The 111,699-nt window shown below is 71.8% G+C and carries 102 protein-coding genes and 1 pseudogene (1 of these 103 only partly in view); 44 read left to right on the top strand and 59 right to left on the bottom strand.

The genetic code is table 11. The features are described 5' to 3' along the window. Both ACFWJO_RS17370 and ACFWJO_RS17365 read right to left on the bottom strand, forming a co-directional pair. On the bottom strand, window positions 1-373 hold the 5' portion of the coding sequence (locus tag ACFWJO_RS17370) for a GntR family transcriptional regulator (RefSeq protein WP_386865925.1). Its footprint begins 380 nt before the window's first position; only the first 373 of its 753 coding nucleotides appear in the window; it begins with the start codon at window positions 371-373; its stop codon lies off the left edge, out of view. Window positions 374-545: 172 nt separating this feature from the next. Continuing rightward, window positions 546-1,559, bottom strand: a complete 1,014-nt coding sequence (locus ACFWJO_RS17365; protein ID WP_386865923.1) for a DUF4190 domain-containing protein — start codon at window positions 1,557-1,559, stop codon at window positions 546-548. Between the two features lie 407 nt (window positions 1,560-1,966). On the opposite strand from ACFWJO_RS17365, the gene ACFWJO_RS17360 reads away from it, so the two are divergent. After that, complete coding sequence (locus ACFWJO_RS17360) at window positions 1,967-3,193, top strand: serpin family protein (protein WP_386865921.1); 1,227 nt, start codon at window positions 1,967-1,969, stop codon at window positions 3,191-3,193. A 147-nt stretch (window positions 3,194-3,340) separates the two neighbouring features. Here the strand turns inward: ACFWJO_RS17360 and ACFWJO_RS17355 are convergent, their stop codons facing one another. Next, window positions 3,341-4,912 carry a S8 family serine peptidase gene (locus tag ACFWJO_RS17355; protein WP_386865919.1) on the bottom strand — a complete coding sequence of 524 codons (1,572 nt, stop codon included), beginning with the start codon at window positions 4,910-4,912 and terminating at the stop codon, window positions 3,341-3,343. Window positions 4,913-5,116: 204 nt separating this feature from the next. Here ACFWJO_RS17355 and ACFWJO_RS17350 point away from each other — a divergent pair, with 204 nt between their 5' ends. Next, a complete protein-coding gene (locus ACFWJO_RS17350; protein ID WP_386865917.1) occupies window positions 5,117-6,343 on the top strand; it encodes a threonine synthase in 1,227 nt (408 codons plus the stop codon). Here the strand turns inward: ACFWJO_RS17350 and ACFWJO_RS17345 are convergent. The 3 genes from ACFWJO_RS17345 to ACFWJO_RS17335 form a co-directional block, all read right to left on the bottom strand. After that, complete coding sequence (locus tag ACFWJO_RS17345) at window positions 6,328-6,810, bottom strand: cupin domain-containing protein (protein WP_384420056.1); 483 nt, start codon at window positions 6,808-6,810, stop codon at window positions 6,328-6,330. The two genes, ACFWJO_RS17350 and ACFWJO_RS17345, sit on opposite strands and share 16 nt — an antisense overlap. A 14-nt stretch (window positions 6,811-6,824) precedes the next feature. Then, window positions 6,825-7,160: a hypothetical protein gene (locus ACFWJO_RS17340; RefSeq protein WP_386865915.1), complete on the bottom strand. Its 336-nt coding sequence runs from the start codon at window positions 7,158-7,160 to the stop codon at window positions 6,825-6,827. 73 nt (window positions 7,161-7,233) lie between these two features. Beyond that, complete coding sequence (locus ACFWJO_RS17335) at window positions 7,234-7,956, bottom strand: DUF4232 domain-containing protein (RefSeq protein ID WP_386865913.1); 723 nt, start codon at window positions 7,954-7,956, stop codon at window positions 7,234-7,236. 283 nt (window positions 7,957-8,239) lie between these two features. On the opposite strand from ACFWJO_RS17335, the gene ACFWJO_RS17330 reads away from it, so the two are divergent. After that, on the top strand, window positions 8,240-8,854 hold the full coding sequence (locus tag ACFWJO_RS17330) for an antibiotic biosynthesis monooxygenase (RefSeq protein WP_386865911.1): 615 nt from the start codon (window positions 8,240-8,242) through the stop codon (window positions 8,852-8,854). A gap of 508 nt (window positions 8,855-9,362) precedes the next feature. Here the strand turns inward: ACFWJO_RS17330 and ACFWJO_RS17325 are convergent. The 6 genes from ACFWJO_RS17325 to ychF form a co-directional block, all read right to left on the bottom strand. Further along, window positions 9,363-11,513, bottom strand: a complete 2,151-nt coding sequence (locus tag ACFWJO_RS17325) for an AIPR family protein (RefSeq protein ID WP_386865909.1) — start codon at window positions 11,511-11,513, stop codon at window positions 9,363-9,365. 58 nt (window positions 11,514-11,571) lie between these two features. Beyond that, window positions 11,572-13,083 (bottom strand): class I SAM-dependent DNA methyltransferase, encoded by a 1,512-nt coding sequence (locus ACFWJO_RS17320; RefSeq protein ID WP_386865907.1) that lies wholly within the window; start codon window positions 13,081-13,083, stop codon window positions 11,572-11,574. Between the two features lie 131 nt (window positions 13,084-13,214). Beyond that, window positions 13,215-14,855, bottom strand: coding sequence for an N-6 DNA methylase (locus tag ACFWJO_RS17315; protein ID WP_386865975.1), 1,641 nt, complete (start codon window positions 14,853-14,855; stop codon window positions 13,215-13,217). Window positions 14,856-14,860: 5 nt separating this feature from the next. Beyond that, window positions 14,861-16,345: a restriction endonuclease subunit S gene (locus ACFWJO_RS17310; protein ID WP_386865905.1), complete on the bottom strand. Its 1,485-nt coding sequence runs from the start codon at window positions 16,343-16,345 to the stop codon at window positions 14,861-14,863. Beyond that, on the bottom strand, window positions 16,342-20,010 hold the full coding sequence (locus ACFWJO_RS17305; RefSeq protein ID WP_386865903.1) for a DEAD/DEAH box helicase family protein: 3,669 nt from the start codon (window positions 20,008-20,010) through the stop codon (window positions 16,342-16,344). Before ACFWJO_RS17305 ends, ACFWJO_RS17310 begins: the two co-directional genes overlap by 4 nt. Before the next feature lie 625 nt (window positions 20,011-20,635). Beyond that, the gene (gene ychF, locus ACFWJO_RS17300) at window positions 20,636-21,724 is read right to left on the bottom strand and encodes a redox-regulated ATPase YchF (RefSeq protein WP_386865901.1); all 1,089 of its coding nucleotides are present in this window, start codon (window positions 21,722-21,724) and stop codon (window positions 20,636-20,638) included. Between the two features lie 173 nt (window positions 21,725-21,897). On the opposite strand from ychF, the gene ACFWJO_RS17295 reads away from it, so the two are divergent. Continuing rightward, window positions 21,898-22,512, top strand: a complete 615-nt coding sequence (locus ACFWJO_RS17295) for a DUF6542 domain-containing protein (protein ID WP_386865899.1) — start codon at window positions 21,898-21,900, stop codon at window positions 22,510-22,512. Window positions 22,513-22,658: 146 nt separating this feature from the next. On the opposite strand, the gene ppgK is transcribed toward ACFWJO_RS17295, so the two are convergent. Then, window positions 22,659-23,414: a polyphosphate--glucose phosphotransferase gene (gene ppgK / locus ACFWJO_RS17290; protein WP_386865897.1), complete on the bottom strand. Its 756-nt coding sequence runs from the start codon at window positions 23,412-23,414 to the stop codon at window positions 22,659-22,661. Window positions 23,415-23,444: 30 nt separating this feature from the next. Continuing rightward, window positions 23,445-24,452, bottom strand: coding sequence for a 4-hydroxy-3-methylbut-2-enyl diphosphate reductase (locus ACFWJO_RS17285; RefSeq protein WP_386865895.1), 1,008 nt, complete (start codon window positions 24,450-24,452; stop codon window positions 23,445-23,447). 66 nt (window positions 24,453-24,518) lie between these two features. Between ACFWJO_RS17285 and ACFWJO_RS17280 the strand changes: the two genes are divergently transcribed. The 4 genes from ACFWJO_RS17280 (at window position 24,519) to ACFWJO_RS17265 (ending at window position 28,365) form a co-directional block, all read left to right on the top strand. Beyond that, complete coding sequence (locus ACFWJO_RS17280) at window positions 24,519-25,907, top strand: APC family permease (protein WP_386865893.1); 1,389 nt, start codon at window positions 24,519-24,521, stop codon at window positions 25,905-25,907. A 182-nt stretch (window positions 25,908-26,089) separates the two neighbouring features. Then, window positions 26,090-27,307 (top strand): exodeoxyribonuclease VII large subunit, encoded by a 1,218-nt coding sequence (xseA, locus tag ACFWJO_RS17275; protein ID WP_384420031.1) that lies wholly within the window; start codon window positions 26,090-26,092, stop codon window positions 27,305-27,307. A 62-nt stretch (window positions 27,308-27,369) separates the two neighbouring features. Then, window positions 27,370-27,621, top strand: coding sequence for an exodeoxyribonuclease VII small subunit (locus ACFWJO_RS17270; RefSeq protein WP_386865891.1), 252 nt, complete (start codon window positions 27,370-27,372; stop codon window positions 27,619-27,621). Window positions 27,622-27,774: 153 nt separating this feature from the next. Next, window positions 27,775-28,365: a malonic semialdehyde reductase gene (locus ACFWJO_RS17265; protein ID WP_386865889.1), complete on the top strand. Its 591-nt coding sequence runs from the start codon at window positions 27,775-27,777 to the stop codon at window positions 28,363-28,365. Between the two features lie 99 nt (window positions 28,366-28,464). Here the strand turns inward: ACFWJO_RS17265 and ACFWJO_RS17260 are convergent, their stop codons facing one another. Then, on the bottom strand, window positions 28,465-28,980 hold the full coding sequence (locus ACFWJO_RS17260; protein ID WP_386865973.1) for a DUF4245 domain-containing protein: 516 nt from the start codon (window positions 28,978-28,980) through the stop codon (window positions 28,465-28,467). Window positions 28,981-29,116: 136 nt separating this feature from the next. Between ACFWJO_RS17260 and glpX the strand changes: the two genes are divergently transcribed. Continuing rightward, entirely contained in the window at window positions 29,117-30,148 is a 1,032-nt protein-coding gene (gene glpX / locus ACFWJO_RS17255) for a class II fructose-bisphosphatase (protein WP_384420020.1), read from the top strand. Between the two features lie 214 nt (window positions 30,149-30,362). On the opposite strand, the gene ACFWJO_RS17250 is transcribed toward glpX, so the two are convergent. Beyond that, window positions 30,363-30,740: a WhiB family transcriptional regulator gene (locus tag ACFWJO_RS17250; RefSeq protein ID WP_384420017.1), complete on the bottom strand. Its 378-nt coding sequence runs from the start codon at window positions 30,738-30,740 to the stop codon at window positions 30,363-30,365. 154 nt (window positions 30,741-30,894) lie between these two features. Continuing rightward, window positions 30,895-31,593, bottom strand: coding sequence for a DUF1707 domain-containing protein (locus ACFWJO_RS17245; protein WP_384420014.1), 699 nt, complete (start codon window positions 31,591-31,593; stop codon window positions 30,895-30,897). A gap of 229 nt (window positions 31,594-31,822) precedes the next feature. Between ACFWJO_RS17245 and ACFWJO_RS17240 the strand changes: the two genes are divergently transcribed. Next, a complete protein-coding gene (locus ACFWJO_RS17240; RefSeq protein ID WP_386865886.1) occupies window positions 31,823-33,493 on the top strand; it encodes a fumarate hydratase in 1,671 nt (556 codons plus the stop codon). A 244-nt stretch (window positions 33,494-33,737) separates the two neighbouring features. Next, on the top strand, window positions 33,738-34,379 hold the full coding sequence (locus ACFWJO_RS17235; protein ID WP_386865884.1) for an HAD family acid phosphatase: 642 nt from the start codon (window positions 33,738-33,740) through the stop codon (window positions 34,377-34,379). Window positions 34,380-34,400: 21 nt separating this feature from the next. On the opposite strand, the gene ACFWJO_RS17230 is transcribed toward ACFWJO_RS17235, so the two are convergent. Continuing rightward, complete coding sequence (locus ACFWJO_RS17230) at window positions 34,401-34,898, bottom strand: hypothetical protein (RefSeq protein WP_386865882.1); 498 nt, start codon at window positions 34,896-34,898, stop codon at window positions 34,401-34,403. Between the two features lie 96 nt (window positions 34,899-34,994). Here ACFWJO_RS17230 and ACFWJO_RS17225 point away from each other — a divergent pair, with 96 nt between their 5' ends. After that, complete coding sequence (locus ACFWJO_RS17225) at window positions 34,995-35,666, top strand: lipoprotein (protein WP_386865880.1); 672 nt, start codon at window positions 34,995-34,997, stop codon at window positions 35,664-35,666. Window positions 35,667-35,778: 112 nt separating this feature from the next. Here the strand turns inward: ACFWJO_RS17225 and ACFWJO_RS17220 are convergent, their stop codons facing one another. Then, window positions 35,779-37,308, bottom strand: a complete 1,530-nt coding sequence (locus tag ACFWJO_RS17220; RefSeq protein ID WP_386865878.1) for a ricin-type beta-trefoil lectin domain protein — start codon at window positions 37,306-37,308, stop codon at window positions 35,779-35,781. 135 nt (window positions 37,309-37,443) lie between these two features. Between ACFWJO_RS17220 and ACFWJO_RS17215 the strand changes: the two genes are divergently transcribed. The 3 genes from ACFWJO_RS17215 to ACFWJO_RS17205 all read left to right on the top strand — a co-directional run bounded on the left by ACFWJO_RS17215 (window position 37,444) and on the right by ACFWJO_RS17205 (window position 41,724). Next, window positions 37,444-38,838, top strand: coding sequence for a class II fumarate hydratase (locus ACFWJO_RS17215; RefSeq protein WP_386865876.1), 1,395 nt, complete (start codon window positions 37,444-37,446; stop codon window positions 38,836-38,838). 65 nt (window positions 38,839-38,903) lie between these two features. Further along, window positions 38,904-39,569, top strand: a complete 666-nt coding sequence (locus tag ACFWJO_RS17210; RefSeq protein WP_386865874.1) for a DUF402 domain-containing protein — start codon at window positions 38,904-38,906, stop codon at window positions 39,567-39,569. A gap of 301 nt (window positions 39,570-39,870) precedes the next feature. Continuing rightward, entirely contained in the window at window positions 39,871-41,724 is a 1,854-nt protein-coding gene (locus ACFWJO_RS17205) for a SpoIIE family protein phosphatase (RefSeq protein ID WP_386865872.1), read from the top strand. Between the two features lie 120 nt (window positions 41,725-41,844). On the opposite strand, the gene ACFWJO_RS17200 is transcribed toward ACFWJO_RS17205, so the two are convergent. After that, window positions 41,845-44,034: a transglycosylase domain-containing protein gene (locus ACFWJO_RS17200; protein WP_386865870.1), complete on the bottom strand. Its 2,190-nt coding sequence runs from the start codon at window positions 44,032-44,034 to the stop codon at window positions 41,845-41,847. Between the two features lie 262 nt (window positions 44,035-44,296). Here ACFWJO_RS17200 and ACFWJO_RS17195 point away from each other — a divergent pair, with 262 nt between their 5' ends. Genes ACFWJO_RS17195 through ACFWJO_RS17185 form a run of 3 tightly spaced genes read left to right on the top strand, consistent with a single transcriptional unit; the run spans window position 44,297 to window position 47,846 of the window. After that, entirely contained in the window at window positions 44,297-44,821 is a 525-nt protein-coding gene (locus ACFWJO_RS17195) for a PadR family transcriptional regulator (protein WP_386865868.1), read from the top strand. Further along, window positions 44,818-45,501: an ABC transporter ATP-binding protein gene (locus tag ACFWJO_RS17190; RefSeq protein ID WP_386865866.1), complete on the top strand. Its 684-nt coding sequence runs from the start codon at window positions 44,818-44,820 to the stop codon at window positions 45,499-45,501. The genes ACFWJO_RS17195 and ACFWJO_RS17190 overlap by 4 nt, the downstream gene beginning before the upstream one ends. After that, window positions 45,498-47,846 carry an FtsX-like permease family protein gene (locus ACFWJO_RS17185; RefSeq protein ID WP_386865864.1) on the top strand — a complete coding sequence of 783 codons (2,349 nt, stop codon included), beginning with the start codon at window positions 45,498-45,500 and terminating at the stop codon, window positions 47,844-47,846. Before ACFWJO_RS17190 ends, ACFWJO_RS17185 begins: the two co-directional genes overlap by 4 nt. On the opposite strand, the gene ACFWJO_RS17180 is transcribed toward ACFWJO_RS17185, so the two are convergent. After that, complete coding sequence (locus ACFWJO_RS17180; protein ID WP_386865862.1) at window positions 47,833-48,777, bottom strand: LysR substrate-binding domain-containing protein; 945 nt, start codon at window positions 48,775-48,777, stop codon at window positions 47,833-47,835. The genes ACFWJO_RS17185 and ACFWJO_RS17180 overlap by 14 nt on opposite strands. Before the next feature lie 152 nt (window positions 48,778-48,929). Between ACFWJO_RS17180 and ACFWJO_RS17175 the strand changes: the two genes are divergently transcribed. Together ACFWJO_RS17175 and ACFWJO_RS17170 are read left to right on the top strand one after the other, a co-directional pair. After that, complete coding sequence (locus tag ACFWJO_RS17175) at window positions 48,930-49,484, top strand: peroxiredoxin (protein ID WP_384418698.1); 555 nt, start codon at window positions 48,930-48,932, stop codon at window positions 49,482-49,484. A gap of 2 nt (window positions 49,485-49,486) precedes the next feature. After that, complete coding sequence (locus tag ACFWJO_RS17170; protein ID WP_386865860.1) at window positions 49,487-50,020, top strand: alkyl hydroperoxide reductase; 534 nt, start codon at window positions 49,487-49,489, stop codon at window positions 50,018-50,020. 87 nt (window positions 50,021-50,107) lie between these two features. Here the strand turns inward: ACFWJO_RS17170 and ACFWJO_RS17165 are convergent, their stop codons facing one another. The 5 genes from ACFWJO_RS17165 to ACFWJO_RS17145 all read right to left on the bottom strand — a co-directional run bounded on the left by ACFWJO_RS17165 (window position 50,108) and on the right by ACFWJO_RS17145 (window position 55,999). Next, on the bottom strand, window positions 50,108-50,812 hold the full coding sequence (locus ACFWJO_RS17165; RefSeq protein WP_386865858.1) for a hypothetical protein: 705 nt from the start codon (window positions 50,810-50,812) through the stop codon (window positions 50,108-50,110). Further along, window positions 50,809-52,275 (bottom strand): AI-2E family transporter, encoded by a 1,467-nt coding sequence (locus tag ACFWJO_RS17160; RefSeq protein ID WP_386865856.1) that lies wholly within the window; start codon window positions 52,273-52,275, stop codon window positions 50,809-50,811. Before ACFWJO_RS17160 ends, ACFWJO_RS17165 begins: the two co-directional genes overlap by 4 nt. Before the next feature lie 126 nt (window positions 52,276-52,401). Further along, a complete protein-coding gene (locus ACFWJO_RS17155) occupies window positions 52,402-53,097 on the bottom strand; it encodes a transglycosylase SLT domain-containing protein (RefSeq protein ID WP_386865854.1) in 696 nt (231 codons plus the stop codon). 373 nt (window positions 53,098-53,470) lie between these two features. Beyond that, on the bottom strand, window positions 53,471-54,793 hold the full coding sequence (locus ACFWJO_RS17150; RefSeq protein WP_384418712.1) for a PhoH family protein: 1,323 nt from the start codon (window positions 54,791-54,793) through the stop codon (window positions 53,471-53,473). Between the two features lie 444 nt (window positions 54,794-55,237). Next, entirely contained in the window at window positions 55,238-55,999 is a 762-nt protein-coding gene (locus tag ACFWJO_RS17145) for an isoprenyl transferase (protein WP_384418715.1), read from the bottom strand. A gap of 110 nt (window positions 56,000-56,109) precedes the next feature. Here ACFWJO_RS17145 and mgrA point away from each other — a divergent pair, with 110 nt between their 5' ends. Beyond that, window positions 56,110-57,147: an L-glyceraldehyde 3-phosphate reductase gene (mgrA, locus tag ACFWJO_RS17140; protein WP_386865852.1), complete on the top strand. Its 1,038-nt coding sequence runs from the start codon at window positions 56,110-56,112 to the stop codon at window positions 57,145-57,147. Between the two features lie 306 nt (window positions 57,148-57,453). Here mgrA and ACFWJO_RS17135 read toward each other — a convergent pair whose 3' ends face one another. Together ACFWJO_RS17135 and ACFWJO_RS17130 are read right to left on the bottom strand one after the other, a co-directional pair. Continuing rightward, window positions 57,454-59,178, bottom strand: coding sequence for a DUF2079 domain-containing protein (locus ACFWJO_RS17135; RefSeq protein ID WP_386865850.1), 1,725 nt, complete (start codon window positions 59,176-59,178; stop codon window positions 57,454-57,456). A 25-nt stretch (window positions 59,179-59,203) separates the two neighbouring features. Beyond that, window positions 59,204-59,950, bottom strand: coding sequence for a prepilin peptidase (locus tag ACFWJO_RS17130; protein ID WP_386865848.1), 747 nt, complete (start codon window positions 59,948-59,950; stop codon window positions 59,204-59,206). A 29-nt stretch (window positions 59,951-59,979) separates the two neighbouring features. On the opposite strand from ACFWJO_RS17130, the gene ACFWJO_RS17125 reads away from it, so the two are divergent. Then, the gene (locus ACFWJO_RS17125) at window positions 59,980-60,342 is read left to right on the top strand and encodes a DUF192 domain-containing protein (RefSeq protein WP_386865846.1); all 363 of its coding nucleotides are present in this window, start codon (window positions 59,980-59,982) and stop codon (window positions 60,340-60,342) included. 251 nt (window positions 60,343-60,593) lie between these two features. Here the strand turns inward: ACFWJO_RS17125 and ACFWJO_RS17120 are convergent, their stop codons facing one another. Together ACFWJO_RS17120 and ACFWJO_RS17115 are read right to left on the bottom strand one after the other, a co-directional pair. Next, a complete protein-coding gene (locus ACFWJO_RS17120; protein ID WP_386865844.1) occupies window positions 60,594-61,772 on the bottom strand; it encodes a hypothetical protein in 1,179 nt (392 codons plus the stop codon). A 40-nt stretch (window positions 61,773-61,812) separates the two neighbouring features. Then, a complete protein-coding gene (locus ACFWJO_RS17115; protein WP_386865842.1) occupies window positions 61,813-62,229 on the bottom strand; it encodes a hypothetical protein in 417 nt (138 codons plus the stop codon). Between the two features lie 183 nt (window positions 62,230-62,412). Between ACFWJO_RS17115 and ACFWJO_RS17110 the strand changes: the two genes are divergently transcribed. From ACFWJO_RS17110 to ACFWJO_RS17100, 3 genes are all read left to right on the top strand, one after another. Further along, window positions 62,413-63,351, top strand: coding sequence for a DUF559 domain-containing protein (locus ACFWJO_RS17110; RefSeq protein WP_386865840.1), 939 nt, complete (start codon window positions 62,413-62,415; stop codon window positions 63,349-63,351). A 242-nt stretch (window positions 63,352-63,593) separates the two neighbouring features. After that, on the top strand, window positions 63,594-64,499 hold the full coding sequence (locus tag ACFWJO_RS17105; protein ID WP_386865838.1) for a hypothetical protein: 906 nt from the start codon (window positions 63,594-63,596) through the stop codon (window positions 64,497-64,499). 20 nt (window positions 64,500-64,519) lie between these two features. Continuing rightward, on the top strand, window positions 64,520-65,257 hold the full coding sequence (locus tag ACFWJO_RS17100) for a hypothetical protein (RefSeq protein WP_386865836.1): 738 nt from the start codon (window positions 64,520-64,522) through the stop codon (window positions 65,255-65,257). Window positions 65,258-65,288: 31 nt separating this feature from the next. On the opposite strand, the gene ACFWJO_RS17095 is transcribed toward ACFWJO_RS17100, so the two are convergent. The 13 genes from ACFWJO_RS17095 to ACFWJO_RS17035 form a co-directional block, all read right to left on the bottom strand. Then, window positions 65,289-66,674, bottom strand: a complete 1,386-nt coding sequence (locus ACFWJO_RS17095) for a hypothetical protein (RefSeq protein WP_386865834.1) — start codon at window positions 66,672-66,674, stop codon at window positions 65,289-65,291. A gap of 7 nt (window positions 66,675-66,681) precedes the next feature. Next, a complete protein-coding gene (locus tag ACFWJO_RS17090) occupies window positions 66,682-67,296 on the bottom strand; it encodes an OmpA family protein (protein WP_384418740.1) in 615 nt (204 codons plus the stop codon). 9 nt (window positions 67,297-67,305) lie between these two features. Continuing rightward, window positions 67,306-67,887 (bottom strand): hypothetical protein, encoded by a 582-nt coding sequence (locus ACFWJO_RS17085; protein ID WP_386865832.1) that lies wholly within the window; start codon window positions 67,885-67,887, stop codon window positions 67,306-67,308. Between the two features lie 24 nt (window positions 67,888-67,911). Beyond that, a complete protein-coding gene (locus tag ACFWJO_RS17080) occupies window positions 67,912-68,535 on the bottom strand; it encodes a hypothetical protein (RefSeq protein ID WP_386865830.1) in 624 nt (207 codons plus the stop codon). Between the two features lie 53 nt (window positions 68,536-68,588). Beyond that, on the bottom strand, window positions 68,589-68,855 hold the full coding sequence (locus ACFWJO_RS17075; RefSeq protein ID WP_386865828.1) for a Flp family type IVb pilin: 267 nt from the start codon (window positions 68,853-68,855) through the stop codon (window positions 68,589-68,591). 253 nt (window positions 68,856-69,108) lie between these two features. Beyond that, the gene (locus tag ACFWJO_RS17070; protein ID WP_386865826.1) at window positions 69,109-69,996 is read right to left on the bottom strand and encodes a DUF5936 domain-containing protein; all 888 of its coding nucleotides are present in this window, start codon (window positions 69,994-69,996) and stop codon (window positions 69,109-69,111) included. Window positions 69,997-70,010: 14 nt separating this feature from the next. Beyond that, window positions 70,011-70,955, bottom strand: coding sequence for a type II secretion system F family protein (locus ACFWJO_RS17065; RefSeq protein WP_386865824.1), 945 nt, complete (start codon window positions 70,953-70,955; stop codon window positions 70,011-70,013). A gap of 13 nt (window positions 70,956-70,968) precedes the next feature. Further along, window positions 70,969-72,315: a CpaF family protein gene (locus tag ACFWJO_RS17060; RefSeq protein WP_386865822.1), complete on the bottom strand. Its 1,347-nt coding sequence runs from the start codon at window positions 72,313-72,315 to the stop codon at window positions 70,969-70,971. Beyond that, window positions 72,312-72,740: a TadE/TadG family type IV pilus assembly protein gene (locus ACFWJO_RS17055; RefSeq protein ID WP_386865820.1), complete on the bottom strand. Its 429-nt coding sequence runs from the start codon at window positions 72,738-72,740 to the stop codon at window positions 72,312-72,314. The genes ACFWJO_RS17060 and ACFWJO_RS17055 overlap by 4 nt, the downstream gene beginning before the upstream one ends. Continuing rightward, window positions 72,737-73,198, bottom strand: coding sequence for a TadE/TadG family type IV pilus assembly protein (locus ACFWJO_RS17050; RefSeq protein ID WP_386865818.1), 462 nt, complete (start codon window positions 73,196-73,198; stop codon window positions 72,737-72,739). The genes ACFWJO_RS17055 and ACFWJO_RS17050 overlap by 4 nt, the downstream gene beginning before the upstream one ends. 2 nt (window positions 73,199-73,200) lie before the next feature. Then, window positions 73,201-74,460 (bottom strand): CpaE family protein, encoded by a 1,260-nt coding sequence (locus ACFWJO_RS17045; protein ID WP_386865816.1) that lies wholly within the window; start codon window positions 74,458-74,460, stop codon window positions 73,201-73,203. Between the two features lie 6 nt (window positions 74,461-74,466). Continuing rightward, the gene (cpaB, locus tag ACFWJO_RS17040) at window positions 74,467-75,171 is read right to left on the bottom strand and encodes a Flp pilus assembly protein CpaB (protein WP_384418769.1); all 705 of its coding nucleotides are present in this window, start codon (window positions 75,169-75,171) and stop codon (window positions 74,467-74,469) included. 154 nt (window positions 75,172-75,325) lie between these two features. Beyond that, window positions 75,326-76,186: a hypothetical protein gene (locus ACFWJO_RS17035; protein WP_386865814.1), complete on the bottom strand. Its 861-nt coding sequence runs from the start codon at window positions 76,184-76,186 to the stop codon at window positions 75,326-75,328. Window positions 76,187-76,466: 280 nt separating this feature from the next. Between ACFWJO_RS17035 and ACFWJO_RS17030 the strand changes: the two genes are divergently transcribed. Continuing rightward, window positions 76,467-78,149: a chitinase gene (locus tag ACFWJO_RS17030; RefSeq protein WP_386865812.1), complete on the top strand. Its 1,683-nt coding sequence runs from the start codon at window positions 76,467-76,469 to the stop codon at window positions 78,147-78,149. A gap of 238 nt (window positions 78,150-78,387) precedes the next feature. Beyond that, window positions 78,388-79,731: a M14 family metallopeptidase gene (locus ACFWJO_RS17025; protein WP_386865810.1), complete on the top strand. Its 1,344-nt coding sequence runs from the start codon at window positions 78,388-78,390 to the stop codon at window positions 79,729-79,731. Here the strand turns inward: ACFWJO_RS17025 and ACFWJO_RS17020 are convergent. Genes ACFWJO_RS17020 through ACFWJO_RS17005 form a run of 4 tightly spaced genes read right to left on the bottom strand, consistent with a single transcriptional unit; the run spans window position 79,728 to window position 82,540 of the window. Further along, a complete protein-coding gene (locus ACFWJO_RS17020; protein WP_386865808.1) occupies window positions 79,728-80,309 on the bottom strand; it encodes a hypothetical protein in 582 nt (193 codons plus the stop codon). The two genes, ACFWJO_RS17025 and ACFWJO_RS17020, sit on opposite strands and share 4 nt — an antisense overlap. A 46-nt stretch (window positions 80,310-80,355) precedes the next feature. Next, window positions 80,356-80,766 (bottom strand): RidA family protein, encoded by a 411-nt coding sequence (locus tag ACFWJO_RS17015; protein WP_386865806.1) that lies wholly within the window; start codon window positions 80,764-80,766, stop codon window positions 80,356-80,358. Further along, entirely contained in the window at window positions 80,763-81,536 is a 774-nt protein-coding gene (locus ACFWJO_RS17010) for an IclR family transcriptional regulator (RefSeq protein ID WP_386865805.1), read from the bottom strand. The genes ACFWJO_RS17015 and ACFWJO_RS17010 overlap by 4 nt, the downstream gene beginning before the upstream one ends. Further along, window positions 81,533-82,540 (bottom strand): sugar kinase, encoded by a 1,008-nt coding sequence (locus ACFWJO_RS17005; protein ID WP_386865971.1) that lies wholly within the window; start codon window positions 82,538-82,540, stop codon window positions 81,533-81,535. The genes ACFWJO_RS17010 and ACFWJO_RS17005 overlap by 4 nt, the downstream gene beginning before the upstream one ends. Window positions 82,541-82,727: 187 nt before the next feature. Between ACFWJO_RS17005 and ACFWJO_RS17000 the strand changes: the two genes are divergently transcribed. Then, window positions 82,728-84,008 carry an alanine racemase gene (locus tag ACFWJO_RS17000; RefSeq protein WP_386865803.1) on the top strand — a complete coding sequence of 427 codons (1,281 nt, stop codon included), beginning with the start codon at window positions 82,728-82,730 and terminating at the stop codon, window positions 84,006-84,008. Window positions 84,009-84,021: 13 nt separating this feature from the next. Next, window positions 84,022-85,629: an amidohydrolase family protein gene (locus tag ACFWJO_RS16995; RefSeq protein WP_386865801.1), complete on the top strand. Its 1,608-nt coding sequence runs from the start codon at window positions 84,022-84,024 to the stop codon at window positions 85,627-85,629. Window positions 85,630-85,735: 106 nt separating this feature from the next. Here the strand turns inward: ACFWJO_RS16995 and mptB are convergent, their stop codons facing one another. Both mptB and ACFWJO_RS16985 read right to left on the bottom strand, forming a co-directional pair. After that, a complete protein-coding gene (gene mptB, locus ACFWJO_RS16990; RefSeq protein ID WP_386865799.1) occupies window positions 85,736-87,265 on the bottom strand; it encodes a polyprenol phosphomannose-dependent alpha 1,6 mannosyltransferase MptB in 1,530 nt (509 codons plus the stop codon). A gap of 33 nt (window positions 87,266-87,298) precedes the next feature. Then, window positions 87,299-87,754, bottom strand: coding sequence for a hypothetical protein (locus ACFWJO_RS16985; protein ID WP_386865797.1), 456 nt, complete (start codon window positions 87,752-87,754; stop codon window positions 87,299-87,301). A gap of 163 nt (window positions 87,755-87,917) precedes the next feature. On the opposite strand from ACFWJO_RS16985, the gene ACFWJO_RS16980 reads away from it, so the two are divergent. From ACFWJO_RS16980 to ACFWJO_RS16955, 6 genes are all read left to right on the top strand, one after another. Beyond that, complete coding sequence (locus ACFWJO_RS16980; RefSeq protein ID WP_384418801.1) at window positions 87,918-89,129, top strand: pyridoxal phosphate-dependent aminotransferase; 1,212 nt, start codon at window positions 87,918-87,920, stop codon at window positions 89,127-89,129. A 92-nt stretch (window positions 89,130-89,221) separates the two neighbouring features. Beyond that, complete coding sequence (locus tag ACFWJO_RS16975; protein WP_386865794.1) at window positions 89,222-89,614, top strand: hypothetical protein; 393 nt, start codon at window positions 89,222-89,224, stop codon at window positions 89,612-89,614. A gap of 128 nt (window positions 89,615-89,742) precedes the next feature. Then, window positions 89,743-90,864: a hypothetical protein gene (locus ACFWJO_RS16970; RefSeq protein ID WP_386865792.1), complete on the top strand. Its 1,122-nt coding sequence runs from the start codon at window positions 89,743-89,745 to the stop codon at window positions 90,862-90,864. Next, window positions 90,861-92,090, top strand: a complete 1,230-nt coding sequence (locus ACFWJO_RS16965) for a toxic anion resistance protein (RefSeq protein ID WP_386865790.1) — start codon at window positions 90,861-90,863, stop codon at window positions 92,088-92,090. Before ACFWJO_RS16970 ends, ACFWJO_RS16965 begins: the two co-directional genes overlap by 4 nt. Next, window positions 92,087-93,709, top strand: coding sequence for a substrate-binding domain-containing protein (locus ACFWJO_RS16960; protein WP_386865788.1), 1,623 nt, complete (start codon window positions 92,087-92,089; stop codon window positions 93,707-93,709). The genes ACFWJO_RS16965 and ACFWJO_RS16960 overlap by 4 nt, the downstream gene beginning before the upstream one ends. Continuing rightward, the gene (locus tag ACFWJO_RS16955) at window positions 93,696-94,295 is read left to right on the top strand and encodes a hypothetical protein (RefSeq protein ID WP_386865786.1); all 600 of its coding nucleotides are present in this window, start codon (window positions 93,696-93,698) and stop codon (window positions 94,293-94,295) included. The genes ACFWJO_RS16960 and ACFWJO_RS16955 overlap by 14 nt, the downstream gene beginning before the upstream one ends. A 152-nt stretch (window positions 94,296-94,447) precedes the next feature. On the opposite strand, the gene ACFWJO_RS16950 is transcribed toward ACFWJO_RS16955, so the two are convergent. Then, window positions 94,448-96,271 (bottom strand): phosphoenolpyruvate carboxykinase (GTP), encoded by a 1,824-nt coding sequence (locus ACFWJO_RS16950; protein ID WP_386865784.1) that lies wholly within the window; start codon window positions 96,269-96,271, stop codon window positions 94,448-94,450. Between the two features lie 196 nt (window positions 96,272-96,467). On the opposite strand from ACFWJO_RS16950, the gene ACFWJO_RS16945 reads away from it, so the two are divergent. Both ACFWJO_RS16945 and ACFWJO_RS16940 read left to right on the top strand, forming a co-directional pair. Next, complete coding sequence (locus tag ACFWJO_RS16945; RefSeq protein ID WP_384418820.1) at window positions 96,468-97,160, top strand: hemolysin III family protein; 693 nt, start codon at window positions 96,468-96,470, stop codon at window positions 97,158-97,160. Between the two features lie 18 nt (window positions 97,161-97,178). Beyond that, window positions 97,179-97,802, top strand: a complete 624-nt coding sequence (locus ACFWJO_RS16940; protein ID WP_386865781.1) for a TetR family transcriptional regulator — start codon at window positions 97,179-97,181, stop codon at window positions 97,800-97,802. On the opposite strand, the gene ACFWJO_RS16935 is transcribed toward ACFWJO_RS16940, so the two are convergent. From ACFWJO_RS16935 to ACFWJO_RS16925, 3 genes are read right to left on the bottom strand one after another with little or no spacing between them, the layout of a single operon-like run. After that, a complete protein-coding gene (locus tag ACFWJO_RS16935; protein ID WP_386865779.1) occupies window positions 97,756-98,799 on the bottom strand; it encodes a glycoside hydrolase family 26 protein in 1,044 nt (347 codons plus the stop codon). The genes ACFWJO_RS16940 and ACFWJO_RS16935 overlap by 47 nt on opposite strands. 1 nt (window position 98,800) lies before the next feature. Further along, window positions 98,801-99,457, bottom strand: coding sequence for a vitamin K epoxide reductase family protein (locus tag ACFWJO_RS16930; RefSeq protein WP_386865777.1), 657 nt, complete (start codon window positions 99,455-99,457; stop codon window positions 98,801-98,803). A 19-nt stretch (window positions 99,458-99,476) separates the two neighbouring features. Further along, complete coding sequence (locus ACFWJO_RS16925) at window positions 99,477-99,980, bottom strand: DUF5949 family protein (protein WP_386865775.1); 504 nt, start codon at window positions 99,978-99,980, stop codon at window positions 99,477-99,479. Window positions 99,981-100,130: 150 nt separating this feature from the next. Between ACFWJO_RS16925 and ACFWJO_RS16920 the strand changes: the two genes are divergently transcribed. Next, window positions 100,131-100,550, top strand: coding sequence for a tyrosinase family oxidase copper chaperone (locus ACFWJO_RS16920; protein WP_386865773.1), 420 nt, complete (start codon window positions 100,131-100,133; stop codon window positions 100,548-100,550). After that, entirely contained in the window at window positions 100,534-101,400 is an 867-nt protein-coding gene (locus ACFWJO_RS16915; protein WP_386865771.1) for a tyrosinase family protein, read from the top strand. Before ACFWJO_RS16920 ends, ACFWJO_RS16915 begins: the two co-directional genes overlap by 17 nt. Before the next feature lie 66 nt (window positions 101,401-101,466). Here the strand turns inward: ACFWJO_RS16915 and ACFWJO_RS16910 are convergent, their stop codons facing one another. From ACFWJO_RS16910 to ACFWJO_RS16885, 6 genes are all read right to left on the bottom strand, one after another. Further along, the gene (locus ACFWJO_RS16910) at window positions 101,467-101,739 is read right to left on the bottom strand and encodes a chaplin (protein ID WP_386865769.1); all 273 of its coding nucleotides are present in this window, start codon (window positions 101,737-101,739) and stop codon (window positions 101,467-101,469) included. Between the two features lie 327 nt (window positions 101,740-102,066). After that, window positions 102,067-102,564, bottom strand: coding sequence for a hypothetical protein (locus tag ACFWJO_RS16905; RefSeq protein WP_386865767.1), 498 nt, complete (start codon window positions 102,562-102,564; stop codon window positions 102,067-102,069). 134 nt (window positions 102,565-102,698) lie between these two features. Next, on the bottom strand, window positions 102,699-103,685 hold the full coding sequence (locus ACFWJO_RS16900; protein WP_386865765.1) for an LPXTG cell wall anchor domain-containing protein: 987 nt from the start codon (window positions 103,683-103,685) through the stop codon (window positions 102,699-102,701). Between the two features lie 239 nt (window positions 103,686-103,924). After that, on the bottom strand, window positions 103,925-104,206 hold the full coding sequence (locus ACFWJO_RS16895) for a hypothetical protein (protein WP_386865763.1): 282 nt from the start codon (window positions 104,204-104,206) through the stop codon (window positions 103,925-103,927). Between the two features lie 270 nt (window positions 104,207-104,476). Further along, the gene (locus ACFWJO_RS16890; RefSeq protein WP_386865761.1) at window positions 104,477-105,556 is read right to left on the bottom strand and encodes a hypothetical protein; all 1,080 of its coding nucleotides are present in this window, start codon (window positions 105,554-105,556) and stop codon (window positions 104,477-104,479) included. A gap of 276 nt (window positions 105,557-105,832) precedes the next feature. Further along, the gene (locus tag ACFWJO_RS16885; protein ID WP_384423563.1) at window positions 105,833-106,072 is read right to left on the bottom strand and encodes a chaplin; all 240 of its coding nucleotides are present in this window, start codon (window positions 106,070-106,072) and stop codon (window positions 105,833-105,835) included. A 382-nt stretch (window positions 106,073-106,454) separates the two neighbouring features. Here ACFWJO_RS16885 and ACFWJO_RS16880 point away from each other — a divergent pair, with 382 nt between their 5' ends. The 5 genes and pseudogenes from ACFWJO_RS16880 to ACFWJO_RS16860 form a co-directional block, all read left to right on the top strand. Then, window positions 106,455-107,585 (top strand): DUF3344 domain-containing protein, encoded by a 1,131-nt coding sequence (locus ACFWJO_RS16880; RefSeq protein WP_386865759.1) that lies wholly within the window; start codon window positions 106,455-106,457, stop codon window positions 107,583-107,585. Between the two features lie 13 nt (window positions 107,586-107,598). Further along, window positions 107,599-108,744: a glycosyltransferase gene (locus ACFWJO_RS16875; protein WP_386865757.1), complete on the top strand. Its 1,146-nt coding sequence runs from the start codon at window positions 107,599-107,601 to the stop codon at window positions 108,742-108,744. Next, a complete protein-coding gene (locus ACFWJO_RS16870; RefSeq protein ID WP_386865755.1) occupies window positions 108,741-110,192 on the top strand; it encodes a sugar transferase in 1,452 nt (483 codons plus the stop codon). Before ACFWJO_RS16875 ends, ACFWJO_RS16870 begins: the two co-directional genes overlap by 4 nt. Before the next feature lie 2 nt (window positions 110,193-110,194). Next, entirely contained in the window at window positions 110,195-111,526 is a 1,332-nt protein-coding gene (locus tag ACFWJO_RS16865; protein WP_386865753.1) for an O-antigen ligase family protein, read from the top strand. Continuing rightward, window positions 111,519-111,699, top strand: a pseudogene (locus ACFWJO_RS16860) (hypothetical protein); the annotation flags it as partial. The gene ACFWJO_RS16865 and the pseudogene ACFWJO_RS16860, both read left to right, overlap by 8 nt.

The raw sequence follows: 111,699 nt of genomic DNA, 5'->3' as shown, positions 1-111,699 counted from the left end.
TCAGCCGGGCCGCGACCTCGGCGCTCGCCGGCTCCTGCTCGCTGCCGGACTCCCAGGTGCCGCGCGCCCCTTCGGCGGCCTGCTCCTGACGGAAGGGACTCGCACCGGAGCTGGGGCGGTAGCCGGAGCGGGCGATCCGGCGCGGCACCGGCCGCTCGCGCACATAGGTCCCCGAGCCAGAGCGCCCCTCGACCAGACCCTCGGCCATGAGGACCTTGCGGGCCTCCAGTGCGACGGTGTCCGAGACCCCGTACTCCTCGCGGATGCGCGCCTGCGAGGGGAGGCGGGTGTGCGGAGGAAGCGAGCCGTTGGCGATCTTCTCCCGGAGATCGCTCGCCACACGCAGATAGGCCGGCTGCTCACCGAACGTCACTGGACACTCCCCTCAGGTTGACTGTGAGCTACAGCCTGACAACCGAGGGTGCACAGCCGCAAGCATGGGCCAGAGTTTCACCCGAAGTGATGACTTGTCTTTACGTAAACCCCTGCCGCAGGTATAGCCACCGAACGCCCGTCGGAATCCCCGGCGTTCATGTCTGGACGTTCTAGACCTTCTCGCCGCTGTCCTCGAGCGTCTCCGTCAGCCCGAGCGAGGCGCGCGACGACTTCTCGAAGTCCGTCGACAGCGCGTCGTACGCCTCGTCGTAGACGTCCCAGAAGGCGTCCGCGTCCTTGGCCGAGGCGAGCTTCTTCCACTTCACCGCCGCGGCGTCCAGCTTCCGGGCCAGCTCGGAGACCGGCTTGGCGGAGGCGCCGGACCAGGTGTGCCCGCGCAGACCGCTGCTCGCGGACGTGACGGCCTCGTGGACCTCCCCGGCCCAGGCCTTGTTGACGGCGAGGTCGGTGTCCGCGTCCTCCTCGGGCTCCTCGAAGAGGACGTCGTCGATCGGGTTCATGTTCCGCAGGAAGTGCAGCTGGTGCGGATCGAGGGTGGACTCGTCGCTGCGCAGCGACGCGGTGAAGGGTTCCTTCTCCGTCGCGAAGGCGCAGGTCACCGTGCGGTCCCCGGTCCGCCAACTCGACTTGGTGGGAATGTAGTAGTAGACGAGCGCGTCCTCCGGCACCGCCCAGGTGTCCAGCGCGTAGGCGTTGTTCGTCCGGTCGCAGCGGTCCTCGGCGACCCGGTCGATCGCGTCCTCGCCCGGCCACCTGGTGAAACCGGAGAGCTTGAAGCTGCCGGTGACCTCACCCTCGTGCGGCGAGGTGCAGGGCACGGTGTCGACGTCGGTGGTGTAGCTCTCCAGCTTGCCGTCGACGCGGAAGCAGTCGCCCTTGCGCAGCGAGAACGGCGACTGCGCGGCGGCGGCCTCGTCCATGCCCTTCTTGAAGCCCCGCCAGGCCTCGCCGATCCCGCCGGTCACGAGACCGAGGATCAGCAGCAGGGAGGTGACGGCGGAGAGCACGATGCCGGCGATGGCCAGGCCCTTGCCCTTCTGCTGCTTCTTCCGCGCCTGCGGCAGCGCGATCAGGCCGAGGACCAGGCCGAGCGGCGGCAGGCAGCAGATGATGCCGGAGACGAGCGAGGCGACGGCGAGACCGTTCGTGGTCTGCTGCGGCATCCCGTAGGGACCTGCGCCGGGCAGGCCCGGCCCACCAGGCCCGTAGGGCCCGTACGGACCGGGCGGCGGGGAGGTGTACGGCCCCGGGGCGGCCGCGTACGGGCCGGGCACGGGCCCCTGACCAGGCGCGGGCCAGCCCTGCCGGGGCGGCGGCGGGGGCTGCTCCGGGCTCGGAGAATCCTGAGGCGGCTGGACGGGGTCCACGAGTACGGTGCTCCTGTTGGGGGCGGGGATCTGGTTCACGGTCCGAGGACCGGGTGCGGACGACCGGCTGCGGACGACCGGCTGCCGGCCATCCGGTCGCAGGCCATCCGGTCGCAGGCGCGTGCGGACAATCGGATTCTCGGTCCGGATCCAAGGAATCGAACGGCCGCGCGCATCGTACGCGGTCGGGAAGCGGGGACGACATGCGGGGCTCGACGGTGCGGGCGGTCAACCGGCTCACGGCCCGCTGGGCCGGAGTGCTGCGGGACGGCGAGGACACCGTCCTGTCGGCGACCGGCGTCTGGCCGCTGCTCGCCTTCCTGGCCGACGCCGCCGACGGCCCCGCCCGCGGCGAGCTGGAGGACGCCCTCGGCCTGCCGGCCGGCCCGGCCGCGGAGGCGGCCCGCGAGCTGCTCGCCGGTCTCGGGAGGATGCGCGGGGTCGGCTCGGCCGTCGGCCTGTGGACCCGGCCGCGCGTGGCCCTGCGCGAGGACTGGGCGGCGGGCCTGCCGGAGGCGACGCTGGGACTGCTCGGCGAGGACGACGAGGAGAGCAAGCGGCTCCTGGACGCCTGGGCGGCCAAGCACACCGGTGGCCTGATACCGGGCATGCCGGTCCTCCTCGACGAGGAAACTGAGCTGGTCCTGGCTTCCGCGCAGGCGGTACGGACGACCTGGCTGCGCCCGTTCGGCGAGGGCTTCATGCGCCCCGAGCACGGCCCCTGGGCCGACCGCGAGCTCGTGGCGCTGTACCGCACGACCGGGCTGCTCGACCGGGTCGGCGTGGCGGAGACGGACGCGGGGCCGCTGACGGTCCTGAAGGTGCTCGGCGACACGGGCGTCGACGTCCATCTGCTGCTCGGCCCGGAGGAGGCCGACGGCGGCACGGTCCTGAAGGCCGGACTCGACGTCCTGGCGGGCACGTTCCGCGCCGTGCCGGGCGACCTGCTGCCGCCGGGAGAGCCGGGCCCGGGCCTGATCGTCCGCAACGTACGCAGCACCTCGCGGGACTCGTTCCTCACCGTGAGGACCTCGCCGTTCTCGGTCCAGGCGGACCACGACCTCACCGAGCTGCACGAGCTGTTCGGCCTCACCACCGCACGGGACGAGACCCACGGCCACTTCCCGGGCATCGCCGACCATCCCCCGCTCTGCGTCCAGGGAGCCCGGCAGGCGGCGATGGCCCGGTTCGGCGCCGAGGGCTTCGAGTCGGCCGCCGTGACGGCCTTCGGGATGGTGGGCGGCGCGGCCGTCATCCGCCAGCCGTACGTGGTCCGGCGGATCGACCTCGACATCGACCGCCCCTTCGGCTTCCTGACCGTGCACCGCACCTCGCGGCTGGTCCTCACCGCGGGCTGGGTGCACGACCCGGTCCCGTACGTCCACGAGGACGACGACTGGGACGAGGACTGGGACGAGGACAAGGACTAGGACGAGGACGGGGACGAGGACGGGGACAGCGACTCGCACGAGGACGGGGACAGGGACTCGGACGAGGAGTGACGGAGGGGCGGCCGCCCGATCGGCGACCGCCCCTCGCTTCCTCACTCACGTACGCGCGTCACTTCCCCACGGGCGTCAGAACTGCAGCGCCCAGGAGTCGATCTTCCCGGTGTCGTAGTTCGCGTTGTCCGTGACCCGGAGCTTCCACGTGCCGTTCGCGACCTCCGAGGAGGCGTTGACGGTGTACGTGGTGTTGATGTTGTCCGCGCTGCCGCCGGAGCCGAAGGCCTTCAGCGTGTACGCCGTGCCGTCGGGCGCGATCAGCTGGACCTGGAGGTCACCGATGTAGGTGTGGACGATGTTCACCGGGACCTGAAGGGCGGACGGGGCGTTGCCGGAGACTCCGCTGACGGTGACCGGGGACTCGACGGTCGCGTTGTCGTTGATCGCGTAGTCCGCGGTGTTCTCGAAGCGCGGGCCGGGCGGGGTGGTCGTGCCGCCGCCGACGTACAGCAGCCGGTTCGGGGAGCCGGTGCCGGGGCTGGTGACGACGTTCGGGGTGGCGGCGTTGACGAGCGCCGTGGCGACCGCCGACGGGGAGGCCGTCGGGTTGTCGCCCAGGTAGACGGCGGCGGCGCCCACGACGTGCGGGGTCGCCATCGACGTACCGGAGATGGTGTTGGTGGCCGTGTCGCCGGTGTTCCAGGCGGACTTGATCGAGGAGCCCGGGGCGAAGATGTCCAGGACGCTGCCGTAGTTCGAGTAGCTGGCGCGGGCGTCGGTGGACGTGGTGGCGCCGACCGTGATGGCCTCGCTGACGCGCGCCGGCGAGAAGCCGGAGGCGTTGGAGTTCTCGTTGCCCGCGGCGACCGCGTACGTGACGCCGGAGGCGATGGAGCGGCGCACGGCGTCGTCGAGGACGGAGTCGGCGCCCCCGCCGAGGCTCATGTTGGCGACGGCCGGCTTCACGGCGTTCCGCGTCACCCAGTCGATGCCCGCGACGACCTGCTCGGTGGTGCCCGAGCCGGAGTTGTCGAGGACGCGGACGCCGACGATCTTCGCCTTCTTGGCGACGCCGTACGAGCTGCCCGCGACGGTGCCGGCGACGTGGGTGCCGTGGCCGTGACCGTCCTGTGCGGTGTTGTCGTTGTCGATCGCGTCGTAGCCGTTGAAGGCCCGGCCGCCGAAGTCGCTGTGGCTGATGCGGACGCCGGTGTCGATGATGTACGCCGTGACGCCCTGGCCCGCGCTGTCCGGGTAGGTGTAGCTCTGGTTGAGCGGGAGGGCCTTCTGGTCGATCCGGTCGAGGCCCCAGGACGGCGGGGAGGGCTGGGTGCCGTCGACGTGGAAGACGCGGTTCTGGCTGACGGACTCGACGGCGGGATCGGCGGCGAGCTTCTTCGCCTGGGCCTCGGACAGCTCGACCGAGTAGCCGTTGAGCGCGGCCGTGTACGTCCGCTTGATCTTGGCGCCGAACTTGGTCGCGATAGCCCGGCCCTGCGCGGTCTCCGCCTGGGCGGCGGACTCGCGGAGGGTGACGATGTAGCTGTTGGCGACGGTCCCTTCCGCGCCGGCGTTCAGGATGACGCCTTCGGCGGTCCCGGCGGCGTTGGCCGGGAGGGCGGAGAGGGAGCCGAGCGCGAGGGCCGCGACGGCTATGGCGCCGGCAGCGGCGAGTCTGCGCCGCGAGTCACGCATCACGAACATGTGAGGGGTCCTCCTCATTGGTGGTGCGTTGCTGTGGGGGTTGTCGAGCTTTGTTGAGCGATGAAGCAGTTAGCAGGGACATGACAAGACGACGAAGGCTCCGCGCCGCTCGTCATGTCCGGCCGCCGAGCGAAAGATTGACCGATCCATAGGAATCACACAAGAGTTCCGAGCGTCCCGTAACGCCGCCGCCACACGACTGCCATGCTGGGGATCATGACCGACTACGTGTGCCCCCGGTGCCGTACGCGGGCGCCCGGCACCGCCCTCACCTGGTGTTGTCCGCGCTGCCACGGCCCCTGGGACCTCGCGTACGCCGCCGCTCCGGTCTCACTCCGGTCACTGACGTCACTTCCGCCACGTGTGAATTCCTTGTGGCGTTACGCGGAGGCACTGCCGCTCGCGACCGGAGCGACGGGGGCGGCAGGGGCGGCGGAGGCTACCGGGGCGACGGGGAGGGCGGGGGCTACCGGGACGGCAGGGGCGGCCGGCGCGCCGCCGGTGACGCTCGGCGAGGGCCGTACTCCGCTGGTCCCGCTCACCGACACCGTTTCGGCCAAACTCGACTTCCTCATGCCGACGTTGTCCTTCAAGGACCGGGGCGCCGTGATGCTCGCCGAGCTGGCCCGCCGGCTCGGGCCGCGCACCGTGATCGCCGACAGCAGCGGCAACGCGGGCACGGCCGTCGCCGCGTACTGTGCGCGGGCCGGCCTCGACTGCTCCGTCTACGTACCGGAGGGGACCTCCCCGAAGAAGCTGGAGCAGATCCGCGCCCACGGCGCCCGCACGGTCCTCGTCCCCGGCGACCGCGAGGCCACCGCGCGGGCGGCGCGCGCGGCGGCCGGCGAGCCCGGCGTCTTCTACGCCTCGCACGTGTACAACCCGCACTTCCTGCACGGGACGAAGACCTACGCGTACGAGCTGTGGGAGGAGCTCGGCGGCCGGCTGCCCGACACCCTCGTCCTGCCGGTCGGCAACGGGACGCTGCTGCTCGGCGTCGCCCTTGCGGTCGAGGAGCTGTACGGCCACGGGCTCGTCGACCGCCGGCCGGTCCTCGTCGCCGTCCAGGCCGAGGCGGTCTCCCCGCTGGCCGCGGCCTTCCACGCGGGCGCGGAGGAGCTGCCGGGCCCCGCGGAGGTCCGGCCCACCCTCGCCGAGGGCATCGCGATCCCGGCACCGCCCCGCGCGGCACAGATCCTGCGGGCGGTACGGGAATCCGGCGGAACCTTCCGCACGGTGACGGAGGAGCAGCTCCGGGCCGCCCAGCTCGACCTTGCACGGCGCGGACTGTACGTGGAGCCGACCGGCGTCGCCTGCTGGGCGGCCGTACGGGCCGCGCCCGAGCGCCCGGGCACGACCGTCGTCCCGCTGTGCGGCGCGGGGGCGAAGACCGGCCTGGCGGCCGGAGCCGGCGGTCAGTCCGTCCAGTAGGTGTCGTGCCTGACGAAGAACTCCGTGCGCTCCTCGTCCGTCATCCCGGCCACCGTCGAGACCTTCTCGAAGTACTCCTCGCGGGGCGCGCCCGGCGCGAACAGCAGCAGCATGGAGGCGGGTTCGTCGGAGTCGTTGCGGAAGGCGTGCAGGCCGCCGGTGGGCACGTACAGGAAGTCGCCCTTCTCGGCGTCGACCCAGCGCTCGCCGTCGTAGAGCCGCACCGTCCCGTCGAGGATGAAGAAGGTCTCGGAGATGGTGCGGTGGAAGTGGGTCGACGGGCCGCCGGCCTTGGCCTGCATGTCGATCCGGTAGAGGCCGAACTCCCCGCCGGTGGAGGCGGTGGTGGCGAGGTAGTGGGTCCGCGTCCCGCCCGGGGACACGAACTCCGGGGGCGTACCGGCGGGCCGGAAAGCGGCACTGATCTCGCCGCTCTCCCCGTGGTAGCGGGCTTCGGGGTACGACATGGGTCCTCCGTTCGTCAGGCGACCGGTCCGGCCGCCCCCTGTTCGTACCCGATCTCCGGCACCCGCACCTCCAGCCACAACGATCCCACCCACCCCGCTGTGAGCAGCGTCACGATCACGGCGAGGGCCAGGACGGCCGGGGAGCGGCGGCGGAACAGCGCCCAGGCACCGAGGGCGAGGGCCGGGATGCCGAGCAGCATCGCCGGCAGTTCCAGCCAGACCACGCTGAAGTCCCGTCCCTCGCCCTCGAATCCGCCGGTCAGGGCGGGAGTCGCGCCGAGGCCCCACACCACGAGCGCGACACCGAACCCGCCGAGCACGGCCAGGCAGCCGATTCCGTCCTTCTTCATGCGAGGAAGGACGCCGGACCTCCGCGCGACGGTTCGGCCTTCGCCCGGTGGTCCGGCCTTCGCCTGGCCTGAATCAGAACTCGTCGGCGCCGTTGCGGAGTTCCGGAGTCCAGTAACCGGTCCTCGCGGCCGCCTCGTCGACGGCCAGACCGCCGGCCGGGGCCTTGACGACGACGCTGCCCTCGGCGGCGGCGCTGCCGGTGAAGAGGTTCACGTGGAAGGAGGTGACGACCTTGTTGTCCTCGTGGGCTCCGCCGAGGGCGATCCGCACGTTGGCGTACGCCGGGGCCCCGGGCTCGAGCACCACGGGCGCGGCCGGCCTGCTCTTGGCCACGGCCGGGACGTCCTTCGCCGTCTGGATCTCGCCGAAGGCGATCAGCGGATAGCCGTCGAGGCGGCAGACCCGCCCGGAGGTGTTGGTGGCGGTGAGCACGACGTGCTCGGTGGGCGTCTCGTCCGCCTTGGCGGCGGTGATCCGCACGTCCTTGTAGGTGCAGGAGGCGGGGGCCCGGGAACCGGACGAGGCGGCGTTCTTGGCGTTCTTGGCGGCGCCGCCGGAGGCGGATGCGCCCGAGGCGGAGGCCGAGGAAGAGGACGACGACGAGGACGAGGACGACGACGGGGAAGAGGACGAGGAGGAAGAGGGCGCGGAGGAAGACGAGGACGTCTCCGAGGGCGAGGTGTGCGCGGCGCCCTCGTCCCGGGTCCCGCCCTCGTCCCCGCCGCAGGCGGTCAGTCCCAGCGAGAGGACGGCGGCGGCGACGGCCAGGACGGTGTGGGTGCGCTTCGTACGCATGGTGGTGTTCCCCCGTATGACTGAGCGGTCGATCGGTCTGTCTGTGTGCGGGTCGGTCGCCGGCACCCCATCTGGATGCCGACTGCACACTGCACCTACCTTCCCGGCCGCCCTTGCCGTCCCGCTTGCGTGCGGCTAACGCCCCGCTGTCGTCACCCCGCGCGGGCACGCCACGGTCACCTGAATGTCCCCCGCCACGTTGCCTCGCCTCGGCCCCGGCCATCGCATGAAGGGAGCACGCGGGCCCGGACCGGCGGGACCACGGAAGGCAGGAAGAGGCGCTATGTACGTTCGCACCATCTACATGACAGGTGACCCGGCCAAGCTCGACGGGGTCGCGGAGGCGGTCAGGACCGAGGGACGCGAGCTGCTGTCGGCGCAGCCGGGCTTCCGCGGGATGGGCCTGTTCGCCGACCGCGAGCTCGGCAAGCTCCTGGTGGGTTCCTGGTGGGAGGACGAGTCCTCCCGACGGGCGAGCGACGAGGCGCTGAGCAAGCGCCGGGCCGAGATGATGGCGCCCTTCGCGCAGACCGTGGCGATCGACAACTGGGAAGCACCGATCGCCCGGCGCGCGGAGGAGCTGGGCCCTGGCGCGTGCTTCCGCCTGGCCCGCCTGGACGTCGCCCCGGGCGACGTCGACCTGCTGGTGACCACTTTCCGCGACACGGCCCTCCCCAGGGTCCAGAAGGTCCCGGGCCTGGCCGGCATGTCCCTCCTCGTGGACCGCGAGCACGGCAGAGCGGCCGTCGGCGCCCTCTACACCGACCGCGACGCCCTCGTGGCCTCCCGGGGCGCCGTCGCGGCGATCCGCGGAGAGTCCGAGACCAAGGCCCGCGTGACCACCCGGAGCCTGGAGGAGTTCGAGGTGATCCTGGCCACGGCGGTCCCTCACGCGTGAACGGAGGGGCCTTACAACGATCGTCATAGGAGCTGTACGACGCCGGGGCGCTCATCGCCATCGATAACGACGATCGACGCATGTGGGCCCGCCACAGCCTGGCCCTGGAAGACGGCCGGGACATCCACGTCCCGTCCGTCGTCGTCAGCCAGGCATGGCGGGACTCCCGCCGCCAGGTCAGACTCGGCAAGTTCTCGCCGGGTGCCACGTCGTACTCGTCGGCCTCGAAACCGCCCAAGCCGCGGGCATCCTCTGCGGCAAGGCTGGCACTTCCGACATCGTCGACGCCACCGTCGTGACCATGGCAGCCAGCCTCGGCGCCATTATCTGGACCTCAGACCCGGACGACATCCGCACCCTCATCGACGCCCAGGACATCAAGCCTGCCCCCGTCATCCGCACCGTCTAGCAACTGATGTGCCCCGGGTCCGATGCAGTCGGGGCACATCAAACTCCACGAAACCGGGGTCGGCTCAGGAATCCGGCACTAGCTGGTGGCAACCAGCCCCTACACCTCAAGGTTTGTCAGGAGACGTTCGGCGAGTTCGGCAAGGGTTTCGCCATCCTGAGTCATCCAGCGGGCGGTGCCCTGGTTGGAAACCGGTCGTCCCTCCCAGCCGGCCAGTTCCCACATGCGGGAAACCAGGCCGCTGGGCGAGTAGCGCTGGCGGTCGTACTCCCAGATGAGGGCCTTGCCGGTCTCCCCTGTCCACGAGGCACGCGAGCGGCTCTCATCTGCTGCGAGCCAAGTGTCCAGTGCTTCTTGCTCGGCTGGTACGTAGAGGTTTAGGCGAAGGGGTGCGCCTTCCGGGAGTGCCCCTTGGTTGACGATGACGTGGACCGAGTTGGGGCGGCGCGGCTTGCGGGGCCGCTCTTCCTTGCGGAGGTACGGGGACACGTCCTGTGTCTGGCCTCCTGCGGACAGCACGTCCAGGACATCGGTCACGAGCGCTGCGCACGCAGCGTCGTCGATGCACACTCGCTTGAGGTCCGAGCGGGTTCCGTGCCGGGAGTCCAGTACGCCGAGCATCACGGGTACGGTGCGCTCCAGCAGTTCGGAGATCCGGTTGCTTGCCTTGACGAACCAGGTGGCGGTGGGGTCCGCGGGGTCAGGCTCGCCTATGCCCGCGTCTTCTGCGAGCAATTGGCGAAAGACGAGGTGGGTGAGGAGGAAGGCTCCGTCGTCGATGACGGCGGCTCCCCGCTTCTCGTACTCGTCGCGCACGGTACGTAGGGCTTTGCGGGTCTCGCGGAGGACGCGTACGGCGTTCCAGACCTCGAAGACTCCGGGTACGGAACGGAACAGCGGGTCGTAGATGGATCCGCTGCCTCGCTGCCATATCACGTCGGTGGAATCGGCCGCCACCAGCCGGGCCGTGAAACGGCTGGCGGAGTGTGCGCAGGCCAGAGCACACGCAGCCTCGACGACGGAGCAACCCTCGTCCCCTTGGGGCTCCAGTTCGCCTCGACGGACGCTGTACACCAGGTCTAGTTCGGCCCTGAACTCCTCGATCAGGACGGCCTGCACGGGGTCCAGGGCGATGCGGTCGCGGTCGGTGATGTGGTTCTGCCGGTTGGTGGCCTGGGTGGTGCGCTGGGCGAAGTCGGTGTCCCCGCCGGTAACGATGATGCGGACCCCGACCTCGGCCGACTCAGCCTGCTCGTCCTCTTTCGCCGCGTCGATGACGGCCCGTACGGTCTGCGCCCCGTTCACCACGCTCGCACCGTGCGCGGTGAGGCGGAGTGGGAGACGTTCCGGCTGCTTCTTGGATCCCTTCTCGATCTCCAAGGAGTCGCACAGAATGGTGATGCCGTTATTGAAGTACCAGAAGTTGGCGGGCTCTTCGGTGAGCGTCTCCACCAGCTCGCTGTTGATGGGGGTCAGCCCCAGCGGGTTGCGGATGTTGTGGTCGAAGAGTCGGTTACCGTACTCCCCCCATTCCACGATTTGCTCTGCCTGCACCACGCCTTGGTAGGCCTGTTGGTCGGAGGGCGAGCATGCGAACCATGGAGACATCGTCACTTCGAGGGTGATCGGCTCGGGCCTCTGGTCGTCACGGGCTCGCGCGTAGATCTCCGGCGAGTGGATCACACGGTGGAAGATGTGGGTTCCGTCATGGTTGAAGTCATCCTCCCCGTTCTTGATGGCCTGGCGTACCCCTGGGGCGAGTTCCTTCGTGCCCATGAGGACGATCACCTGGGTCACCTTGGTCAGGTCCGAGCCCAGCAGCGACTTGGCCTGCTCGGCCAGGACGCGACCGCGCGGATTGAACTGGCGGGATTCCCCCGCGTCAATCAGGGTGAGCCCTGAGAACAGTTTGAGGACTGCGGTTTCATCGGCTTTGGCGGTGCCGGTCTCGCTCCACTTGGACTGGACGAGGTAGATGTGCGCGGCGTCCTGGTCAACGGCGATCGCGTCGATTCCCTGGTCCTGGCCGCCGTCGATGACGCAGGCCGCCGCCTCGGCGGGCGTCCAGTCGGTCACCATGCGCACAGCATGCGCGGCGAGGGCACGGGACCGCCGCGCGATGACGAGGTCGTCCGGCCTGCGATTGCCGAAGTCGCTCATGTCGATGAGGCCTCCGTACGTCGCGTCGAGGAAGTTGGCGACTTGGCGGACCTGGGTGGGAACGTCGGGGCGGCGCGGAGGGGTGCTCATGGTTCTCCCGTGCGGGGCTGTCAAAAGTAAGGGGCGTGGGGAACGCGGAGGGTGCGCGTCACTGGCCAGGGGCGAGTGAGTCGACGACGGCCTGGAAGCTGCTGCTCGCATTGTTCAGTTCGGCGACGATAGAGGCCGCGATGTCGCGTGGGGAACCGAGGTCCTGCTGGTCTTCGGTGAGGTCGGCCCAGAGCTCCAGGCTGGTGCTGGGGCGGGCCAAAAGATCGGCTACGGGGTACGGCTTGAACTGGCGTGACGGGGTACGGCTGCTGTGGTCGGGGTCGTCCGGGCGGTAGGCGGCGAGGAAGTCGGACAGGTCGCCCTCGGTGAGCGGGTTGCCGGTGTCCGTGCGGTGGTTGCCGGTGCGGGCGTCGTAGACCCACAGGGCGCGCGTGGCGGGCTCGCCGCTGGGGCGAGGGGCGGACTTGGTGAAAAAAATGATGTTCGCCTTGGAGTTGGTGCCCCGGAAGATGCCGGTGGGCAGACGCAGCAGAGTGTGCACGTCGCAGTTGAGGAGCAGATTGCGGCGTACGGTGGCCGCGGCGCCCTTACCGAATAGCACGCTGTCGGGGGCGAAGACGGCGGCTCGCGCACCTTGCGGCAAGGTGATGGCGATGTGCTGGAGGAAGTTGGTGGGAAGGTCCGCCTTGGGCGCCCAGAAGTCGTCGCGGTGGGTGGTGTCAACGGCCGCGTCGGTGCTCTTGAAGGGCGGGTTGCACAGAGCCGCGGTCGCGGCGACATCCCGGTCCTGCCGCTGAATGGCCCTTCCTCTGCGAGAAAGGGAGTCCGAACGCTGTATCGGGGGAATCCCCGCGAACAGCCGGCGGGTGTTGAGGAGCACATTCATGGTGGCGAGACGGCACATCTGGGGATCGATGTCGGCTCCCGCGATGGCGGAGTCGTCCACCTTGGTGCCGTGGCTCTCCATTTCCCGATGGGCGGCGATCAGCGTGCTGCCAATGCCGCAGGCCGGGTCGATGATCCGGTCGTCCGGGGTGAGGGCGAGGGCCTTGGCGACCACGGCGAGGAGCGGCGGTGGGGTCAGGAACTGCCCAGTCTCGCGCTTCTTGAGCATGTCGTCGTAGCAGTCGGAGAGAAGTTGGGCGAAGGCCCGTCCGAGCTCGCCGTCGGGGACCTGGGCCCAACGGTATGGGTTGATCTCCTCGGTGATGAGCTGTCGCAGCTCGCTCATCCGGTCGATGTTCCACGGCTGTGCGTCATGGAAGATGACGCTGGCCGTGGTGCGGCGCTGGTTGTCCGGTGCCGGCGCGCCGAGCGTGCGCATGATGTGGGCCAGGTAAGTGTGCAGGTCTTCGCCGCCGCGTTCGACCAGGTGTGGCCAGGTGTCGATCGACGGCGCGACCGGACGGGAGGCGAACTTGCCGGGCCGGTTTGCGCGTTCGTGGTCGAGCTTGAGGAAGAGCAGGTAGGCGATGTGCTCAGCGAACTCGATCTTTGTCAGGGCCCGGGTGCTGGTCTTGTCGTTGTAGAACGCCCACCAGCGGCGGACGATCGATTCGGCGGTCCAATCTCCCTCAAGCTGCCCACCCTGCGACGGAATCCCCGACATCCCACTCATGCTTCCGGACCCAGTACTGCCCCGCCCCGTACCCATACCGTTCTGCTTCCCTCCGCTGTCACCCGAGTTCGGGCCACGGCCGGTTGCCTCCCGGCCCGGACTCGGGTGACGGAAGGGCGGGCCTACCCTGCGCGGGCTTCCCCTGCTTCATCGCTGTCGTCGTCGGTGGTGCTTGTCGTTCCCGTGACGCACTCCGGGGCAGCCTCTTTCTTCAGAGCACGGGCCACGGTAGTGAACTCGGCCAAAGCGGCCTCCAGTTCGTCCACGATCTCCTGGGCAATCACGTCAGGCGACGCGAGGGCCGTATTCGTGGAGTTCGTTCCCGATCGGAGGACGGTCAGGTCGAGATTCACCTTGTCACGAGTGATCAGTTCTTCGTAATCGTAAGCCTGGAAGCGATCAGTGGGCTTGCGAGCGGAGAAATCGGTGCCGCCCGAGTGGAAGGCGGCGACGAAGTCGTCCAGGTGCTCGCGGCGCAGCTGCCGCTGCTTGAGGGTGAACCGCTGGTCGGTGCGGAAGTCGTAGACCCACAGCTGCCTGGTGCCGGGGCGGCCTCCGGTGCTCTGGCCGGTCTTGTCGAAGAACAGGACGTTGGCCTTGACACCGTTGGCGTAGAAGATGCCAGTAGGCAGGCGCAGCAGCGTGTGCACATCGCACAGGTTCAGCAGGTTGCGGCGGATCGTCTCGCCGGCACCTGACTCGAAGAGCACGTTGTCGGGGAGGACGACGGCTGCCCGGCCGTTGGTCTTCAGCAGGTTGTAGATGTGCTGGACGAAGTTGAGCTGCTTGTTGGTGGTCTGAGTCCAGAAGTCCTTACGGGCGGTGTACGCCTCGCCCGTCACCGACCCGACGCCGAAGGGCGGGTTGGCGAAGACGACGTCGTAGAACCGAGAGGGAGACTTCGCCAGGGAGTCCTGCACGGTGATCAGCGGCTTGGCCTCGGACGTGCCGATGTTGTGCAGCAGCATGTTCATCAGCGCCAGACGGGCGGTCTCCCGGACCAGCTCGTAGCCGGTGATCGCACCGGTCTGCAGCTTGCGGCCCTCGTCACCGTAGAGCTGTTCCTGGTAGTGCTGATTGAGGTGGGCATGGGCGGCGATGAGGAAGCCGCCGGTTCCGCAGGCCGGGTCGGTGATGGTCTCGCCGACCTGGGGCCGGACACAGTCGACCATTGCGTCGATGACAGGGCGGGGAGTGAAGTACTGGCCGGCGCCGGTCTTGCGGTCCTCGGCGCCGCGCTGCAGCAGGCCCTCGTACGCGTCGCCCTTGAGGTCCTGGTCCTCGGTGGTCCAGCGGTACGGATTGATCAGGTCCTTGATCAGCCGCTCCAGGACGGCCGGTTCGTGGACCTTGTTGCTCGACTTGGCGAAGACCTCACCGAGCATGGTGCCGCCGCGCGAACCAAGGTCCTTGAGGATGAACTCGTAGTGATCGAGCAACGCGTCGCCTGAGCGGGTGGTCAGGCTCGCCCAGTCCCGGCCCGGAGGAACGAGAGGCTCGTCCGGCAGGTTGCGGCGGAACTTGGCAGGGCGGTTTGCCCGCTCGTCCGCCATCTTCAGGAAGAGGAGGTACGTGAGCTGCTCGACGTAGTCGAGAGTGGAGACCCCGGAGTGGCGCAGGAGCTCGCAGTACGACCAGAGTCGGTTGACGAGAGTGCTGGTCGACTCGGCCGCGGTCGCCCTGGGCGTGGACTGACGCCCAAGGAGAACAGTTTCCTGGGGCGAGTCATGCGCCGGGGCGGTGGCTGGCTTGTCGGTGCTCATGGTGCTCACAGGGGCAGTTCTCCTTGACCGGGGTCGCCGGTCGACTTGCTGGTGCGCGGGGTACGGCGGCGCGTGCTCTTCGTGCTGGCGGCAGAGGAGCGCTGAGCGCGGATGCGGTCGAGCAGCGCGGAGGCGGGCTCGTCGGTGGGGTCCTGGGGGACGAGGGTGCCGGTGAAGGCGGCGTGGAGTAGAGCGGCGCGGAGGTTGACCACCTCAGCAGCTTGTCTATCCAGGGCGTCCCTCAGCACACCCACCTGCGCAATCTTCTCACGAATTGCCGACGCGATTCGTTCTTGCTCGTCATAGGACCCAGGTACCGGGATTCTGGCAGACTTCACAACTCCTTGAGAAATGTTCCGCATAGAATCGCTGGTTCCTGTAGCGGCGTCGGAGTATTGCTCGCGCACATACCGGGAAGAAAGCACTTCAAGAAGCCACTCGCGACTCACTCCGTCCTTGGGGACAAGGCGCAAGCTTTTATCGCTCAGTAGAAGTTTTCTGCGGACGGGGCCAACCAGAACGGGTGCACCAACATATTCCACGGTGTTTGCCCGACTTAGCAAGATGTCGCCGTTGCAGATTTCAAAAACAGGGTTTACTTCGCGCCCTTCCGGGACGGCCTTGTTCTCGTCTGCTCGAAATTCTCCCCAGGTCATAGCGCTAACTTTGATAATGGCCCACTCGTCTTCGTGGGCGGCCCTGGGGAGGCAGGTGAACGACTTTCCGGCCTCAATTCTCTGTAGAACGTCGCCGACTGTCCCCCATCGCCACTCCTGCGGCAATTCCTTGTCGGGGTTCGTCCGAATCTCTTGCGACCGGATCTGGCTGATGAGCTCAGTCAGCTTGTTTGCGGCGCGAGCGAGGGATGACTCGCCCGCCTCGATGTGAGCTAGCTGCTCATCAAGTTGTGCAACGATGCGGTGCTGTTCGGGGAGAGGGGGAACCGCAATCGTTGTGTCAAGCAGTACTTTCCGCGACACACTTGCCTGGTTTACGTGGTTGTTCAAGACAGTCCTGAAGTGTCCGGTCGACCACAATGTATGGAGCTGAATTGCCAGAAATCGGCTATCGAGCCCCGCCGGGGGACGAAGGCGCGTCATGTGGTTGGAGTACGCCAAGGGCTCGTCTGAGTTAACCCAGGCTGTCTTTCCTACGAGTGCCGGGCTGTTGGTGTTGTTGAAGAGAACGTCTCCACGCTGCACACGGCGCTCCGACTCGTCCTCAACGAAGCGTGCGTCGGAGATGTCGATGACGCCGTGACGTGTGATGTTCATCGGACGTAGGTGCAGGACGCCATTGCCATCGCGATTGTGTTTCCCGCTGGCAAATCCTGGCTGAACCTCGACGCCAAGCTCGCCAAGCGTCGCACGAGCCCAACCTTTTGGCAGGTCCGACTCGCCTCCGCCACTCACCATTCCGGAATTCCCGCCCCCCGAGGCCGCGCCCCCGGTTTCCCTGATTTCCGCGACGTCCACGGCGGTCCCCGTCACGCGCTCAGCTCCCTGTCGAGTTCGTCGATGATGTGTTCTGCCTGTCGTTCGCCGAATTCGGCGAGGAAGCCGTCCGTGCCGTTACGGGCGGCAAACGGGGCATAGTCGAGGTCGGCGGTGTCGAAGCGTACACGTTCGATCGTGGCGGCTGCGATGTGGTCGAGCCACCAGCGCTGACGGTCGCTGAAATGGACGCCTGCCTGATGCTGGCGGGTGAGCCAGGCCGCGTAGCGTTCGCGGACGCGTTCCTCGTGCGGGATCGGCTGGGGGGCGCCGCGTTCGGCCCCGCCGGCGAGTTCGTAGCGGAGCAGGGCGAGGAGGTCGGCTGCGGTCCGGCGCGTCTGAGCACCGTGTAGGGCTTCGCCGACCTGCTCGTAGGCGGTCCACAGGCGGTCCGGGGTCCAGGCGCGTGGGGGACGGGCGATGGCACGGGCCACGTTCTGCAAGCGTCGCAGGGCGTCAGCCGGTGGGGTGTCGGAGCCGGCGTTGAAGGCGATGGCGAGGGCGGCGATTTCATCGCGGTTGTCGTCGATGTACTGCCGCCAACTGGTGACGACGTCGCGGGAGGCCGCCTCGTCCTCCACCACGGCACCTGCTGTGACCAGCTCGTCTCGGCTGGTCTCGTCGTAGAGGATGTCCTTGGCACGACGCATCTCCAGCAGCCTGGCACGCAGCTTCGGGGCGGCGGCGATGGGCTGGACGGCGTGGTCGATGAGCGCCCGCACCTCCCGCTCGGGGTCGCGGCCAGTGAGGTGGGCGGCGTCCCGTACTTTCTGCTGGTCGTCGGCCGAGACCGCGCGGACCATGCCGTGAATGATCTCCTTGAGGGGGCGGCCGCCGGTGAGCTGCTCGATCTCGCCGCGCTCCTCAGGGGTCATCTGGATGTCGAGTTTGGCAAGACGGGCGGCGAGGGTGGAGACCTCTTCCTCCTCGATGGTGCCGGCCCCAGCCTTCCGTAGCAGCTTCTCCAAACTGACCTGCTTCTCGGTGTGGCGCTCCAGAGGGGCCGCGTCGACCTTCTTCTTCCGGGTGACGCCCACCGCGTCGACAATGACGAAGCGGGTCTTGGGGCCGACGCCGGGCGTCACCTTCTCGAACTCGGTGAGAGAGAGAGTGCGGGCGCCACGGCCCTTCATCTGCTCGAAATAAGCCCAGCTCTTCACGTCACGCAGGAAGAGTAGGCATTCCAAGGGCTTGACGTCGGTACCGGTGGCGATCATGTCGACGGTGACGGCGATCCGCAGCTGAGGCAGGTTACGGAAGTCCGCGAGGCGCTCATCAGCCTTTTTCGCCGCGTGGGTGATCTTGGCGCAGAAGTCGTTGCCCTTGCCGAAGACATCACGGACGACTTCGACGATCTCTTCGGCATGGTTGTCGTTCTTCGCAAAGATCAGGGTCTTGGGGACGTACATCTCGTCCCACAGCAGGTCACCGTTGGAACCGTCACGCTTGCCGCGCTCGGGGAAGATCTCGGTGAAGAGCCGCTCTCGGAAGGTGCGGATCACGGTGCGCAGCTGGTCCTTGCTGATGACGCCCACACCGACTTGGTTCGCGCCGTACTCGACGTCCTCGTCGAGGTCCTCGTAGCGCTGGCGTCGGGTGCGGCGGTCGCGGACCGGGATGGTGCCCTGGGCGATGACACCGCCCTGGGCCGTTATCCGGGTACCGATCTCATACACAGAGAAGTCGACGTTGACACCGTCGGCGACGGCCTCCTGGTAGGTGTACTCGCTGACCAGGTTGCCGTTGAAGTAGCCGAAGGTCTGGGCGACCGGAGTGGCGGTGAGGCCCACGATAGGCGCGTCGAAGTACTCCAGGACCGAGCGCCACTTGCCGTAGATGGAGCGGTGGCACTCGTCGACCACGATCAGGTCGAAGGACTCCGGCGGGATGTCCGGGTTGTAGCCGACCTCGACCGGGCCGGGAATGTCGTAGGGCTGTTCTTCCGCGAGGGCGCCCGTCGGGCGTTCGCCGGTCAGTTCCATGTACAGGCGTTGGACGGTGGACACGACCACCTTGGACGACGGCTTCATGCCTTCGGCGCCGAGCCGCTGGACGTGATAGAGGTCGGCGAACTTGCGGGCACCGTCGGGAGTGATGAAGTTCTCGAACTCGGCGACTGCCTGGTCGCCCAGGTTGTTGCGGTCAACGAGGAAGAGAACTCGCTCGGCGCGCGCATGCTTCAGCATCCGATACGAGAAGGTCACCGCGGTGAAGGTCTTGCCGGCGCCGGTGGCCATCTGCACCAGAGAACGGGATTGGCCCATGCCCTGCTGGCCCCGGCCGAGGGCTACGGAGTCCTCGACCCCGCGAACAGCGGAGATCTGCGCAGGGCGCAGCGGGCGTTCGTCCAGTTCGGGCATGCGCCAGCGGAGACGGGCGCGGTAGCTCGGCGCCTGTGGGTCTTCGTCGGCCTGGCGGATCCAGCGGGCCAGAGTGCGCGGCTGGTGGAAGGAGAAGATCCGACGGGTACGGGAGTCGGGGTCGAGGGTGCTGCGGAAACGGGTCTCGCCACCGTCGCTCACGTAACGGAAAGGCAGGGGTTCCTCTCGTCTCCAAGCGAGCATGCGCTGTTGGGCGTCGGTGGGGTGGTCGGCGTACCGGTCGGCCTGAGCCTCGGCAGCGGACAGGTCGGCCCCTTCGCGCTTGGCCTCGATGACACCGACCAGCTTGCGGTCCACGTACAGCGCGTAGTCGGCCCGGCCGCGTGCTGTTGTGGTCTCGCGGACGGCTACGCCGTTGCCCCGGTGGTCGCCCTGGTGCCAAAGGTTCTGCTCCGCGATGTCCTGGACCTGCCAGCCCGCCTCGGTGAGCATCTGGTCGAGGCAGGCGCGAACCTGTACCTCGGTGAGGGGCTCGCGGGCGGCCGCTTCCGCATTGTCGAGGAGGCGGGCGCGCTCCGCGACGGCGGCGGAGGCCGCCGAGCTGTCGGTGGCTTCGGCCCGGCGCTGCCGTGCGTAGTCGGCCTCCTGGGCCGCTTCGACCTGCTTCAGCTGCTCCTGGAGCGCAGCGATCGAACGGGCGAGACCCTCTTGCTCGGCGCGAGCCGCGGAGAGCTCACGTTCGGCGGCGGCCCGAGCCGCCTGCTCGGCCTCCGCCTTGGACGCCTGGTCCTGGTAAGTGAGTCGGGCCTCTTCGAGGGCCTTGCGGGCCTGGGCCACCTCATCGCGCAGACGTTGGTTGCGTGCGGCCGGCGTACGGGCCGGATCCGGGGGTACAAATGCGATCTGCTCGCGCGAGCCGGTCAGCAGGCGGTGGTACCAGACTCCGAGCCTGAAGCAGGATCGCAGGGCCCGGAATGCGTCGTCGGAGTTGTCGTGGTCACCGTGGTTGGCGTCGTTGCCGAGGGCGCGGACCTCGTGGAAGGCGGCCCCGACATTTCCGTGCAGGTACCCCTCCGTGTCGAGGGCCTTCAGCCGCTCGAACTGTGTGGTGCCCGCGTTCCTGATCCGCGCCCTGCGGACCAGGTCCGCCGCGAGCGTCTCACCGAACTGCCTCGACTTGATTAAGGAGGTATTGGGGTCGCTGAAGACGTAGCTCTCGGCTGCTGCCCCGTAAGCCACGAGCAGGGGAGTGTGCGGCAGCAGAAAGCCGAAGTTCCGCGACTGCTGGGCCAGCCTGGCCAGTTTGGCGTTATGGGTGCCGGGCGAGCCGACCGCACTCATACTGTGTCACCACTTTCTGGGGCGGGTGAGCCGCGCAGCGCGAGAAGCGCGACTTGATCGCCGTACGACCCTACTTTGGGGTGTTCGAAGGCGGGTCCATTTTTGCGTGTACCGAAGAGCGGACTTTCGGGGGTCCGCAGACGGACGTGGGTACGTCGAGGACTGAAACCCACGTATGCCCGTCGTGACGCCAGGCGGTCAAGCGGCACATCTCCGTCACTGACACTGTCCCTTCCGGCTCGAGCAAATCCGCGGTTCAGCGCCGCACATGCGACCAGCTGCGCTGTGTCGCCGCTGTCCAAGGGTCGAACCTATGGCCAACTGCGTCACGACTTCACAGCCGGTGCCCACACTCTGCCCACGACACCACGGCCGACGACAGCGCTGCGGATGCCCCCGCCGTTCATGCGGACCTACAACGCCTTGTCCTCGGTGAGCGACGTTGTCGGTCAGGCGCCCAACGTGATGAGTCTGGTCCCCTCCATAAGCTGGTCAGATCCCGAGCTGCTGGCAGGCACCTCTGAGGGTGGGTTGAAAGACTGACGGGGCCAGGAAACATTCGTCCCAGCCCCATCAGCCACTTGTACCTTGAACTGAACTCCACACATCACCAACCTGGTGGAGTTCAGACGTTGAAGCGGAACTCCACCACGTCGCCGTCCTGCATCACGTACTCCTTGCCCTCCATGCGGGCCTTGCCCGCCGCGCGGGCGTCGGCGACCGAGCCCGTTTCGACGAGGTCGGCGAAGGAGATGACCTCGGCCTTGATGAAGCCCTTCTGGAAGTCGGTGTGGATCACACCGGCGGCCTCGGGGGCCGTCGCGCCCTTCTTGATGGTCCAGGCGCGGGACTCCTTGGGGCCGGCCGTCAGGTAGGTCTGGAGGCCGAGGGTGTCGAAGCCGACGCGGGCGAGGGTGGCCAGGCCGGGCTCCTCGGCGCCGACGGACTGGAGGAGCTCCATGGCGTCCTCCTCGTCGAGCTCGGCGAGGTCCGCCTCCAGCTTGGCGTTGAGGAAGATGGCCTCGGCCGGGGCGACCAGGGCGCGCTGCTCGTCCTTGAAGGCGTCGTCGGTCAGCTCGTCCTCGTCCACGTTGAAGACGTAGAGGAACGGCTTGGTGGTGAGCAGGTGGAGGTCGTGCAGGAGCTCCGCCTTCTCCGAGCCCTGGACGATGCCCTGCGAGAACAGGGTGTCGCCGCGCTCCAGGATCTCCTTCGCCGCCTCGACCGCCGCGACCTTCGGGGCCACGTCCTTCTTGATCCTGGCCTCCTTGGCCAGGCGCGGGAGGACCTTCTCGATGGTCTGGAGGTCGGCGAGGATCAGCTCGGTGTTGATCGTCTCGATGTCGTCCTTCGGCGAGACCTTGCCGTCGACGTGCACGACGTTCTCGTCCTTGAAGGCCCGGATGACCTGGCAGATCGCGTCCGACTCGCGGATGTTCGCGAGGAACTTGTTGCCCAGGCCCTCGCCCTCGCTCGCGCCGCGCACGATGCCGGCGATGTCGACGAAGTCCACCGTCGCCGGGAGCACGCGCTGCGAGCCGAAGATCTCGGCGAGCTTCTGCAGACGGGCGTCGGGGACGCCGACGACGCCGACGTTGGGCTCGATCGTGGCGAACGGGTAGTTGGCCGCCAGCACGTCGTTCTTGGTCAGGGCGTTGAACAGGGTCGACTTGCCGACGTTCGGCAGGCCGACGATTCCGATCGTGAGCGACACGGTGGCGACTTCCCTAGGAGGAGTGGAGGTGGGGCGATCCCCCAGTTTACGGGGCAGCGCCCGTGGTACGGCCTACGCCCTGACCCGGCCGGAACGGCCCTCTTCGCGCCAAGGTCACCCAAAGGGCGTGTCCCGTCGGGGGATCCCGGCCCCTTCCGACCTACGTTGGTGGTGTGGAGCAGCACAGGACACGCAAGCCGCAGCCCCGCCGCCCCGCCGGGGGCCGGCCGCAGGGCCCTCTGACGCCGCCCGGCGCGCTGGTCGAGGGCGCCGCGGTCTACCGCGTCGCCGCCCGGCCCCGCCCGGGCAGGCCCCGCGTCGAACGCGCCGCGCCGCCCGTGGTCGCGGCCCTGCGCAGGCTGCCCAACCCCCGGCTCACCGGACTCGGCGCCGGCCTCTTCGCCTCCGCCGTCATGCTGGTGATCGGCTTCCTCGACTGGCTCCTGTTCGACGGCTCCCCCGTCGTCTTCGGGCTCCTGTTCCTCCCCGTCAGCGCCCTGACCGCCCTCTGGGTCCGGACCGCCGACCTGGTCACCGCGCCCATCTCCGTACCGATCGCCTTCGCCGTCGGCGTCGTACCCATCTCCGGCGGTACGGGAGGCGTCGGCGGCCAGGCCATGGCACTCGTCACCGCCCTCGCCGTCCACGCCGGCTGGCTGTACGGCGGCACCCTCGTCGCCGGCCTCATCGCCAGCGTCCGCAAGGTCCGCGACATGGGCCGCCGCCAGCGCGCCACCGCCGGAGCCCCCGTACGTCCGGTCCGCCGCCCGGCACCCGAGCAGGGCTAGGGCGGAGCCGGCGACGGACGGGAGGGCTGGGCCGGGGCCGGGGCCGGCATGGCGCCCCACCCATCTGCCGCTGGGCGCCCGGGAGGGGCCGCGACCGCGCCCCTGTCCACGGAGGGGTGGCACCGCGCGGCCCGCCCGGCCCTCGCTCAGCCCCCGGCGACCCGCTCCTTCGCTGCCATCGCCGCCCCCACGATCCCCGCGTTGTTCTGCAGCTCCGCCGGAACGATCTCGGCCCGGATGCCCTCGATCAGCGGCAGGAACCTGTCCGCCTTGCGGCTGACGCCGCCGCCGATGATGAACAGCTCCGGCGAGAACAGCATCTCCACGTGCGCCAGGTACTTCTGCAGCCGCCGGGTCGCCCAGTGCTCCCAGCTCAGGCCCTCGTCCTCGCGTGCCTTCGACGACGCCCGCTTCTCCGCGTCGTGGCCCTTGAGCTCCAGGTGGCCCAGCTCGGTGTTGGGCAGGAGCTTCCCGTCGACGAAGACGGCGGAGCCGATGCCGGTGCCGAGGGTCAGCAGGATGACGGTGCCCTTCCTGCCCCTCCCGGCCCCGAAGGTCATCTCGGCGATGCCGGCCGCGTCGGCGTCGTTGAGGACGGTCACCGGGAGACCGCCGAGGCGTTCGCCGAGCATCCGGCCCGCGTCGACGCCGATCCAGCCCTTGTCGACGTTGGCCGCGGTGCGGATCGTGGAGCCGGTCACCACGCCGGGGAAGGTGACGCCGACCGGGCCGGTCCAGCCGAAGTTCCGGACGACCTCCACGACACAGCCCGCGACACCGTCGGGTGTCGCGGGCTGTGGGGTGAGCACCTTGTGGCGCGGCTCCGTGAGGTCGCCGCGCTCGAGGTCCACGGGGGCTCCCTTGATGCCCGATCCGCCGATGTCCACTCCGAAGACGTTCATGGACATCAACGTAACCGGCCGGGCCCCGCCCTACTCCTTTTCGAGCAGCGCCGCCGCCTCGGCCCGCAGGTCGCGGTTGCGGAGCTCCTTCGGCAGCGAGAAGGTCAGCGACTCGTCGGCCGTCTTGACCAGCTCGACGTCGGCGTAGCCGCGCTCGGACAGCCACTCCAGGACCTCCTGGACGAGCACGTCCGGGACGGAGGCGCCGGAGGAGAGGCCGACGCTGCTGACGCCCTCCAGCCAGGCCTCGTCGATCTCGCTGGCGAAGTCGACGAGGTACGCGGCGGGGGCGCCGGCCTGCTTGGCGACGTCGACCATGCGCTGGGAGTTCGAGGAGTTCTTGGAGCCGACCACGATGACGAGCTCGGCCTGCGTGGCGAGCTCCTTGATGGCGGTCTGGCGGTTCTGCGTCGCGTAGCAGATGTCGTCGGACGGTGGGGAGATCAGCTGCGGGAACTTCTCCTTCAGCGCGTCCACGGTCTCCATGGTCTCGTCGACGGAGAGCGTGGTCTGGGAGAGCCAGACCACCTTGGACGGGTCGCGGACCTCGACCTTGGCGACGTCGTCGGGGCCGTCGACCAGCTGGATGTGGTCGGGCGCCTCACCGGAGGTGCCGATGACCTCCTCGTGGCCCTCGTGGCCGATGAGGAGGATGTCGAAGTCCTCGTTGGCGAACCGCACGGCCTCCTTGTGGACCTTGGTGACCAGCGGGCAGGTGGCGTCGATGGTCTTGAGGCGGCCGACGCGGGCCTCCTCGTGGACGGTCGGGGCGACGCCGTGGGCGGAGAACATCACGATGTTGCCCGGCGGCACCTCGGTCGCCTGGTCGACGAAGATCGCGCCCTTCCGCTCCAGGGTCTGCACGACGTACTTGTTGTGGACGATCTCGTGCCGGACGTAGATCGGGGCGCCGTACTGTTCGAGGGCCTTCTCCACGGCGATCACGGCACGGTCCACGCCCGCGCAGTAGCCGCGGGGAGCGGCGAGCAGGACACGCTTCGGGCGGTTGGTGGCGGGCGTCGCAGTCATGGTCCCCATCGTAAGGCCGCGCCGGTCGGCGTTTTGGTCAGCGGTTCCGGCGGTGGCGTGGCCGAGACTGACGCCATGGCTGAGGAGAGGCGGGCGACGGAACCGAGGAATCCGGAAGAACCGGAGGAACCGGCGGAACCGGATCACGAGAGCCTGCGGCGGAGTCTGGGTTTCCGGGACCTGGTGGTCTACGGGCTGCTCTTCATCGCCCCGATGGCGCCGGTCGGCATCTTCGGCACGCTCGACGCCAAGTCGCACGGGGCGGTCGCACTCGTGTACGTGGTGGCCACCGTGGCCATGGGGTTCACCGCCTTCAGCTACGCGCAGATGGTGCGGGTCGCGCCGCGGGCCGGCTCGGTGTTCACGTACGCCCGTACCGCGCTCGGCGAGGGGCCGGGCTTCGTCGCCGGGTGGATGGCGATGCTCGACTACCTGCTCATCCCGGCGGTGGCGTACCTCTTCGCGGGCATCGCGATGGAGGCCCTGGTGCCCGAGGTGCACCGCTGGGTGTGGACCGGGATCGCGGTCGTCGTGACGACGCTGCTGAACCTGTGGGGCGTACGGGCGGCCGCCCGGGTCGGCTTCGCGGTGCTCGCGATGGAGATCGTGGTGCTGCTGGTCTTCGTGGTGTCGGCGGTCGTCGTGCTCGTCGGGGACGGGCCGTCGCGGGACTGGTGGTCACCGCTGACCGGTGACGCCGGGTTCTCGGCGGCGGCCGTGGTCGGGGCGGTGTCGGTGGCCGTCCTGTCGTACCTGGGCTTCGACGCGATCGCCTCGTTCGCGGAGGAGGTGACCGGGGGCTCGGCGAAGGTGGCGCGGGCGGTGCTGTTCTGTCTGGCGCTCGCGGGCCTGCTGTTCGTGGCGCAGACCTGGCTGGTGGCGCTGCTCGCGCCCGTCTCGTCGACGGAGCTGGCGGCGGACCCGGCCTCGCAGGGCTCGGCGTTCTACGACGCGGTGGACACGGCCGTCGGCGACTGGCTGCACGACCTGGTGGCGGCCTCGAAGGCGATCGGCGCGGCCTTCGCCGCGCTCGCCGGGCAGGCGGCGGGCGGGCGGCTGCTCTTCGCGATGGGCCGCGACCGCCGGCTGCCGCACGCGCTGGCGCGCACCGACTCGGGCGTGCCCCGGGTGGCGCTGCTGGTGTCGGCGGCGGTGACGATGGTCGCGGCGGTGTGGGCGGCCCGCCAGGACGACGGTCTCGACCATCTGGTCTCGGTGGTGGACATCGGCGCCCTGACCGCGTTCGTGCTGCTGCACGCGAGCGTGGTGGGCTGGTTCGCGGTACGCCGCATGGCCGGGCCGCCGCGCTGGCTGCCGCACGTGGTGGCGCCGGTGCTGGGCGCGGCGATCCTGGTCGCGGTGATCGTGGAGGCCTCGCCGTCGGCACAGGTGGTGGGCGTGATCTGGCTGGGGATCGGGCTGGTGGTACTGGCACTGCAGGGGATGCGACGACCGGTGCCGTGATTCGGGCGGCGCGGACCGTGAACCCTCTGCACCGGCCCGGCCCGCGCGCGCGGTGCCCCTGCCTCGCGCTCACGGCGCCGTAGCCGTCGAAGTGACCCGGCCAGCCCGCTCGGCGCGCCTGCGAGGGTACGGGCCCGTCGCGGTGTCCTTCTCGTGTCCGACCCGCCCGTTACGCTCGGCGCATGGGTCTGAACACGTCAGCGGAAGCGCCGCTGCCCGTCGGCGAGGTGTCCCGGCTGATCGGGGGCTGGATCGACCGGCTGGGCGCGGTGTGGGTCGAGGGGCAGATCACGCAGCTGTCGCGGCGCCCCGGCGCCGGGGTGGTGTTCCTGACGCTGCGGGATCCCTCGTACGACATCTCGATCAACGTCACGTGCTACCGCCAGGTCTTCGACGCCGTCGCCGACGTCGTCTCGGAGGGCGCGCGGGTGGTCGTGCACGCGAAGCCGGAGTGGTACGCGCCGCGCGGGCAGCTGTCGCTGCGGGCGGCGGAGATCAGGCCGGTCGGCATCGGCGAGCTGCTGGCGCGCCTGGAGATGCTGAAGAAGTCGCTGGCCGCGGAGGGGCTCTTCGCGCTGGACCGCAAGAAGCCGCTGCCGTTCCTGCCGCAGCTGATCGGCCTGGTCTGCGGGCGGGCGTCGGCGGCCGAGCGGGACGTCCTGGAGAACGCGCGGCGGCGCTGGCCGGCCGTCCGCTTCGAGGTGCGGAACGTGGCGGTGCAGGGCGTGCGGGCCGTGCCGCAGGTGATCCAGGCCGTGAAGGAGCTGGACGCGCACGAGGACGTGGACGTGATCGTCGTGGCCCGCGGCGGCGGCAGCGTCGAGGACCTGCTGCCGTTCTCGGACGAGCAGCTGGTACGGGCGGTCGCCGACTGCCGTACGCCGGTGGTGTCGGCGATCGGGCACGAGCCGGACACGCCGCTGCTGGACCTGGTCGCGGACCTGCGGGCGTCCACGCCGACGGACGCCGCCAAGAAGGTGGTCCCGGACGTGGGCGAGGAGCTGGAGCGGGTGCGGGGGCTCCGGGACCGGGCGCTGCGGTGCGTCCGGGGCCTGCTCGAGCGTGAGGAGCGGGGTCTGGCGCACGCGCTGGCCCGGCCGGTCATGGAGCATCCGCAGCGGATGGTGGAGGTGCGCGAGGACGAGCTGGCGGCGCTGCTCGCGCGCAGCCGGCGGACCCTGGGGCATCTGCTCGACCGGGCGGACTCGGAGCTCTCGCACACCCGGGCCCGGGTCAGGGCGCTGTCCCCCGCCGCGACGATGGAGCGCGGTTACGCGGTGCTCCAGCGGGCGGACGGCTCGGTGGTGCGGGACCCGGTGGAGGTCGCGGCGGACGAGGAGCTGCGGGCCCGGGTGGCCGCGGGCGAGTTCCGGGTGCGGCGGCTGCCCGACCCGGCCTGATCGACCCGGCCTGATCGACCGGCCTGATCGACGACGAAGAGCTAACACGGAGGACTGGATTCATGGCAACGGGCACGGGCAACGCGGAGACCGCCCTCGGCTACGAGCAGGCGCGCGACGAGCTGATCGAGGTCGTCCGGCGCCTCGAAGCGGGCGGGACGACCCTGGAGGAGTCGCTGGCGCTCTGGGAGCGCGGCGAGGAGCTGGCCAAGGTGTGCCGGCGCTGGCTCGAGGGGGCCCGGGCACGTCTCGACGCCTCTCTGGCGGCCGAGCGGGCCGCCGACGAGGCGGCGGAGGACGCCGACGAGGAGTGACGTCGCCGGTCCTGGGGCGGGGCACGTACACTGGACTGTGAAGCGGATCACTATCCGCTTGAGGTAGTTGAAACTTCACCTACTCCGGGCGTACTGTCGTGACATCGCTCGAACCCCGCGAGCGAGCCCCTTGCAGTCCGGAAGGTACGCAGCATGTCTCTCGCCCTTGACCCCGCCGCCCAGGACCTCCTCTTCCGCGAGGCCCGTACCGCCAACACGTTCACCGACGAGCCGGTGACGGACGAGCAGGTCCAGGCGATCTACGACCTGGTCAAGTACGGCCCCACCGCCTTCAACCAGACCCCGCTGCGCATCACGCTGGTCCGCTCCCCCGAGGCCCGCGAGCGCCTGGTCAAGCACATGGCCGAGGGCAACCAGGCCAAGACCAAGGCCGCCCCGCTGGTCGCGATCCTCTCCGCGGACAACGAGTTCCACGAGGAGCTGCCGGCCCTGCTCCCGCACTTCCCGCAGGCCAAGGACATGTTCTTCGCCGAGCGCCCGGTCCGCGAGCAGTCCGCCCTGCTGAACGCCGCCCTCCAGGCCGCCTACTTCATCGTCGGCGTGCGCGCCGCCGGCCTGGCCGCCGGCCCGATGACCGGCCTGGACTTCGCCGGCGTCCAGAAGGAGTTCCTGGACGACGACCACACCCCGCTGATGGTCGTGAACATCGGCAAGCCGGGCGAGGACGCCTGGTTCCCGCGCTCCCCGCGCCTGTCCTACGACGAGGTCATCACCACCGTCTGATGACGCGAGCCCACAGGGAAGGGCCCCCGGTGCACCGCACCAGGGGCCCTTCCCTTTGCCGTCGGACCTTCTCCGACCCGTCGGACCTTCTTCGGCCCGTCAGACCTTCTTCGACTGCAGCGCGCCCGCCATCTGCGCGAGCCGGTCGAACGAGGCCGTGCCCGTCACGACGGTCGTCGCGCCGCCCTCGGAGCGCACCAGGGCGTCGTACTTCGGGCCCTCCCAGCGCTGCCAGACCTGGCCGCCCACGGTCTGGGTCCGGCCGGTGTCCTTGGCCTCCAGGGTGACCTTGGGCACGTACTTCTTCGGATCCTCGGTGGACTGCTGGACGGAGACGTACTGGGTGTCCGGGTCGAGGAATCCCAGCTTCCAGGCGTCGTGGTCCTCGCGCCGGTACGAGACGACCGTCGCCCTCCAGTCGTCACCCAGACCCTCGGGAGCCAGCACCGGGTACGGCGCCGCCCGCTGTGCCGTCAGCAGCTCGACCCGGTAGTCCTTCACCTGGACCGGGTCCGCCTTCTCGTCGTGCGGGATGAAGAGATACATCACGCCCGCGGCGACCATGATCACCGCGAGCGACTGGAACATCCCGCGTACCGTCTGCCTGCCTCGCATACCTGCCACGTCCCTTATGGTCGCATCAAGGGTTCGTGCTCATACGTGGGCCCCTCTGCTCAATTTGTCGACCTGACGATAGAGTCGCAGCACCCTCTTTTTTTCCGGCCGTCGCCGTACAGAAAGGTGCGCTCCGATGACCGAGCACCACTTGCCGCCCGAGCTCGAGGTCTCTCCCGAGGCCCCCGACCGCAACCTCGCAATGGAACTCGTCCGGGTGACCGAGGCCGCCGCCATGGCCGCCGGCCGCTGGGTCGGCCGCGGCGACAAGATCGGCGCGGACGGCGCCGCGGTGAACGCGATGCGGACCCTGATCTCCACCGTCTCGATGAACGGCGTGGTCGTCATCGGCGAGGGCGAGAAGGACGAGGCCCCGATGCTCTTCAACGGGGAGCGCGTGGGCGACGGCACGGGCGCCGAGGTCGACATCGCGGTCGACCCGATCGACGGCACCACGCTCAACGCCAAGGGCATGCCGAACGCGATCGCCGTGCTCGCCGCCGCCGACCGTGGCGCCATGTTCGACCCGTCCGCGGTCTTCTACATGGACAAGCTGGTCACCGGCCCGGAGGCCGCCGACTTCGTCGACATCAACGCGCCGGTCTCGGTCAACATCCGCCGGGTCGCCAAGGCCAAGGGCATGCAGGCCGAGGACGTCACCGTGGTCATCCTCGACCGCCCCCGCCACGAGGGCATCGTCAAGGAGATCCGCGAGACCGGCGCCCGCATCAAGTTCATCTCCGACGGCGACGTGGCCGGCTCCATCATGGCCGCCCGCGAGGGCACCGGCGTCGACCTGCTGATGGGCATCGGCGGCACGCCCGAGGGCATCATCTCGGCCTGCGCCATAAAGTGCCTGGGCGGTGTGATCCAGGGCAAGCTGTGGCCGAAGGACGAGGCGGAGCGCCAGAAGGCCCTCGACGCGGGCCACGACCTGGACCGGGTGCTCACCACCACCGACCTGGTCGCCGGCGACAACGTCTTCTTCGTGGCCACCGGCATCACCGACGGCGAGCTGCTGCGCGGCGTGCGCTACCGCTCCGAGACGGCGACCACCCAGTCCCTGGTCATGCGCTCGAAGTCCGGCACGATCCGCCAGATCGACTCCACGCACCGCCTGTCGAAGCTGCGCGCCTACAGCAAGATCGACTTCGACCGGGCGAAATAGCACCCGCCGGGACCGCCGACGACGGTACGAAAAGGGGCGCCCCCCATGTGCGGTGGGGGCGCCCCTTCCCGTACGGGCACTCGGCCGACGGACGGGCCGGACGCGAGCCGATGTGACGCGAGCGGGAGTGACGCGAGCCAGGGGTGTCGGAAGCCAGCAGTGACGCGAGCCCGGGGTGACGGGAGTCCGGAGGCGTCCCGTCAGGAGGCGTGCGTCAGGCGATCCGCTCGGCGCGCTCGGCCGCGGCGGCCTTGCGCAGCTCGACCTCACGGCGGCGGCGCCGGGCCAGCACCACACGGCGCTCGGCTGCGGTGAGCCCGCCCCACACCCCGTACGGCTCGGGCTGGAGCAGGGCGTGCTCGCGGCACTCGACCATCACGGGGCAGCGGGCACAGACCCGCTTCGCGGCCTCCTCGCGGGAGAGCCGGGCGGCGGTGGGCTCCTTGGAGGGGGCGAAGAAGAGTCCGGCCTCATCCCGCCGGCACACCGCCTCCGTGTGCCAGGGGCCGGCCTCGTCCTCCCGAGCGGGGGTGGTGCGCTGGGGCGGCACGGCGGCGGCGACCCGGAGGGGCTGATGCGGCGAGTGCAGCACGGTCTACTCCTGACGACGGCTTCCGTGGACGAGCGAGCGACGATGCACCAGCCCTACCCGCTGTGCGCGCGCCTATGCACTGCGTGCCGCGCCGTTCCGCAGGACGGACAGCGGGCGGCGAATTCCGGTCACCGGGAGAAGTGGAACGCGGCCGTCAGTGGCCGAGATGCTTGCGCAACTTGTCCTGAATCTGATTCTGCAGGTCGGTGACCCACTTGCCCCGCTTCGGCCGGGCCTCCACGTTGCCGAACACCGCGTACCCGTTGACCACCACGACCGGGGCCTGCGGGTCGACGCCCTCCAGGGTGACGACTTCGAAGTTGCCGAAGATCCCGGTGCCGTTGCCCCGCAGCGTCACGTTCTCCGGGACGCGGACCTCGACGCTGCCGAAGATCGAGGTCGCGTTGATGACGGTGAGACGCTGGGCGAAGATCGCCTCGGTCAGGTCGATCTCGATGCTGCCGAAGAGCGAGAAGGCGTTGGTGCGCCTGCTCACCCGCCAGCGGCCCTTCCGGGTCGAGGCGGAGAAGACCGCGACCATGTTCTCCGCGGGGCCCTCGACCTCCTCCGGGCCGTACTGCGGCGCGGCCGCCGAGGCCGGACCGGAGCGGTGGGCGGGCAGGTCCCGCACGATCGGCTCCAGCTCGCCCACGGTCTTGGCGCGGTAGACGGCGTCGATGCGCTCCGAGTGCTCCTCGGGGTCGATCCGCCCTTCCGCGAGCGCGTCCCTGAGGATGTCCGCGATCCGGTCCCGGTCGGCGTCCGAGGCGCGCAGCGAGCCCTGGGGATCGGCGACGTCGGGCTGCCGGGGTGCGGAGGCGGGCGGCTGCTGGGGCTGCTTTTCGAGGTCCACGAGCCTCAGCCTAGCGAAACGCGATAGATCGCGACTAGGGGAAGCGGTCGTGTCCTGCGGACGACACGGACGGCCCCGGCGGGAACGCGCCATGTGCCGTTCCGGCGCGGTCGCGGCGGCTAGTGAGCCTTACCTCACAGGATCGGTGTCGCGGCCGCGTCTTACGCTGGAGTGCGCGCCGCCAACGGAGGCGGCGCCGCTGTCTGCCGAGTGAGGAATGGCCGCCGTCATGCCAGAGTTTGCGTACTCCGATCTGCTCCCCCTGGGAGAGGACACCACGCCCTACCGCCTGGTGACCTCCGAAGGTGTCTCCACCTTCGAGGCCGACGGCCGTACGTTCCTCAAGGTCGAGCCGGAGGCGCTGCGCAAGCTGGCCGCCGAGGCGATCCACGACATCCAGCACTACCTGCGCCCGGCCCACCTGGCCCAGCTGCGGAAGATCATCGACGACCCGGAGGCGTCGAGCAACGACAAGTTCGTCGCGCTCGACCTCCTGAAGAACGCGAACATCGCCGCCGCCGGCGTGCTGCCCATGTGCCAGGACACCGGCACCGCGATCGTCATGGGCAAGCGCGGCCAGAACGTGCTCACCCAGGGCCGCGACGAGGAGGCCCTGAGCAAGGGCATCTACGACGCCTACACCAAGCTCAACCTGCGCTACTCGCAGATGGCCCCGGTGACCATGTGGGAGGAGAAGAACACCGGCTCGAACCTGCCCGCGCAGATCGAGCTGTACGCGACCGACGGCGGCGCGTACAAGTTCCTCTTCATGGCCAAGGGCGGCGGCTCCGCCAACAAGTCCTTCCTCTACCAGGAGACGAAGGCGGTCCTGAACGAGGCCTCCATGATGAAGTTCCTGGAGGAGAAGATCCGCTCGCTCGGCACGGCGGCCTGCCCGCCGTACCACCTGGCGATCGTCGTCGGCGGCACCAGCGCCGAGTTCGCGCTGAAGACCGCGAAGTACGCCTCCGCGCACTACCTGGACGAGCTGCCCACCGAGGGCGACGCCGCGACCGGCCACGGCTTCCGCGACAAGGAGCTGGAGGAGAAGGTCTTCGAGCTGACGCAGAAGATCGGCATCGGCGCGCAGTTCGGCGGCAAGTACTTCTGCCACGACGTGCGCGTGGTCCGCCTGCCCCGCCACGGCGCCTCGCTGCCCGTCGCGATCGCCGTGTCCTGCTCGGCCGACCGCCAGGCCGTCGCGAAGATCACCGCCGAGGGCGTCTTCCTGGAGCAGCTGGAGACCGACCCGGCGCGCTTCCTGCCGGAGACCACGGACGAGCACCTCGAGACCGAGGGCGACGTGGTCAGGATCGACCTCAACCAGCCCATGGACGAGATCCTCGCCGAGCTCACCAAGTACCCGGTCAAGACCCGCCTGTCGCTGACCGGCCCGCTGGTCGTGGCGCGCGACATCGCGCACGCCAAGATCAAGGAGCGCCTGGACGCGGGCGAGGAGATGCCGCAGTACCTGAAGGACCACCCGGTCTACTACGCGGGTCCGGCGAAGACTCCCGAGGGCTACGCCTCCGGTTCGTTCGGCCCGACGACGGCCGGCCGGATGGACTCGTACGTGGAGCAGTTCCAGGCGGCGGGCGGCTCGAAGGTCATGCTGGCCAAGGGCAACCGCAGCAAGCAGGTCACGGACGCCTGCGGCTCGCACGGCGGCTTCTACCTCGGCTCGATCGGCGGCCCGGCAGCCCGTCTCGCCCAGGACTGCATCAAGAAGGTCGAGGTCGTCGAGTACGAGGAGCTCGGCATGGAGGCGGTCTGGAAGATCGAGGTCGAGGACTTCCCGGCGTTCATCGTCGTGGACGACAAGGGCAACGACTTCTTCCAGAACCCGGCCCCGGAGCCGACGTTCACGCACATCCCGGTGCGCGGCCCCGGTCTCGCCTGATACGCGCGGCACCCGAACGCCCCCCGGTCCGAGGACCGGGGGGCGTTCGGCGTTCCGCCCCCGCTCCCGTCCCCGTTTCCGTTTCCGTCCCCGTTTCCGTTCCCGTCCCCGTTCCCGTCTCCGGGGCGGTGTCGATCTTCGCTCAGAAAGTCGCTACCGACCGGTAGCCTTCCGGCCACCTACTAGCCAGTATGGGTCGCGAGCATGTCAACCACTGAGCCGGTCGACCACTCGGGAGCCCCCCATGCCCTCCACCCCCCTCATCAGGCGCGCCGCCGCCGGGACCACCGCCGTCCTCGGCCTGACGGCCCTCCTCGTCGTCGGGCCCGCGCCCGCCGCTTCCGCCTCGGATCCGGACAGCCACCACACCTCCACCGCCGCCGTCCAGGACATCGACTACACGACCTGGCGCAAGGACGTGGCGGCCGTGGTCGCCGAGGCCCGCCCGTACATCGAGGAGCGCACCGAGGACGCCGACGGGGAGAAGCAGGCGATCGTCCTCGACATCGACAACAGCTCCCTGGAGACCGACTTCCACCCCTTCTGGGAACTGCCGACCCCGGCGATCCCCGAGATCCGCGAGCTCGTGCGCGACGCGCACGACCGCGGGGTGGCCGTCTTCTTCGTCACCGCCCGTCCGGGGATCATCTACTCCCTGACGGACTGGAACCTGAAGCAGGCCGGCTACCCGGTGAACGGTCTGTACGTGCGCTCGCTGCCCGACCTGTTCGCCGAGGTCAGCGCCTACAAGACGGCCAAGCGCGCGGAGATCGAGGCCAAGGGCTACACGATCATCGCCAACATCGGCAACAACACCACCGACCTGGTCGGCGGCCACGCGGAGCGCGCCTTCAAGCTGCCGGACTACGGCGGCAAGCTGTCGTAGTCCGGCAGCGGGCCGGACGGGTCAGCGGCTGAGGTGGAACTCGAGCCGCGAGTAGTCGCCGTCGGGGGTCGAACGGATCCAGCCGCGTACGTCCTTGAAGTCGCCGGTTCCGCCGGTGACGGCGATGTCGAACGCGGCGGGCGCCTCGTCCGAGGGGTCGAACGACACCAGGTTCTGCCCGGCGAGCTGGCCTCCCGGACCGCCGGTCAGCGCGAAGGTCCCGACGCACATCATGTCGCCCGGGTCGCCGGCGCGTACGACCGTGCAGGTCACGCCGTCGCGGCCCACCTTGTCGCCGCCCTTGGTCCGGTACAGGTCGTCGGCGAAGGCGAAGGAGTCCCCGACCTGGGGCGCCTGGTCGCCCTGGCCGTCGCCCTCGCCGGGGACCTCCTTCGAGTAGAGCGTGAACTCGAGCCCGTCGCCGCTCGCGGCGGCCGAGGCCGGGGCGGCTGCGGCGAAGGTGACGGCCGCGACGGCCGCGGCACCGAGCGCGCCGGCCTTCCTGAAGCTGCGGATCATGTCCTGCCTCCCGTGGGACGGCGGTCTTCCCCGAGACCCGCCCACCATTGTCCGGCCCGCCGCGGTGGGCCGCACCCGGTCGTGGATGATGAGCGCATGCCAGAGAGAGCACCGATACGTACGGCGGCCTGCGTCGCCCTGCTGACGGCCGGGCTGCTGCTGACCGGGTGCGCGACGGAGACGGACCCCTCCGGCCCGTCGGCCCCCGCGTCCGGCGCGAAGAGCCCGGCGGCCGCGTCCGCCGGCTCGTCCGGAGCCGGGAAGGAGGTCGCCGCGCCCGCCGGCACGCTGGGCGGGGCCGGGACGGCCTGCGCCCTGCCGTTCTCCTTCTCGCTCGCCGCGGACTGGAAGCCGAAGGCGATCGACGCGCCGGAGGACCCGGAGTTCGCGGCGCTCACCCGGCAGGGGCCGGCCACGATGCGCTGCGAGGTGGACGCCAAGCCCGCCGGGCACATCGGCTTCCTGCGGGTGTGGACCGCTCCCGAGGGGACGGCGCGGGCCACCCTGGAGGCCTTCGTGAAGGCGGAGAAGGGCTCGCGCAAGGCTGTCTACGCGGAGGCGAAGGCGGGCCTGCTGCCCGCCGTCCAGGCGGTGTACGAGGTGCACAGCGAGCTGACGGGAGAGACGAAGACCGAGCGCGCCTTCGCCGTCGAGACGGCGGACAACGCGGTCGTCATCGTCCACCTCGGCGGCCTGGACTCCGAGGAGCACCGGGCGATGCTCCCGGCGTACGAGCTGGCCAGGTCGACCCTGAAGGCGTCGTCCTGACGGCGCCCGGCGGTGCGCGGCAGCCCTCCTGACGTCGCCGCACGCGGAGCCGTGGCCCCCCGTCCCGCACCGGACGAGGGGCCACGGCGTTCTGTGAGGGCCTGCTGCCGCCCTACGCGAAGCGCTGGTTCGCCGAGCCGTCGCAGGCGCGCAGCCTGATCGGCTCCTTCGCCGCGCCCTGGGTGAGGCAGAGGCCGGTCGCCGCGGCCGGGCGGACGGTGGCGCCGTCGCGGACGAACCTCTGGTTGGCGGCGCCGCTGCAGTTCCACACGATGAGCGCCTTGCCGGCCTCGTAGGCCGCGCCGGGGACGTCCAGGCAGCGGTCCTGGGTGAGTTCGGTGTGGAGGGTGCCGCGGGCGGAGTCGTACCACCAGCCCTGGTTGCGCCCGCCGTGGCAGTCCCAGCCGAGGACGGCGGTGCCGTTGGCGGAGTCGGAGGCGTTCAGGTCGAGGCAGTTGCCGGTGGCCGCGTTCTTCAGCGGCCTGTACGCGTCGTCCCAGGCGAGCGGGAACAGCTTCGGGCTGCCCGTCGAGTTGACGTCCGCGCAGCTCGCCTCGCGCAGGCCGGAGTCGTAGATCTGGGTGAGGCAGGACGCGAAGGCGCCGTGGCCGCGGTAGTTGGGGTGGAACGACTGCCGGGCGGTGTTCTCGTCCCACGGGAAGTGGTCGGCGAGGTCCAGGTAGAGCCCGCGGGCCCAGGGGTCCTCCATGCAGACCTCGTGGCCGTGGAAGAGCCGCGAGTTGTCCAGGTACACGGCGCCGGTGTTGCGGGCCGCGGCGCGCATGCCCTTCTCGAAGGCCGGTACGGCGTGGTTGCGGCCCCACTTGGCGTCGGAGTCGTAGCCGGCGCAGCCGCCGGGGAGCTTGCCGGGGAAGTTCGGGTTGTCGTAGAAGTCGGGGCCGATCGGGCTCGGGTAGCCCATGAGCACCAGCTTGTACGAGTCGTCGGTGTAGCCGGCGTCGCGCATGACCGTGCGCAGGTCGCCGATGGTGGCCTCGACCTTGGGGCGCAGCCCGTCGACGCGTGCCTGCCAGCCGGGGGCGTACTTCGGCTCGCAGGTGCCCTGGCTGAGGACCCAGCGGGTCACGCAGTCGGTCATGACGGGGCCGAACTGGAGGTCGTCGTTGGCTCCGGCGACCAGCACGATCATCTTGATCCGGGTGTTGCGGGCCTTGATGGCGAGGCTGTCGCTCTGGACGAGCTCGTCCGCGTACTGCTTCGAGCCGCCGATGCGGATGTTCCCCGAGTAGGCGCCGGAGCAGGCCACGTTGAAGGTCAGGTCGGCGGCGATCCCGGTCCGGTGGATGGCCGTGTCGGGCGAGCGGTGGCACTGGTTGGACGAGGTGTTCGTCGCCGGGTCGTAGGTGCCGACGCCCTCGCCGGAGATCTCGCTGTCGCCGAGGGAGATCAGTCCGCTCTTGCGCTGGGCGAGCGGACGCTCCTCGGGGCTTCCGTAGATCGCGGTTGCCTCGGCGGCCCGGACGGCCTCCAGCTCGGGCCGGAGCGGTACGGAGGTGATTCCGGCCGCGGTGCTCGTGTCGGCCGCTCCGGCGGGGGCGGCGGCCGTCATGCTGCCGAGGGCGGCCGCGGCAGCGGCGAGGGCCGCGACCGGCCAGCGGAGTCTGTACCTGGTGCGCGTCATTGCGCCTCCTGGAAGTGGGGTTACCCACGGTTTTTACTGGCCGGTAAGCGACTTGGGAATACGTCGAACAAGACAAGTGCTCATCTTTTTCGGGGGGTTCGGGCCCCGGAAGACACAGCAGGAGGTTGACGAACCATGAGCAACGAAGACGGCTACCGCGTCGAGCACGACTCCATGGGCGAGGTCCGGGTCCCCGCCCATGCCAAGTGGCGCGCGCAGACCCAGCGCGCGGTGGAGAACTTCCCCGTCAGCGGCCAGCGCCTGGAGCGCGCCCACATCGAGGCCCTCGCCCGGATCAAGGCCGCGGCGGCCAAGGTCAACGCCGAGCTCGGCGTGCTGGACGAGGACGTCGCGCGGGCGGTCCAGGAGGCGGCGGAGGAGGTCGCCTACGGCCGCTGGGACGAGCACTTCCCGGTCGACGTCTTCCAGACCGGCTCCGGCACCTCCTCCAACATGAACACCAACGAGGTGCTGGCGACGCTCGCCACCGAGCGCCTGGGCCGGGACGTCCACCCCAACGACCACGTGAACGCCTCGCAGTCGTCCAACGACGTCTTCCCCTCCTCCATCCACATCGCGGCCACCGCCGCCGTGACCCACGACCTGATCCCGGCCCTCGACCACCTGGCCGCCTCCCTGGAGCGGAAATCAGCCGAATTCGCGAGCGTCGTGAAGTCCGGCCGCACCCACCTCATGGACGCCACCCCCGTCACCCTCGGCCAGGAGTTCGGCGGTTACGCGGCCCAGGTCAGGTACGGGGTCGAGCGGCTGCGCGCCGCGCTGCCGCGGCTCGCCGAACTGCCCCTCGGCGGCACGGCGGTCGGCACCGGCATCAACACCCCGCCCGGCTTCTCCGCCGCCGTGATCGCCGAGGTCGCCCGCACCACCGGACTGCCGCTCACCGAGGCCCGCGACCACTTCGAGGCCCAGGGCGCCCGGGACGGCCTCGTCGAGACCTCGGGGCAGCTCAGGACCATCGCCGTGTCGCTCACGAAGATCGCCAACGATCTGCGCTGGATGGCCAGCGGCCCGCGCACCGGACTCGCCGAGATCAGCCTTCCCGACCTCCAGCCCGGCTCGTCGATCATGCCGGGCAAGGTCAACCCGGTGATCCCCGAGGCCGTCCTCATGGTCGCCGCCCAGGTGACCGGAAACGACACCACCGTCGCGGTGGCCGGCGCGGCCGGGAACTTCGAGCTCAACGTCATGCTGCCGGTCATGGCCAAGAACCTGCTGGAATCCGTACGCCTTCTGGCCAACGCGGCCCGGCTGCTCGCCGACCGCACCGTCGACGGAATCACCGCCAACGCCGAACGGGCCCGCGAGTACGCGGAGTCCTCGCCCTCCGTCGTCACGCCGCTGAACAAGTACATCGGCTACGAGGAGGCCGCGAAGGTGGCCAAGAAGTCGCTGGCGGAGCGCAAGACCATCCGCGAGGTCGTCCTGGAGTCCGGTTACGTGGAGCGCGGCGACCTCACGCCCGAGCAGCTCGACGAGGCCCTCGACGTCCTGCGCATGACCCGCCCGTGACCATCGCTGACCGATCCGTGACCTTCACCGCAGCGGTGGTGGGAGCTCGCCCCTAAGATCTGCGCATGACAGGATCCGGCCGCCCTCAGCACTGGGCGCCAGGGGACCACATCCTCTGGCGCTACCGCGACAACGGCACCGGCGACGTGCACATCTGCCGCCCGGTGACCGTGGTCCAGGACACCCCTGAGCTGCTCGCGGTCTGGATGGCGCCCGGCACCGAGTGCGTGAAACCGGTCCTGGCCGACGGCACGCCCGTCCACGAGGAGCCGCTGGCCACCCGGTACACGGCGCCGCGCACCACCGTCCGCGCCCACTGGCACGGCACCGGCGTGCTGAAACTGGCCAGGCCCGGCGACCCGTGGTCGGTGTGGCTGTTCTGGGAGCGCGGCTGGCGCTTCCGCAGCTGGTACGTGAACCTGGAGGAGCCCCGTACCCGCTGGTCCGGCGGCATCGACTCCGAGGACCACTTCCTCGACATCTCCGTCTACCCCGACCGCAGTTGGCTGTGGCGGGACGAGGACGAGTTCGCCCAGGCCCAGCGGGCCGGCCTGATGGACCCGGCGCTGGCCGCCCGGGTCAAGGAGGCGGGCAGCGCCGCCGTCGAGCTCATCCGGGCCTGGGGGACGCCGTTCTCGGACGGCTGGGAGGACTGGCGTCCGGACCCGGCCTGGCCGGTCCCCGAACTGCCCGCCGACTGGGATCGCACTCCGGCGCACACGGCTCCATGAGACTCTTGATGCGCCCCCCGGGGGCAAACGTAGGATCGTCCTCCGCAAGTCGGTCGACCGGACCCGACCGCACCCGGTCGATCCGACAGCACGTCATACACCCGGCACGGCGCAGGACCTGACCACACGTCATCCAGATTGCTTCATGAGGGGGAAGAGCAGTGCCGGACCTGCGCGCGGACGCCCCGCCCCCCTCCTCCCCATCGACCTCGTGCCGGTGGTTTAGCCCCGCCGAAGGCGCGGCATCGGCGAGAAGAGCGCGTGCAACGCACCACCGGCCCGGACGGACGGAATCCCAGGCGTGACGGAGCATCCCACCTCCCACGAAGGCCGCAAGGCGATGGCCGACCGGCCGCAGGAGCGCACCCGCCCCCGGCAGGAGACGGCGGCGACGACGCCCGCGGCCGCCGTCGCCGTGCCCGCACCGGCGCCCGGCGGCGGCATGGCGGGCCCTGACGGCGCGGCGGCGCGCCGCGAGGGCGAGCGGCTGCGGTTCGTGGGCGCCGCGACGCGGCGGATCGCGCGCGGCCTCGACCTCGACGAGATCGTCCTCGGTCTGTGCCGGGCGACCGTCCCCACCTTCTCCGACGCGATCCTGGTGTATCTGCGCGACCCGCTGCCGGTGGGCGACGAGCGGCCGGCCGAGCCGTTCGTCCTGCGGCTGCGCCGCACCGACCGGCTGCGGTTAGCGGACGTGGAGGGCGAGGAGCTGGTCCTCGTCCCCGACCCCGACCCGACGCCGGCGGCCGAGCTGTGCGAGGTCCGCTCGGGCGGCGCGCTGGCCGAGGTGCTGCGCGGGGTGCGTCCGGTGCCGGGCGACTCCCCCGCCGCCCGCGCCGCGCTGCCGGAGCTGCTCGGCCCGGACCACCCGGTGCCCGGCGGGCAGCGGGCGATACTCGCGCCGCTGCGGGGGCGGCGCCGGGTGATCGGTGCGGCGGTGTTCCTGCGCCGTCCCGAGCGGGCCGGCTTCGAGCCGAACGACCTGCTCGTGGCGGCCCAGTTGGCGACCCACACGGCGCTCGGCATCGACAAGGCCGTGCTGTACGGGCGGGAGGCGTACATCGCGGACGAGCTGCAGCGCACCATGCTGCCGGACTCGCTGCCGCAGCCGACCGGCGTGCGGCTCGCCTCGCGCTACCTGCCGGCGGCGGAGACGGCCCGGGTCGGCGGCGACTGGTACGACGCGATCCCGCTGCCCGGCAGCCGGGTCGCCCTGGTCGTCGGCGACGTCATGGGCCACTCCATGACGTCGGCGGCGATCATGGGCCAGCTGCGCACCACCGCGCAGACCCTGGCCGGCCTCGACCTGCCGCCGCAGGAGGTGCTGCACCACCTCGACGAGCAGGCCCAGCGGCTCGGCGAGAACCGCATGGCCACCTGCATGTACGCGGTGTACGACCCGGTCTCGCACCGGATCACCATCGCCAACGCGGGCCATCCGCCGCCGATACTGCTGCACCTGGGCGGCCGGGCCGAGGTGCTCCGGGTGCCGCCGGGCGCGCCGATCGGCGTGGGCGGCGTGGACTTCGAGGCGGTGGAGCTGGACGCGCCGGCCGGTGCCACGCTGCTGCTGTACACGGACGGCCTGGTGGAGTCCCGGCTGCGTGACGTGTGGACGGGCATCGAGCAGCTGCGGGAAAGGCTCGCGGCGACGGCCCAGTTGACCGGTCCGGACCACTCGCCTCCGCTGGAGGCGCTGTGCGACGACGTGCTCGACATGCTCGGCCCGGGCGACCGGGACGACGACATCGCGCTGCTCGCGGCCCGCTTCGACGGGATCGCGCCGAGCGACGTGGCGTACTGGTTCCTGGAACCGGAGGACGCGGCCCCGGGCCGGGCCCGACGGCTCGCCCGGCGGGCGCTCGCGCGCTGGGACCTGGAGGACCTGACGGACTCGGTGGAGCTGCTGATCAGTGAGGTCGTCACCAACGCGGTGCGGTACGCGGAGCGCCCGGTGACGCTGCGGCTGCTCAGGACGGACGTGCTGCGCTGCGAGGTGGGCGACGACTCGCCCCAGCTGCCGCGGCAGCGGCGGGCGCGGGACACCGACGAGGGCGGGCGCGGGCTGTTCCTGGTGAACAGGCTGGCCCGGCGCTGGGGCGCGACGCGGCTCTCGGGCGGCAAGGTGGTGTGGTTCGAGCTGGCCACGCGCTGAGCCCGTATCCGTATCCGTACCGGCATCCCGTACGCACGACGACGGCCGGACCCCTCCTCGGGGTCCGGCCGTCGTCGTGTGTCGGAGGCCGGTGTCAGCGGCCGTGCCGGCGGCCCGCTGTCACTGGCCGCCCCGGCCGCCGTCGACGACTCCCGTGTCGCCGTCCGGAGTGGGCACGATCGTCGGCTCGGTCGGCCTCGTCGGGGTCGGCTCCGGCGGGGTCGTCGCGGTCGACGTGGGCGGCTGGGTCGGCGTGGTCGCGGTCGACGTCGGCGGCTGCGTCGGGGTGGTGGTGTCCTCGCTCTCCGTCGGCGTCGGCGACGGAGAGCCGGTGGTGGCCGTCGGCGTCGGGACGGTGTCGCCGCCCGAGGTGCCGTCGGTCTCCAGGTCGAAGGTGGCGTCCGAGCCGCCGCCGAGCGCGGCGGTGGTGTACGCGCCCCAGATCTGGGCCGGGGTGCGGCCGCCGTTGGCGCGGCCCGGGTTGATGGTGTCGGTCAGGGTCACCTGGTTGCCCTTGGCGTCCTCGCCGAAGAGGCCGACGGCGGTGACGAGTTCGGGCGTGTAGCCGACGAACCAGGCCGAGCGGTTGTTCTCGGAGGTGCCGGTCTTGCCGGCCGCCTGGTAGTCGCCGGCGGCGCGGAAGCCGGAGCCGGACTGGACGACGCCCTGCATGGCCTTGGTGGTGGTGTCGGCGGCCTCGCGGCTGATGACGCGCTCGCCGATGGACTTCACCGGGTCGGCCTTGCGGTCCTTGTGCTCGGCGGACTTCACGAGGGTCGGCGTGACCTTGACGCCGTGGTTGTCGAGGGTGGCGTAGACGCCGGCCATGTCCAGGGTGGAGGCGCCCATGACGCCGAGCGACATGGCGGGGGTGGCGCCGAAGTCCTGGCCGTCCTTCATGCCGAGGGCGATGGCGGTCTGCTTGGTCTTGGTGGGGCCGACGTCCACGATCATCTGGGCGTAGACCGAGTTGATCGAGCTGTTGGTGGCCTTCTGGACGGTGACCGGGCCGTAGCTCTGGTTGTCCTCGTTCTCCGGGGCGAAGGGGATGGCGCTGCCGACGACCGGGCGCTTGCTGGTGCCGTCGTAGACCGTGCCGAGGCCGATCTTCCGGCCGTCCTGGGTCTCGGCGCCGTTGTCGAGCGCGGAGGCGAGGACGAGCGGCTTGAAGGTCGAGGCGGGCTGGTAGTCGCGCCGGGTGGCGTTGTTCGTCCAGTGCTCGGTGGCGCCGACGCCGCCGTACATCGCGACGACCGCGCCGGTCTTCGGGTCGACGGAGGTGGCGCCGGCCTGGACGGTGGCCTGCTTCTTGTCGCCCTTGCGGTCGATCTTGTCCTCGAGCTGCTTGTCGACGGCCTTGACCAGGGCCTTCTGCTTCTTCTCGTCGATGTTGAGGGTGATCGTCCAGCCGCCGGCCTTGAGGTCCTCCTCGCTGACGCCCTGGCGCATGAGCTCCTGGTTGGCGGCCTCGACGATGTAACCGCTCTGGCCGCTCAGGCCCTTGGGGGCCTTCGGCTTCTGCGGGGCGGGGAACTTCAGTCCGGCGCGCTTGCCGGCGTCCAGCCAGCCTTCCTCGACCATGTTGTCCAGGACGTAGTTCCAGCGCTGCTCGACCAGCTTGCGGCCCTCGGGTCCCGCCGAGGTCCAGTCGTACTGGCTGGGGGCCTGGAGGACCGAGGCGAGGTAGGCGCCCTGGCCGACGGTGAGCTTCGTCGCGTCGACGCCGTAGTAGGCCTGGGCGGCGGCCTGGACGCCGTAGGCGTTGCGGCCGTAGTAGCTGGTGTTCATGTAGCCGGCGAGGATCTCCGGCTTGGTCATGTTCTGGTCGACCTTGAGCGCGATGACCATTTCCTTGAGCTTGCGCGTCGCGGTCTGGTCCTGGCTCAGGTAGTAGTTCTTGACGTACTGCTGGGTGATCGTCGAACCGCCCTGCTTGCCCTTGCCGGTGAGGGTGTTCCACGCGGCGCGGACGGTGCCCTTGATGTCGACGCCGTTGTCCTTGTAGAAGGTCTTGTTCTCGGCGGCGACGAAGGCGTGCTGGACGTCGAGCGGCACCTGGTCCAGGCCCACGATCTCCCGGTTGATCTTGCCCGTGCGGGCGAGCACCTTGCCGTTCGCGTACTTGTACACGTTGCTCTGGAGGGTCGCGTCCGCGTTGGCGGAGGGCACCGGGACCATCAGGTACAGCACGTAGAAGGCGCCCATGGCGAGCAGGCAGCCCACGAAGAACGTGCCCAGGAGTTTCTTCCAGGTGAAGAGGCGGCGTATCCGCCCGCCCTTCTTCGCCTGTCCCTTGCCGTTCCGGCCCATGTCCGCGTTCGCTCCGCTCGTCGTCGAATCAGCTCAGAAAGCTAACACCGCCCAATACGACAAAGGGCGATCGATCCGGCATTTCAGGGCGTGAGAATCAGCACCCACTCCCGACGGAACCGACGCTCCAGAGGCGAAGATGGTTGTGTGCCGCCGGTCACAGCCCGTTCGTTCGAGGGGTGTCACCGGCTCCTCCGCTCCCCGGGCGAGCACTCCCGGGCTCTATACATCGTGCGTATACACCCCGTGTACAGTGACCGGCATGTCCATCGGTCACACCCTCCTCGGACTCCTGGAGTCCGGCCCGCGCCACGGCTACGACCTCAAGCGCGCCTTCGACGAGCGCTTCGGCCACGACCGGCCCCTGCACTACGGGCAGGTCTACTCGACCATGTCCCGGCTCCTGAAGAACGGCCTCGTCGAGGTCGACGGCATCGAGGCCGGCGGCGGCCCCGAGCGCAAGCGGTACGCCATCACCGAGGCCGGCATCACCGACGTCGCCCACTGGCTGGCCACCCCCGAGAAGCCCGAGCCGTACCTGCAGTCCACCCTCTACACCAAGGTCGTCCTGGCCCTCCTCACCGGACGCGGCGCCGCCGACATCCTGGACACCCAGCGCTCCGAGCACCTGCGCCTGATGCGCGAGCTCACCCGGCGCAAGAAGGACGGCGACCTCGCCGACCAGCTCATCTGCGACCACGCCCTGTTCCACCTGGAGGCCGACCTGCGCTGGCTCGAGCTCACCGCCGCCCGCCTCGACCGGCTCGCCGAGGAGATCCGCCGATGACCACCGCACCTCTGCTCAGGGCGAGCGGGATCGCCAAGGCCTACGGGCCGACCCCCGCCCTCGCCGGCGCCGACTTCAGCCTGCGGGCCGGCGAGGTCGTCGCCGTGATGGGCCCGTCCGGATCCGGCAAGTCCACGCTGCTGCACTGCCTCGCCGGCATCGTCCGCCCCGACGCCGGCACCATCCACTACGACGGCCGCGAACTCACCGCCATGACCGACGGACAGCGCAGCGCCCTGCGCCGCTCCGACTTCGGCTTCGTCTTCCAGTTCGGCCAGCTCGTGCCCGAACTGACCTGCGTCGAGAACGTCGCCCTGCCGCTGCGCCTCGACGGCGAGCGGCGCAAGGACGCCGAGCGCCGCGCCCGCGAGTGGCTGGAACGCCTGGAGGTCACCGACGTCGCCGGAAAGCGCCCCGGCGAGATATCCGGCGGCCAGGGCCAGCGGGTCGCCGTGGCCCGCGCGCTCGTCACCGCCCCCCGGGTCATCTTCGCCGACGAGCCGACCGGCGCGCTCGACTCCCTCAACGGCGAGCGCGTCATGGCACTGCTGACCGACGCCTCGCGCGACACCGGCGCCGCCGTCGTCCTGGTCACCCACGAGGCCCGGGTCGCCGCCTACTCCGACCGCGAGATCGTGGTCCGCGACGGCTCCGTACGGGACACGGAGTGGGCGGCATGAGCCTGCGGACCTGGACCCGCGACCTGGCGCTCGGCGCGCGCCTCGCCGTCACCGGCGGCCGCGGCGGCCGGCTCCGCACCGCCCTGACCGCGACCGGCATCGGCCTCGGCGTGGCCCTCCTGCTCGTCGCCGCCTCCATGCCGGAGATGCTGTTCCAGCGCGAGGTGCGCGAGTCGGCCCGCTCCGTCGACGCAAGCGAGCCGGTGGAGCGGCCCGGCCCCGAGACCTTTCTCTACGCCGACCAGTCCACGCTCTACCGCGGCGACACCATCACCGGGCTCCTGCTGCGGCCCGAGGGCGACAGGCCCGCGGTCCCGCCGGGAGCGGCGAAGGTGCCCGCGCCCGGCGAGATGCTGGTCTCCCCCGCCCTCCGCGAGCTGCTCGACTCCCCCGACGGCGCGCTCCTGCGCGAACGCCTCCCGTACGAGATCACCGGCACCCTCGGCAAGGCAGGACTGATCGGCCCGGCCGAACTGCGTTACGTCGCCGGCACCGACGCCCTGACCACCGACGACCACGGCGGGCGCGGCACGCGCTACGGCTGGTCGGTGCCCGGCGAACCCATGAACGCGTTCCTGCTGCTGCTCGTCGTCATCGCCTGCGTCGTCCTGCTGCTCCCCGTCCTCGTCTTCGTCGCGACCGCCGTCCGCTTCGGCGGCGAACAGCGCGACCGGCGGCTCGCCGCGCTCCGGCTCGTCGGCGCCGACACCGCCATGACCCGGCGGATCGCGGCCGGCGAGTCCCTGGCCGGCGCACTGCTCGGACTCGCCCTCGGCGCCGGGTTCTTCGCCGCGGCCCGGCAGCTCGCCGGGACGGTGCGGATCTGGGACGTCAACGCGTTCCCCTCCGACGTGTCCCCGGTGCCCTGGCTCGCCGCCGTGATCGTCGCCACCGTGCCGGTCTCGGCCGTCCTGGTCAGCCTCGTCGCGCTGCGCGGGGTGACCATCGAACCGCTCGGCGTGGTCCGCACCGCCACCCCGAAGCCGCGCCGGCTGCTCTGGCGGCTGCTCCTCGTGGCCGCCGGCGCCGCCGTGCTCGTACCGTCCGCCGGCGGCGTCGAGGTCAACGGCACCGAGATCAACACCGCGGGCATCGCCTCCGGCGCCACGCTCGCCCTCGTCGGCCTCACCACCCTGCTGCCCTGGCTGGTGGAAGCCCTGGTGAAGCGGCTGAGCGGCGGCCCGGTCGCCTGGCAGCTCGCCACCCGCAGGCTCCAGCTGAGCAGCGGCACCGCAGCCCGCGCCGTCAGCGGCATCGTCGTCGCCGCGGCCGGCGCGATCGCCCTGCAGATGCTGTTCCAGGCCATGCAGAACGACTTCATGCGGCCCACGAACATGGACACCGCCCGCGCCCAGCTGGAGACCAGGGTCGACGCCAGGAGCGCCGACGACGCCCGCCGGGCCATCGACGCCCTGTCGCGGACGAAGGGCGTCACGTCGGTCGCCGGCACCATCGAGTCGAACGTCTGGCGCCCCGGCCCGCTGAAGAAGGGCGAGGACTTCGCCCCGATCACCGAGATCGCCGTCGGCGACTGCGCCTCCCTGAAGGAGTTCGCCCGGCTGCCCTCGTGCACGGACGGCGACGTCTTCGTCGTCCTCACCCACGGCGCGGACGGGCCGGACGACTCCTGGGTCGCCGAGACCGCCAGGCCCGGCGCGCGGGTCGCCCTGCGCGACCCGCACACCCACAAGGGCGGGCCGGTGCCGACCTGGCGCATACCGGAGTCGGCCCGCACGGTCGACGCGCGCCCCGACCCCATGGGCCGGACCCGGTTCGGCGTGATGGCCACACCGAAGGCCGTCGACGCCGGCCGCCTCGACTCCCCCGAGGCCGAGGCCATGATCCGCCTCGACCCGGCGGTGCCGGACGCCGCCGAGCACGTACGGAACAAGGTCGCCGCCCTCGACCCGCTGACCCGGGTGCGGACCCTGCAGGACCTCGAGCGCGACGCCCAGTTCTCCAGCGTCCGCACCGGCATCCTCGTGGGCGCCACCCTCACCATGCTGCTCGTCGCGGTGTCGCTCCTCGTCACCACCCTGGAGCAACTGCGGGAACGCAAGCGGCTGCTGTCCTCGCTGGTCGCCTTCGGCACCCGCCGCTCCACCCTCGGCTGGTCGGTGCTGTGGCAGACGGCCGTGCCGATCACCCTGGGCCTGGCCCTGGCGGTGACCGGCGGGCTCGCCCTGGGCCTGGTCCTGCTGCGGATGATCGGCAAACAGGTCGAGGACTGGTGGGTCTTCCTGCCGGTCGCCGGAGTCGGCGCGGCGCTGATCGCCCTGGTCACCGCACTGAGCCTGCCGCTGCTGTGGCGGCTGATGCGGGCCGACGGCCTCAGGACGGAATAGGGGCCGCCGGGACGATCCGTACCGGAAGACGCCTCATCGCGTCCCGCAGCGAGCCCGCCAGCTCCTCGAACTCGGACTGGCGGGCCGCTCCCGTCCGCATCGCGAGGGCGATCCGCCGGGACGGCGCCGGATCGGCGAAGTCCCCCGTGAACAGGGCGCTGTCACGGGCGGTCTCGACCTTCACCGCGGTGCGCGGCAGCAGGGTCACGCCGAGGCCTCCGGCGACCAGCTGCACCAGCGTCGACAGGCCCGCCGCGGTGGTCGTGACCGGAGCGCCCTCGGTGCGCCCCGCCTCCCGGCAGATGTCGAGGGCCTGGTCCCGCAGACAGTGCCCCTCGTCGAGCAGCAGCAGCTTGAGCTCCCTGAGCGCCTCGCGCGGGATGTCGGTGCGCCCCGCCAGCGCGTGCCCCTCGGGCGCGACGAGCACGAAGTCCTCGTCGAACAGGGGGAGTTCCGTGACACCGGGCACACCGAGCGGAACCGCGAGCAGCAGCAGGTCGAGCCGGCCCGCCGCCAGCCCCTCCAGGAGCGAGGACGTCTGCTCCTCGTGCACCTGGAGATCCAGCTCCGGATAGCGGGTGTGCACCAGCCGCAGCACCGTCGGCAGCAGATACGGCGCCACCGTCGGAATCACGCCGAGCCGCAGCACTCCCGTGAACGGCGCCTGCGCCGCCTCCGCCTCCTCCATCAGCTCCCCCACGGCGTCGAGCACGGCGTGCGCCCGCACCGCGAGCCGCTCCCCGGCGGGCGAGAGCAGCACCTTGCGCGTCGTACGCTCGAGGAGCTGGACACCGAGTGCCTCTTCGAGAGCCGAAACCGCGCCCGAGAGGGCGGGCTGGCTCATCCCGATGGCCGCCGCCGCGTCCCGGAAGTGCAGATGCTCCGCGACCGCCGCGAACGCTCTGAGCTGGGACAGGCTGGGCTGCTTCACACGCCGCACGGGAACCACTGATAACCACCTTCGATCAACACGACCGAGTCTAGCTATTTCACTGATCAATGCACTCCGTGCCAGGATGTGAGACGTCCAACCCCTCACGGAAGACCCCAAAAGGGACCCTTCCGACCTTGCAAGGAGAGCGCGTGCTCACTGTCGGTGACAAGTTCCCCGCCTACGACCTGACCGCCTGCGTGTCGCTGGAGAGCGGCAAGGAGTTCGAGCAGATCAACCACAAGTCCTACGAGGGCAAGTGGCGCGTGGTGTTCTTCTGGCCGAAGGACTTCACCTTCGTCTGCCCGACCGAGATCGCCGCGTTCGGCAAGCTGAACGACGAGTTCGCCGACCGCGACGCGCAGATCCTCGGCGTCTCGGGTGACTCGGAGTTCGTCCACCACGCCTGGCGCAAGGACCACGCCGACCTGCGTGACCTGCCCTTCCCGATGCTCGCCGACTCGAAGCACGAGCTCATGCGCGACTGCGGCGTCGAGGGCGAGGACGGCTTCGCCCAGCGTGCCGTCTTCATCGTGGACCCGAACAACGAGATCCAGTTCACCATGGTGACCGCGGGCTCCGTCGGCCGTAACCCCAAGGAGGTCCTGCGGGTCCTCGACGCCCTGCAGACCGACGAGCTGTGCCCCTGCAACTGGAACAAGGGCGAGGACACCCTCGACGCCGGCAAGCTCCTGGCCGGTGAGTGAGCATGGCGCTCGATGAGCTGAAGGCCGCCGTACCGGACTTCGCCAAGGACCTGAAGCTGAACCTCGGTTCGGTGATCGGCAACAGCGAGCTCCCGCAGCAGCAGCTGTGGGGCACGGTGCTGGCCTGTGCCATCGCCTCCCGCTCGCCGAAGGTCCTGAAGGAGCTGGAGCCGGAGGCCCAGGCCAACCTGAAGCCCGAGGCGTACCAGGCCGCCAAGTCGGCCGCCGCGATCATGGCGATGAACAACGTCTTCTACCGGACCCGGCACCTGCTGTCGGACCCGGAGTACGGGACGATGCGCGCCGGTCTGCGGATGAACGTCATCGGCAACCCGGGTGTCGAGAAGGTCGACTTCGAGCTGTGGTCGCTGGCCGTGTCGGCGATCAACGGCTGCGGCCAGTGCCTGGACTCGCACGAGCAGGTCCTGCGCAAGGCCGGTGTCGACCGCGAGACGATCCAGGAGGCCGTGAAGATCGCCGCGGTCATCCAGGCCGTCGGCGTGACGCTGGACGCCGAGGCGGTCCTGGCCGAGTAGTTCCGGCCCGTACCGCGACACGTACGGCGAAGGGCCCCGGGGTTCACGGAACCCCGGGGCCCTTCGGCATGCGCGGGCGGGCCCGGCTCAGCTCCTGAGCGCCGTCATCAGCTGCCGCATGTCCTCGACGAGGTACGTCTGCATGGCGGCCGGGTCCAGCTCAGGCACCTCGATGGGCTGGTTGGTGTCCTCGTCGAAGTCGTCCGTCGGCTGGAGCGACATCGAGAGCACGGCCTGCCCGTCCAGGACGGTCAGCGAGTTCTCCTCGTACCCGCCGAAGTAGGCGACCTCCCCGATGCCGGAGATCCGCTCGCCGCCGCCCAGCAGCTGCGGGTCCTCCCGCACGGCCAGGAACTCCGGCCCCGGGTCGGTCACCCGGTGCAGGTCGTAGCTGATGTGCAGCGTGTACATGATCGGCTTGGACGCCAGGGTGACGCTGCAGCTCCACTGGAACAGGGCGGGGTGGTCCACCTTCAGCGGCTCGTCCGGCGACACGCCCTTGGGCCCGAACGCCGCGGCGAGACCCTCGGCCTTGGCCACCTGGCAGGGGTCGCGGTCGGTGCGGTAGCCGCCGAGGTCCGGGCCGCCGTCCTGCCCTCGCTCGTACGCGTAGAGCCCGCCGGCCCACACCGCGGAGGCGACCACCGCGCCGCCGAGCGCCCACAGCCAGGGGCGCCGGGCGCGGGGCGCGGCCGTGTCCTGCCCGGCCGGGGCCGGCGGCGGGTGCGGGAGCGGCGGGGCGACGGGGTCGGGAAAGCCTCCGCCGCCGACGAGTTCGGGCTCGGAGATCACGCCTGTCCTCCCGGGAGCCGCCCGGCGGTACCGGGCGCCGGGGTGGGCGCCACCTCGTACGCCGTCGCGCCGCGCGGCTCGGGTGCGGCGCGCAGGGCCTGTTCGCCGCTGTAGGCGCGGAGGTAGCCGACGACCGTGTTGGTGACGGCGACCAGCGGGACGGCGACGACGGCGCCGCCGATGCCGGCGGTGAGGCCGCCGGCGGCGACCGCGAGGACGACGGCGAGCGGGTGGACCCGTACGGCCCGGCCGAGGATGAACGGCTGGAGGACGTGGCCCTCGATCTGCTGTACGGCGAGCACCACCACGAGCACCATCAGGGCGGTGAACACGCCGTTGGTAACGAGCGCAACAACGCAGGCGAGGGCGCCGGAGACCACGGCGCCGACGAGCGGGATGAACGCGAAGAGGAAGATGAAGACGGCGAGCGGCACGGCCAGCGGCACGTCGAGGAACCACAGGCCGAGGCCGATGAAGACGGCGTCGATCAGGGCGACGAGGACCGTGCCGCGGACGTACGCGGTGAGTGTGCGCCAGGCCCGGGGGCCGGCGCCGGCGACGCCGGGCCGGGCCTGGGCGGGCACCAGTTTGAGGGTCCACTCCCAGACCTTCTTCCCGTCGTAGAGCAGGAAGAGGGTGGAGAACATGGCGAGGAGGATGCCGGTCAGCGCCTCGACGACCACGGTCACGCCCTGGAGTCCGGCGGAGGTGATCTGCTCGGCGTTGGCGCCGATGGTGTCGCTGAGGTTCTTGGCGATCTCGTTGATCTGCTGTTCGGTGACGTGGAACGGGCTGTCGAGCAGCCAGCGCTTGAGCTCCTCGATGCCGTCCTTGACGCGGTCGGACAGGCTGTCGACGTTGTCCAGCACCTGCCAGACGACGAACCAGCCGACCAGGCCCATGATCACGAAGCCGGAGACGGCGGTGACCGCGGTGGCGAGCCCGCGCGGCAGGCCCTTGCGGCGCAGCAGCGCGACGGTGGGCTGGAGCAGCGCGGTGATGAGGAGGGCGGCGACGAAGGCGAGGACGACCAGCTGGACGGAGCTGATCACCTTCATCAGCACCCATACGGTGCCGGCGAGGACGAGCAGGCGCCAGCCGGCTTCGGCGGCGACGCGCATGCCCCACGGGATCGCGGCGACCGGGTCGGGCCGCGCGGCGACGGCGGGCGCGTAGGCGGGCGGTGCGGGTACGGACGCGGGTTCCGCCGGCGGCGGCTCGACGAAGGTCGGCTCGACGGCGGCCGCCGCGGGCACCGGGGCGGGGGCGGTCGCGGGGGCGGGCTGTGCGGCGGGCCCGGTGGCGGCCTTCGGCGCGGCGTGCGCCTCAGGGCCGGGGGCCGCGGTCGGCGGGCCCAGGGGGGCGGAGTCGCGCTCGGCCTCCGCCCGGCGTTCGTCAAGGCGTTCGCCCATGCGGCTCAGACCGTCACCGAGCCGGTGCAGCCATCCTGGCAGTCTCGACATGCTCTTCCCTCTCCCCCCTCGGGCCCTCGAACCTACACCCCGCGCACGCGTGAAGCCCCCCACCGAAGGACGGCGAGGGGCTTCACGGGGTTGAGCGGGGGCCGGTACGGATACCGGGCGCGGCTCCTAGTACCAGCGGTTGGCCTGCCAGAACGACCAGGCGCCGCAGGGGCTGCCGTAGCGGCCGTCCATGTAGCTGAGGCCCCACTTGATCTGGGTGGCCGGGTTGGTCTGCCAGTCGGCGCCGGCGGACGACATCTTGGAGCCCGGCAGGGCCTGGACGAGGCCGTAGGCACCCGAGGAGGGGTTGGTCGCGCGGTAGTTCCAGCCGGACTCGTGGTCCACGATGTTGCTGAAGCACTGGAACTGGTCCGCCGGGATCATCTGCCGGGCGATGGCCTTGACCTCGGCGATGGTGTACGAACCCTGGGCGGAGAAGCTCGAGGCGTCGCGCAGGGCGGACCGGCTGGCGCGCTCCGCCTCGGCCTCCTTGCGCTCCTTCTCGGCCTTGTCGGCCGCTGCCTTCTTGGCCTCGGCGTCCTTGGCCGCCTGGATGCGGGCGGCTTCCTCGGCGGACTTGCGCGCGAGGGAGTCGGCGGCGGCGGCCTGGACGTCGGCCTGCTCCGCGAGGGAGGAGACCTGTACCTGGGCCTGCTCGCCCGCGGGGATGTCCGCGAGCAGCGTCGTGTCGGCCGCGGTGGCCTCGAAGTTGTCGTCCGAGGCCTGCGCCGCGTTGCCCGAGGCAACACCGACGACGGCGCCGACAGTGGTGACCGCAGTGGCCGAAGCCACCGCGAATCCCCGGACCGAGATCCGGCTCACACGGTTTCCTTCCAGCATCGCCCGCACAGGTGACCACGCGGGCGAAATCTTGCCCCTGACGCTGGTCTCCGAACTACTGGGTCACAGAAGACACGGGCCCGTGGTGCTGTGGGCGGCATACGGCGAACGGCTGTTGAGTTGTGTGGTGCAGCACCTCTGGAGGTGCACGTGTGCCGTATGCGGGGCCTGACGGAAGCAAGACTCTGCCGGACGGCGACGCCGCAAGGCAATTCCACGTTGCGTGTGAAAGCTCACACCTGGGTGGACGCACGGGATTTGGCCGATACGGCGGACAGCGCGGCGCCGCCCGGCTAAGCTCTCGCGCTTTGCCGGGCGGCGCCAACTCCATTGCCCCGCAAGGGGGCAGATCAGGTCAGATGTGACCATCCTCCAGCATTTCGGTCACGAGCGCGGCGATCTGCGAACGCTCGGAACGGGTCAGCGTGACGTGGGCGAACAGCGGATGACCCTTCAGCTTCTCCACGACGGCGACGACTCCGTCGTACCGGCCGACCCGCAGGTTGTCGCGCTGGGCGACGTCATGGGTCAGCACCACCCGGGAATTCGCCCCGATCCGGGACAGAACGGTCAACAGCACGTTCCGCTCGAGGGACTGGGCCTCGTCGACGATGACGAACGCGTCGTGCAGCGAGCGGCCCCGGATGTGGGTGAGCGGCAGCACCTCCAGCATCCCGCGGCTCAGCACCTCCTCGATCACCTCACGGCCCGCCACGGCTGAGAGGGTGTCGAAGACCGCCTGGGCCCACGGGCTCATCTTCTCGGCCTCGGTGCCCGGCAGATAGCCGAGCTCCTGCCCGCCCACCGCGTACAGCGGACGGAAGACCATCACCTTCTGGTGCTGACGGCGCTCCAGGACCGCCTCCAGGCCCGCGCACAGCGCGAGCGCCGACTTTCCGGTGCCGGCCCGGCCGCCCATCGACACGATGCCGATGTCCGGGTCGAGCAGCAGGTCGAGCGCGATCCGCTGCTCGGCGCTGCGGCCCCGGATGCCGAAGGCCTCCCGGTCGCCGCGGACCAGCCGCACCGAGCCGTCGGAGGCGACCCGGCCGAGCGCCTTGCCGCGCTCGGACTGCAGCACGAGACCGGTGTGCACGGGCAGCTCGGCCGCCTCCGGCACGTACAGCGTCTCCTGGTCGTAGAGGAGGTCGATCTGGTCGGCGGACAGGGCGACTTCGGACATTCCGGTCCAGCCGGAGTCCGTGATCGCGAGTTCCGCCCGGTACTCCTCGGCGAGCAGGCCGACCGAGGAGGCCTTGATCCGCAGCGGCAGGTCCTTGGAGACGACCGTGACGTCGTATCCCTCGGCCTGCAGGTTGCGGGCGACCGCGAGGATCCGCGAGTCGTTGTCCCCGAGCCGGTATCCGGCCGGGAGGACACCGGGGTCCGAGTGGTTGAGCTCGACGCGCAGGGTGCCGCCCAGGTCCCCGATGGGGAGCGGGGCGTCCAGCCGCCCGTAGCGCACCCGGAAGTCGTCGAGGAGGCGCAGCGCCTGCCGCGCGAAGTAGCCGAGCTCGGGGTGGTGGCGCTTGGCCTCCAGCTCGGTCACGACGACGATCGGGAGCACCACTTCGTGCTCCTCGAACCGGGACATCGCCTTGGGGTCGGCCAGCAGGACGCTGGTGTCGAGAACATAGGTGCGCCTGTCGGACAAGCGGCGCTTAGTGCTGGTCACCACGGAAGGACAGACCCCCTTCGAGGACCCCTGAGAGGTCGGGGTTGCGACAGGTCCGCCCCGGCGGAAGAGCGATGGGCGGAACCGGTGTCACGGCGGAATGGGACCGGGCTCTGGCCACGATGCGCGGGCCGAGCTCCGGCCCTCCGCTTCGTCCGTACACGGTCTGCACGGTCGTCCTGGTGCAAAGGGCCTCCCGGGTGGCGGTCTCCGTGCCGCTCACTTCACCTGGGATATGCCCTCGAACACGTGCCGTCATGCCATGGCATATGACGGCTGGTTCGTGAACGGAGGGTGACGTACCTGCCGGAGGGGCGCGGGGCCGCGTGAGGCCGGCTCAGTTCGGCGCGGACCACGCCGGTTGGCCACGGCCGGCCTGGGTCCACCTGGGTCGGCCTGGGTTCGGCTGGGTCGGCCTGGGTTCGGCCAGGTTCGCCCCGGTCCGGCTCAGTTGCCGAAACGGCGGTGCCGGGCGGCGTAGTCGCGCAGCGCCCGCAGGAAGTCGACCTTGCGGAAGGCCGGCCAGTGCACCTCGCAGAAGTAGTACTCGGAGTGCGCGCTCTGCCACAGCATGAACCCGGAAAGGCGCTGCTCGCCGCTGGTGCGGATCACCAGGTCGGGGTCGGGCTGGCCGCGCGTGTAGAGGTGCTCGGAGATGTGCTCGACGTCGACGATCTCCGCCAGCTCCTCGAAGCTGGTGCCGCGCTCGGCGTGCTCCAGGAGCAGCGAGCGGACCGCGTCCGCGATCTCCTGGCGACCGCCGTAGCCCACGGCGACGTTCACGAGTATCCCGGTGTTGTCCAGGGTGGCCTGCTCGGCCTCCTTCAGGACGGACTGGGTGCGGGCGGGCAGCAGGTCGAGGGTGCCGACGTGGTGCACCCGCCAGCGGCCGTCGGCGGCGAGCGCCCGGACCGCGTCCTCGATGATCGCGAGCAGCGGGACCAGCTGCTCCTCGGGGCGGTTCAGGTTGTCGGTGGAGAGCATCCAGAGCGTCACGACCTCGACGTCGGTCTCGGCGCACCAGCCGAGCAGCTCCTGGATCTTGTCCGCGCCGGCCTTGTGACCCTGCTCGGGGGTACCGCCGGAGGCCTTGGCCCAGCGCCGGTTGCCGTCGAGGATGACGCCGATGTGCTTGGGCACCTGGGCGTGGTCGAGGCGGCCTTCCACCCGGCGTGCGTAGAGCCCGTACACCAGGTCGCGCAGGTTCACTGTTCTTTACCCCTCCATGCAGTGTCGGCCCCCGAAGCCGCCACATTACTGCGGAGGGGTGACCGGCTCCCAGCCCGGGACTGTCACAAGTCCGTGATAAGCAGAGATACGTGACTGATTCCCCCCTCTACCGCGCCGCCGCGGAGCGCTACGACGCCATGGAGTACCGGCGTACGGGCCGCAGCGGCCTCAAGCTCCCCGCGATCTCCCTGGGCCTCTGGCACAACTTCGGCGACGACCGCACCCTCGACTCGCAGCGCGCGATCCTGCGCCGCGCCTTCGACCTGGGCGTCACCCACTTCGACCTGGCCAACAACTACGGACCGCCGCCCGGCTCCGCCGAGCTGAACTTCGGCAAGATCTTCGCCCAGGACTTCGCGCCGTACCGGGACGAGCTGATCGTCTCGACGAAGGCCGGCTACCTGATGCACCCGGGGCCGTACGGCGAGTGGGGCTCCCGCAAGTACCTGATGTCCTCGCTCGACGCCTCCCTGAAGCGGATGGGCCTCGACTACGTCGACATCTTCTACTCGCACCGCTTCGACCCGGAGACCCCGCTCGAGGAGACCATGGGCGCGCTGGCCTCCGCGGTGCAGCAGGGCAAGGCGCTGTACGTCGGCGTCTCCTCGTACACCAGCGAGCAGACCGCCGAGGCCGCCAGGATCCTGAAGGACATGGGCGTCCCGGCCCTGATCCACCAGCCCTCGTACTCGATGATCAACCGGTGGACGGAGGAGGACAACCTCCTCGACACGCTGGAGGCGGCCGGCATGGGCTGCATCTCCTTCGTGCCGCTCGCGCAGGGCCTGCTCACGAACAAGTACCTGGCGGGCATCCCGGAGGGCTCCCGGGCCACCCAGGGCAAGTCCCTCGACCCGAACCTGCTGTCCGAGGAGGTGCTGCGGCGGCTGCACGGCCTGGCGGACATCGCGCAGCGGCGCGGGCAGTCGCTGGCCCAGCTGGCGCTGTCGTGGGTGCTGCGCGACCCGCGGATGACCTCGGCGCTGATCGGCGCGTCCAGCGTGGCGCAGCTGGAGGAGAACGTGGCGGCGCTGGCCGGGCCGCCGCTGTCGGAGGAGGAGCTGAAGGAGATCGACTCCTTCGCCGTCGACACCGCGGGCACCAACATCTGGGCCGGCCGGGGCTGACGCCCCTGCCCGCTCCCGCGGCCGCCGGTCGGCGGTCGCCTGTCGGCGGGCAAGAAAACGGGCCGGTCCGTGGGGGGGATACGGACCGGCCCGAGGGGGGGTTTCCACCATAACCCTTCATTAGTCGTGCTGTGTGCCCGCTGCGCCGACCGATCGCCTTCGGATTCGCCGGAACCCAAGCGGCACAAGGGCTGTGAGGGCCTGTGGCGGGTTTGCGCCCGGGCGTGGCGGCGGAATCGGTACCTCCCACGGGGGACCCGTCCTCCGGGTCGCCCGGTTGACGCACGACACGGGCGCCCCCACAGGTCAGGGCGCTGTTCCGGCGCTCCGGGCGGAGGCGCGGCGTAGGAGGGTGATCCCGTCGCGCACCGCCACCACCTCGTACCCGTACTTCTGGCGGGCGGCCGCCAGCTCCTTCTGCTGCTGCTCCAGGGGATAGGGCCAGTGGCCTTCCTTGTACGGCCACGCCTCGGGGGTCCGCGGGTCGTGGACGATCCATTCGGCGGTGGGCCGCGGGAGGTCCTCGCGGCGGTACTCGTAGAGCCGTCCGTCGACCGGGAAGGTCGGGAAGAGGACCACCGTGCAGCGCGAAGTGAGCTGCGGGGCCAGCCTGTTGGAGGCGGCGACGGTCGCGCCGTCGGGGATCCGCGCGAGCAGCGCGCGGGCGGCGTCGAGGTGCGGGGTGGACTGCCAGGTGGCCCGCTGGGCGAGCTGGGCCAGCGGGAAGGAGGGGATGAGGACGGCGGTCACGGCGAGGACGGTGGCGAGGACGGCGCGCACGTTCCGGCGGGCGGCCTCGCGGCCGGTGTCGCGGTCCTTGTCACGATCGGTGTCGAGGCCCTTGTCGCGGCCAGCGTCGCGGCCCTTGTCCCGGCCGGTCTCGCGGCCGAGGACGTCGAGGAGCCCCGCGAACACGACCGGCATGAGGATCGCGCTGTAGTGGAAGGCCGTGCCCCAGTGGAAGCCGTTCTCGGAGGCCATGCGCCAGCCCAGGGTGGGCACTGCGATCAGCGCGAGCGGTGAGCGCAGCGCGAGCAGCGCGGACGGCGCGAAGACCAGGATCAGGGTGGTCGCCTTGATGTCGGGCCGCAGCAGGTCGAGCGGCCCGTGGGCGAGCGCGGAGAGGAGCGAGCCGTGGGCGGCGGCGAGCTGGCCGCCGTGGGCGTAGCCGCCGGTGGGGCCGAGGGCGGGCAGCAGGACCTTGATCTCCAGGAGCGATCCGCCGAGCCCGGCGGCCACGGTGGCGAGGCCGAGGGCTTTCACGCGCCCGCCCGTACGGCCCTTGAGGACGATGTACGCGCCGACGGCGGCGAGGGTGAGTCCCAGGTCCTCCTTGACGAGGAGCAGCGGCGCGGCCCAGGCGACGGCGGCCCGCCACCGCTGCCGGCCGAGCGCCTCCAGGCTGAAGGCGAGCAGCGGTACGGCGAGGGCGACCTCGTGGAAGTCGAAGGCGGCGGCGGAGGCGATGCCCCAGCTCAGCCCGTATCCGGCGGCGACGGCGTGGGCGCCGCGCGGGCCGACCACGCGCACGGCCCAGCGGGCCAGCGGGACGACGGCGAGCGCCAGGAGCGCGGACTGGGCCACGAGGAGGGTGAGCGGCGAGGGAAACAGCCGGTAGAGCGGGGCGAGGACGGCGAGCAGCGGGTGGAAGTGGTCGCCGAGGAGGTTGAAGCCCTCGCCGCGCAGCGGGACGACGGGCGCGCGGAACTCGGCGTAGGCGCGGACGGCCTGCTCGAAGATGCCGAGGTCGTAGCCGGTGGTGCGCATGAGGAGGTGGCGGCGCACGGCGACGGTCGCGTACAGAAGGCAGAGTGCCGCGGCCCAGACCCAGGGAATGAGCGCGGTCCGCTGGTACCGGGGTGCGGGCGGGCCCGAGGGGTCGGCCTGGTCCTGGTCGGGCTGGTGGGCTGGGTCGCCTTGATGGGCTTGGTGGGCCCGGTCAGCGGGATCGGCCTGGTCCGGCGGCGCGGGCTCCGGCCCGTCGAGGGGCACGTTCTCGTCGGCGGTCCGCGCATGCGACATATGGGGCATATGGGGTGATGTTAGGGAGTTGCCCTCACGGGAGGGCGGTGAACGCGCCGAGCAGCAGCCCCAGGAGAGCGCCCACGATCATGAACGGGCCGAACGGGATCGCCGCCCCACGCCCCGCCCGGCCGGTCAGGACGAGCCCGAACCCGTACAGCGCGCCCAGCAGGAACCCCGCGAAGGCCCCCACGAACAGCACGCCCCAGCCGTACCAGCCGAGGGCCGCACCCAGCGGCACCGCCAGCTTCACGTCACCGAAGCCCATCCCGTCGGGGTGCACGAGGAACAGCACGAGATAGCCGCCGCCGAGCACCAGCGCCCCCAGCAGGGCATTCGGCCAGGAGCCGGCCGCGTACGGCGAGAGCGCCGCGACCGCGAGCAGCAGCGGCAGCGCCACGGCGAGCGGCAGCGTCAGCCGGTCCGGCAGCCGGTGCACCCGTACGTCCACGAAGGCGAGCAGCGTCCCGAACGGCGCCGCCAGCAGCCACACCAGGAGCTCCGGCCGGGGCACACCGCTCGCCGCGGCGAGCGCGGCGCAGGCCGCCGCCGTCAGGAGCGGCGCGGTGAGCGGCGCCGGGGTGGTCGCGCAGCCGGCCCGCCCCGGACCGCCCAGCCAGCCGCGGGCCGGCCCCGCGAACGGATGCCCCGCCGGGCAGGCGTCCCGCCAGGGTTCCTCCGGCGCGACCGCGAGGCGGTACGCGGCGCGCGGCACGAGCAGCCCGGCCGCCCCGCCCCACAGGGCGGCGGCCACGACGAGGGCGAGCGACAGGGCGTCCACGGGCAGACCCTAGGGCTAGGGTCTGCCCCATGGGGAGGACTTGGCGGGACGGACGGGGAACGCTGCACACACCGGCCGGGCCGGTGCCGCTGGAGATCGCGGCCTCGTACCGGGCCCGGCGGCGCGGCCTGCTCGGCCGGGACGGCATCGAGGGCGCCCTGCTCATCACGCCCACCAACAGCATCCACACCTTCGGGATGCGCCTCACGATCGACGTGGCCTACCTCGACCGCTCGTGGACCGTCCTCGACGTCGTCACCATGCGCCCGGGCCGGCTCGGCATGATCCGCCCGCGCGGCCGGCACGTCCTGGAGGCGGAGGGCGGAACGATGGCGAGGTGGGGACTGCGACGCGGCGTGACGGTGAGGGCGGAGCGGGGAGGCGACGGGTGAGGTCACGGCGGAGCCGGGAGGTGACGGGTGACGGTCATGGCGGGCCGGCACGTCACGCGTGACGGTTGCGGCGGGCCGGCAGGTCGCAGGTGAGCGTCACGGCGGGCCGGAGCCGAGCAGCTGACCGTTACGGCGGGCCGGCACGTCGCAGGTGACCGTTACGGCGGGCCGGAGCCGAGCAGCTGACCGTTACGGCGGGCCGGCACGTCGCAGCTGACCGTCACGGCGGGCCGGAGCCGAGCAGGTGACTGTTACGGCGGGCCGGAGCCGAGCAGGGTGAAGGCCCCGTACGCCGCGGAGGCGAGCGCCAGTGCGCCGAGCGCCGGGACCGCCGTACGCCCACGGAGCCGGGCGAGTGCCGCGGCGGGCGGCAGCAGCAGCCCGAACGCCGGCATCATCAGCCGCGGCCTGGACCCGAAGTACGCGGCGCCGACCAGCGAGACGACCACGACGGCGATCGTGTACACCAGCAGCGGAAGCGGCTGCCGCTGTCGCACGCACAGCACGACCAGCCAGCCGAGCAGCCCGAGCGCGGCACACAGGCCGAGCGCCGCGGGCCACGGCAGACCCGCGATGAAGCGGGCGAGCGCGACGCCGCCGTCGATGGAGTTGCCCCAGGCCGCCTGGACGTCGAAATAGGCGGTGGCGCTGCCCTGACGGACACCGACGTACACGATGTACGCGAGCCAGCCCAGCGGCGCCAGCAGCGCGCCGGCCACCACCGGCCCCCGCAACCGCCGTTCGCGCACGACGGTGACGAGCGCGGTCACGCCGATCGCCGCGATCAGCGCGGCCGCCGTCGGACGGGTCAGCCCGGCGCACACCGACAGGGCGCCCGCCAGGATCCAGCGCCCGCGCAGCACCGCCAGGAGAGACCAAGCGGCGAGGGCCGTGAACAGCGTCTCCGTGTACGCCATCGACTGCACGAACGCCGTCGGGTACACGCCCCACAGGACGGCGAGCACCACCCCGGCGCGCCGCCCCGCCACGTGCGCGCCCACGGCGTAGATCCCCCATGCCGCGGCGAGCGAGGCGGCCCACGAGACGAGCAGTCCGGCGGTGGCCGCGTCGACCGGGAGAACGGCCGAGACGGTCCGCTCCAGGGCCGGGAACAGCGGGAAGAAGGCCAGGTCGGAGTGGACGTCGCCGTTCGGGAGCGTCACCTCGTGGCCGTAGCCGTGCTCGGCGATCCGGGAGTACCAGACCGCGTCCCAGCGCCCCTTGAGCCGGTGCAGCCCGTCCTTGCCCATGACCGCCGCGACGACCGCGAGCGCGGCGAGCCCGAGGAGCCGGGTGGCCGCGTAGCCGCCCAGGGCCGCCCAGAGCGGGCCCGACGGCGCGGGAACCGGGGCGGAATCTGGGGCGGGAGCCGTGGCGGGGGGCGGTGTGGCGGGCGATGTGGGGGGCGGACCGGGGGTGGTGCGGGGCATGCGGTCGATTATGCGGCCCCGCCCGTCAGCCGCCCGCCCGTCAGCCGCCCGGTCGGAGCCGCAGGAACCTGGCCGCCATGACCGGCCCCAGCTGCCGCACGATCCCGTACCCCGGCTCGTGGGGGTGAGGCAGGTCACCGAGGAAGGACGTCACGATCACCTCGTCGACACCCACCTCGCCGCGACGGCACTGCTCCTCGAGGAAGTCGAGCGTCCGCCGCCAGTCCACTGCGCAGCCCTCCTCCCCGAGGAACGCGCCCACCGTGCCCTGCACGACGTCCCAGAAGAAGACGTGTGGCAGGACGCCTCCCTGCCGGAAGACGTGCGCGTCGAACGCGGGCCGGAACTCCGGGACACGGGCGACGAGGTCACTGACCAGCTGCACGCTGGGAGTGGGAGTCGGGTTCGCGGGGATCGAGGTCGCGGAGATCGGAGTCGCGGGGATCGGGGTCGTCATCGGCTGCCCATTCCGGAAACGAAGCGGAGCCGGCCAAGTGAACCGGCGAAGGAGAGCTCCACGCACCAGGATGCTCCCGCCGAAGTGCCCCGTCCCGCCGCTTTTGCGCTTTCCTGACGACGTCTTTCGACGGGTTTTCCACAGGGGGTGCGAAGTGTCGCTCTTCCGTGGATCGTTGCTCGTATGTACGAGTTGATGAACCTCGCCAGGGGCGGGGTGCTGCTCACGGTGTGGGCGCTCGCCGCGGGCTGGCCGCGGGGGCGGCTCGACCGGAGGCTGCGCATGGAGGGCTGGCAGCGGATCTGGCGGGGAGCGTGGGCGCTCCCGGGAAAGGAGGTGGACTGGCGGACGCGGGCCAGGGCGGCCCAACTGCTCAGGCCGGAGCTGGTGTGCAGCCACCGCACGGCCGCGGCGGCACACCGCATCGAACTCCTCGCGGGCGCACGGAGGGAGAGGGACGACGCCGACGCCCTCGAGTTCAGCGCGCGTCACGGCCGAGTCGTTCATGGCCGGATACGCGTGCACGGCACCGCCCGGCTCACCGAACGGGACTGCGCGTTCCGGCGCGGGCTGCGGGTGACGACCGCGGCGCGCACGGTCGGCGACCTGATACGGGCGGCCGGCAGCCGGGAGGCGGCCGTGGTCGTCGCTGACTCGGCCCTGTCCCACCGCTTCGTCGCCGGGCTCCACCGCGCGCCCCTCGTCCGCCCCGAGGCGCTGACCGCCGAACTCGCCGCGCCCCGCTGCCCGGGCGGCCCCTCGGCCCGCCGCTGGCTGCCGCTCGCGGTGGCCGGCTCCGGCTCGCCGGCGGAGACGGTCGCCCGGCTCCGGATGCGCGACGCGGGACTGTGCCCCGAGACCCAGCCGACCCTGCACACCGTCACGGGCCGCCCGCTGCACCCCGACTTCTACTTCCGCGCCGCCGGCCTCGTCGTCGAGATCGAGGGCTTCGCGTACCACGGCACCCGCGCGGCCCACGAACGCGACGTCCGCCGCTTCAACGAGCTGCAGAACTGCCCGGGCGTCCGCCGGGTCCTGCGCTTCACGGCGCGCGAGGTCTTCGACCACCCGGACCGCATGACGACCACGATCCGGGCGGCGCTGGCGGCACTGGAGGCGTAGGAGGCTTAGGAGGAGTAGGAGGCATAAGAGGAGCAGGAGGCATAGGACGGGCAAGGTCCGACCACATGCCCCGGTCCGCCCCTCGATTGATCGTTTCTTCCTGCTGCGCCCGGGTTGGGTCCCGTGTCTGTCACATCCCCTATGGGTAGAGGGCGTCGTGACGACATCAGGTCTCGGACGAAGGGCTCACCACGATGGCGACCGTCGAGAACAAAACGTCTGGCGAATCGGCTTTTCACGGCGTGTCCGAGGGGGACAGCATCGCCGTCCTCGGCCAGGGCGGCTCGGTGGGCGTCCGCGGGGACGGCGGGACCTGGCACGGCGTCGCCGGACTGAGCGCGAGCACGACCGGCGGGGCCGGGGTGTACGGGAGCAACACCAACGGCGGCCCCGGTGTCATCGGGGAGAGCCGCAACTGGATGGGGGTCTACGGCAAGACGGACAGCACCACGGGCGGGGCCGGCGTGATGGGCGAGGGCGTCGAGGGCGGTCCTGGCGTGATCGGCAAGAGCCGGCACTGGCACGGCGTGTACGGGGAGACGAGCTCCCCGGCCGCGACGGGTGCCGCCGCCGTTTGGGGCGAGAACAAGGCCGACGGTTCCGGCGTCGTCGGGCAGAGCCTCAACGGCGCGGGCGTGTTCGGCACGAGCAAGAACGGTCCCGCGGGGGTGTTCCAGGGCAAGGTCGTGGTCAACGGCGACGTCGAGGTCACCGGGGACATCCGGCTCGTCGGCGGCGACCTCGCCGAACTCTTCGCGACGCGGCCGGCCGCACCGGTGTGCGCGCCGGGGACCCTGATGAGCCTCGACGACGACGGCCGGATCGCCCCGGCGGACCGCGCGTACGACAAGAGGGTCGTCGGAATCGTCGCCGGAGCCGGCAGCTACCGGCCGGGGCTGATCCTCGACTCCGGTTGTGCGGACGAGGGCACCGCCCAGCCCATCGCGATGGTCGGCAAGGCCTACTGCCAGGTCGACGCCTCGTACGGAGCGATCGAGGTGGGCGACCTCCTCACCTCCTCCCCCACACCCGGCCACGCGATGAAGGCCACGGACGCGTCCCGGACCCTCGGGGCCGTCGTCGGCAAGGCACTGGCCCCGATGGCGGACGGCACCGGGCTGCTCCCCGTCGTCGTCACCCTCCAGTAGTCCGGGAAGGGACACAGGACATGGCGTCGCGCAAACCCCCCGTGATCACCGTCGTCCATCTCCGGGACGACGGTTCGCTCCACCTGGAATGGGACCTCGACCGGTTCTTCCCCGACCCCGAGGAACCGGACGAGGTCTGGGTCGAACTTCCCCACGGCCTCGCCACCGAGCCCATGGACGGCACCGTCCGGGAGGCCGACGTGCCGGCGGCCCAGATCCAGCCGTACGCGGGACGGGCGCTCGCCGGTTCCGTCGTCTTCAAGTGGGCCGGCCCGCCCGACGACGTGCAGGGCAGCGCGTTCCCTCCCGTCCAGGTGCCGGGCGGCGGAACACCGGGGCACCCCGGCGAGGTCCCGCACGTTCCCGCGTTGGCGGTCGTCGCCCGCGAGCCCAAGACGCTCCAGCACGAGAACCGGATCACGATCAGCTGGTCCTCGTACTCCTACAACAGCGGGGACATCTTCTGGGGCCCGCAGGACCAGCCCAGGCTCCACACCCACAACATCGATCCGAGCGGCGCCCACTACAGCGGCACGTTCACGACGGACCACCCGCTGCGGCCACGCACGGCGTACCGCTTCACCGTGCGCGTCACCAACGGCTTCGAGCACAGGACCGTCGAGTCCGAGATCTCGACGACGAGCGCGGCGAACCACTCGTCGGTGCGCCGGTTCCTCGCCGAGAGCGGAGTCCGCACCCCGACCGGCCTGCGCGGCCCCCTCCACGGCGTGCGCAGCCTGCGCGCCGCGATGAACTGACCCCCCTGCGGCCAGCCGGACGGACAGGGCGTCACGCCCCGCGCGCGTGACGCCCGCGCGGCCGGGAGCGGAGACGCGGACGACGACGGGAGGGGAGGAGGGGCCAGGCGGCGAGGGAGGCGACGAGGGCGGTGCCGGTGGAGACGCCGGCGATGCCCACGGCACGCAGGACAGGATCCGGACCGGCTGCCGAAGCCCCGCCCTGAGCCGGGTCGGAAGCCGGGCCGGACTCCAGGCCGGAGGCCGGGCCGGAATCCGCGCCGGAGACGGGACCGGCGGACCGGCCGGGTGCCGGGGCGGCGGCGTGTGCCGGGGACGGCGTGGCGACGGTGAGGTCGAGGGCCAGAGGGACGGGGACGGGAGCCCGGCGGTCCAGGGTGAGCTGGAGGTAGTAGTCGCCGGCGAAGCGCATCGCGCCGACGGACTCGGTGGCGCCCTGGGTGCGGTTGGCGTAGGCGGCGGGCGCGGTGCCGAGGAGGAGGGTGGCGGGCTCGCCCGTGTACAGGCCCTTGCGCTCGTCCACGGCTCCGCGCGCCGGGTTGTACAGCGCGAGCCGCAGCCCGTCGGGCAGGGCGGAGCCGCCGGGCGGCGGTTCCGCGTTGCCGAACCGTGCCCGCGCGAAGAGCTGCTGCCGCCAGCGGACCGGCACCCGGTAGAACCGGCTCTCTCCCGGCCGCAGTTCGTCCCGCCAGCTTCCGGAGCCGGCGAGCGGCGGGGCGTCGTTGAACCCGGTGCCGCCGCGCACCGGGCGCGTCTCGCCGTCGCCAAGCGCTCCGGCGGGCGGTTCCGTGGACCACGCCGTGGGCGGGAGCGGGGCCGGGACATCGCTCCCGGGCGCCGCTTCCTCGACGTAACCGATCTCCACGGGCCAGCGCCACGGCTTCCCCTGGGAGCCGGTGTCCCTCCCGACGCCCTCGACGTCGAGGACGTACTCCCCCGGCTCCTGGCAGTCCCGCCCCGGTTCGACGCGCCGGCTGACGTAGTCGGCCACGGGGCGCGCGGTGTCGCCGTAGAAGCGGACGTCCGTGCGGAGGCCGCAGGCCTGCCCGGAGGGCGTGCGCAGGGACAGCGAGATGCCGTCCACGACGTCGATGGCGGCCCCGGGCACGGGTGTGAGGACGGCGGAGAGGAAGACGTTCGTGCTGCCGTCGAGACGGACGCGGTACGAGCGGGTCTCGCCCTTGGCGATGTCGTCGGCGTACGTGCCGGGGCCGGGCAGCAGCGCGCCCGTACGGGTGCGCTGGGTGTCGGGGGCGGCCTGGTATCGGGACGGGGAAGGCGAAGGAGCCGGCGGCGCGTAAGGAGCAGTAGGCAGGGACGGAAAGGAAGGGAGGGAAGGAGCGGAAGGGAAGGAAGGAGCGGAAGCGGGAGTGGCGAGCATCCCGAGGACGAGCGCGGCGGCCGCGACCCTGCGCATCGCCCCGCTACCCGCCGGAGGTGCGCGGGAAGGACACCTCGACCCGTCGGTTCTTCTTCCGCCCTTCCTCGGTGGAGTTGTCGGCGATGGGATAGTCCTCGCTGTATCCGCGGATGTCGAAGGTCGTGCCCGGGTCGAGGTTCTTGGCGAGCTCCTGCTGGACGGCGTCGGCGCGCTCCTTGGAGAGCTTCAGCCCGTGCTCGTACGTGCCGAGGTCGTCGGTGAACCCGAAGACGCGGACGCGCCGCGAGGCCTGCTTGTTGATCTCCGCCGCGATGGCGGCGATGCGGGCGGTGGCGGCGGGGCTGAGCCTGGCGCTGTCCTTGGGGAACAGGACCTCGGCCTGGAGGGCGAAGGTCACGTCCACGTTGGTGTCCTCGCGCCGCTGCTCGCCGCCTTCCTCCTCGACGATCTGCTTGATGTCGAGGACCTTGGCGGGCGCGAGGGTGGCACCGTCGGGCAGCATCAGCGCGGGCGAGTTCGCGTCGATGACGGGCGGCGGCCCGCCGTTGGACGTGGACCCGGGCGGATCGTCGGCGCGGGCCGTTCCGCCGACGCCGCCGGCGAGGAGGAGCACGGTGACGGAGAGGGCGGCGAGGCGGCGCGGGGTGGTCGTCGTCATGACTGCGCCTCAGGAGAGTTTGATGGTGGCGGGGGTGAAGGTGGGGAGCTGGAGCGAGACTTCGGTGGTGGTGGCGGGCGGGGCCGGGAACTGCATGAAGACGTTGGTCGTCGCACCCGGCTCGAGGCTGGAGAGCCTCGTGGTCGTGAGCGGTCGCCCTTCGGTGTCGCGGAGGACGTAGTAGCGCTTCTTGCCGACGGAGTCGAGGAGGGTGGCGCCCCCGAGTGAATTGCCGTGCTTGATGATCTCGGTCTCGTCACCGCTGAGGTGGGAGGAGATCAGGGCGGCGGCATCCGAGGTGTTCTTGAGCTGCCCGCTGACCGTGAGGAAGCCACCGGCGTCACGCGTGGCCGCGTTCACCGTCAGCTCCAGGCCCTCTTGGCCCTTCAGGACGGCGAGGACTTCGGTGGGATCGGCCGAGGGGGACGGCTTGGCGTCCTGACCGGCCGTTCTCGGAGCCGCGGAGGTGGCCGCCACCGGCCCCTTCTTGGGCTCCTCCTCGCTGCCGCACCCGGTCACGACGAGCGCCAGTCCAGCCGCCAGGGCCACGGCCGCCCCCCTGCGGGCCTTCCTCGCGTACTGAACATTCATGGTCCAAGGTCCTTCGCTCGTCGTTCAGTCCGTCAGTCGAACGGTGAAGAGGTCTTCCGCATCGGGCAGTTGTGGGTCTTCGGGGTCGATCGTCCACTCGCGGTCGCCGCAGACGAGACCGGTGATCGGCTCCGGTTCGGGACTCGGCGTGGGAGTCGGCTCAGGTGTGGGCGAGCCCGTCGGCGTCGGCTGGGTCGGCGTGGGTGGGACTGGTGTCGGCTCGGGTGCCTCGAAGTGGCAGCGGGGTTCCAGGACGGCCGTGGCCGTGGCCTCGGCGTGCTGGTCCTCCGTGCCGGGCACGAGCGAGCTGCCCACGGTGCCGAGGGTGCTGACCCGGACCCGGAACTCCACGTCCCCGCCCGACGGCCGATCCGTGCAGTCGCCTTCGGCCAGCGCGGCGCCGTTGTCGCGCGCGAACCTCGCCGCCTGGTCGCAGGCGGAATCGAGGACGTACAGCCGTCCTCGCAGGTAGTCGTCCCACGCCTCCGGGTCGAGGATCACCTCGCGCCAGCCGTCACGCAGCTGGTGACGCGCGTCCTGTGCCGCGGCGAGTGCGGCGGCGTCCGCCGCCGTCTGTCCGCCGCTGCGGGTGACGGCCGCCTGCGCCACGGCGAAGTAGACGAAGGCGAGGAAGAGCAGCCCTGCCATCACCGTGATGTAGACGGGAAACGCCTGTCCTGCGTCGTTCCGCCGGCGTCCCGTCAGTGCGCCGCGCCGCCGCCCCCACCGCCGGTCAGGCTGGTGATCTTGCGCGAGATGGCGTCCTTGATGTCCTGGCCGATGCTCGTCCCCGAGATCGCGACCACGATCGCCACCACCACCACGATGATTCCCAGGTACTCCACCGCCGTCTGCCCCCGGTCGCCGCGGCGGGCGGCGCGGGTGCGGGCGCGGGCGGCGCCCTTGGCGGACCAAGTACTCGCGTGCGCCTGGGCCTTGGTCAGGGCCTTCAGCATCGCGTCGTTCATGGTGTTCCCCTCCGTGTCCGGCGACGGGGGCAGAGTACGCCGTATGGGTGGGGTGTTCACAGTGCCCGTAGAACCAATCACCGTAGGTAGTCGGGTTCATGAGACGGTCTCGCCTCCCTCACGCTCGGTCCGGACCGACACCCATCCGATTGCACTCGCGAAGCTGAATTCCCTAAGGGCAGTGTATGGGCGATAGTTGCCACGGCGCCAGCATGTGCAGTCGCACGCATGGGATACCGCACCCCGCACCTCCTCACTCGCCCGTGACCGAGCCGAGGTCCGTGCCCGTGCCGAGGAACAGGCCGGCGCCGAGCAGGATCATCGTCGCGGGGACCATGAGGGTGGTGATGACCATCGTGGCCTTGGGGACGGCCTTCGCGGCCTTGCGGCGGGCGTTCTGGGCGTCGGTGCGGCGCATGTCGTTGGCGATCTGGATCAGGGTGTCGACGATCGGGGCGCCGAGCTCCTCGCCCTGCTGGAGGGCCGTGACGAACTGGGCGACCTGCTCGGAGTCGTTGCGGCGGCGCAGTTCGTCGAAGGCCTCGCGCCGGCTGACGCCCATGTCCATCTGCCGCAGCGTGATGCGCAGTTCGTCCGCCCACGGGCCCTCGTACTTGTCGGCGACGCGCTCCAGGGCCTGGCGGAAGCCGAGTCCCGCGGAGACGACGACGGCGAGGACGTCGAGGAAGTCGGGCAGGGTGCGCTCGATCTGGTCCTTGCGGATGCGGACGGCGGACCATATGCCGACCTCCGTCCAGAACGCGCCGAAGGCGAAGAGGAGCAGCGCCACCAGGACGGATCCCCTGCCGAGCATCAGCAGACCGCCGAGGCCGCCCAGGAAGCCGTAGACGGCGCGCCGGGCGCCGTAGCGGTCGATGGTGAGGCCGCCGGGGTTGCCGGCGAGGTCGATGCGGCGGCGCACGGAGTTGACGCGCTTGGGGCCCATGAGCCGGAGCACGGCCGGGGACCAGCGCATGCCGAGCCGGTCGACGACGGAGTCGACGGCGCCGGTGCGGGTGGCGCCGACCTCGAGGGCGAGCTGGAGGTCGGTGGGCAGCTTGGCGTCGGCGCGGTAGAGGCGGATGCCGTAGGCGACGCCGGCGACGGAGAGGCCGGCGAGCAGCGCGAGGAGGAGGTCCATGGTCGTCGCCGCCCCTACACGTCGATCTTCGCGAGGCGGCGGATGACGACGAAGCCGACGACGTACAGCGCGAAGGCCGCGACGACGGCGAACTGTCCGAGCCCCGAGCCCGTCATCCGGTCCAGCGCGCCCGGCTGCATGTTGTCGATGAGCAGCAGCGAGCCGACGCCGATGACCGGGACGGCGTACGCCGTCATGCTCACCTGCGACAGTTGCGTACGGACCTCGCGCCTCGTCTCCTTGCGTTCCTCCAGGGTCTCGGTGAGGTTGCGCAGGGAGGAGACGACGGTGCCGCCGGCCCGGTTGGCGAGCACCAGGGTCGTGACGAGGACGACGAGTTCGCGGGACGGGAGCCGTTCGGCGAGTTCGCCGAGGGCGTCGTCGACGGAGGTGCCCACGGCGAGCTGCTGGGCGACCTTCTCCAGCTCGTCCCCGGCGGGCGCCTCCAGTTCGTCGGCGGCGATCGAGAGCGCCATGCGCAGGGCGAGTCCGGCCTGGGTGGCGTTGGCGAGGATGCGGGAGAGTTCGGGGAGCTGGTTGATGAACTTCTCGATGCGCTTCTGCCGCTGCCAGTTGAGGAATCCCATCGCGATCCAGACGCCGAGGAAGCCGCTGATCGGCCCGAAGAAGGGCGACAGGAAGGCCTGTCCGGCGGCCCACAGGACGGCGACGGTGAGCGTCATGTAGACGACGAACTCGCCGGGGGTGATGTCGAGTCCGGTGGCGGAGATGCGGAGTTCCAGCCTGCGGCCGAGGCGGGTGCGCCGTACCCGCCGGTCGACGCCCCGGAAGGGCCGCCTGCGCCGGCCGGTGCCCTCGGCCGCCTCGCCCGCGGTCTGTGAGAGGCGGGCGATCAGCGCGGACCGCTGGGCGGCCCCGCTCGCGTACAGCTGGACGCCGGCCACCGCGAGGACGCAGCAGACGAGTGCGGCCCCCAGGGTCAGCAGTGTCGGGTTCACGGTCGGTCTCCCCCTATTTCGCTTCCCGCGTGGCGAGTTGTGCGTCGCTCGCGGCCACGCCGAAGGCCTGTGGGATGGGCTGGCCCGCCATGTAGAGCCGTTCGGCGACGCGGCGCGGCAGCGGGTGGTACGAGAACTCGCCGTGCACGCGGCCGTCGGCGGAGACGGGCCGCGCGTCGAAGCGGCAGACGGTGGCGAGGAGGTAGCTCTCGCGGCCGTTGGAGGCGAGGATCGCGATCTCGGTGACGCGGCGGGTGCCGTCGGGATGGCGGGTGAGCTGGACGAGGACGTCGACGGCGCTGTTGATCTGGTCGCGCAGCGCCTCGAAGGGGACCTTGACCTCCGACATGGAGGCGAGGGTCTGGAGGCGCATGAGGGCGTCCTCGGCCGAGTTGGCGTGGACGGTGGCGAGCGAGCCGTCGTGGCCGGTGGACATGGCCTGGAGCATGTCGAGGGTCTCGCCGCCGCGGACCTCGCCGACCACGATGCGGTCGGGGCGCATGCGCAGCGAGTTGCGGACGAGGTCGCGGATGGTGACCTGGCCGCGGCCCTCGATGTTCGGCGGGCGGGCTTCGAGGCGGATGACGTGGGACTGCTGGAGCTGGAGCTCGGCGGAGTCCTCGATGGTGATGACCCGCTCGCCGTCGGGGATGAGCCCGGACAGGGCGTTGAGCAGGGTGGTCTTGCCGGTGCCGGTGGCGCCGGACACGATGACGTTGAACTTGGCCTGGACGAGTCCGGACAGCAGGAGCAGCATCTGCTCGTCGAGGGAGCCGAGGCCGATCATCTCGTGCAGGGTGTAGGCGCGGGGGAAGCGGCGGATGGTGAGGGTGGCGCCGGTGAGGGAGAGCGGCGGGATGATGACGTTGACGCGCTCGCCGGACGGCAGGCGCGCGTCGACCATCGGGTTGGACTCGTCCACGCGCCGGTTGACGGTCGACACGATCCGCTCGATGGTCTGCATCAGCTGCTCGTGGGAGGCGAACCGCAGCGGCAGCAGTTCCACGCGCCCGGCCCGCTCGACGTAGATCTGGTCGGGGCCGTTGACCATGATCTCGGTGATGGAGGCGTCTTCGAGGAGGGGTTCGAGGACGCCGAGTCCGAGTGCCTCGTCGACGACGCGGCGGATCAGCTGGGCGCGTTCGGCGGTGGAGAGGACGGGGCCCTCGCGGCTGATGATGTGGCCGAGGACGCGTTCGAGGCGGGCCCGGCGCTCGGCGGCGGCGAGCGCGGACATCTCGGTGAGGTCGATCTCCTCCAGGAGTTTGGCGCGGAACGCGGCGACGAGGTGGCCGTCCTCCCGTCCGGCGCCGCCCGCCCGGTTCTCCTCGGGGGTGTGGATGCGGGCCCGCAGGCTCATGGCTGGTCCTCCTCGGGCACGGGCATGGTGGCGGTCTTCCGGATGTCGTCGAAGTCCCAGAAGGGGATGAGGGAGGGGATCTCGACGGTGACGGTCGCGACTCCGCCGGACTCGTGGACGTCGCTCCGGCGTGCGATCCAGTCGCTCATCGCCGCCTTCCCCGCCGTCTCCGGGTCCGGTACGGAGTCCTCGTCGTCCACGCTCGCCGCCCGCGCCGCGGCCCGGGCCGCCGTGCCGGCCTGCTGGGCCGCGTACGCGACGATGCCGAGCTGGACGCCGACGAGGCCGATCAGCAGGAGCAGCGGCAGGAAGCCCAGGTACTCGACGGCCACCTGGCCCCGGTCCCGGCCCCGGCCCTGGCCCTGCCCCTGACCCCGGCCCTGGCCCCGGCCCCGGCCCGGTCCCCTGCGCGGGAGGCGTCTCATCTCTCGTCCCCTTCCCACACCGCCGCGGCCTCGCCGTCCACCTGCCACGGGAAGCTGATCGCGCCGGGGAACAGCACGGGCACGCGCAGGCTCACCGTCGCCCGCACCATTCCGTCCGCGCCCCGGTCGCATCCCGCGTCGGCGTTCGACGCCCACGCCCCCTCCAGGTGCCGCTTCCCGGCGGCCGCGCAGTCGTCGCCCACCGCTCCCGCCCGCGCCGCCTGGTCCGCCGCGTTTCCTGCCAGCGTGTACGTGTAGCCGATCAGGACGCACTGCCACAGCAGCACCAGCGTGAGCAGGATCAGCGGCAGCATGCCGACGAACTCGACGGCCACCTGCCCGCTGTCGCCGAGCTCCCGGCCCGGCGAACGCTCGCCCGGCCCACGCTCGTCCGGGCGACGCTCGCCCGGCCCCCGCTCCTCCCGCTCCCGCTCGCCCCTCCTCGGCGACGCACGCACCGCTATCGCCCTCCCCCGCGCCGCCGCAGCCCGAGCGCGCCGCGGTCCCCGCCGCGTACGAGCTCCTTGCCGGAGGCCGGCGCGCCCGAAGGGGCCTTCACCAGGCCCAGTTCCCCCGCCAGCGACCACAGCGCCTGCTTGACCGACGACCGGGCGTCCAGGTCGTGCAGCCGGCCCGCGTCGACCACGGCCGCGAGCTCCTTGAAGTTCGCGGGGACCGCGACGCCCGCCATCCGCGTGCCGGTGATCTTCTGGACGAGGGCGGGCTGGATCTCGGTGGCGCGCTGGTGGCGGTTGACCAGGACGGTGCTCTCCTCGGGCTTGCGGATCTGGAGCCGGTCCCACATCCGTACGACGCGCTTGGCGGCCCGTACCGCGACGACGTCCGGCGTGGTGACGAGCAGGGCCGTGTCGGCGGTCTCCACGGCCGCCGCGCCGGCCGCGTCGAGGTGGGTGCCGCAGTCGACGACGACGACCGCGTGGCGGCTGCGCAGGGCGCTGAGGATCTGGCGGGCGGCACGGTCGGTGACGTCCTCGCCGCGCTCGCCCTCGCCGGGGGCGAGGAGCAGGGACAGGCCGGTCTCGTGGACGTAGACGGCGTCCTGGAGCACGCGGGGCGTGATGTCGTTGATGGTGGCGAGGTCGGCGAGCGAGCGCCGGAACTGCACGTCGAGGTACGAGGCGATGTCGCCGCCCTGGAGGTCCATGTCGACGAGGGCGACGGTGTGTCCCGAGGCGCGGGCCGCGAGGGCGAGGTGGACGGCGGTGACGGTGGTGCCGACGCCGCCCTTGGCGCCGCTGACGGTGACGACGGTGCCGCCGGGCCCGGTGGGCGTGTCGGCCCCGGCGCCGAGGTGGCGGCGGACGCCCGCGGACCACTGGGCGGCGGCCTGGACGCGGCTGGCCAGCTCCTCGTAGCCGAGCGGGAGGGTGACGAGGCCGCGGGCACCGGAGTCCATGGCGGCGGAGAACAGGACGGGGCTGGCGTCGGCGGTGATGAGGACGACGCCGACGGCGGGGAAGCGGAGGGCGACCTCGCGGACGAGTTCGAGCGCCGGGACGGGGCCGATGCGTTCGTGGACGAGGACGACCTCGGGGAGCTCGTCGAGGGACTCGGCGGCGAGCCGGGCGAGGGTGTCGAGGAGCTGGGTGGAGTCGGCGACGGGCCCGGCGGGTTCGGCGTCGGGGAGCTGGCCGATGAGGGTGGTGACGGCGCGGGCCGCGTCCGGGTCGCCGACCGCCGGCAGGATCCTCGTGGTCATTCGGCCTCACTTGTCCTTGTCGAGCGTGTAGGTGCGGTCGCGCGGGTCGGGCGCGGTGGTGGTGCCGGGGGCGACGAGGGCGAGGCGGACGTGCTCGGCGAAGGACTCGGCGTAGGCGACGCGCTGGGTGTCGGCGGTGGAGAGGGCGAAGGTGACGGGGACGGCGGCGGTGGCGCGGCCGCCGCGGTCGTCGGTGTCCTCGACGGGCGTCAGCTTGCCGATGGCGAGGACGCGGGCGCCGGCGACGATCAGCTTCGACTGGTCGGCGCGGCCGCCGCGTTCGCCGGCGAAGGTGGCGTAGATGTTGACCGCTGAGCCGGGCGTGATCTTGCCGGCGACGCCGGTGGCGGCGTCGATCATGATGGCGATCTCCTGCTGGCCGGGTTCGAGCGCGGGCCGGTCGACGATCATGTCGCTCTGCAGCAGGGAGCCGGCCTTGAGGGTGGTGACGGCGATCTTGCCGCGGGTGCGGGCGAGGTCGGTGACGGCGGTGGCGGGGAGCCAGCGCTCGGGCATGCTGACCTTCTCGAAGTCGCCGGGCCCGAGCGGTGTGTAGGGCGCGATGTCGTCCTTGATCCGGTACGCGGTCACCTCGGGTCCGACCTTGGAGTTCACGTCGCTGATCACCGAGAGGACGCCGGCGAACGCGCCGAGCGCGCACAGGACGGACAGCAGCAGCAGGATCACGCCGCGGCGCTGACGGGAGTTCATGGGCCGTACTACCTCGATCGTGGACGGGTGGAGCGGCGGACGGGGCGGGGCGGTCGGGACGGGGAGGTTCGGGACGGTCGGTCGGTCGGTGCGGAGACGGGCTGGTGGGACTGGTGACGGTCGGGAGCGGGACGGGGCGGGAGCGGAGCGCGGGTCAGCCGGTCGCCGACGCGGCCGGTTCGGCGGGCGCGGCGCCCGCCAGGGGCGCCCCGCAGAAGCCGCAGCGGTCGCCGATGAGCTCCATGCGGCACCAGTGGCAGGTCTCGCGCCGTACCGAGGCGACGAGTTGGTAGAGGACGGGCAGGTCGGGCAGGTACGCGGCGAACTCCACGAGCTTGCCCGTGCCCCACCAGCCGGGCGAGGACTCGGGCAGGGTGGCCTCCTGGACGGCGCGGACCCGCCAGCGGGGGGCGAGGGCGGTCGTGGGCCACTCGGTCTGGAGCTGGCCGCGGGCGAGGACGAGGTCGGTGGTGAACTCGGGCCCGGCCAGCTCGTCGGAGCCGCCCGATCCGAGCCGTACGAGCTGGGGCTCGGGCCCCGCGAGCACGGCGAACTGGGCGCCGGGGAGCCAGCCCTTGACGTGGGAGGTGAGTCCGACGGGTACGTGGTCGAGCCGGGCCACGGAGCCGAGGACGGCACCGGCGTACACGTAGTGGGCGAGGAGCCGGGCCGCGGAGGCGAGGACGCCCGGGCTGAAGTCGCAGGCGGACAGCTGGCGGAGCTGGCGGACGAGGACCGCGGCGCCGAGCGGCGGCAGTGCGGTCCTGACGATCGCGATCCGGTCGGATTCGAGCAGGGACCGTACCGAGTGGAGCCGTCGGGCGGTCGCGGGCGGCACGTGTCCGGGGCAGACGACGATCAGATGGCCGTACCGGTCGAGCAGGAGCTGGACGTCGGCGAGCGAGGCGTCGAGCGGCCGGATCCCGGGGTCGGGCAGGACGGCGGCGGGAGGTGTCTGCGGGTCGGTCGGTGGCAGCACCAGGTCGGCGCTGGTGACCGCAATCGCTGTCGGCACTCGGGCTCCCCCGATCCCTCACTGACCACTCGTTGATCACTTGCTGCGTTCGCAGCGTTACCGCCGCCCTGCACTTTATCCACGTCGGCCGGGGTGGTGAACAGACAATCCTTCAAGCTCCGTCACTTTCTCGGTCGTCGTGGACGGCTCTGAACTGCGCTTCCTTCCACAGGCCTTGACAACCCAATTGGTCTGGACCAACTTGTCTGCCGACGGTGGCCACCGCTCAGCACCTCCCCGCCCCTCCCCCTCTCCCCGTCCCCCACCCCGGAGGCAGCAAGTGGACCGCACCACCAGAGCCGCGCTGGGCCTGGCCCTGAGCGCCGGCCTCGTCCTCGTCGGCGGCGCCGGCACCGCCCAGGCCGCGGACGTCAACGTCGCCAGGAACGCGGGCTTCGAGAACGGCCTCGCCAACTGGTCCTGTTCGGCGGGCAGCGGCGCCGTCGTCTCCTCGCCGGTACGCACCGGAGCGGGCGCCCTGCGCGCCACCCCCGCCGGCCTCGACAACGCCAGGTGCACCCAGACGGTGACCGTGAAGCCGAGCTCCACGTACACCCTCAGCGCCTGGGTCCAGGGCGGTTACGCGTACCTCGGCGCGAGCGGCACCGGCACCACCGACGTCTCCACCTGGACGCCGGACTCCACGAGCTGGAAGCAGCTGACGACCACCTTCACCACCGGCGCCAACACCACCTCGGTGCAGATCTACACGCACGGCTGGTACGGCACGGCCGCGTACTCCGTCGACGACGTGAGCGTCTTCGGCCCCGACGGCGGTGGTGGCACCGACCCGGAGCCGACCGTCCCGGCCACCCCGGCGGGCCTCGCCGCCGGCACCGTCACCAGCAGCTCCGTCCCGCTCACCTGGGGCGCGGTCTCCGGCGCGACGGGCTACAAGGTCTACAAGGACGGCGCCCTCGCGACGACCGTGAACACCACCTCGGCCACCGTCACCGGCCTGGCCGCCGACACCGCGTACCAGTTCCAGGTCTCGGCCGCCAACGCCGCGGGCGAGTCGGCGAAGTCGGCCGCCGTCACCGCGCGCACCGCGAAGGTCACCGACCCCGGCCCCGGCCCCGCCGTGCCGAAGCACGCGCTGACCGGCTACTGGCAGAACTTCGACAACGGCGCCACGGTGCAGAAGCTGCGCGACGTCCCGTCGCAGTACGACATCATCGCCGTCTCCTTCGCGGACTCGACGGCCACGCCCGGCCAGATCACCTTCAACCTCGACCCGGCCGTCGGTTACGCCTCCGTCGCCTACTTCAAGGCCGACGTCGCCGCCAAGAAGGCGGCCGGGAAGTCCGTGATCATCTCGGTCGGTGGCGAGAAGGGCAACGTCACCGTCAACAGCGACGCCTCCGCGACCGCCTTCGCCGACAGCGCGTACGCCCTGATGCGGGAGTACGGCTTCAACGGCGTCGACATCGACCTGGAGCACGGCATCAACGCGACGTACCTGACCAAGGCGCTGCGTCAGCTGTCCGCCAAGGCCGGTTCGTCGCTGGTCCTGACGATGGCCCCGCAGACCATCGACATGCAGAACACCGGCACCGAGTACTTCAAGACCGCGCTCGCCGTGAAGGACATCCTCACGGTGGTCAACATGCAGTACTACAACAGCGGTTCGATGCTCGGCTGCGACGGCAGGGTCTACAGCCAGGGCTCGGTGGACTTCCTCACCGCGCTCGCCTGCATCCAGCTCCAGGGCGGCCTCGACGCCTCGCAGGTCGGCCTCGGCGTGCCCGCCTCGACGCGGGGCGCGGGCAGCGGCTACGTCGACCCGCAGGTCGTGAAGAACGCGCTCGACTGCCTGGCCAAGGGCACCGGCTGCGGCACGTTCAAGCCGTCGCGGACGTACCCGGACATCCGTGGCGCGATGACCTGGTCGACCAACTGGGACGCGACGGCGGGCAACGCCTGGTCGAACGCGGTCGGCCCGCACGTCCACGGCCTGCCGTAAGCGCCCGCGTGGGCCCGGCGTCACTACGCCCTTCGGAGGAATCCCCCCGCAGCGCCGCCGTCATCCGGCGGCGCTGCGCCGTTTCCGGGGGCCGGGAGCGGGAGAATGTGGCCGAACTTGACCGCTTGACCCGTTCATGTCACACCCTCACCATGTCAGCACCGTACGACGTCCGACGTCCGATTTCCGACGAACGACCGTCTGTCGCACTCCCCACACTCCCCACCCAGGAGACAGCATGCGACTTCGTACCCGCGGACGGAGGTCCGCCGCCCTGGCGGCCCTCCTGGCGCTCGCCCTCGCGGCGCCCGTCTCCGCGCTCACGACTCCCGCCGGGGCCGACCCGGCGCCGACCGCCGCCGCCAGGGACGGCGAGGAGGTGATCCGGCAGTACGAGATCGCCGGACCCGCCACCGCCGCCGAACGCTCCGCCCTCACCGCCACCGGCGTCTCCATCGACGAGGTCGACGCCCGCTCGGTCGTCGTCAGCGCCGACGCCCGCCAGCTGGCCCACCTCAATAGCCTCGGGTACCGGCCGGTCGCCCTGCCCGCGCCGCCCGAGCGGGGCAAGGCCGCCGCCTCGGCCGTGGGACCGCTCGACTTCCCCTCCGCCGACTCCAAGTACCACAACTACGCGGAGATGAACGCCGAGATCAACACGCGGCTCGCCGCCTACCCGTCCATCATGAGCAAGCGGGTGATCGGCAAGAGCTACCAGGGCCGCGACATCGTCGCCATCAAGATCAGCGACAACGTCGGCACCGACGAGGCCGAGCCCGAGATCCTCTTCACCCACCACCAGCACGCCCGCGAGCACCTCACCGTCGAAATGGCGCTCTACCTGCTGCGCGAACTCGGCGCCGGGTACGGCACGGACAGTCGCGTCACCAACATGGTGAACAGCCGCGAGATCTGGATCGTGCCCGACCTCAACCCGGACGGCGGCGAGTACGACATCGCGAGCGGCTCCTACCGCAGCTGGCGCAAGAACCGCCAGCCCAACTCCGGTTCGACCTACGTCGGTACGGACATGAACCGCAACTGGGACTACAAGTGGGGCTGCTGCGGCGGCTCCTCCGGCTCCAAGAGCTCCGAGACCTACCGCGGCACCGCCCCCGAGTCCGCGCCCGAGGTGAAGGTCGTCTCCGACTTCGTCCGCTCGCGCGTGGTCGGCGGCAAGCAGCAGATCACGGCCGGCATCGACTTCCACACCTACAGCGAGCTGGTCCTGTGGCCCTTCGGCTACACCAACGCCGACACCACGACCGGCATGACGCAGGACGACCGTGACGCCTTCGCCACGGTCGGCCAGAAGATGGCGTCGAGCAACGGCTACACCCCCGAGCAGTCCAGCGACCTGTACATCACCGACGGGTCGATCGACGACTACCTCTGGGGCGCGCACAAGATCTTCGCGTACACCTTCGAGATGTACCCGACCTCGTCCTGGAACGGCGGTTTCTACCCGCCCGACGAGGTGATCGAGCGCGAGACCTCCCGCAACCGGGACGCCGTCCTCCAGCTCATGGAGAACGCCGACTGCATGTACCGCTCGATCGGCAAGGCCGCGCAGTACTGCTAGGCGGTCTCGCTCCCGCCCTCGTCGAAGTACGCGTCCAGCACCGCGTCCAGGAGTGTCTCCCACTCCTGGACGCGCGCCTTCGCCGGCGCGTCGATCTCGATCGGGTACCAGCGCCGGTCAGGGGTGTGCACGACCACCCTGAACCGCCTGCCGAAGCGGGCCGTCGCGGTCTCGACCGCGCCGATCTCGTCCCAGCGGAACTCGCAGCTCTCCTCGTCGAGGCTGAGCCGAACGCCCTGGGCGTCGGCGACGATCCGGGCACGCCGGTCGGCGGCCTCGAAGACGGGCCCGTCGGGATCGGCGTCGGACGCGGCATCCCCGTCCGCGTCCGCATCCGCGTCGGCGTCGGCGTCGGCCTCGGGCACGTCCGCCCCGGACTCGCCTTCCGCCCCGGCCACTTCGGCCTCGCCCGCCGCGTCCGCCGGGACGGCGTCCCGGGGTTCGGCGTCCACCGGCTCCTCCGGCCCCACCGGGGCCACCGGGCCGAGGCCCGCGACTCCCGTGATGCCCGGGACGAACGCCGGGTCCGCCGCGGCGCCGTGCACCGTCTGAATGCTGGGTCCTGTGCGCTGCTCCACGGCGGAAGTATGGCCGATGCCCCTGTGAGCGTTCGAGCCGCCCCGGTCAGTCCAGTACGGCCAGGGCGTCGATCTCGACCAGCAGTCCCGCGGGCAGGCCGACGTAGACCGTCGTACGCGCCGCGGCCGGGGCCTTGAGCTCCTGCTCGTCGAAGTAGGCGTCGTAGATCTCGTTCATCTCGGCGAAGTGGGCGACGTCCGTCAGATAGACCCGGATCATCATCACGTCGTCCCAGGTAGCGCCGCCCTCCTCCAGGATCGCCTTGACGTTGGCGAGGGTCTGGAGGGTCTGCTCGCGCAGGGCGGGGCCGGCCGGGGTCGGGGGCCGGCCCTCGACGGCGGGCAGGAAGCCGACCTGGCCCGCGACCTGGAGGATGTTGCCCTTCCTGACGCCGTGGGAGAACCTCGCGGGCGGGGCGGTGTGGGTCGGCGGCGTGAGGGCGGTCTTCTCGGTCATGCGCGGTCCTTGTCCTCGGGGTCGGTCCTGGTCGTTCCGGAGTATTCACGGCTGATGTCGTCGGCGGTGCGGCGCACCAGCGGGAGCAGGGCGAGGAGTTCGTCGGCGGTGACGACGACGTTCGGCGCCGAGACCGACATGGCGGCGACGACCCGGCCGTCCGCGCCGCGGACGGGCGCGGCGACGCAGTTGATGGACTCCTCGTGGCCGCCGAGGTCGGTGGCCCAGCCCTGTTCGCGTACGGTCGCCAGCTCCTTGAGGAAGGCGGCGGCGTTCGGGGTCGAACGGGGCGTGTACATGGGGTAGTCGAGCCTGGCGGCGAGGGCGCGGCGCTCGGCCTCGGGCAGGTCGGCGAGGAGCAGTTTGGCGACGGCGGCGACGGTGATGGCGACGGGCTTGCCGATCCGGGAGTACATGCGGACCGGGTACCGGCTCTCGACCTTGTCGATGTAGAGGACCTCGCCCTCCTCGTGGACGGCGAGGTGGACGGTGTGGCCGGTCCGCTCGTTGAGGGCGACGAGGTGGGGGTGGGCGATCTCGCGGACGTCGAGGTTCTCGACGGCTTCCTGGGCGAGGGCGAAGAGTCGGGCGCCGAGGCGGTAGCGCTGGTCCTGCTGGCGGTAGACGAGGCCGTGCTCGTGGAGGGTGCGCAGCAGGCGCAGGGCGGTGGACTTGTGGACGCCGAGCCGTTCGGCGACCTGACCGAGGTCGGCGGGGCCCTGCGCGAGCAACGGCAGGATGCTGAGCGCGCGGTCGACGGTCTGGCTCATGGCGTGCGTACCTCCAGGTCCTCCCCCGTCCAGCCGGGGCCGAGGTGAAGTCTCTCCCAGGCCCGGTCGTCGAGCCGGGCCAGCCGGTCGGCGTGGGCGCGCCGGGGCGGGCGGGCGAGGTCGCCGGGCGCGGTGAGGGCGGCGGCGGCCATGAGGTGGCCGTGGCGGAGCCGCGCGCGCGTGTCGAGGCCGCGGAGGGTCGCGGAGAGGAATCCGGCGGCGAAGGCGTCGCCGGCGCCGACGGTGGAGACGACGTCGACGCGGGGCGGGCGTTCCAGGTACCCGGCGCCGGTGGCGTCCGCGATGTCCGCGAAGGACTCGGGGCGGCGGTCGGAGACGTAGGCGCCGCCCTTGCCGAGCTTGACGACGAGCGTCTCGGGCCGGTCGACGAGGTCGCCGACGGCCCGGATGCCCTTCGCTCCCCACAGCGCCTTCGCCTCGTCGGCGCCGACGAAGACGAGGTCGGCGCGGTTGGCGAGGTCGAGGAGGACCTCGGGGGCGGCGGCTCCGTCGCGCCAGAGGGCGGGCCGGTGGTTGACGTCGAAGGAGACCAGGGGGCGGCCGGGGCGGGGCGCGGTCAGTGCGTACAGCAGCGCCCGGCACTCGTCGGAGAGCGCGGCGGTGATGCCGGTGAGATGGAGGATCCGGCCGTCGGTGACGGAGTCGTACGGCACGGTGTCGGGCGACATCGCGGAGGCGGCGGAGCCGGCCCGGTAGTAGACGGCCTCGTGGCCGTCGGTGGCGCGGTCGGCGTCGGTGCGGAAGTAGACGCCGGTGGGCCGGTGCGGGTCGCGGCGGACGGCGCCGGTGTCGACTCCGTACGCTGCGATGGCGGCGAGCAGGTGGTCGCCGAAGCCGTCGGCGCCGACCCGGCCGACCCAGCGGACGCGGTGTCCGGCGGCGGCGAGCGCGCAGGCGACGTTGGACTCGGCGCCGCCGACGGCGCGGGTGAAGGCGGGGACGTCGGCGAGGCGGCCCGGCCGGGAGGGCAGAAAGGTCACCATGGACTCGCCCAGGCAGACCACGTCGGGGGACGGCCCGGCCGGGGGCGCGGTCTCGGCCACGGTCACGCTCCTGCGGGTCCCTGGGGCGCCGGGTCCATTGACCCGGCCTCGGCCCGGATGTTAGACAGCGACGAGCGACATACGCAATGGGCGTTGCATGTGCTGCAACGCTGTGGAGGAGGGTTCCATGCCGACCGAGCCGCGGACCGAGCTGTCGGACGAGCGCGTCGACCACCGCTTCAAGGGCCTGCCGCCGGACGCCGAGGGCCTCACCGTCCGCGAGCTGGCCGCCCAGCGCCGCAACCTCTTCACCGGCGGCTTCACCACCCCCGTCCTCGCCCTCTCCGCGGAGTCCGTCGAGCACAACCTGCGCCTCCTGGAGACCTACGCCGAGCGTCACGGCCTCGCCTTCGCGCCGCACGGCAAGACCTCCATGGCCCCGCAGCTCTTCGACCGCCAGCTCGAACACGGCGCCTGGGGCATCACCGCCGCCGTACCGCACCAGGCCCGGGTCTACCGCGCCCACGGCATCGACCGGATCTTCCTCGCCAACGAGCTCGTCGACGCCGTGGCGCTGCGCTGGCTCGCCGCCGAACTCGACGGCGATCCGGACTTCCGGTGCGTCTGCTACGTCGACTCCGTGCGCGGCGTCGAGCTGATGGACGAGGCCCTGCGCGCGGCGGGCGTCCGGCGCCCGGTGGACGTGGTCGTCGAGCTCGGCGCGGCCGAGGCCGGGCGCACCGGCGTGCGGACCGAGGCCGAGGCCGAGGCCGTGGCCGACGCGGTCGCGGCCACGGACCGGCTCCGGCTCGTGGGCGTCGCGGGGTACGAGGCGACGATGCCGCAGGCGGACGCCGCCCGGGTGCGCGAGTGGCTGCACCGGCTCGTCGGGCTCGCGGCCGCCTTCGACAAGTCCGGCAGGTTCGCGCCCGACCTGCCGGAGATCGTCGTCAGCGCCGGCGGCAGCGAGTGGTTCGACACGGTCGCCGAGGTCTTCGCCGGGATCCCGGAGTTCTCCCGGCCCGTCCTGAAGCTGCTGCGCTCGGGCGCGTACGTGTCCCACGACGACGGCCAGTACCGCGAGCGGACCCCCTTCAACCGGATTCCCGAGGAGGGCGCGCTGCGGCCCGCGTTCCGGCTCTGGTCCCAGGTCGTCTCCCGCCCCACCCCCGCGCAGGCCTTCACCAACGCGGGCAAGCGCGACGCCGCCCACGACCTCCACCTGCCGGAGGCGCAGGTCGTCCGCGACGGGCGCACCGGCGAGGTCCGCCCGGCCGACGGCGTCACCGTCACCGCCCTGTCCGACCAGCACACCTGGCTGGCCACGGAGCCCGGCGCGGACGTGGAGGTCGGCGACTGGGTCGGCATGGGCCTGTCCCACCCGTGCACGTCCTTCGACAAGTGGCAGCTGATCCCGCTCGTGGAGGCGGACGGCACGGTCGTCGACTACATCCGCACGTTCTTCTAGCAGGGGGCCGGTGATGGATCTCGTCTTCCGTGACGCCGAGGTCGTCGACGGCACCGGCGAACCCTCCTACCGCGCCGACGTCGCCCTCGCCGGCGGCCGGATCGCCGCGATCGTGAAGGAGGGCGCGGCGGCCGGCTGCCAGCGCCCGACCGGCCGCCGGATCGTCGACGCCGAGGGCCTCGCGCTGTCCCCCGGCTTCATCGACATGCACGCCCACAGCGACCTCGCGCTGCTCCGGGACCCGGACCACAGCGCGAAGGCCGCGCAGGGCGTGACGCTCGAGGTGCTCGGCCAGGACGGCCTGTCGTACGCGCCGGCCGACGACCGCACCCTCGACGCGGTGCGGACGGCGATCGCCGGCTGGAACGGCGGTGGGCCCGGGGATTCGACCGTCGACTTCGACTGGCGCACGGTGGGCGAGTACCTGGACCGCCTGGACACCGCGCACGGGGGCCGGGGCGTCGCGGTCAACGCGGCCTACCTCGTCCCCCAGGGCACGGTCCGGATGTACGCGATGGGCTGGGAGGACCGCCCGGCGACGGAGACCGAGCTGAACCGCATGCGGCAGCTCGTCGCCGAGGGCCTGGAGCAGGGCGCGGTCGGCATGTCCTCCGGCCTCACCTACACGCCCGGGATGTACGCCCCCGACGCCGAGCTCACCGAGCTGTGCCGGGTGGTGGCGCGGTACGGCGGTTACTACTGCCCGCACCACCGCTCGTACGGGGCGGGGGCCCTGGAGGCGTACGAGGAGATGGTGCGGCTCACGCGCGACGCGGGCTGCGCCCTGCACCTCGCCCACGCCACCCTGAACTTCGGCGTGAACGAGGGCCGCGCGCCGGAGCTCCTGTCGCTCCTGGACGAGGCCCTGGCGGCAGGCTCCGACATCACCCTGGACACCTACCCGTACACCCCCGGCTCCACCACCCTCGCGGCCCTCCTGCCCGGCTGGGCGCACGAGGGCGGTCCGGAGGCGCTCCTGGCCCGCCTCCGCGACGACGCGACGGCGGAACGGATCCGCCACCACCTGGAGGAAACCGGCTCGGACGGCTGTCACGGGGTCCCGGTCGAGTGGCACACGATCGAGATCGCGGGCGTGACGGCTCCGCCGCTCGCGTCCTGGGTGGGCCGCAGGGTCCCCGACTGGCCGACGGCCCGCCGCCTCCTCGTGGAGGACCGCCTCGGCCCGACGATCCTCCAGCACGTGGGCCACGAGGAGAACGTCCGCGCGATCATGCGCCACCGGGTCCACACGGGCGGCTCGGACGGCATCCTCCAGGGCGCGAAGCCGCACCCGCGGGCGTACGGCACGTTCCCCGAGTACCTCGGCCGCTACGTGCGCGAGGAGTCCGTCCTCACCCTGGAGGACTGCGTCGCCCATCTCACTTCCCGCCCCGCGCGGCGGCTCCGCCTCCCGGACCGCGGCCTGGTGAAGGAGGGCTACGTGGCCGACCTGGTCCTGTTCGACCCGGCAACGGTCGCCGCCGGCTCCACGTACGCGGCCCCCCGCACCCTCCCCACGGGCATCCCCCACGTCCTGATCGACGGCCACTTCGTGATCGAGGACGGCAAACGCACGGACACCCTGGCGGGCCGGTCGATCCGCCGGACGCGACCGGCCTGACGCCTCCGACACCCGCCCGGGCGCCCTCGGCGGCCGCGTCCAGCCCCTGCGCATGCGCCCGTCATCCCTACGGCGGTGCCGGCGGCGAGGCCGTCACCCCGTGGGCCTAACGGACCCGATCCCGCCGTGCCGCCGCCTCGCTCGGGACCGGACGGGGGCCCGGCACCGCGACGGTGCCCGGCTCACCCCACGACTCGCGCCGCGCCCACCACAGGCCCGCCGCCAGCACCACGCCCGCCAGGGCGAAGCCGTACGCCGGCGTGTGACCCGAGGGCGCCGTCTCGTAGGCCAGGGCCGCGCACAGGACCGCAAGCAGCTGGCCGCCCCGTCCATCCCACGCGCCCGCCGCCGCGACCGCGACCGTGCCCCAGAGCACGTACCAGGGCTGGACCATCGGCGAGAGCGCCACCAGCGCCAGCAGGGAGAGGCCGAGGCCCAGGACCGGTTCGACGCGCCCCTTCCACACCCGCCACGCGATCGCCGCGACGATCGCACCGGCGGCCAGCAGGCCGAGCTTCTGCACCACGCCCTTGACCGGCTCGGGATCGTCCGCGACCAGCAGCCCGAGCCCGAGCCCGAGGTCGCTGGTGACGGACAGGGCCGTGTGGATGGTGGCGGCCACGCTCTGGGTGCGGAGCCAGCCGAAGCCGGTGCCGGCCGCCACGCTCGCCCCCGCCGCGACGGCGACGGCCACCGCACCCGGCAGCAGTCCCTTCGCGAGGCCGGCCGCCCCGCCACGCCGCCGCGCGACCGCGATCCCGGCGAACAGCAGTCCCAGCGCCGCCGGCGACTTGATCATCATCGCGAGCCCGATGACCGCGCCGCCCACCGCCCACCGCCCGCGCCGCACGGCGAGGAGGACGCCCGCGAGCAGCAGTCCGGCCATCAGGCCGTCGTTGTGCAGGCCGCCCACGACATGGACGAGGAGCAGCGGGTTGAGCGCCGCGAGCCACACCGCCCCGTCCCGCCGCCCCTCCGGCGCGAGCCCGCGCACCGCCCACACGATCAGCGCGAGCGCGAGGAGCGCGACGAGTCGCATGCCGAGGACGGCGGGGACGACGGCGCCACCGGTGAGCCCGACGACGGCCTGGGCGAGGAGGAGGAAGACCGGGCCGTACGGCGCGGGCGTGTCGGTCCAGTGGCCGCCGACGCTCGCCGCCGCGTCGTACCCGAGTTCGCCGGGGCCGAGGACGGCGGGCCCGGCCGCGTACACGTCGTGGCCTTCGAGGACCATCGCTCCCTGGGCGATGTAGCTGTAGACGTCGGCGCTGTACAGCGGCGGGGCGAGCAGGAGCGGCGCGACCCACCAGCAAAGCGTGACTCCGACCCCGGCCCCGTCAGCACCGGCCCCGGCCCCAGCCCCAGCAGCACCGGCCCCGGCCCCGTCAGCACCGGCCCCGCCTGCCTCGCGCCCGGCGCGGAGCACCCGCCCGTACTGCCACCACGCCACGATCAGCAGGGTCAGCCCGAGGTACGCGAGCACGGAGCCCGCCACCGTCACACCGGTGCCGTGCGGCTGCCACAGGCCCGCGCCGCCGCGTACGGGGAGCGTCCCGGCGGCCCAGCCGCCGACGGTGACGGCGAGCGAACCGGCCGCGCCGAGCCACCGGCATCCGGCGGTGCTGAAAACCCACATGAGGGGCAAACCTACCGTGCCCCGCCCGGCGCCCTACCGGGGCTTCTTCTGGATGCCGGGTGCCTGGTCCGAGTAGCCGGGGCGGCCGGACGGGGACGCCGTCCCGCTCCCGGAGGCCGCGGGCGCGGGGCTTGTCGCGCCGCCGGACGGCGTCGGGCTCGCGGACGGGTCCGCGGTGCCGCCGGCCGTGGCGGACGGGGAAGCGGAGCCGCCCGAGGCGCTCGGGTCGGCGCCCGGGCTCCCGCCGTCGTCCTCGCCGGAGCTCCCGGCGTCGCGCTGGATCAGCGCGGGCATGCCGGGGCGGCTCTCGTCCGGCCCCAGGCCGCCCCCTCCGGACGCGGGCCCGCCGTCGAGCGCGGCGAAGGCGGCGAGGACGCCGCACACGACGACGGCGCCGCTCCCGATGATCCACAGCGGGCCGGGGCCACGGCGCTTGGACGCGTGGCGTCGTCTGGAGGGCTCTGCGGCCCCCGTCTCGTTCGGACTCACGAGCCGTGATTGTAGGGAGCACGACACGACGGAAGCGACGTGGGTCACAGCGGGGGGCACGCGCGCCCGCGGACCGGACCGCGGCCACGTCCCGAGCGCGCCGTACGCCCGACGTGTCCCAAAACACGAGGCGTCTTGCGGCGGCCCGCCGTAAGCTCTCGTCATGCAGGTGATCCAGTCCACGAAGCTCGCCAACGTCTGTTACGAAATCCGGGGCCCGGTGCTCGAAGAGGCGATGCGGCTGGAGGCTGCGGGTCATCGCATCCTCAAGCTCAACACCGGGAACCCGGCCGCGTTCGGCTTCGAGTGTCCGCCGGCCATCCTCGAGGACATGCTGCGCAACCTCGCCGACGCGCACGGCTACGGCGACGCGAAGGGCCTGCTGTCGGCCCGGCGGGCGGTGATGAGCCACTACGAGACCAAGGGCATCCCCCTGTCGGTCGAGGACATCTACCTGGGCAACGGCGTCTCCGAGCTGATCCAGATGGCGATGCAGGCCCTGCTCGACGACGGCGACGAGGTGCTGGTCCCGGCGCCGGACTACCCGCTGTGGACGGCCGCGGTCTCGCTGGCGGGCGGCACGGCCGTGCACTACCGCTGCGACGAGCAGGCCGACTGGATGCCGGACCTGGCCGACATCGAGCGGAAGATCACCGATCGGACCAAGGCGATCGTGATCATCAACCCGAACAACCCGACGGGCGCCGTCTACGACGACGAGATGCTGCGGGGCCTGACCGAGATCGCCCGCCGGCACAGCCTGGTGGTCTGCTCGGACGAGATCTACGACAAGATCCTCTACGACGGCGCCACGCACACGCCGACCGCCGCCATCGCCCCCGACCTGCTGGTCCTCACCTTCAACGGGATGAGCAAGAACTACCGGGTGGCCGGTTTCCGGTCCGGCTGGCTCGCGGTCTGCGGCCCGAAGTCGCACGCCTCCTCGTACATCGAGGGCCTGACGATCCTGGCCAACATGCGGCTGTGCGCCAACATGCCGGCGCAGCACGCGGTGGCCGCGGCCCTGCAGGGCAGGCAGTCGATCGAGGACCTGGTGCTGCCGGGCGGGCGGCTCCTGGAGCAGCGGGACACGGCGTACGAGCTGCTGACGCAGATCCCGGGCGTGACGTGCGTGAAGCCGAAGGGGGCGCTGTACCTGTTCCCGCGCCTCGACCCGGCGGTCTACAAGATCAAGGACGACCGGCAGATGGTCCTCGACCTGCTGCGGGCCGAGAAGATCATGGTGGTGCACGGGACCGGCTTCAACTGGCACGAGCCGGACCACTTCCGGATCGTGACGCTGCCGACGGCCGCGGACCTGGCGGACGCGGTGACGCGGATCGGCACCTTCCTGGACGGCTACAGCCAGTACTGACGCGCGCTCGCCGTCCCGACTTCCGGACACGGCTCAACTTTAGATCGATTCCAAGCTAGGATGTCTCCAGAGCTACCGCAGGAGGCCATCCCATGTACGAACCGATCCGCACGAAGTCGGTCCACCGGATGGCCGACGACGACCAGAACGGCTACCCGCACCGCTCCCGCGAGGAGGAGCTGGACATCCAGCTCGCCGGACACCTCGCCGCCCTGCTCGCGGTCACCGACGAGCTCGGCGACACGGAGGCGGGCGAGCTCATCGCCCGCCAGGTGGCCCGGCTGCGCGGCGCGCCGCCGGCCCGGCACGCGGGTCTGAGCGGCGCTCCCGCCGCGACCCTGCACCGCAAGGCGCACGCCCTCGCGGGCCGCGCCCTGGTCGTCGCCGCCTCCCGGGCCGACACGGCCGCCGCGATCCTCGCCGCCGAGCGCATGGACGCGCACACCGCGGCGCTCGCCGGGGAATCCCTGGTCAGCGCCCCCTGACGGCCCCGGTCCGCGCGGCCACCCCGCGCGGCCCGGGCGCCACCCACAGTGCCGTCGCGGTATCCCACGCTCCGGTTCCCTACCGGGATCGCCGCTTCACCTTCCGTACACCCGACTCCCCCTGGAATGTGGGTTTCCGCGAGCAACCTGCACGCGTGAGACGCATTCTGGGAATCGTCCTCGCCGTCCTGCTCCTCGGCGGCGTGGCCGCCGCCCTCGTGGTGGGCGGCGACAAGGACGACAGCGGCACGGCAACGAAGACCGTGCGAGGAGTCATCGGGTCGGAGAAGGCGGAGTTCTTCGCCGATCCCGAGGTCGTGAAGGCCCTGGCAGCCAAGGGCCTCACCGTGCGGACCGAGACCTCCGGGTCCTGGGACATGGAGGAACTGCCCCTGGAGGGCTACGACTTCGCGTTCCCGTCCGCCAAGGCGCCGGCCGACGAGCTGAAGGCCAGGCGGAAGGTGACCGCCGCTCCGCTGCGGCCCTTCTACTCGCCGCTCGTGGTCGTCGCCCACAGCGCCGCCGCCAAGGTGCTCGCCGACAACGGGCTCGCCGACCTCGGCCCCGGCGGCCGCACCGGCACCCTGCGCATGGAGGCCTATCTCGCCGCCGCGCGCGCCGACCGCACCTGGCAGCAGCTCAGGGGCTCGGCCGGACACGCCGAGCTGAGCGGCACCCTCTTCATCACCTCCACCGACCCCGTCGCCTCCAACTCCGGCGCGCTCTACCTCGCCGCCGCGAGCTACGTCGCCGACGGCGGCCGGGTCGCCGGCGACAAGGCGGCCGTCGACCGCACCGCACCGCTGCTCCGCAAGCTCATCCAGGTGCAGGGCGCCCAACAGTCCAGCTCCGACGCGCCGTTCCGGGACTTCGTCAGCGGTGTCGGCAACCCGCTGGTCCTGGTGTACGAGTCGCAGGTCGCCGCCCAGCTGATCGCGAAGCAGGAGATGGGCGACCTGGTGGTGCTCTACCCCGACACCACCGTCAGCAGCGACCACACCCTCGTACCGCTCACGGACACCGGCCGCACCCTCGGCGAACTCCTCTCCACCGACCCGGAGTTGCGCAAGCTCGCGGTCCGCCACGGCTTCCGCCCGCAGGGCGCGGCGGCCGAGTTCACCGCCGCCACCACCGGCCACACCGGCTACCTCAACCAGACGCTCACCGGAATCCGCCAGGCGCCCGTGCCCACCTCGAAGGTGCTGCACGAGATGGCGCTGCGGGCCCGCGACCAGGGGGACACCGCATGACCACACCCATGAGCCCGCCGCCGGACGCCGAGAGCCCGCTCGTCCTCACGCCTCCGGAGCCGGTCGCCCCGGTCCGCGCCGAGCAGGCCGCCACGCTCGTCCCGCTCGACGACGCCGTCCGCGCGGAGATGCACCGGAGGGCCGCCGAGTACGTCGGCTCGCTCGCCGGACTCGACGCCCGCTCCCCCGAGTTCACCGGCCGCGTCGGCGAGCTCACCGCGCTCGGCGCCGGCGAGATGCGCGCCGCCGCCCAGCAGTCCAACCGGATGCTCGACCGCACGGTCCGCTCCCTGGGCGCGGCCGGCGGCGACGCCACGGCCCGGGTCGGCGGCTCCCTCGTCGAGCTGCGCCGCACCGTCGAGGACCTCGACCCGCGCGACACGCCCGCCAAGGGCGTGCGGAGCCTGCTGTCGAAGCTGCCCGGCGGCAACCGGCTGCGCGACCACATCGCCCGGTACGCCTCCTCGCAGGACACCATCAACCGGATCCTCGACGCGCTGCGCGGCGGCCAGGACGAGCTGCGCCGCGACAACGCCGCCCTGCAGACCGAACGGGCCCGGCTCTGGGAGAGCATGGGCAGGCTCCAGGAGTACGCGGTGCTCACCGAGGCCCTCGACGCCGCCGTCGAGGAGCGGCTCGCCGCGACCTCCGACCCGGCGCAGGCCGACGCGCTGCGCGCCGACGTGCTCTTCCCCGTCCGGCAGAAGCGCCAGGACCTGCTGACCCAGCTCGCCGTGTGCGCCCAGGGCTATCTGGCGATGGACGTGGTGCGCCGGAACAACGACGAGTTGATCAAGGGTGTCGACCGGGCCACGACCACGACCGTGACCGCCCTGCGGATCGCGGTGATGCTGGCGTCCGCGCTCGACCACCAGAAGAAGGTCGTGGAGCAGGTGAACGCGCTGCGCGGCACCACGGAGACCCTGATCCAGGGCAACGCCGCCGCGCTCGCCGGCCAGTCCGGGGAGATCCAGCGGCTGGCCGCGGAGCCCGCGGTGGGCCTGGAGACCGTGCGCACCGCGTTCCAGCAGATCTACCGGACGCTCGACGCCATCGACACGTACAAGGTCCGCGCGACCGAGTCGATGGCGCAGACCGTCGACGCGCTGAGCGCCGAACTGCGCACCGCGAGCGCGCACGTGGAGCGCACCCGCGACGACGAGCGCGAGCGCGGCGACCGGAGCGGCGCGGCCGGCCGGGGCATCCTCGAAGGAGGCCGCGGATGAGACGCGTACGCAGCTCCGCACCGGTGCGGCGCCCCGCGCGCCGCCGGTTCGCGGCCGTCGCCGTCGCCGCGCTCCTCACCCTCGGCGCCGTCGCCTGCGACACCACCGGCGGGGGCGGCGGAGGCGACGGCAGGGACGCCGGCGAGGACGCCATGGAGTACCGGCCGGGCACCCTGCGGGTCCTCGCCTCCTCCGAACTCGCCGACCTGGCGCCCGTCCTGGAGGAGGCCCGCAAGGCCACCGGCGTCACCGTGCGCCCCACGTACGCCGGCACCCTCGACGCCGTCGAGCGGATCGCCTCCGGCGAGGCCGACAAGCAGTACGACGCGATCTGGCTGTCGTCCAACGACTATCTGCGGCTGCGCCCGGACGTGGCCCGCCGCATCACCGGCGAGACCCCGGTGATGACCTCGCCGGTCGCCTTCGGCGTGCGGCCCGCCGCCGTCGCGCGGCTCGGCTGGGACCCGGGCAGGGTCACGTGGGCGCAGATCCACCGGGCCGTCGCCGAGAAGAAGCTCACCTACGGCATGACGGACCCGCTGCGCTCCAACTCCGGTTTCTCCGCGCTCGTCTCGGTGGCCTCCGGCCTCTCGGGCGCGCAGGCGGCGCTCACCGAGAAGGACGTGCGGGCGACGAGCCCGAAGCTGAAGGAGTTCTTCGCCGGGCAGAAGCTGACCTCCGGTTCCTCCGGCTGGCTCGCCACCGCCTACGGCCGGCGCACCGACGTCGACGCGCTGGTCAACTACGAGTCGGTGCTGCTCTCGATGCCGGAGAAGCTGACCGTGATCCGGCCGGCCGACGGCGTGGTCACCGCCGACTATCCGCTGACCTCGCTGACCGCCGCCCGCCCCGAGGCGAAGGACGCGGCCCGCCGGCTCGCCGCCCATCTGCGCACGCCGGCCGCGCAGAAGCTGATCACGGACCGGACGCTGCGGCGCCCGGTGGTGCCCGGCGTCGCTCCCGAGCCCCGGCTCGGCACCGAGCCGCGCCGGGAACTGCCCTTCCCCGGCAGCAGGTCGGTGGCGGACGGACTGCTCGACGCGTACGACAACACGCTGCGCCGGCCCTCGCGCACGGTCTACGTCCTCGACACCTCCGGCTCGATGGAGGGGCGCCGCCTCGAACGGCTGAAGGCGGCGCTCGTGGAACTGACCGGCGACTTCCGGGACCGCGAGGAGGTCACGCTGATGCCGTTCGGTTCGTCGGTGAAGAACGGCGAGGTCACGACCCACACCGTGGACCCGGCCTCGCCGAAGGCCGCGCTCGACGCGATCCGCGCCGACGCGAACCGGCTCTCGGCCTCCGGCGGCACGGCGATCTACTCCAGCCTGAAGGCGGCCTACGGGAAGCTGGGCACCGCGCCGGACGACACCTTCACCTCGATCGTGCTGATGACGGACGGCGCCAACACCGACGGCGACCCGGCCGGCGCCTTCGATGCCTTCCACCGCGACGAGCTGAGCCCGGCCCAGCAGCGGATTCCGGTGTTCCCGATCCTGTTCGGCGACTCCGACCGGGCCGCGCTCGACCACATCGCGCAGCTCACCGGCGGCAGGCTGTTCGACGCGAACCAGGGTTCGCTCGACGGGGCCTTCGAGGAGATCCGTGGCTACCAGTGACCTGCTGAGGGCGGCCCTGCGCTACGCCGAGTCCCGCAAGAACATCGCCGGCTGCGCGTGCGGCCTGGCCGGCGTGGGTCTCACGCTCGCGGGCGCCGGCGGCCCCCTGTGGCCGGTGGTGGTCGCGGGCCTGTACGGCGCGGGCGCGCTGATCGCCCCGCCCGAGCGCCCGCCCGCCCCGGCCTTCCCGGACCCGGCCGAGCAGCTCGACGCGCTGCGCGCGGACCTGGCGACGCTGCGCGGCTATCTCGCCGAGGTGGAGCTGCCGCCGTCCGCGCGGACCCGGCTGGCGGAACTCGACGGCCTGGTGGGCGCGCTGCTCGAACCGGGCTGGGTGAGCGATCCGGAGCAGGTGCGGATCCTCGCCCGCGCGGTGCGCCAGGACGTGCCGGAGGCGGTCGACGCCTTCGTACGGACGCGGTGGTGGAACCGGGTGGTGCCGGGTGCGGAGCCGCCGGAGCGCCATCTGGAGCGGCAGCTGGGCGCTCTGCACGAGGAGGCCGCGGCGATCGCCGACGCGCTGCGCGAGGCGGAGGAGCGGCGGCAGGAGACGCACACCCGCTACCTGGAGGACCGGGGCCGCTGAGGAGTCCGCCGAGGGCTCCCGGACGTGCGCCGGCCCCCGGAGCCGTGAGGGGGCTCCGGGGGCCGGATGCGTCGTGACGGGCCGTCGTGACCCCAGCTGGTCAGGGCGGAAATCGGGGCAACCCGTCACGAGTTCATGGTGCTGTCAGAGGCTCAGCCCAGGCGCTCGACCAGCGCGCGGTACTCGTCCCACAGCTCCTTCGGGGTGTGCTCGCCGAAGGTCTCCAGGTGCGCGGGGACCAGGGCGGCCTCCTCGCGCCAGACCTCCTTGTCGACGGTGAGCAGGAAGTCCAGGTCCTCGGCGGACAGTTCCAGGCCGTCGGTGTCCAGGGCGTCCTTCGTCGGCAGGATGCCGATGGGCGTCTCGACGCCCTCGGCCTTGCCCTCGAGGCGCTCGACGATCCACTTCAGGACGCGGCTGTTCTCGCCGAAGCCGGGCCACACGAACTGGCCGTCGTCGTTCTTGCGGAACCAGTTCACGTAGTAGATCTTCGGGAGCTTCGCGGCGTCCGCGGAGGCGCCGACCTTGACCCAGTGGGCCATGTAGTCGCCCATGTTGTAGCCGCAGAACGGCAGCATGGCGAAGGGGTCGCGGCGCAGCTCGCCGACCTTGCCCTCGGCGGCGGCGGTCTTCTCGGAGGCCACGTTGGCACCGAGGAAGACGCCGTGGTTCCAGTCGAAGGACTCGGTGACCAGCGGCACGGCGGAGGCGCGGCGGCCGCCGAAGAGGATCGCGGAGATCGGGACGCCCTTGGTGTCCTCCCACTCCGGGGCGATCGTCGGGCACTGCGCGGCGGGGACGGTGAAGCGGGCGTTGGGGTGGGCGGCCGGCGTCTCGGACTCCGGCGTCCAGTCGTTGCCCTTCCAGTCGGTGAGGTGCGCGGGCGCCTCCTCGGTCATGCCCTCCCACCACACGTCGCCGTCGTCGGTGAGCGCGACGTTGGTGAAGACCGAGTTGCCCCAGAGGGTCTTCATGGCGTTGGCGTTGGTGTGCTCGCCGGTGCCGGGCGCGACGCCGAAGAAGCCGGCCTCGGGGTTGATCGCGTAGAGGCGGCCGTCCTCGCCGAAGCGCATCCAGGCGATGTCGTCACCGATGGTCTCGACCGTCCAGCCGGGGATCGTGGGCTCCAGCATGGCGAGGTTGGTCTTGCCGCAGGCGGACGGGAAGGCGGCGGCGACGTACTTGGCCTCGCCCTGCGGCGGCGTGAGCTTGAGGATGAGCATGTGCTCGGCGAGCCAGCCCTCGTCCCGCGCCATGACGGAGGCGATGCGCAGCGCGTAGCACTTCTTGCCGAGCAGGGCGTTGCCGCCGTAGCCGGAGCCGTAGGACCAGATCTCGCGGGTCTCGGGGAAGTGCGAGATGTACTTGGTGGAGTTGCACGGCCACGGCACGTCCTCCTGGCCCTCCTCCAGGGGGGCGCCGAGGGTGTGGACGGCCTTGACGAAGAAGCCGTCGGTGCCGAGCTCGTCGAGGACGGCCTGTCCCATGCGGGTCATGGTGCGCATGGAGACGGCGACGTACGCGGAGTCGGTGATCTCGACGCCGATGGCGGAGAGCGGGGAGCCGACCGGGCCCATGCAGAAGGGCACGACGTACATGGTGCGGCCCTTCATGGAGCCGCGGAAGATCCCCTTCTCGCCCGCGAAGATCTCCTTCATCTCCGCCGGGGCCTTCCAGTGGTTGGTCGGGCCCGCGTCCTCCTCCTTCTCGGAGCAGATGAAGGTCCGGTCCTCGACGCGCGCGACGTCGGTCGGGTCGGAGGCGGCGTAGTACGAGTTCGGGCGCTTGACCGGGTCGAGCTTCTTGAAGGTCCCCTTGGCGACGAGCTCCTCGCAGAGGCGCTCGTACTCGGCCTCGGACCCGTCGCACCAGACGATGCGGTCGGGCTGGGTGATCTCGGCGATCTCGTTGACCCAGGACACGAGTTCCCGGTGCTCGGTGGGGACGGTGGAGGGAGCCGCGTTGTCGCGCGCCACGATTGCTCCTTGAAGAGGGGTTTTTAGATGTATGCCCCTTGGGGGCTGCGACCCGGATGCGTCGTAGGCGCTCATCCGGTGCCGACCGCACTCATTTGATCATCCGATGGTTCTGCGCATATGTCCAGAGGGCCGCACACGTGAGCATCGCCACTCATATCCACTACTTACGATCGCGTAGGTACGATGCGGATCCATGACTGCAGTCTCGCCGGACCTCGCCACCACGGAGCAGCGCCCGGCGCTGCCGCTTCCGCTCAAGCCCAGACTCAGGGGCTGGCTGCACGCCGGAATGTTCCCCGCCGTGATCGTCGCGGGACTCGTCCTGGTCGCCCTCGCGGACTCCCCGCGGGCCCGGATCGCCTGTGGGATCTACGTGCTCACCGCCTGTCTGCTCTTCGGCATCAGCGCGCTGTACCACCGGGGGAACTGGGGGCCGCGCGGCGAGGCGGTGCTGCGGCGCCTCGACCACGCCAACATCTTCCTGATCATCGCGGGCACGTATACCCCGCTGACGCTGCTGCTCCTCCCCGACTCCACCGGACGGCCCCTCATGTGGGCCGTGTGGGCCGCGGCCGCCGCCGGCATCGCCTTCCGCGTCTTCTGGGTCGGCGCTCCCCGCTGGCTGTACACGCCCTGCTACATCGCGATGGGCTGGGCCGCCGTCTTCTTCCTGCCCGACTTCATGCGGGCCGGTGGCATCGCCGTCCTCGTCCTGGTGATCGTCGGCGGCGTGCTCTACAGCGCGGGCGGCGTGATCTACGGCATGAAGCGCCCCAACCCCTCACCCCGCTGGTTCGGCTTCCACGAGGTCTTCCACTCCTTCACCCTCGCCGCCTTCATCGTCCACTACGTGGGCATCTCGCTGGTCGCCTACAGCCACGCCTGACCAGGCACAATGACGGTCATGGCCGGAACGTCCGCGCGCCCCGCCCTGCGGGAGCGCAAGAAGCTCAAGACCCGCGCCGCGATCCGGAAGGCCACCTACCGGCTCGCGGCCGAGCGGGGCTGGGAGGCGGCCACGATCGAGCAGATCGCCGCGGCCGCCGAGGTCTCGCCCTCCACCGTCGCCCGCTACTTCCCGGCCAAGGAGGGCATCCTCCTCACCGACGACCAGGACGAGCTCCTCCTCGCCCGGCTGCGCGCCCGCCCCGCCGACGAGGACCCGCTCGACTCGCTGCGCGCCGTCGTCCTCGACGCCGTCACCGCCGCGCTGACCGCGGAGCCCGAGGAGACCCGGCTGCGGACCCGTCTCATCGTCGAGATCCCCGCCGTCCGCGCCCGGCTCACCGAGACCACCGCCGAGACCGGCCGGCTCCTGTGCGGCGCCGTCGCCGAGCGCACCGGCCACGCCCCGGACGACCTGGAGGTACGGGTCTTCACCGCCGCCGTCCTCGGCGCCCTGCGCGAGGCCACCGTCCACTGGGCCGAGCACGGCCAGGGCGACGACCTGGTCCCGCTGCTCGACCGGACCGTCGACACCCTCAAGGCCGGGCTGACCCTCCGCTCCCCCGGCCCAGCGCGCCCCTGACCACCTCGCCCGACAGCGGATTCGCCGCACACGACCACACCCCGTGCGGGCAGTAGTCGGTGAAGGTCTGGTACACCGGCCGGTGCCGCGCGAACCAGTCCAGCATCCCCCGCACGTACGCCGGGTTGTCGCCGTTGCGGAAGAGCCCCCACTCCGGGAACGACACCGGCTTGCCGTGCGCCGCCGCGAACCGAGCGTGGAAGTCCAGCCCGTACGGCTCCATGACCTGCTCCTCGAAGGACAGCCCGGCCGGCTGGTCGTAGGCGTCCATGCCGACGATGTCCACCACGTCGTCGCCCGGGTAGCAGAGCGGCCAGGCGATCGCGTCCAGGCCCCGGCTCGGCGTGAAGTCGAGCCGGAAACGCTGCCCCGGCACCTCCCGCAGCACCCCGGCCACCCGCCTCCAGTACGCCTTCCAGCTCTCCGGGTCCGGCCCGCAGCGGTGCCCGTACGTCGTGCCGTTCATCTCCCAGCCGAGCACCAGGACCGCGTCCGCGAGCCGGTGCTCCACCAGCCGCTCGCCCAGCGCGCGGAAGTGCCGGTCGAAGTCACCGGCCGCCCCGCGGCGCAGCCCCGCCCGCACCTCCGCGTCACCGAGCCCCGCCTCGTTGCGGTCGAGCAGCGGCACGTTGAGCACGAACAGCCGGCCCGGCCGCTCCTCCTTCCACCGCGCCCACGGCTCGAACAGCGCCGGATGCCCCTCGATGTTCGACCAGCGGTCGCCCGGCAGATAGGTGTGCCCGACGGTCAGCGGCTCGCCGCCCAGCCACTTCTCCACCTCGCCGATCCGCCGCACCCCGGCCTCGTCGGAACCGGTGAAGAAGCCCGACGGCACGCCGGGCAGCGGCACCGGCTCCGGTTCCGGCGCGGTCCGTTCCCCGGCGTGCCGGCCGTCCGGCGCGAGCCGGCCGTACGGCAGCAGGAACACAAGGGCGGCCGCGAGCAGCACCGTCAGTGCCACCCGCGGCCAGGTCGTCCAGGAGCGGAGGAGACGCACGTCAGCTGGTCCAGAACTCCCACCAGCGGGTCAGGATCAGCATCCCGATGATCCCGATGTGCAGGACCGGCAGCGCGAAGGTGAAGTCCGAGAGGAAGCCCTTCACGGCGGCGGGCGCGGGCAGCAGACCGTGCCGCACGTTGTGCGCGGTGGTGTACCAGAACATGGTGATCGTCGCGCACCAGGCCAGACAGCACCACAGGCACAGCGAGTTGATCTCGTACAGCGACTGCTGCATCAGCCAGGTGCAGAAGCCGACACCGAACAGCATCCCGGCGTTCAGGCCCAGCCAGAACCAGCCGCGGTAGCGGGCGCCGGCCAGGATCCCGGCGCCCACGGCGACGACGACGGCGTACGTCACGAGACCGAGCATCGGGTTCGGGAAGCCGAACACCCCGGCCTGCTCGCTCTTCATGATGTTGCCGCAGGAGACCACCGGGTTCAGGCTGCACCCCGGCTGGAACCCGGGGTCCTCCAGGAGCTTGAACTTGTCGATGGTGATGACCCAGCCGGCCAGCACACCGGCCGCGCCCGTCACCACGAGCAGCCAGGCGAAGGCCCGGCTCGCGCCGGTCCCCGCTCCGCCCGCGCGCTCCGACTCCTGCTGCTCCTGCTGCCTCTGGACCGGCACCCCGCCCCGTACGTCCGCCGTCGCCATCAGGCCGCCCCCTGTCCGCTCAGCCCTGGATCCGGCTCACCGGCACCGCGACGTGGCCAGCGGTCCGCACCACGTTGTCGTCGGTGACGAAGGCCTTCAACTCGGCCTCCGTGACCGGCTGCCCCGGCTGCGCGGCCGACCACGGCAGGAGCGGGATCATCAGGATGACGTGGCCGGTCTCGTACGCCGCCTCCTGCCACTCCGTGGACACCGGGCACTGCGCGTTCATGAACGGCAGGGTGAGCACGGCCCGCTGCGCCTCGACGAGCAGGTGCGCGCCGATCCCGCGCTCCTTGCCGGCGTCGACGACGTCGCCGCCGATCGGCACGCCCATGCCCTCCAGGGTCGACCGGAGCTCCGCCGCGCCGGCCTCGGCTCCGTGCTCGCCGTCCCCGATCGAATACACCATCAGAAAGGGGGTCGCGGGCATGTCATCGGTGGGTCCGAGGACCCAGGAGATGACGGTGAGCGTTCCCATCGAATGGGCGCTGTGCGCCGCGGGCAGGACATTGGAAGTGGTCATGGAACCGGATGCTAGGGGACGAACACCCGTCACCCTCCGCCGAATTCACTCATTCGGCCGACATTCCCTCCACCGGCATTTCCGGCGCAACGAACCGGGGCTTTCCTCGTTGTGCCCATAGGGCATCAAGCCGACCTCAGGAGATCATTCATGATCGTCCCGCGCCGCGTGGCCTTGCGGTCCCTCTTCGCACTGGCCGTGACCGCCTTCACGGGCGGCGCACTGGCCCGTATCGGCACCGCGCCGCCGTCCTCCGGGGACCCGCTCGCCGGGGACGCGCCGTCCTCGGACGGGCCGTCGGCCTTCGACGAGATGTACGGCGGCCGGCACATCCGCAGCCTGCCGGGGCCTGCGGGCGAGCCGGTGGTCCTCGTCGACGGACGGCCGCTGCACCTGATGCGCTGCGCCGACGGCGGCTGGGTGACCCCGGTCTGCCACTACGAGTCCTGTCCCACGCCGCTGGCGGCCACCCGCGCGGCCGTGGACGAACTGGGGTCCGCCCCGCTCAGCCGCTACGCCGCCGGTCACGGCGGCCATCCGGGAGGGAGCCCGCGTGGCGTACACGCGTAAGAACCAGCGCGATCTGACCAGCGCCGAGCGGAAGCGCTTCGTCTCCGCCGTCCTCGAACTCAAGCGGACCGGGCAGTACGACGACTTCGTCCGCACCCACATCGACCACTACGTCGCCGACGGCGAGGGCAAGCTGCGCGTCGCCCACATGTGCCCCAGCTTCCTGCCGTGGCACCGCAAGTTCCTGCTCGAGTTCGAGCGGGCACTGCGCCGGATCGACCCGTCGGTGACGGTGCCGTACTGGGACTGGACCCGGGACAACACCCCGGCGGCCTCCCTGTGGAGCGAGGACTTCATGGGCGGCAACGGACGCCGCGGCGACTACCAGGTCATGACCGGCCCCTTCGCGTACGCCGGCGGCCGCTGGACCGTACGCCACGGCATGACCGAACAGGCCTTCCTCAGCCGTGACTTCGGGCGGCCGCGCGACCCGATCACGCTGCCGACCGCCGCGGACGTCGACGAGGCGTTGAACGAGCGGACGTACGACACGGCGCCGTGGAACTCCACCAGCCGCTCCGGCTTCCGCAACCGCCTGGAGGGCTGGGCGCAGGGCCAGGGCAACGACCGCTTCCGGCTGCACAACCGGGTGCACCGCTGGGTCGGCGGCCTGATGCTCGGCGGTGGTTCGGTCAACGACCCGGTCTTCTGGCTGCACCACGCCTACGTCGACCTGCTGTGGTCGCGCTGGCAGGCCCGCAACCCGTCCGCGGGCTACCTCCCCAAGGAACCGCCGCCGCTGGGCGATCCGCAGTACCGCAAGGTCGCCGCGCTGAACGAGCGGATGGGTCCGTGGAACGTGACCCCGGCGGAGCTGACCGACCACAGCGACATCTACCGCTACGCGTGACGGCGTCCCCCCGGCCCGTGGTGCGGGCCGGGGGGACGCCGGTGTGTCGTACTGCGGGGGCGGAGATCAGCCGCCGTAACCGCCGTTGTCGTGACCGCCGTCGACGTTCGCGCACTGGTTGCCGAAGGCCGGGTTGATCAGGCCGACGATGTTGACGGTGTTGCCGCAGAGGTTGACCGGGATGTGGACCGGGACCTGCACGACGTTGCCGGAACCGACGCCGGGCGAGTGGGCGGCGACGGCCTCGGCGCCGGCGTCGGCGACGGCCATGCCGGCCCCGCTGAGGGCAACGGCACCGGTGCCGGCGAGAACAGCGGCAGCCTTCGCGATGCGAGACATCAAGAACTCCTTGAACGGGGAAAGCGACCGCGAGAATCACGGCCACACGTGTCCTTCAACGGCGAAAGCGCGCACGAGTCACGGGCATTGCGCCGAAAGAGAGCAGAGAAAACGCAGAATCGGAAGAGATGGCCCGCGGATCATCGTCCCGCCCGCCGTCGGATACGACGGAGCGGACCGTGAACCGCGGGCCGCGGCCATGCGACAAGCCTTCTGTTGCAACGAGCGGAGCCCCCTCGGGTGGCGGGAAGAATCGTGTCTTCACCCCGCCGGGCCGACGCTCGCGCACCAGAACCATCGAAGGGCCGGGCGACGAGGACCGGAAGGTCAGGGAGCGAGGCCGAGCTGCGGGTCGAGCGCGCCGTTGAGCGCCGGGGTGAGGACACCGACCTGCGGGACACCGAGCTCCGGAAGACCGAGCCCGTTCCCCTTCGGCGCGGCCAGCGCGTTGCCGACGGTGGCGCCGGGGGTGACGGCCTTCATGTCGGAGCGCGGGCTGGTGACCTCGGCCGTGCCGGGCTCGCTGCCGCGCAGCACCTCCGGCAGCGGGGCCGCGACGTCGGTCTCCGAGAGGGTGCTCTCGAGCGGGATGCGGGGCAGGGTGAGGTCCGGCAGCGCGCCGACGCCCTCGTGGAAGCCGGTGGGCGCGCCGGGGATCGGCGTGGGTACGCCGGTGGCGACCGTGGGGGTGTCCATCGGCAGCACGGGGTCGAGGCCCTGCAACGGGACCACCACGGGGGCGTCGGCGGCGGCCGGGGAAGCCAGGGCCGCCGAGGCGAGGGCGGCGGCGAGGATTCCCAGACCGGCGTGAGATCGCAGATTCATGTCCTGCAAACGAGTTGCGGGGCCGATACGTGACGGGATTCCCCTGAGTGCAGCAACACGAGGCCCCCACCGGTGAGGGCGGGGGCCTCGGTTGACGTGCCGTCAGCGCGGTCCGTCGTCGTGCGGTGCTGCCGTCAGTCCCGGGAGCGGACCAGTCGCCCGCCGCGCAGGTACATGACCGTGCCGCCGATCAGGAGCGCGGCGCTGATGGCCGCGGCCCCCATGACGGTGGCGGAGTCGCTGCCCGTGTCGGGCAGCTCCGGGTGCTCCCCGCCGGGGGTGCAGTCGGGGCCGTTCTCGCCCTCCTCGCACTCGCCGGGCGGGTTCTCACCGGGAGTGCAGTCCGGACCGGTCTCGCCCTCCTCGCACTCACCGGGCGTGCAGCCCGGACCGGTCTCGCCTTCCTCACACTCACCGGGCGGGGTGGTGGGCGGAGTGGTGGGGGGAGTGGTGGGCGGAGTGGTGGGGTGGTCGGGCGGGGTCGTGGGGTGGTCCGGGGGCGTGGTGGGGTGGTCCGGCGGGGTCGTGGGGTGGTCCGGCGGGGTCGTGGGGTGGTCCGGCGGCGTGGTGGGGTGGTCCGGCGGAGTGGTCGGGTGGTCCGGCGGCGTGGTGGGGTGGTCCGGCGGGGTCGTCGGGTGGTCCGGCGGCGTGGTCGGGTGGTCCGGCGGAGTCGTCGGGTGGTCCGGCGGGGTCGTCGGGTGGTCCGGCGGGGTGGTCGGGTGGTCCGGCGGCGTCGTGGGGTGGTCCGGCGGAGTCGTCGGGTGGTCCGGCGGAGTCGTCGGGTGGTCCGGCGGCGTGGTCGGGTGGTTCGGCGGGGTCGTCGGGTGCTGCGGAGGGTTGCCGCCCTCGTCGTCCCCGTAACCGTCGGGCTCGTCGTCATCGTCGCCGGCGGAATGCACCGCCTGGTGGCAGATGTCGGCGACCGCCGCGGCCAGCGCGCCCAGCGCCGCGTGGTCGCCGCAGACGTTGCCCGGGACGGGGAGCCGCATGTGCTGCCCGGTTTCCGGGCCGGGCGAATCCCCCGTGGCGGCCACGGCGCTCAAGGCGAATCCGCCGGTGAGCGACAGGATGCCCGTCGCCGCGGCGGTGGTGAGGATTTTCCTGCTGATGATGGATCGCATACCGCTCTTCCTCTGGGACAGGAGAACCGGCGAGGATCCCCCCTCGCTCCGTCCGGCCCGTGTTCCACGCCGTCCGAGTGCGTGGGAATGGCGCGAGCGTAGGGACGTGGACCGGGCGGAGACCCGGGGCAACACGGCACACAATCCGAAAATCATTCAATCGGACGCCGAATGAGGGCAAAGGTGCGGCCCTGGCGATGACGCCAGGGCCGTTCACCCCACAAAGGTCTGACCGAGCGTCAGCCACCCAGCGCGTTCGCGCCCAGCGGCAGACCACCGAGCAGCTTGGAGCCGCCCTCGCCGGCCTGGTTCAGCTGGCCCGCGGTGTCCGTGACGGTCTGGACGGGCGAGCCGTCCGTGGTGCTGCTGAGGGCGTCCGTCGTCAGCCCGCCGCTCGTGAGCGAACCGAGTCCACCGTCCAGGCTGGTGGGCACCATCGAGCCTGCGGCCATCGCGGGCGCGGCGACGCCCAGGGCCATCACAGAACCGGCGACGGCCGCGGCAACCTTGGTGGGCTTCATGAAGAGGATCCTTCCATCGTTTTCAATTCGCTTGCCGTACAGGCCTCTTGAATGATTCCCGTACGTCGTTCCGCCTTGGGTAACGACGGGTTCGCCGCCCGGAAACTCCGGGAGCCGGCTTTTCTCGACACTGCACCCGAAGGAATGGACCCGGTGTGATTGCCCGATGGAATGCGCGGGGCGGCGCACGACGGCGCGCGCGAACGCGCCCGTGCCCGCCCAGGAGTTCCTGGACGGGCACGGTCCGGGGGCGTGTCGCCCGGCGCCTGACTAGCGCACCGGCAGCGGCGGCTTGGCCGGCAGCGCGTCCGTGGAGACGGGCGGCTTGACGGGCAGCGCGTCCGTCGAGACGGGCGGCTCGGCCGGCAGCGCGTCCGTCGGAAGCGCCGGCAGGGTGGGCAGGCCGGCCAGGTCCGGGGCCGGCAGGCCGCTGCCGAGCACGGTCGCCACGGCGAGGTTCACCAGCGAGGTCAGGGTCGAGGTGACCTGCGAGACGACGCCGGTGGCACTGCCGGAGGTGACGGTGGCGAGCAGGTCGGCGACCGCCTTCTGGATCGAGGCGAGCGCGTCGCCGATGACGTCGGCGGGCGCAGCCGCCCGAGCTCCGGCCGCGACGGGCAGCCCTGCGGGCGTGGTCACGGCAGAAGTGACGGGCGACGTGGCGGGCACGGTCACCGCGTCCGTGACGGGCTTGGCCGCCACGTCCGTAGCGGGCTTGGCCGCCACATCGCTGACCGGCTTGGCCGCCGCGTCCGTCGCCGGCTTGGCCGCCGCGTCCGTAGCGGGCTTGGCCACCGTGTCCGTCACGGGCGTGGCCGCCACATCGGTGACGGGCTTGGTCACCGCGTCCGTCGCCGGCTTGGCCGCCGCATCAGTGACGGGCTTGGCCGCAACATCGGTGACCGGCTTGGTCGCCGTGTCCGTCGCGGGCGGCGTGACCGGGGTCTCCGCCGTCGGTGGCCTCACCGGGGTCTCCGCGACAGGCGGAGTGGCCGGGGTCTCGGCCGCGGGGGTCTCGGGAAGCGGGGGCGGGGCGGCTTCCTTCGCCGCGGCGATGGCGGTGTCGATCTTCGCCTTGAGGGCTTCGGCGTCGGCCGCGGGGAGCTGGCCGTCGTCGGCCTTGAGGGCCTTGGTGAGCAGCTCCGTCACCGGGGCGGTCACACCGCCGAGGTCGCCCAGGGCCTTCGTCTGGGCGAGGAGCGCGGCCGCGTCGGGCAGGGGTGCCTGCGCGGTACGGCCGGTGGTGCGGGAGGGGCGGAGTTCGTCGGCGACGGCGGGTCCCGCCATGCCGAGGGTGATGGCGGCGGATATCGCCAGGGCGGTGAAGCGGCGTGAAGCGAGGGGACGCATGCGTGTTCCTTTTTCTTATGCGTCGGACAACAGCTCTGCCACCGTGCCTGCGGATATAGCGCTGCGCAATCGGAGAACTACTGAGCGCCACGTCTCCGTTCGAGTGAATCCACCCTTCTGACCTGCCCCTCACAGGGGCGTGCGCCGTTGCACCGGACGGCGCACGGGGGTGCGTCCGAACGAGTCACCACTCACTGGGCAGACGGCGAAGGCCGGCGCGCCGACCCTGACGGGCGGCGCGCCGGCCTCGGAAGGACCACGATCCGGCGTGCGAGATCAGGCGTTGACGCAGGTGTTGCCGAAGGTCGGGTTCAGCGCGCCGATGAACTGCACGGTGTTGCCGCAGACGTTGATCGGGACGTGGACCGGGACCTGCACGACGTTGCCGGACAGCACGCCGGGGGAGTGCACGGCCGCGCCGTGGGCGCCGGCGTCGGCGGCGGCGACACCGGCGGCACCGGCGACGGACGCGGCGGCACCGACGGACAGAGCGACAGCCTTGGCGATACGGGACATGGAGAACGTCTCCTCGATCGATTTCCAACTCGGACGGCGCGGACGGTTTTGCCCGGCTGCTTCAACAACGCCCCCGGATTTCATCGGTTGCTCTCCCGAACGGGTGACGTTCAACCGATCTTTGGGCCATAGGAGGGTCATTCGAGTGACTGACCCCAGAAAGGCGCAACACGCTCAACGAGGAACGTGCCGTTTGGATACGGAAGTTAGCGTTTGTGAGCATCTAATGCTTACTATCGCCCGTCGCGGGGGTTATAACGTTCCCGAACGTTGCTTCCGGTCCCGTCGCGCGTTCATCCATTTCGCGCGGCCGACATCTCCCTCCCCTCCCCCGGTCTCCACGGGTCTTCCCTTCCTTCTCTCATCAAAGCGGAGAACCTGTATGCGGAATTCAGCGGTTCATGCCGTTCGTCGGGGTCTGTTGTGTGCCGTGTCGTGCGCGACGCTTTCCGCCGCGCTCCCGGCAGCTTCCGCCGTCACGCCCGCGACCGCGCCCCGGCCGGTCGCGCCCCAGCCGAAGGAGGCCGCCCGGCTCCCCTTCACGCCGCGGTACGAGGCGACCTTGCACGGTGGGGTCGTGCGGGCCGCCAACTCCTCGGCGACGGGCGCCACCGGCGCGGAGTCGGTCAACGACGGCGCCACCATCGCGTACGTCGACGTCGACAGCGATCCCAACACCTACAACTCCAGCCGGGCCGAGCTGCGCGTTCCCTCCGGAGCCCGGGTCAGCTGGGCCCGCCTGTACTGGGGCGGGAACCTGCGCGTGGGCGAGCAGAAGCCGCCCGCGGACAACGGGCGGGTGCTGATCGCCGAGCCCGGCGGTCAGTACAAGGCGGTGCTCGCCGACAGCACGATCGGCCACCGCACCGCCGACGGCGCCGACGCCTTCCAGGCCTCGGCCGACGTCACCGAGCTGGTCCGTTCGGCCCAGCCGGGCCTGTGGACGGTCGCCCAGGTGAACGTCGCCATGGGCCGTTCGGCCGTCGGCGGCTGGGGCGGCTGGACGCTGGTCGCGGCGTACGAGAAGGCCGACGAGCCGCTGCGCCGCCTCGCCGTGTGGGACGGGTTCGAGGCGCTCGGTCCGAAGAACCGGGAGGTCTCGGTCCCGCTCGCCCTGGGCGCGGACCGCATTCCCCAGGGTGCGGACGGCCGGCTCGGAATCGTCGGCTACGACGGCGACCGGGGGACTTCCGGGGATTACCTGGCCGTGGAGACCGCCCTGGCCAAGAGCGTCACGCGCAGCGTGATCTCCGATTCCGCGAATTCCGCGGACGACGTGATGAACTCCAGCATCACGGAATCGGGAACAAGTCGGATGGAACGACTGCCCGCTCATCAGAACACCCTGGGGTACGACTCCGACGTCTTCGATCTGCGGGGGGCGCTGCGCCATGGGGCCGATCGTTTCCACATCCGCCTCGGGAGCCCGGAGGACGCCGTCTGGCTCGGCGCGCTCTTCCTCCAGGCCGACCTCGAACCGAACCGCCGCGACCTGGCGGACGCCCACGACTGACCCCCGGCCGGACGTGCTGCACGCGGTGCAGCCCGGTGACGGCGGGGTCGCCCGGGTCGTCACCGATCTGGTCCGCGGACAGCTCGCCGCGGGCCTGCGGGTCGCCGTGGCCTGCCCGCCCGGCACCGAACTCGCCGCCGCCGTACGGGCGGAGGGCGCCGACGCGTACGACTGGCGGGCCGGGCGGGAACTCGGCCCGCGGCTGGCCGGGGAGACCCGCGAGCTCGCCCGGCTGCTCCGTACCGTGCGCCCCGCCCTGGTCCACGCGCACAGCGCCAAGGCAGGGCTGTGCGCCCGACTCGCCCTGCGCGGACGGGTTCCGACGGTGTACCAGCCGCACGCATGGTCCTTCGAGGCGGTCGAGGGCACGACCGCGGCGCTCGCCCGGCGCTGGGAGCGCTGGGCGGCCCGCTGGACCGACCGCGTGCTGTGCGTCAGCGAGGCCGAGCGCCGCACCGGCGAGAGCGCCGGGGTGCGCGCCGCCTGGTCGGTGATCCACAACGGTGTGGACGCCACGCGCTTCACGCCCGAGGGCGGTCCGGCCGAGAGCGGTCCGGCCGCTCCGGTCCCGGGGCCCGCCGGCGCGACCGGCGGGCCGCTCGTCGTGTGCGTGGGCCGGCTGTGCCGGCAGAAGGGCCAGGACGTGCTGCTCGACGCCTGGCCCGCGGTGCTCGCCGCGGTGCCGGACGCGCGGCTCGTGCTCGTCGGCGACGGCCCTGACGCGGAGCGGCTGCGGGCCGCCGCCGGGCCGTGGCCCTCGGTGCGGTTCACCGGGGCCGTCGCCGACCCCGCGCCCTGGTACCGGGCCGCCGACCTGGTCGTCCTGCCGTCCCGCTGGGAGGGCATGGCCCTCGCGCCGCTGGAGGCCATGGCCAGCGGCCGGCCGGTGGTCGTCGGCGACGTGGACGGGGCGCGGGAGAGCCTGCCGCCCGGTCACGAGGCGCTGTGCCTGGTCCCGCCCGAGGACCCGGCCGCACTCGCCGCCGCGCTCGGCCGCCTTCTGGGCGCGCCCGGGCTGCGGCACTCGCTGGGCCGGGAGGCCCGCGAGCACGTACTCAGCAGATTCGATGTGCGGCGCACCGGCGCGGCCGTCGCGGAGCTCTACCGCGAACTGGCCGGAGTGCGGTGCACGGAGCACAGAGAGCCGATCGCACAGTGACTACCGAAAGCACCAGCGTTCCTCCTTCGTCGGGTCCCTGGCCCTCGGCCGGCCAGTTCCCCGGTCTCACCTCCCTCGCGTCGCCGCGCGCGGGCTCCGACCGGCTCGCGCTGCCGGCCCGCCGGCCGGCCCGGACGCGGTTCGCCGCCGTGCCGCTGGTCACGGCCGACGTGCTCGCCGTCCTGCTCGCGACCGCCGTGCAGGCCTCGGCGCACCGACGCTGGGAGCTCGCGCTGCTGGTCGCCGGTCTCGTGGTGCTGCTCGACGGCCGGGCCGGGCTGCACCGGCCTTCGGCCGTGCCCGTCGGGGTCCTCGACGAGGTGCCGGCGCTCGCCGCCCGGGCCGGCGTGGCCTGGAGCGTGACGGCGGCCGCGGTCGCCGCGTACGCCCCGGCGCTCGCGATGGGACCGCTGCGGCTCGCCGCCGCGTACGCGACGCACGTCCTGGCCGTTGTCGTGCTGCGCGGGTTCGTGCACGGGCGCCGGCGGCGGGCGGCCCGGGCGCATCCGCGTTCGGCGCTCGTGGTGGGCGCGCCGGGCCCGGCGCGGCGGTTCGCCGCGGCGCTCGGCCAGCACCCCGAGTACGGCATCCGTCCGGTCGGGATCGTCGGTCCGCGGCCGGACGGCGAGCGGGGCCAGGGCGGCGAGCCCGGACTGCCGGTGCTGACGACCGCCGAGGAGATCCACCGGGCGGTCATCCAGAACACGGTGCGCGACGCGGTGCTGCTCACCGAGGACGAGGGCCTGGTGACGCTGTTCCAGCAGTACGGCTGCACCACCTGGCGGGTCGGCGGCGAGCCGTCCGGCGAGCCGATGGCCGACCACCTGTGGGGTTACGGCTGCCGTCGTCTGGTGCCGCTCGGCGAGCGGCGCGGGCTCACCGCGAAGCGCGTGCTGGACGTGGCGCTCGCCGCGCCCGCGCTCGCGCTGGCGCTGCCGGTGCTGCTGCTGTGCGCGCTGGCGGTGCGGATCGCGGACGGCCCCGGGGTGCTGTTCCGGCAGGAGCGGGTGGGCCAGAACGGCCGTCTCTTCACGCTGCTGAAGTTCCGTACGCTCAAGCCGGCCGACGAGACGGAGTCGGCGACCCGGTGGAGCGTCGCCGACGACCACCGGATGAGCGCGGCCGGGCACTTCCTGCGGAAGACCTCGCTCGACGAGCTGCCGCAGCTGTGGAACGTGCTGCGCGGCGACATGAGCCTGGTCGGCCCGAGGCCCGAACGTCCGTACTTCGTCGCCCAGTTCAGCCGGGTGCACGCGGGGTACGCGGCCCGGCACCGGATGCCGGTGGGGCTCACCGGACTCGCCCAGGTGCACGGGCTGCGCGGGGACACCTCGATCGAGGACCGCTGCCGCTTCGACAACCACTACATCGACCACTGGTCGCTCTGGCAGGACGTGTGCATTCTGCTGCGCACGGCGGCCGGGCTCGTGCGACCGACGGGAAGCTGACGATGACCACGGCGACGGGAACGGCCGTGACGGTGCCGGCCGGCATCACCGGCGCGGGCGTACGGGACTGGGCGCGGCGCGCCGGGGCGCTGTCCCCGGTGCTCGCGGTGGTCGCGCTGCTGCTCGTGCCGGGCGGCGGCGGTGGCGCCCAGGGCGGAACGGGCGGATCCGGCACGGTCGCTGACGCCGCGTCAGGCCTGCTGGTGCTGATCTGCCTGGTCCGGGTGGTACGGAGCGGGGCCAGGCCGCTGAGCCGGGCGGCGGCCGTCGTGTTCGGCCTGCCCGTGTTCGGCGTCTGCCTGGCCGCGATCACCTCGCACGACCCGGGCGCCAGCCTGCCGGGCGTCGCCCGCTACCTGCAGATCTTCGTGCTCGTGCCCGCTGCCGTCCTCCTGACGATCCGCGACCGGCGCGACTTCGCCGTCGTCGCCTGGGCGCTGGTGGGCCTCGCGCTGCTCGAGGGCGGGGTGGGCGTGGTGCAGTACCTGACCGGCACCGGCGCCTCGTACCAGGGCGAGGACATCCGGGCGGTCGGCACCTTCGGCGCCACCGACGTCATGGGCATGGCCACCGTCGTCTCGTACGGCCTGGTCGTCGCCACCGGCCTGGCGCTGGGCGGCCGTGCGGGCCGGGCCCGCACGGCGGCCCTGGTCTGCGCGGGCCTCCTCTTCCTCCCGCTGGTGCTGTCCTTCAGCCGGGGCGCGTGGATCGCGACCGTCCTGACCTGCGGCATCCAGCTGGCCCTTTCGGGGCTGCGGCGGGCCGGACGGGTCGCGCTGGCCGCGGCGGCGCTCGGGGTCGTCCTGGTGGGCGGCTTCGGCATCGGCGGGGAGATGGTCAAGGAGCGCGTCGGCAGCATCACCCAGGTCACGGCCGCGCCCGACCAGTCCGTCACGGACCGGTACACGATGTGGGCGGCCGCCGGCCGGATGTGGAGCGGCGAGCCGCTGACGGGCGTGGGCCTCAAGGGCTTCCCCGCGTACCGGGACTCCCACGCCTCGCTGGCGCTGTCCTCCGGCAGCGACACGGCGGGCGCGGGCGCGGGCTTCGCGCGCCAGCCGCTGCTCTCCCCGCACAACATGTACCTGCTGGTCCTCAGCGAGCAGGGCCTCATCGGCCTCCTGGCCCTCGCCGGCGGCTGGGTCGCCCTGCTGGTCGCGGCCCTGCGCCGGCTCCGTCTCGGCCCGGACTGCGCGCTGGTCGCGGCGGGCCTGCTGTCCTGGCAGCTCGTCGACTTCTTCTACGCGGACATCGGCGGCCCTTCGACGGTCCTGATGTCCGTCGTCTTCGGCCTGGCGGCCTGGTGGTCCCTGGCGGAGGTGCGCCGTGCGTGACCCCTGGGACACCTCCCAGGACGCCACGGACGCACCGGGCGCGGCGAGCAGCGAGCACGGGCCCGCCGCGCGCCGCCGCGCCATCTCCGGCGAGGGACCGGCGCCGTACGGCTCCGGCGGCACCGCGGACCCGGCGCCCGGCCGCGAGCCCGGCGCCCGGCCGCCCGCGGACG

This window comes from Streptomyces sp. NPDC127092, from assembly GCF_042722475.1.
Lineage (GTDB): Bacteria > Actinomycetota > Actinomycetes > Streptomycetales > Streptomycetaceae > Streptomyces.
The sequence above is the reverse complement of the archived record's forward strand: the minus strand, read 5'-3'. Positions and strand labels throughout refer to the sequence as shown.

What these genes read in the sequence shown, in the direction of transcription:
- ACFWJO_RS17095 (WP_386865834.1), bottom strand. Translation starts at nt 66,674, where the DNA reads ATGCGCAGGGTCGCGGCCGCCGCGCTCGTCCTCGGGATGCTCGCCACT.
- ACFWJO_RS17160 (WP_386865856.1), bottom strand. Translation starts at nt 52,275, where the DNA reads ATGTCGAGACTGCCAGGATGGCTGCACCGGCTCGGTGACGGTCTGAGC.
- ACFWJO_RS17195 (WP_386865868.1), top strand. Translation starts at nt 44,297, where the DNA reads ATGTCCATCGGTCACACCCTCCTCGGACTCCTGGAGTCCGGCCCGCGC.
- ACFWJO_RS17085 (WP_386865832.1), bottom strand. Translation starts at nt 67,887, where the DNA reads ATGAATGTTCAGTACGCGAGGAAGGCCCGCAGGGGGGCGGCCGTGGCC.
- ACFWJO_RS16880 (WP_386865759.1), top strand. Translation starts at nt 106,455, where the DNA reads ATGCGGAATTCAGCGGTTCATGCCGTTCGTCGGGGTCTGTTGTGTGCC.
- ACFWJO_RS17000 (WP_386865803.1), top strand. Translation starts at nt 82,728, where the DNA reads ATGCCGACCGAGCCGCGGACCGAGCTGTCGGACGAGCGCGTCGACCAC.
- ACFWJO_RS16945 (WP_384418820.1), top strand. Translation starts at nt 96,468, where the DNA reads ATGACTGCAGTCTCGCCGGACCTCGCCACCACGGAGCAGCGCCCGGCG.
- ACFWJO_RS16940 (WP_386865781.1), top strand. Translation starts at nt 97,179, where the DNA reads ATGGCCGGAACGTCCGCGCGCCCCGCCCTGCGGGAGCGCAAGAAGCTC.
- ACFWJO_RS16890 (WP_386865761.1), bottom strand. Translation starts at nt 105,556, where the DNA reads ATGCGTCCCCTCGCTTCACGCCGCTTCACCGCCCTGGCGATATCCGCC.
- ACFWJO_RS16925 (WP_386865775.1), bottom strand. Translation starts at nt 99,980, where the DNA reads ATGACCACTTCCAATGTCCTGCCCGCGGCGCACAGCGCCCATTCGATG.
- ACFWJO_RS17230 (WP_386865882.1), bottom strand. Translation starts at nt 34,898, where the DNA reads ATGATCCGCAGCTTCAGGAAGGCCGGCGCGCTCGGTGCCGCGGCCGTC.
- ppgK (WP_386865897.1), bottom strand. Translation starts at nt 23,414, where the DNA reads ATGAACGTCTTCGGAGTGGACATCGGCGGATCGGGCATCAAGGGAGCC.
- ACFWJO_RS17270 (WP_386865891.1), top strand. Translation starts at nt 27,370, where the DNA reads ATGGCAACGGGCACGGGCAACGCGGAGACCGCCCTCGGCTACGAGCAG.
- ACFWJO_RS17075 (WP_386865828.1), bottom strand. Translation starts at nt 68,855, where the DNA reads ATGAACGACGCGATGCTGAAGGCCCTGACCAAGGCCCAGGCGCACGCG.
- ACFWJO_RS17025 (WP_386865810.1), top strand. Translation starts at nt 78,388, where the DNA reads ATGCGACTTCGTACCCGCGGACGGAGGTCCGCCGCCCTGGCGGCCCTC.
- ACFWJO_RS17170 (WP_386865860.1), top strand. Translation starts at nt 49,487, where the DNA reads ATGGCGCTCGATGAGCTGAAGGCCGCCGTACCGGACTTCGCCAAGGAC.
- ACFWJO_RS17365 (WP_386865923.1), bottom strand. Translation starts at nt 1,559, where the DNA reads ATGCCGCAGCAGACCACGAACGGTCTCGCCGTCGCCTCGCTCGTCTCC.
- ACFWJO_RS17280 (WP_386865893.1), top strand. Translation starts at nt 24,519, where the DNA reads ATGGCTGAGGAGAGGCGGGCGACGGAACCGAGGAATCCGGAAGAACCG.
- ACFWJO_RS17335 (WP_386865913.1), bottom strand. Translation starts at nt 7,956, where the DNA reads ATGCGTACGAAGCGCACCCACACCGTCCTGGCCGTCGCCGCCGCCGTC.
- ACFWJO_RS17240 (WP_386865886.1), top strand. Translation starts at nt 31,823, where the DNA reads ATGCCAGAGTTTGCGTACTCCGATCTGCTCCCCCTGGGAGAGGACACC.
- ACFWJO_RS17265 (WP_386865889.1), top strand. Translation starts at nt 27,775, where the DNA reads ATGTCTCTCGCCCTTGACCCCGCCGCCCAGGACCTCCTCTTCCGCGAG.
- ACFWJO_RS17045 (WP_386865816.1), bottom strand. Translation starts at nt 74,460, where the DNA reads ATGACCACGAGGATCCTGCCGGCGGTCGGCGACCCGGACGCGGCCCGC.
- ACFWJO_RS17010 (WP_386865805.1), bottom strand. Translation starts at nt 81,536, where the DNA reads ATGAGCCAGACCGTCGACCGCGCGCTCAGCATCCTGCCGTTGCTCGCG.
- ACFWJO_RS17330 (WP_386865911.1), top strand. Translation starts at nt 8,240, where the DNA reads ATGTACGTTCGCACCATCTACATGACAGGTGACCCGGCCAAGCTCGAC.
- ACFWJO_RS17225 (WP_386865880.1), top strand. Translation starts at nt 34,995, where the DNA reads ATGCCAGAGAGAGCACCGATACGTACGGCGGCCTGCGTCGCCCTGCTG.
- ACFWJO_RS17215 (WP_386865876.1), top strand. Translation starts at nt 37,444, where the DNA reads ATGAGCAACGAAGACGGCTACCGCGTCGAGCACGACTCCATGGGCGAG.
- ACFWJO_RS17100 (WP_386865836.1), top strand. Translation starts at nt 64,520, where the DNA reads ATGGCGTCGCGCAAACCCCCCGTGATCACCGTCGTCCATCTCCGGGAC.
- ACFWJO_RS17070 (WP_386865826.1), bottom strand. Translation starts at nt 69,996, where the DNA reads ATGGACCTCCTCCTCGCGCTGCTCGCCGGCCTCTCCGTCGCCGGCGTC.
- ACFWJO_RS17340 (WP_386865915.1), bottom strand. Translation starts at nt 7,160, where the DNA reads ATGAAGAAGGACGGAATCGGCTGCCTGGCCGTGCTCGGCGGGTTCGGT.
- glpX (WP_384420020.1), top strand. Translation starts at nt 29,117, where the DNA reads ATGACCGAGCACCACTTGCCGCCCGAGCTCGAGGTCTCTCCCGAGGCC.
- ACFWJO_RS17260 (WP_386865973.1), bottom strand. Translation starts at nt 28,980, where the DNA reads ATGCGAGGCAGGCAGACGGTACGCGGGATGTTCCAGTCGCTCGCGGTG.
- ACFWJO_RS17315 (WP_386865975.1), bottom strand. Translation starts at nt 14,855, where the DNA reads ATGAGCACCGACAAGCCAGCCACCGCCCCGGCGCATGACTCGCCCCAG.
- ACFWJO_RS17320 (WP_386865907.1), bottom strand. Translation starts at nt 13,083, where the DNA reads ATGTCGGGGATTCCGTCGCAGGGTGGGCAGCTTGAGGGAGATTGGACC.
- ACFWJO_RS17305 (WP_386865903.1), bottom strand. Translation starts at nt 20,010, where the DNA reads ATGAGTGCGGTCGGCTCGCCCGGCACCCATAACGCCAAACTGGCCAGG.
- ACFWJO_RS17120 (WP_386865844.1), bottom strand. Translation starts at nt 61,772, where the DNA reads ATGCCCCGCACCACCCCCGGTCCGCCCCCCACATCGCCCGCCACACCG.
- ACFWJO_RS17005 (WP_386865971.1), bottom strand. Translation starts at nt 82,540, where the DNA reads ATGGTGACCTTTCTGCCCTCCCGGCCGGGCCGCCTCGCCGACGTCCCC.
- ACFWJO_RS17060 (WP_386865822.1), bottom strand. Translation starts at nt 72,315, where the DNA reads ATGAGCCTGCGGGCCCGCATCCACACCCCCGAGGAGAACCGGGCGGGC.
- ACFWJO_RS17360 (WP_386865921.1), top strand. Translation starts at nt 1,967, where the DNA reads ATGCGGGGCTCGACGGTGCGGGCGGTCAACCGGCTCACGGCCCGCTGG.
- ACFWJO_RS16905 (WP_386865767.1), bottom strand. Translation starts at nt 102,564, where the DNA reads ATGAATCTGCGATCTCACGCCGGTCTGGGAATCCTCGCCGCCGCCCTC.
- ACFWJO_RS17235 (WP_386865884.1), top strand. Translation starts at nt 33,738, where the DNA reads ATGCCCTCCACCCCCCTCATCAGGCGCGCCGCCGCCGGGACCACCGCC.
- ACFWJO_RS17210 (WP_386865874.1), top strand. Translation starts at nt 38,904, where the DNA reads ATGACAGGATCCGGCCGCCCTCAGCACTGGGCGCCAGGGGACCACATC.
- cpaB (WP_384418769.1), bottom strand. Translation starts at nt 75,171, where the DNA reads ATGAACTCCCGTCAGCGCCGCGGCGTGATCCTGCTGCTGCTGTCCGTC.
- ACFWJO_RS17285 (WP_386865895.1), bottom strand. Translation starts at nt 24,452, where the DNA reads ATGGGGACCATGACTGCGACGCCCGCCACCAACCGCCCGAAGCGTGTC.
- ACFWJO_RS17350 (WP_386865917.1), top strand. Translation starts at nt 5,117, where the DNA reads ATGCTGGGGATCATGACCGACTACGTGTGCCCCCGGTGCCGTACGCGG.
- ACFWJO_RS16930 (WP_386865777.1), bottom strand. Translation starts at nt 99,457, where the DNA reads ATGGCGACGGCGGACGTACGGGGCGGGGTGCCGGTCCAGAGGCAGCAG.
- ACFWJO_RS16980 (WP_384418801.1), top strand. Translation starts at nt 87,918, where the DNA reads ATGCAGGTGATCCAGTCCACGAAGCTCGCCAACGTCTGTTACGAAATC.
- ACFWJO_RS17055 (WP_386865820.1), bottom strand. Translation starts at nt 72,740, where the DNA reads ATGAGACGCCTCCCGCGCAGGGGACCGGGCCGGGGCCGGGGCCAGGGC.
- ACFWJO_RS16900 (WP_386865765.1), bottom strand. Translation starts at nt 103,685, where the DNA reads ATGCGATCCATCATCAGCAGGAAAATCCTCACCACCGCCGCGGCGACG.
- ACFWJO_RS17110 (WP_386865840.1), top strand. Translation starts at nt 62,413, where the DNA reads ATGTACGAGTTGATGAACCTCGCCAGGGGCGGGGTGCTGCTCACGGTG.
- ACFWJO_RS17200 (WP_386865870.1), bottom strand. Translation starts at nt 44,034, where the DNA reads ATGGGCCGGAACGGCAAGGGACAGGCGAAGAAGGGCGGGCGGATACGC.
- ACFWJO_RS16960 (WP_386865788.1), top strand. Translation starts at nt 92,087, where the DNA reads ATGAGACGCGTACGCAGCTCCGCACCGGTGCGGCGCCCCGCGCGCCGC.
- ACFWJO_RS16965 (WP_386865790.1), top strand. Translation starts at nt 90,861, where the DNA reads ATGACCACACCCATGAGCCCGCCGCCGGACGCCGAGAGCCCGCTCGTC.
- ACFWJO_RS16865 (WP_386865753.1), top strand. Translation starts at nt 110,195, where the DNA reads ATGACCACGGCGACGGGAACGGCCGTGACGGTGCCGGCCGGCATCACC.
- ACFWJO_RS16910 (WP_386865769.1), bottom strand. Translation starts at nt 101,739, where the DNA reads ATGTCTCGCATCGCGAAGGCTGCCGCTGTTCTCGCCGGCACCGGTGCC.
- ACFWJO_RS16885 (WP_384423563.1), bottom strand. Translation starts at nt 106,072, where the DNA reads ATGTCCCGTATCGCCAAGGCTGTCGCTCTGTCCGTCGGTGCCGCCGCG.
- ACFWJO_RS17190 (WP_386865866.1), top strand. Translation starts at nt 44,818, where the DNA reads ATGACCACCGCACCTCTGCTCAGGGCGAGCGGGATCGCCAAGGCCTAC.
- xseA (WP_384420031.1), top strand. Translation starts at nt 26,090, where the DNA reads ATGGGTCTGAACACGTCAGCGGAAGCGCCGCTGCCCGTCGGCGAGGTG.
- ACFWJO_RS16920 (WP_386865773.1), top strand. Translation starts at nt 100,131, where the DNA reads ATGATCGTCCCGCGCCGCGTGGCCTTGCGGTCCCTCTTCGCACTGGCC.
- ACFWJO_RS16995 (WP_386865801.1), top strand. Translation starts at nt 84,022, where the DNA reads ATGGATCTCGTCTTCCGTGACGCCGAGGTCGTCGACGGCACCGGCGAA.
- mptB (WP_386865799.1), bottom strand. Translation starts at nt 87,265, where the DNA reads ATGTGGGTTTTCAGCACCGCCGGATGCCGGTGGCTCGGCGCGGCCGGT.
- ACFWJO_RS17015 (WP_386865806.1), bottom strand. Translation starts at nt 80,766, where the DNA reads ATGACCGAGAAGACCGCCCTCACGCCGCCGACCCACACCGCCCCGCCC.
- ACFWJO_RS17125 (WP_386865846.1), top strand. Translation starts at nt 59,980, where the DNA reads ATGGGGAGGACTTGGCGGGACGGACGGGGAACGCTGCACACACCGGCC.
- ACFWJO_RS17115 (WP_386865842.1), bottom strand. Translation starts at nt 62,229, where the DNA reads ATGACGACCCCGATCCCCGCGACTCCGATCTCCGCGACCTCGATCCCC.
- ACFWJO_RS17345 (WP_384420056.1), bottom strand. Translation starts at nt 6,810, where the DNA reads ATGTCGTACCCCGAAGCCCGCTACCACGGGGAGAGCGGCGAGATCAGT.
- ACFWJO_RS17080 (WP_386865830.1), bottom strand. Translation starts at nt 68,535, where the DNA reads ATGGCAGGGCTGCTCTTCCTCGCCTTCGTCTACTTCGCCGTGGCGCAG.
- ACFWJO_RS17185 (WP_386865864.1), top strand. Translation starts at nt 45,498, where the DNA reads ATGAGCCTGCGGACCTGGACCCGCGACCTGGCGCTCGGCGCGCGCCTC.
- ACFWJO_RS17220 (WP_386865878.1), bottom strand. Translation starts at nt 37,308, where the DNA reads ATGACGCGCACCAGGTACAGACTCCGCTGGCCGGTCGCGGCCCTCGCC.
- ACFWJO_RS17135 (WP_386865850.1), bottom strand. Translation starts at nt 59,178, where the DNA reads ATGCCCCATATGTCGCATGCGCGGACCGCCGACGAGAACGTGCCCCTC.
- ACFWJO_RS16975 (WP_386865794.1), top strand. Translation starts at nt 89,222, where the DNA reads ATGTACGAACCGATCCGCACGAAGTCGGTCCACCGGATGGCCGACGAC.
- ACFWJO_RS17355 (WP_386865919.1), bottom strand. Translation starts at nt 4,912, where the DNA reads ATGTTCGTGATGCGTGACTCGCGGCGCAGACTCGCCGCTGCCGGCGCC.
- ACFWJO_RS17090 (WP_384418740.1), bottom strand. Translation starts at nt 67,296, where the DNA reads ATGACGACGACCACCCCGCGCCGCCTCGCCGCCCTCTCCGTCACCGTG.
- ACFWJO_RS17325 (WP_386865909.1), bottom strand. Translation starts at nt 11,513, where the DNA reads ATGAGCACCCCTCCGCGCCGCCCCGACGTTCCCACCCAGGTCCGCCAA.
- ACFWJO_RS16895 (WP_386865763.1), bottom strand. Translation starts at nt 104,206, where the DNA reads ATGAAGCCCACCAAGGTTGCCGCGGCCGTCGCCGGTTCTGTGATGGCC.